General features: G+C 37.3%; 127 protein-coding genes (1 of these 127 cut by a window edge). 40 read left to right on the top strand and 87 right to left on the bottom strand.

Going from position 1 to position 114,416, the window contains the following annotated elements; all coding sequences use genetic code 11:
• The first annotated feature begins 90 nt into the window (after positions 1-90).
• Positions 91-600, top strand: coding sequence for a DoxX family membrane protein (locus ACSBPO_RS02580; RefSeq protein WP_442598482.1), 510 nt, complete (start codon positions 91-93; stop codon positions 598-600).
• A gap of 98 nt (positions 601-698) precedes the next feature.
• On the opposite strand, the gene ACSBPO_RS02575 is transcribed toward ACSBPO_RS02580, so the two are convergent.
• A complete protein-coding gene (locus ACSBPO_RS02575) occupies positions 699-1,481 on the bottom strand; it encodes a TPM domain-containing protein (RefSeq protein ID WP_442598480.1) in 783 nt (260 codons plus the stop codon).
• Positions 1,478-2,059 carry a LemA family protein gene (locus tag ACSBPO_RS02570; protein WP_442598478.1) on the bottom strand — a complete coding sequence of 194 codons (582 nt, stop codon included), beginning with the start codon at positions 2,057-2,059 and terminating at the stop codon, positions 1,478-1,480. The genes ACSBPO_RS02575 and ACSBPO_RS02570 overlap by 4 nt, the downstream gene beginning before the upstream one ends.
• Positions 2,060-2,737: 678 nt before the next feature.
• On the opposite strand from ACSBPO_RS02570, the gene ACSBPO_RS02565 reads away from it, so the two are divergent.
• Positions 2,738-3,247 carry a DoxX family membrane protein gene (locus ACSBPO_RS02565; protein WP_442598476.1) on the top strand — a complete coding sequence of 170 codons (510 nt, stop codon included), beginning with the start codon at positions 2,738-2,740 and terminating at the stop codon, positions 3,245-3,247.
• A 53-nt stretch (positions 3,248-3,300) separates the two neighbouring features.
• On the opposite strand, the gene ACSBPO_RS02560 is transcribed toward ACSBPO_RS02565, so the two are convergent.
• The 4 genes from ACSBPO_RS02560 to ACSBPO_RS02545 all read right to left on the bottom strand — a co-directional run bounded on the left by ACSBPO_RS02560 (position 3,301) and on the right by ACSBPO_RS02545 (position 7,127).
• Positions 3,301-4,323: an asparaginase gene (locus ACSBPO_RS02560; RefSeq protein WP_442598474.1), complete on the bottom strand. Its 1,023-nt coding sequence runs from the start codon at positions 4,321-4,323 to the stop codon at positions 3,301-3,303.
• Between the two features lie 52 nt (positions 4,324-4,375).
• Positions 4,376-5,293, bottom strand: a complete 918-nt coding sequence (locus ACSBPO_RS02555) for a DMT family transporter (protein WP_442598472.1) — start codon at positions 5,291-5,293, stop codon at positions 4,376-4,378.
• A gap of 281 nt (positions 5,294-5,574) precedes the next feature.
• On the bottom strand, positions 5,575-5,898 hold the full coding sequence (locus tag ACSBPO_RS02550; RefSeq protein WP_442598470.1) for a LapA family protein: 324 nt from the start codon (positions 5,896-5,898) through the stop codon (positions 5,575-5,577).
• A gap of 215 nt (positions 5,899-6,113) precedes the next feature.
• The gene (locus ACSBPO_RS02545) at positions 6,114-7,127 is read right to left on the bottom strand and encodes a S66 family peptidase (RefSeq protein WP_442598468.1); all 1,014 of its coding nucleotides are present in this window, start codon (positions 7,125-7,127) and stop codon (positions 6,114-6,116) included.
• Positions 7,128-7,250: 123 nt separating this feature from the next.
• Here ACSBPO_RS02545 and ACSBPO_RS02540 point away from each other — a divergent pair, with 123 nt between their 5' ends.
• Positions 7,251-8,306 carry a UvrB/UvrC motif-containing protein gene (locus tag ACSBPO_RS02540; protein WP_442598466.1) on the top strand — a complete coding sequence of 352 codons (1,056 nt, stop codon included), beginning with the start codon at positions 7,251-7,253 and terminating at the stop codon, positions 8,304-8,306.
• Positions 8,307-8,575: 269 nt separating this feature from the next.
• Here the strand turns inward: ACSBPO_RS02540 and ACSBPO_RS02535 are convergent, their stop codons facing one another.
• The 6 genes from ACSBPO_RS02535 to ACSBPO_RS02510 form a co-directional block, all read right to left on the bottom strand.
• Positions 8,576-9,076: a CBO0543 family protein gene (locus tag ACSBPO_RS02535; protein ID WP_442598464.1), complete on the bottom strand. Its 501-nt coding sequence runs from the start codon at positions 9,074-9,076 to the stop codon at positions 8,576-8,578.
• A gap of 76 nt (positions 9,077-9,152) precedes the next feature.
• Positions 9,153-10,274, bottom strand: a complete 1,122-nt coding sequence (locus ACSBPO_RS02530; RefSeq protein ID WP_442598462.1) for an NAD(P)/FAD-dependent oxidoreductase — start codon at positions 10,272-10,274, stop codon at positions 9,153-9,155.
• A 27-nt stretch (positions 10,275-10,301) separates the two neighbouring features.
• Complete coding sequence (locus ACSBPO_RS02525; protein WP_442598460.1) at positions 10,302-10,595, bottom strand: hypothetical protein; 294 nt, start codon at positions 10,593-10,595, stop codon at positions 10,302-10,304.
• A gap of 114 nt (positions 10,596-10,709) precedes the next feature.
• The gene (locus ACSBPO_RS02520; protein WP_442598458.1) at positions 10,710-11,618 is read right to left on the bottom strand and encodes a serine hydrolase domain-containing protein; all 909 of its coding nucleotides are present in this window, start codon (positions 11,616-11,618) and stop codon (positions 10,710-10,712) included.
• 168 nt (positions 11,619-11,786) lie between these two features.
• Positions 11,787-12,662 carry a proline iminopeptidase-family hydrolase gene (locus ACSBPO_RS02515; protein WP_442598456.1) on the bottom strand — a complete coding sequence of 292 codons (876 nt, stop codon included), beginning with the start codon at positions 12,660-12,662 and terminating at the stop codon, positions 11,787-11,789.
• Positions 12,663-12,780: 118 nt separating this feature from the next.
• Positions 12,781-14,313, bottom strand: a complete 1,533-nt coding sequence (locus tag ACSBPO_RS02510; RefSeq protein ID WP_442598454.1) for a DHA2 family efflux MFS transporter permease subunit — start codon at positions 14,311-14,313, stop codon at positions 12,781-12,783.
• Between the two features lie 184 nt (positions 14,314-14,497).
• Here ACSBPO_RS02510 and ACSBPO_RS02505 point away from each other — a divergent pair, with 184 nt between their 5' ends.
• The 5 genes from ACSBPO_RS02505 (at position 14,498) to putP (ending at position 20,644) form a co-directional block, all read left to right on the top strand.
• A complete protein-coding gene (locus tag ACSBPO_RS02505; protein WP_442598452.1) occupies positions 14,498-15,400 on the top strand; it encodes a TetR/AcrR family transcriptional regulator in 903 nt (300 codons plus the stop codon).
• Between the two features lie 255 nt (positions 15,401-15,655).
• Positions 15,656-16,519 (top strand): pyrroline-5-carboxylate reductase, encoded by an 864-nt coding sequence (gene proC / locus ACSBPO_RS02500; protein ID WP_442598450.1) that lies wholly within the window; start codon positions 15,656-15,658, stop codon positions 16,517-16,519.
• Positions 16,520-16,581: 62 nt separating this feature from the next.
• A complete protein-coding gene (gene proB, locus ACSBPO_RS02495; protein WP_442598448.1) occupies positions 16,582-17,706 on the top strand; it encodes a glutamate 5-kinase in 1,125 nt (374 codons plus the stop codon).
• 25 nt (positions 17,707-17,731) lie between these two features.
• Positions 17,732-18,997: a glutamate-5-semialdehyde dehydrogenase gene (locus tag ACSBPO_RS02490; RefSeq protein ID WP_442598446.1), complete on the top strand. Its 1,266-nt coding sequence runs from the start codon at positions 17,732-17,734 to the stop codon at positions 18,995-18,997.
• A gap of 174 nt (positions 18,998-19,171) precedes the next feature.
• A complete protein-coding gene (gene putP / locus ACSBPO_RS02485; protein WP_442600296.1) occupies positions 19,172-20,644 on the top strand; it encodes a sodium/proline symporter PutP in 1,473 nt (490 codons plus the stop codon).
• 41 nt (positions 20,645-20,685) lie between these two features.
• Here the strand turns inward: putP and ACSBPO_RS02480 are convergent, their stop codons facing one another.
• The gene (locus ACSBPO_RS02480; RefSeq protein WP_442598444.1) at positions 20,686-21,438 is read right to left on the bottom strand and encodes an NRDE family protein; all 753 of its coding nucleotides are present in this window, start codon (positions 21,436-21,438) and stop codon (positions 20,686-20,688) included.
• A gap of 440 nt (positions 21,439-21,878) precedes the next feature.
• Here ACSBPO_RS02480 and ACSBPO_RS02475 point away from each other — a divergent pair, with 440 nt between their 5' ends.
• The 6 genes from ACSBPO_RS02475 (at position 21,879) to ACSBPO_RS02450 (ending at position 26,267) form a co-directional block, all read left to right on the top strand.
• Positions 21,879-22,157 carry a YqhV family protein gene (locus tag ACSBPO_RS02475; RefSeq protein WP_442598442.1) on the top strand — a complete coding sequence of 93 codons (279 nt, stop codon included), beginning with the start codon at positions 21,879-21,881 and terminating at the stop codon, positions 22,155-22,157.
• Between the two features lie 130 nt (positions 22,158-22,287).
• A complete protein-coding gene (locus ACSBPO_RS02470; protein ID WP_442598440.1) occupies positions 22,288-22,815 on the top strand; it encodes a ribonuclease H-like YkuK family protein in 528 nt (175 codons plus the stop codon).
• A gap of 189 nt (positions 22,816-23,004) precedes the next feature.
• Positions 23,005-23,802 carry an arylamine N-acetyltransferase family protein gene (locus ACSBPO_RS02465; RefSeq protein WP_442598438.1) on the top strand — a complete coding sequence of 266 codons (798 nt, stop codon included), beginning with the start codon at positions 23,005-23,007 and terminating at the stop codon, positions 23,800-23,802.
• Positions 23,803-23,914: 112 nt separating this feature from the next.
• Positions 23,915-24,388: a hypothetical protein gene (locus ACSBPO_RS02460; protein ID WP_442598436.1), complete on the top strand. Its 474-nt coding sequence runs from the start codon at positions 23,915-23,917 to the stop codon at positions 24,386-24,388.
• Positions 24,385-24,882 carry a hypothetical protein gene (locus tag ACSBPO_RS02455; protein WP_442598434.1) on the top strand — a complete coding sequence of 166 codons (498 nt, stop codon included), beginning with the start codon at positions 24,385-24,387 and terminating at the stop codon, positions 24,880-24,882. The genes ACSBPO_RS02460 and ACSBPO_RS02455 overlap by 4 nt, the downstream gene beginning before the upstream one ends.
• A 116-nt stretch (positions 24,883-24,998) precedes the next feature.
• Entirely contained in the window at positions 24,999-26,267 is a 1,269-nt protein-coding gene (locus ACSBPO_RS02450) for an ATP-binding protein (protein ID WP_442598432.1), read from the top strand.
• A gap of 43 nt (positions 26,268-26,310) precedes the next feature.
• On the opposite strand, the gene ACSBPO_RS02445 is transcribed toward ACSBPO_RS02450, so the two are convergent.
• Positions 26,311-26,640 (bottom strand): hypothetical protein, encoded by a 330-nt coding sequence (locus ACSBPO_RS02445; protein ID WP_442598430.1) that lies wholly within the window; start codon positions 26,638-26,640, stop codon positions 26,311-26,313.
• Positions 26,641-26,961: 321 nt separating this feature from the next.
• On the opposite strand from ACSBPO_RS02445, the gene ACSBPO_RS02440 reads away from it, so the two are divergent.
• The 4 genes from ACSBPO_RS02440 (at position 26,962) to ACSBPO_RS02425 (ending at position 32,005) form a co-directional block, all read left to right on the top strand.
• A complete protein-coding gene (locus ACSBPO_RS02440) occupies positions 26,962-28,242 on the top strand; it encodes a cation:dicarboxylate symporter family transporter (RefSeq protein ID WP_442598428.1) in 1,281 nt (426 codons plus the stop codon).
• A gap of 226 nt (positions 28,243-28,468) precedes the next feature.
• Positions 28,469-29,701, top strand: a complete 1,233-nt coding sequence (locus tag ACSBPO_RS02435) for a GGDEF domain-containing protein (protein ID WP_442598426.1) — start codon at positions 28,469-28,471, stop codon at positions 29,699-29,701.
• A 174-nt stretch (positions 29,702-29,875) separates the two neighbouring features.
• Positions 29,876-30,502 (top strand): nitroreductase family protein, encoded by a 627-nt coding sequence (locus ACSBPO_RS02430; RefSeq protein ID WP_442598424.1) that lies wholly within the window; start codon positions 29,876-29,878, stop codon positions 30,500-30,502.
• Between the two features lie 162 nt (positions 30,503-30,664).
• Positions 30,665-32,005: an MATE family efflux transporter gene (locus tag ACSBPO_RS02425; RefSeq protein WP_442598422.1), complete on the top strand. Its 1,341-nt coding sequence runs from the start codon at positions 30,665-30,667 to the stop codon at positions 32,003-32,005.
• 47 nt (positions 32,006-32,052) lie between these two features.
• Here the strand turns inward: ACSBPO_RS02425 and ACSBPO_RS02420 are convergent, their stop codons facing one another.
• The 8 genes from ACSBPO_RS02420 to ACSBPO_RS02385 all read right to left on the bottom strand — a co-directional run bounded on the left by ACSBPO_RS02420 (position 32,053) and on the right by ACSBPO_RS02385 (position 40,442).
• On the bottom strand, positions 32,053-32,973 hold the full coding sequence (locus ACSBPO_RS02420) for a ketopantoate reductase family protein (RefSeq protein ID WP_442598420.1): 921 nt from the start codon (positions 32,971-32,973) through the stop codon (positions 32,053-32,055).
• A gap of 223 nt (positions 32,974-33,196) precedes the next feature.
• A complete protein-coding gene (locus tag ACSBPO_RS02415; RefSeq protein WP_442598418.1) occupies positions 33,197-34,648 on the bottom strand; it encodes a carbon starvation CstA family protein in 1,452 nt (483 codons plus the stop codon).
• A 792-nt stretch (positions 34,649-35,440) separates the two neighbouring features.
• Positions 35,441-36,169 carry a LytR/AlgR family response regulator transcription factor gene (locus ACSBPO_RS02410; RefSeq protein WP_442598416.1) on the bottom strand — a complete coding sequence of 243 codons (729 nt, stop codon included), beginning with the start codon at positions 36,167-36,169 and terminating at the stop codon, positions 35,441-35,443.
• Between the two features lie 18 nt (positions 36,170-36,187).
• Positions 36,188-37,909: a LytS/YhcK type 5TM receptor domain-containing protein gene (locus ACSBPO_RS02405; protein ID WP_442598414.1), complete on the bottom strand. Its 1,722-nt coding sequence runs from the start codon at positions 37,907-37,909 to the stop codon at positions 36,188-36,190.
• Positions 37,910-38,065: 156 nt separating this feature from the next.
• Entirely contained in the window at positions 38,066-38,314 is a 249-nt protein-coding gene (locus ACSBPO_RS02400; protein WP_442598412.1) for a hypothetical protein, read from the bottom strand.
• 54 nt (positions 38,315-38,368) lie between these two features.
• Positions 38,369-38,929 (bottom strand): GNAT family N-acetyltransferase, encoded by a 561-nt coding sequence (locus tag ACSBPO_RS02395; protein ID WP_442598410.1) that lies wholly within the window; start codon positions 38,927-38,929, stop codon positions 38,369-38,371.
• A 236-nt stretch (positions 38,930-39,165) separates the two neighbouring features.
• Complete coding sequence (locus tag ACSBPO_RS02390; RefSeq protein WP_442598408.1) at positions 39,166-39,663, bottom strand: GNAT family N-acetyltransferase; 498 nt, start codon at positions 39,661-39,663, stop codon at positions 39,166-39,168.
• Positions 39,664-40,070: 407 nt separating this feature from the next.
• The gene (locus tag ACSBPO_RS02385) at positions 40,071-40,442 is read right to left on the bottom strand and encodes a hypothetical protein (protein ID WP_442598406.1); all 372 of its coding nucleotides are present in this window, start codon (positions 40,440-40,442) and stop codon (positions 40,071-40,073) included.
• A 130-nt stretch (positions 40,443-40,572) separates the two neighbouring features.
• Between ACSBPO_RS02385 and ACSBPO_RS02380 the strand changes: the two genes are divergently transcribed.
• Both ACSBPO_RS02380 and ACSBPO_RS02375 read left to right on the top strand, forming a co-directional pair.
• Positions 40,573-40,929: a hypothetical protein gene (locus ACSBPO_RS02380; protein ID WP_442598404.1), complete on the top strand. Its 357-nt coding sequence runs from the start codon at positions 40,573-40,575 to the stop codon at positions 40,927-40,929.
• Between the two features lie 228 nt (positions 40,930-41,157).
• On the top strand, positions 41,158-41,829 hold the full coding sequence (locus ACSBPO_RS02375) for an MFS transporter (RefSeq protein WP_442598403.1): 672 nt from the start codon (positions 41,158-41,160) through the stop codon (positions 41,827-41,829).
• A gap of 39 nt (positions 41,830-41,868) precedes the next feature.
• Here ACSBPO_RS02375 and ACSBPO_RS02370 read toward each other — a convergent pair whose 3' ends face one another.
• Positions 41,869-42,132, bottom strand: a complete 264-nt coding sequence (locus ACSBPO_RS02370; RefSeq protein ID WP_442598402.1) for a hypothetical protein — start codon at positions 42,130-42,132, stop codon at positions 41,869-41,871.
• A 175-nt stretch (positions 42,133-42,307) separates the two neighbouring features.
• Between ACSBPO_RS02370 and ACSBPO_RS02365 the strand changes: the two genes are divergently transcribed.
• On the top strand, positions 42,308-42,577 hold the full coding sequence (locus ACSBPO_RS02365; protein ID WP_442598400.1) for a hypothetical protein: 270 nt from the start codon (positions 42,308-42,310) through the stop codon (positions 42,575-42,577).
• 125 nt (positions 42,578-42,702) lie between these two features.
• On the opposite strand, the gene ACSBPO_RS02360 is transcribed toward ACSBPO_RS02365, so the two are convergent.
• Positions 42,703-43,668, bottom strand: coding sequence for a helix-turn-helix transcriptional regulator (locus ACSBPO_RS02360; protein ID WP_442598398.1), 966 nt, complete (start codon positions 43,666-43,668; stop codon positions 42,703-42,705).
• A gap of 92 nt (positions 43,669-43,760) precedes the next feature.
• Between ACSBPO_RS02360 and ACSBPO_RS02355 the strand changes: the two genes are divergently transcribed.
• Positions 43,761-44,639, top strand: a complete 879-nt coding sequence (locus tag ACSBPO_RS02355) for an SDR family oxidoreductase (protein ID WP_442600295.1) — start codon at positions 43,761-43,763, stop codon at positions 44,637-44,639.
• 36 nt (positions 44,640-44,675) lie between these two features.
• Here ACSBPO_RS02355 and map read toward each other — a convergent pair whose 3' ends face one another.
• The 6 genes from map to ACSBPO_RS02325 form a co-directional block, all read right to left on the bottom strand.
• Positions 44,676-45,416: a type I methionyl aminopeptidase gene (map, locus tag ACSBPO_RS02350; RefSeq protein WP_442598396.1), complete on the bottom strand. Its 741-nt coding sequence runs from the start codon at positions 45,414-45,416 to the stop codon at positions 44,676-44,678.
• A gap of 442 nt (positions 45,417-45,858) precedes the next feature.
• Positions 45,859-46,380 carry a DUF2812 domain-containing protein gene (locus ACSBPO_RS02345; RefSeq protein ID WP_442598394.1) on the bottom strand — a complete coding sequence of 174 codons (522 nt, stop codon included), beginning with the start codon at positions 46,378-46,380 and terminating at the stop codon, positions 45,859-45,861.
• Complete coding sequence (locus ACSBPO_RS02340; RefSeq protein ID WP_442598392.1) at positions 46,380-46,718, bottom strand: PadR family transcriptional regulator; 339 nt, start codon at positions 46,716-46,718, stop codon at positions 46,380-46,382. Before ACSBPO_RS02340 ends, ACSBPO_RS02345 begins: the two co-directional genes overlap by 1 nt.
• Positions 46,719-47,322: 604 nt before the next feature.
• Positions 47,323-47,493, bottom strand: coding sequence for a FeoB-associated Cys-rich membrane protein (locus tag ACSBPO_RS02335; RefSeq protein WP_442598391.1), 171 nt, complete (start codon positions 47,491-47,493; stop codon positions 47,323-47,325).
• Positions 47,494-47,509: 16 nt separating this feature from the next.
• Complete coding sequence (gene feoB, locus ACSBPO_RS02330; RefSeq protein ID WP_442598389.1) at positions 47,510-49,519, bottom strand: ferrous iron transport protein B; 2,010 nt, start codon at positions 49,517-49,519, stop codon at positions 47,510-47,512.
• A gap of 1 nt (position 49,520) precedes the next feature.
• Entirely contained in the window at positions 49,521-49,742 is a 222-nt protein-coding gene (locus ACSBPO_RS02325; RefSeq protein WP_442598387.1) for a FeoA family protein, read from the bottom strand.
• 414 nt (positions 49,743-50,156) lie between these two features.
• On the opposite strand from ACSBPO_RS02325, the gene ACSBPO_RS02320 reads away from it, so the two are divergent.
• The 3 genes from ACSBPO_RS02320 to ACSBPO_RS02310 are packed head-to-tail and all read left to right on the top strand — an operon-like array spanning position 50,157 to position 51,151.
• Positions 50,157-50,438, top strand: a complete 282-nt coding sequence (locus tag ACSBPO_RS02320) for a spore germination protein (protein ID WP_442598385.1) — start codon at positions 50,157-50,159, stop codon at positions 50,436-50,438.
• Positions 50,439-50,452: 14 nt separating this feature from the next.
• Complete coding sequence (locus tag ACSBPO_RS02315) at positions 50,453-50,695, top strand: spore germination protein (RefSeq protein ID WP_442598383.1); 243 nt, start codon at positions 50,453-50,455, stop codon at positions 50,693-50,695.
• Between the two features lie 24 nt (positions 50,696-50,719).
• The gene (locus tag ACSBPO_RS02310; protein ID WP_442598382.1) at positions 50,720-51,151 is read left to right on the top strand and encodes an Hsp20/alpha crystallin family protein; all 432 of its coding nucleotides are present in this window, start codon (positions 50,720-50,722) and stop codon (positions 51,149-51,151) included.
• A gap of 68 nt (positions 51,152-51,219) precedes the next feature.
• Here ACSBPO_RS02310 and ACSBPO_RS02305 read toward each other — a convergent pair whose 3' ends face one another.
• The 5 genes from ACSBPO_RS02305 to ACSBPO_RS02285 form a co-directional block, all read right to left on the bottom strand.
• On the bottom strand, positions 51,220-52,122 hold the full coding sequence (locus ACSBPO_RS02305) for an ABC transporter permease (protein ID WP_442598381.1): 903 nt from the start codon (positions 52,120-52,122) through the stop codon (positions 51,220-51,222).
• 17 nt (positions 52,123-52,139) lie between these two features.
• Complete coding sequence (locus ACSBPO_RS02300; RefSeq protein ID WP_442598379.1) at positions 52,140-53,147, bottom strand: ABC transporter permease; 1,008 nt, start codon at positions 53,145-53,147, stop codon at positions 52,140-52,142.
• Positions 53,148-53,269: 122 nt separating this feature from the next.
• On the bottom strand, positions 53,270-54,901 hold the full coding sequence (locus ACSBPO_RS02295; RefSeq protein ID WP_442598377.1) for an ABC transporter substrate-binding protein: 1,632 nt from the start codon (positions 54,899-54,901) through the stop codon (positions 53,270-53,272).
• A 47-nt stretch (positions 54,902-54,948) separates the two neighbouring features.
• A complete protein-coding gene (locus tag ACSBPO_RS02290; RefSeq protein WP_442598375.1) occupies positions 54,949-55,917 on the bottom strand; it encodes an ABC transporter ATP-binding protein in 969 nt (322 codons plus the stop codon).
• Positions 55,898-56,911 carry an ABC transporter ATP-binding protein gene (locus ACSBPO_RS02285; RefSeq protein ID WP_442598373.1) on the bottom strand — a complete coding sequence of 338 codons (1,014 nt, stop codon included), beginning with the start codon at positions 56,909-56,911 and terminating at the stop codon, positions 55,898-55,900. Before ACSBPO_RS02285 ends, ACSBPO_RS02290 begins: the two co-directional genes overlap by 20 nt.
• Before the next feature lie 633 nt (positions 56,912-57,544).
• Here ACSBPO_RS02285 and ACSBPO_RS02280 point away from each other — a divergent pair.
• Positions 57,545-58,507 carry a D-2-hydroxyacid dehydrogenase gene (locus tag ACSBPO_RS02280; protein WP_442598372.1) on the top strand — a complete coding sequence of 321 codons (963 nt, stop codon included), beginning with the start codon at positions 57,545-57,547 and terminating at the stop codon, positions 58,505-58,507.
• A gap of 60 nt (positions 58,508-58,567) precedes the next feature.
• Here ACSBPO_RS02280 and ACSBPO_RS02275 read toward each other — a convergent pair whose 3' ends face one another.
• The gene (locus ACSBPO_RS02275; RefSeq protein WP_442598370.1) at positions 58,568-59,257 is read right to left on the bottom strand and encodes a GyrI-like domain-containing protein; all 690 of its coding nucleotides are present in this window, start codon (positions 59,255-59,257) and stop codon (positions 58,568-58,570) included.
• 104 nt (positions 59,258-59,361) lie between these two features.
• Here ACSBPO_RS02275 and ACSBPO_RS02270 point away from each other — a divergent pair, with 104 nt between their 5' ends.
• The gene (locus ACSBPO_RS02270; RefSeq protein WP_442598368.1) at positions 59,362-59,799 is read left to right on the top strand and encodes a GyrI-like domain-containing protein; all 438 of its coding nucleotides are present in this window, start codon (positions 59,362-59,364) and stop codon (positions 59,797-59,799) included.
• 246 nt (positions 59,800-60,045) lie between these two features.
• Positions 60,046-61,860: an oligoendopeptidase F gene (pepF, locus tag ACSBPO_RS02265; protein ID WP_442598366.1), complete on the top strand. Its 1,815-nt coding sequence runs from the start codon at positions 60,046-60,048 to the stop codon at positions 61,858-61,860.
• Positions 61,861-61,913: 53 nt separating this feature from the next.
• On the opposite strand, the gene ACSBPO_RS02260 is transcribed toward pepF, so the two are convergent.
• Complete coding sequence (locus ACSBPO_RS02260; protein WP_442598364.1) at positions 61,914-62,444, bottom strand: VanZ family protein; 531 nt, start codon at positions 62,442-62,444, stop codon at positions 61,914-61,916.
• A 59-nt stretch (positions 62,445-62,503) separates the two neighbouring features.
• Positions 62,504-63,742 (bottom strand): MFS transporter, encoded by a 1,239-nt coding sequence (locus ACSBPO_RS02255; RefSeq protein WP_442598362.1) that lies wholly within the window; start codon positions 63,740-63,742, stop codon positions 62,504-62,506.
• Positions 63,743-63,851: 109 nt separating this feature from the next.
• Here ACSBPO_RS02255 and ACSBPO_RS02250 point away from each other — a divergent pair, with 109 nt between their 5' ends.
• Entirely contained in the window at positions 63,852-65,633 is a 1,782-nt protein-coding gene (locus ACSBPO_RS02250) for an ABC transporter substrate-binding protein (RefSeq protein ID WP_442598361.1), read from the top strand.
• Positions 65,634-65,644: 11 nt separating this feature from the next.
• Positions 65,645-66,034: a VOC family protein gene (locus tag ACSBPO_RS02245; RefSeq protein WP_442598359.1), complete on the top strand. Its 390-nt coding sequence runs from the start codon at positions 65,645-65,647 to the stop codon at positions 66,032-66,034.
• Positions 66,035-66,081: 47 nt separating this feature from the next.
• Here the strand turns inward: ACSBPO_RS02245 and ACSBPO_RS02240 are convergent, their stop codons facing one another.
• The 4 genes from ACSBPO_RS02240 to ACSBPO_RS02225 form a co-directional block, all read right to left on the bottom strand.
• Positions 66,082-66,444 (bottom strand): ArsR/SmtB family transcription factor, encoded by a 363-nt coding sequence (locus ACSBPO_RS02240; RefSeq protein ID WP_442598357.1) that lies wholly within the window; start codon positions 66,442-66,444, stop codon positions 66,082-66,084.
• The gene (locus tag ACSBPO_RS02235) at positions 66,445-66,873 is read right to left on the bottom strand and encodes an SRPBCC family protein (RefSeq protein ID WP_442598355.1); all 429 of its coding nucleotides are present in this window, start codon (positions 66,871-66,873) and stop codon (positions 66,445-66,447) included.
• 208 nt (positions 66,874-67,081) lie between these two features.
• A complete protein-coding gene (locus ACSBPO_RS02230) occupies positions 67,082-68,062 on the bottom strand; it encodes a quinone oxidoreductase family protein (RefSeq protein ID WP_442598354.1) in 981 nt (326 codons plus the stop codon).
• Positions 68,063-68,094: 32 nt separating this feature from the next.
• Positions 68,095-68,754 carry an NAD(P)H-dependent oxidoreductase gene (locus tag ACSBPO_RS02225; RefSeq protein WP_442598352.1) on the bottom strand — a complete coding sequence of 220 codons (660 nt, stop codon included), beginning with the start codon at positions 68,752-68,754 and terminating at the stop codon, positions 68,095-68,097.
• A gap of 160 nt (positions 68,755-68,914) precedes the next feature.
• Here ACSBPO_RS02225 and ACSBPO_RS02220 point away from each other — a divergent pair, with 160 nt between their 5' ends.
• Positions 68,915-69,826, top strand: coding sequence for an ArsR/SmtB family transcription factor (locus ACSBPO_RS02220; RefSeq protein WP_442598350.1), 912 nt, complete (start codon positions 68,915-68,917; stop codon positions 69,824-69,826).
• A 21-nt stretch (positions 69,827-69,847) separates the two neighbouring features.
• Here ACSBPO_RS02220 and ACSBPO_RS02215 read toward each other — a convergent pair whose 3' ends face one another.
• The gene (locus tag ACSBPO_RS02215) at positions 69,848-70,765 is read right to left on the bottom strand and encodes a DMT family transporter (RefSeq protein ID WP_442598348.1); all 918 of its coding nucleotides are present in this window, start codon (positions 70,763-70,765) and stop codon (positions 69,848-69,850) included.
• Positions 70,766-70,979: 214 nt separating this feature from the next.
• Here ACSBPO_RS02215 and ACSBPO_RS02210 point away from each other — a divergent pair, with 214 nt between their 5' ends.
• From ACSBPO_RS02210 to ACSBPO_RS02200, 3 genes are all read left to right on the top strand, one after another.
• Positions 70,980-71,138: a Fur-regulated basic protein FbpA gene (locus ACSBPO_RS02210; protein WP_442598346.1), complete on the top strand. Its 159-nt coding sequence runs from the start codon at positions 70,980-70,982 to the stop codon at positions 71,136-71,138.
• A 73-nt stretch (positions 71,139-71,211) separates the two neighbouring features.
• Positions 71,212-71,532, top strand: coding sequence for a MerR family transcriptional regulator (locus tag ACSBPO_RS02205; protein ID WP_442598344.1), 321 nt, complete (start codon positions 71,212-71,214; stop codon positions 71,530-71,532).
• Positions 71,533-71,664: 132 nt separating this feature from the next.
• Complete coding sequence (locus tag ACSBPO_RS02200) at positions 71,665-72,957, top strand: ammonium transporter (RefSeq protein ID WP_442598342.1); 1,293 nt, start codon at positions 71,665-71,667, stop codon at positions 72,955-72,957.
• A 48-nt stretch (positions 72,958-73,005) separates the two neighbouring features.
• Here the strand turns inward: ACSBPO_RS02200 and ACSBPO_RS02195 are convergent, their stop codons facing one another.
• Positions 73,006-74,124, bottom strand: a complete 1,119-nt coding sequence (locus ACSBPO_RS02195; RefSeq protein WP_442598340.1) for an NADH-dependent flavin oxidoreductase — start codon at positions 74,122-74,124, stop codon at positions 73,006-73,008.
• Positions 74,125-74,145: 21 nt separating this feature from the next.
• A complete protein-coding gene (locus ACSBPO_RS02190) occupies positions 74,146-74,439 on the bottom strand; it encodes a putative quinol monooxygenase (RefSeq protein ID WP_442598338.1) in 294 nt (97 codons plus the stop codon).
• 175 nt (positions 74,440-74,614) lie between these two features.
• On the opposite strand from ACSBPO_RS02190, the gene ACSBPO_RS02185 reads away from it, so the two are divergent.
• Positions 74,615-75,067 (top strand): Lrp/AsnC family transcriptional regulator, encoded by a 453-nt coding sequence (locus tag ACSBPO_RS02185; protein ID WP_442600294.1) that lies wholly within the window; start codon positions 74,615-74,617, stop codon positions 75,065-75,067.
• A 534-nt stretch (positions 75,068-75,601) separates the two neighbouring features.
• On the top strand, positions 75,602-76,720 hold the full coding sequence (locus ACSBPO_RS02180) for a metallophosphoesterase (RefSeq protein WP_442598336.1): 1,119 nt from the start codon (positions 75,602-75,604) through the stop codon (positions 76,718-76,720).
• A 57-nt stretch (positions 76,721-76,777) separates the two neighbouring features.
• On the opposite strand, the gene ACSBPO_RS02175 is transcribed toward ACSBPO_RS02180, so the two are convergent.
• From ACSBPO_RS02175 to ACSBPO_RS02155, 5 genes are all read right to left on the bottom strand, one after another.
• Positions 76,778-77,977, bottom strand: a complete 1,200-nt coding sequence (locus ACSBPO_RS02175; RefSeq protein WP_442598334.1) for an MFS transporter — start codon at positions 77,975-77,977, stop codon at positions 76,778-76,780.
• 95 nt (positions 77,978-78,072) lie between these two features.
• Positions 78,073-78,498 carry a MarR family winged helix-turn-helix transcriptional regulator gene (locus ACSBPO_RS02170; RefSeq protein WP_442598332.1) on the bottom strand — a complete coding sequence of 142 codons (426 nt, stop codon included), beginning with the start codon at positions 78,496-78,498 and terminating at the stop codon, positions 78,073-78,075.
• A 165-nt stretch (positions 78,499-78,663) separates the two neighbouring features.
• On the bottom strand, positions 78,664-79,278 hold the full coding sequence (locus ACSBPO_RS02165; protein WP_442598330.1) for an alpha/beta hydrolase: 615 nt from the start codon (positions 79,276-79,278) through the stop codon (positions 78,664-78,666).
• A 37-nt stretch (positions 79,279-79,315) separates the two neighbouring features.
• A complete protein-coding gene (locus ACSBPO_RS02160) occupies positions 79,316-80,254 on the bottom strand; it encodes a ring-cleaving dioxygenase (protein ID WP_442598328.1) in 939 nt (312 codons plus the stop codon).
• 202 nt (positions 80,255-80,456) lie between these two features.
• Positions 80,457-81,011, bottom strand: a complete 555-nt coding sequence (locus ACSBPO_RS02155) for a biotin transporter BioY (RefSeq protein WP_442600293.1) — start codon at positions 81,009-81,011, stop codon at positions 80,457-80,459.
• Positions 81,012-81,323: 312 nt separating this feature from the next.
• On the opposite strand from ACSBPO_RS02155, the gene ACSBPO_RS02150 reads away from it, so the two are divergent.
• Positions 81,324-81,890: a sigma-70 family RNA polymerase sigma factor gene (locus tag ACSBPO_RS02150; RefSeq protein ID WP_442598326.1), complete on the top strand. Its 567-nt coding sequence runs from the start codon at positions 81,324-81,326 to the stop codon at positions 81,888-81,890.
• On the top strand, positions 81,883-83,040 hold the full coding sequence (locus ACSBPO_RS02145) for a hypothetical protein (RefSeq protein WP_442598324.1): 1,158 nt from the start codon (positions 81,883-81,885) through the stop codon (positions 83,038-83,040). The genes ACSBPO_RS02150 and ACSBPO_RS02145 overlap by 8 nt, the downstream gene beginning before the upstream one ends.
• 83 nt (positions 83,041-83,123) lie before the next feature.
• On the opposite strand, the gene ACSBPO_RS02140 is transcribed toward ACSBPO_RS02145, so the two are convergent.
• Positions 83,124-84,164 (bottom strand): VanW family protein, encoded by a 1,041-nt coding sequence (locus tag ACSBPO_RS02140; protein ID WP_442598322.1) that lies wholly within the window; start codon positions 84,162-84,164, stop codon positions 83,124-83,126.
• Positions 84,165-84,554: 390 nt separating this feature from the next.
• Between ACSBPO_RS02140 and ACSBPO_RS02135 the strand changes: the two genes are divergently transcribed.
• Positions 84,555-86,465: a CoA-disulfide reductase gene (locus tag ACSBPO_RS02135; protein ID WP_442598320.1), complete on the top strand. Its 1,911-nt coding sequence runs from the start codon at positions 84,555-84,557 to the stop codon at positions 86,463-86,465.
• 166 nt (positions 86,466-86,631) lie between these two features.
• On the opposite strand, the gene ACSBPO_RS02130 is transcribed toward ACSBPO_RS02135, so the two are convergent.
• The 5 genes from ACSBPO_RS02130 to ACSBPO_RS02110 form a co-directional block, all read right to left on the bottom strand.
• Positions 86,632-87,060 (bottom strand): cytidine deaminase, encoded by a 429-nt coding sequence (locus ACSBPO_RS02130; RefSeq protein ID WP_442598319.1) that lies wholly within the window; start codon positions 87,058-87,060, stop codon positions 86,632-86,634.
• Between the two features lie 1,207 nt (positions 87,061-88,267).
• A complete protein-coding gene (locus ACSBPO_RS02125; RefSeq protein ID WP_442598317.1) occupies positions 88,268-88,501 on the bottom strand; it encodes a glutaredoxin family protein in 234 nt (77 codons plus the stop codon).
• 62 nt (positions 88,502-88,563) lie between these two features.
• Entirely contained in the window at positions 88,564-88,860 is a 297-nt protein-coding gene (locus ACSBPO_RS02120; protein ID WP_442598315.1) for a rhodanese-like domain-containing protein, read from the bottom strand.
• A gap of 16 nt (positions 88,861-88,876) precedes the next feature.
• Positions 88,877-89,236 (bottom strand): rhodanese-like domain-containing protein, encoded by a 360-nt coding sequence (locus ACSBPO_RS02115; protein ID WP_442598312.1) that lies wholly within the window; start codon positions 89,234-89,236, stop codon positions 88,877-88,879.
• Between the two features lie 85 nt (positions 89,237-89,321).
• Positions 89,322-89,585: a metal-sensitive transcriptional regulator gene (locus ACSBPO_RS02110; protein ID WP_442600292.1), complete on the bottom strand. Its 264-nt coding sequence runs from the start codon at positions 89,583-89,585 to the stop codon at positions 89,322-89,324.
• A gap of 446 nt (positions 89,586-90,031) precedes the next feature.
• Here ACSBPO_RS02110 and ACSBPO_RS02105 point away from each other — a divergent pair, with 446 nt between their 5' ends.
• On the top strand, positions 90,032-91,678 hold the full coding sequence (locus ACSBPO_RS02105) for a CoA-disulfide reductase (RefSeq protein WP_442598310.1): 1,647 nt from the start codon (positions 90,032-90,034) through the stop codon (positions 91,676-91,678).
• A 49-nt stretch (positions 91,679-91,727) separates the two neighbouring features.
• Here ACSBPO_RS02105 and ACSBPO_RS02100 read toward each other — a convergent pair whose 3' ends face one another.
• The 31 genes from ACSBPO_RS02100 to ACSBPO_RS01950 all read right to left on the bottom strand — a co-directional run.
• Entirely contained in the window at positions 91,728-92,204 is a 477-nt protein-coding gene (locus ACSBPO_RS02100) for a hydrogenase maturation protease (RefSeq protein ID WP_442598308.1), read from the bottom strand.
• Positions 92,204-93,613, bottom strand: a complete 1,410-nt coding sequence (locus ACSBPO_RS02095) for a nickel-dependent hydrogenase large subunit (RefSeq protein WP_442598306.1) — start codon at positions 93,611-93,613, stop codon at positions 92,204-92,206. The genes ACSBPO_RS02100 and ACSBPO_RS02095 overlap by 1 nt, the downstream gene beginning before the upstream one ends.
• The gene (locus ACSBPO_RS02090; RefSeq protein WP_442598304.1) at positions 93,606-94,514 is read right to left on the bottom strand and encodes a hydrogenase small subunit; all 909 of its coding nucleotides are present in this window, start codon (positions 94,512-94,514) and stop codon (positions 93,606-93,608) included. The genes ACSBPO_RS02095 and ACSBPO_RS02090 overlap by 8 nt, the downstream gene beginning before the upstream one ends.
• Positions 94,511-95,089, bottom strand: coding sequence for a cytochrome b5 domain-containing protein (locus tag ACSBPO_RS02085; RefSeq protein ID WP_442598302.1), 579 nt, complete (start codon positions 95,087-95,089; stop codon positions 94,511-94,513). Before ACSBPO_RS02085 ends, ACSBPO_RS02090 begins: the two co-directional genes overlap by 4 nt.
• Positions 95,090-95,144: 55 nt before the next feature.
• Positions 95,145-96,155, bottom strand: coding sequence for a hydrogenase expression/formation protein HypE (hypE, locus tag ACSBPO_RS02080; RefSeq protein ID WP_442598300.1), 1,011 nt, complete (start codon positions 96,153-96,155; stop codon positions 95,145-95,147).
• 2 nt (positions 96,156-96,157) lie between these two features.
• The gene (hypD, locus tag ACSBPO_RS02075; RefSeq protein ID WP_442598298.1) at positions 96,158-97,264 is read right to left on the bottom strand and encodes a hydrogenase formation protein HypD; all 1,107 of its coding nucleotides are present in this window, start codon (positions 97,262-97,264) and stop codon (positions 96,158-96,160) included.
• The gene (locus ACSBPO_RS02070; RefSeq protein ID WP_442598296.1) at positions 97,239-97,472 is read right to left on the bottom strand and encodes a HypC/HybG/HupF family hydrogenase formation chaperone; all 234 of its coding nucleotides are present in this window, start codon (positions 97,470-97,472) and stop codon (positions 97,239-97,241) included. Before ACSBPO_RS02070 ends, hypD begins: the two co-directional genes overlap by 26 nt.
• 30 nt (positions 97,473-97,502) lie before the next feature.
• Positions 97,503-99,794: a carbamoyltransferase HypF gene (gene hypF / locus ACSBPO_RS02065; protein ID WP_442598294.1), complete on the bottom strand. Its 2,292-nt coding sequence runs from the start codon at positions 99,792-99,794 to the stop codon at positions 97,503-97,505.
• On the bottom strand, positions 99,779-100,438 hold the full coding sequence (gene hypB, locus ACSBPO_RS02060; RefSeq protein ID WP_442598292.1) for a hydrogenase nickel incorporation protein HypB: 660 nt from the start codon (positions 100,436-100,438) through the stop codon (positions 99,779-99,781). Before hypB ends, hypF begins: the two co-directional genes overlap by 16 nt.
• Positions 100,428-100,784: a hydrogenase maturation nickel metallochaperone HypA/HybF gene (locus ACSBPO_RS02055; RefSeq protein WP_442600291.1), complete on the bottom strand. Its 357-nt coding sequence runs from the start codon at positions 100,782-100,784 to the stop codon at positions 100,428-100,430. The genes hypB and ACSBPO_RS02055 overlap by 11 nt, the downstream gene beginning before the upstream one ends.
• A 114-nt stretch (positions 100,785-100,898) precedes the next feature.
• The gene (locus tag ACSBPO_RS02050) at positions 100,899-101,285 is read right to left on the bottom strand and encodes a YidH family protein (RefSeq protein ID WP_442598290.1); all 387 of its coding nucleotides are present in this window, start codon (positions 101,283-101,285) and stop codon (positions 100,899-100,901) included.
• A gap of 163 nt (positions 101,286-101,448) precedes the next feature.
• Positions 101,449-102,585 (bottom strand): MBL fold metallo-hydrolase, encoded by a 1,137-nt coding sequence (locus tag ACSBPO_RS02045; RefSeq protein WP_442598288.1) that lies wholly within the window; start codon positions 102,583-102,585, stop codon positions 101,449-101,451.
• A 213-nt stretch (positions 102,586-102,798) separates the two neighbouring features.
• A complete protein-coding gene (locus ACSBPO_RS02040; RefSeq protein ID WP_442598286.1) occupies positions 102,799-103,383 on the bottom strand; it encodes a peroxiredoxin family protein in 585 nt (194 codons plus the stop codon).
• A gap of 98 nt (positions 103,384-103,481) precedes the next feature.
• Positions 103,482-103,982, bottom strand: a complete 501-nt coding sequence (locus tag ACSBPO_RS02035) for a hypothetical protein (protein WP_442598284.1) — start codon at positions 103,980-103,982, stop codon at positions 103,482-103,484.
• Positions 103,983-104,014: 32 nt separating this feature from the next.
• Positions 104,015-104,410, bottom strand: a complete 396-nt coding sequence (locus ACSBPO_RS02030; protein WP_442598282.1) for an OsmC family protein — start codon at positions 104,408-104,410, stop codon at positions 104,015-104,017.
• Between the two features lie 244 nt (positions 104,411-104,654).
• Positions 104,655-105,011 (bottom strand): hypothetical protein, encoded by a 357-nt coding sequence (locus ACSBPO_RS02025; RefSeq protein WP_442598280.1) that lies wholly within the window; start codon positions 105,009-105,011, stop codon positions 104,655-104,657.
• 98 nt (positions 105,012-105,109) lie between these two features.
• A complete protein-coding gene (locus ACSBPO_RS02020) occupies positions 105,110-105,670 on the bottom strand; it encodes a DUF1641 domain-containing protein (RefSeq protein ID WP_442598278.1) in 561 nt (186 codons plus the stop codon).
• 16 nt (positions 105,671-105,686) lie between these two features.
• Positions 105,687-106,823 carry an NAD(P)/FAD-dependent oxidoreductase gene (locus ACSBPO_RS02015; RefSeq protein WP_442598276.1) on the bottom strand — a complete coding sequence of 379 codons (1,137 nt, stop codon included), beginning with the start codon at positions 106,821-106,823 and terminating at the stop codon, positions 105,687-105,689.
• Positions 106,824-106,861: 38 nt separating this feature from the next.
• Positions 106,862-107,101 carry a sulfurtransferase TusA family protein gene (locus ACSBPO_RS02010; RefSeq protein WP_442598274.1) on the bottom strand — a complete coding sequence of 80 codons (240 nt, stop codon included), beginning with the start codon at positions 107,099-107,101 and terminating at the stop codon, positions 106,862-106,864.
• Between the two features lie 115 nt (positions 107,102-107,216).
• Complete coding sequence (locus ACSBPO_RS02005; protein WP_442598272.1) at positions 107,217-107,618, bottom strand: DsrE/DsrF/DrsH-like family protein; 402 nt, start codon at positions 107,616-107,618, stop codon at positions 107,217-107,219.
• 185 nt (positions 107,619-107,803) lie between these two features.
• The gene (locus tag ACSBPO_RS02000) at positions 107,804-108,409 is read right to left on the bottom strand and encodes a class I SAM-dependent methyltransferase (protein ID WP_442598270.1); all 606 of its coding nucleotides are present in this window, start codon (positions 108,407-108,409) and stop codon (positions 107,804-107,806) included.
• A 442-nt stretch (positions 108,410-108,851) separates the two neighbouring features.
• Positions 108,852-109,232, bottom strand: coding sequence for a peroxiredoxin family protein (locus ACSBPO_RS01995; protein WP_442598268.1), 381 nt, complete (start codon positions 109,230-109,232; stop codon positions 108,852-108,854).
• Between the two features lie 15 nt (positions 109,233-109,247).
• Positions 109,248-109,595: a DsrE/DsrF/DrsH-like family protein gene (locus ACSBPO_RS01990; protein WP_442598266.1), complete on the bottom strand. Its 348-nt coding sequence runs from the start codon at positions 109,593-109,595 to the stop codon at positions 109,248-109,250.
• 27 nt (positions 109,596-109,622) lie between these two features.
• Positions 109,623-110,399 (bottom strand): sulfite exporter TauE/SafE family protein, encoded by a 777-nt coding sequence (locus tag ACSBPO_RS01985; protein ID WP_442600290.1) that lies wholly within the window; start codon positions 110,397-110,399, stop codon positions 109,623-109,625.
• A gap of 51 nt (positions 110,400-110,450) precedes the next feature.
• Entirely contained in the window at positions 110,451-110,678 is a 228-nt protein-coding gene (locus ACSBPO_RS01980; protein WP_442598264.1) for a sulfurtransferase TusA family protein, read from the bottom strand.
• Between the two features lie 25 nt (positions 110,679-110,703).
• Entirely contained in the window at positions 110,704-111,831 is a 1,128-nt protein-coding gene (locus ACSBPO_RS01975) for an MBL fold metallo-hydrolase (protein WP_442598262.1), read from the bottom strand.
• 44 nt (positions 111,832-111,875) lie between these two features.
• The gene (locus tag ACSBPO_RS01970; RefSeq protein ID WP_442598260.1) at positions 111,876-112,271 is read right to left on the bottom strand and encodes a DsrE/DsrF/DrsH-like family protein; all 396 of its coding nucleotides are present in this window, start codon (positions 112,269-112,271) and stop codon (positions 111,876-111,878) included.
• 47 nt (positions 112,272-112,318) lie between these two features.
• Positions 112,319-112,894, bottom strand: coding sequence for a sulfurtransferase TusA family protein (locus ACSBPO_RS01965; RefSeq protein WP_442598258.1), 576 nt, complete (start codon positions 112,892-112,894; stop codon positions 112,319-112,321).
• Positions 112,895-113,183: 289 nt separating this feature from the next.
• Positions 113,184-113,567, bottom strand: a complete 384-nt coding sequence (locus tag ACSBPO_RS01960; RefSeq protein WP_442598256.1) for a DUF302 domain-containing protein — start codon at positions 113,565-113,567, stop codon at positions 113,184-113,186.
• A gap of 19 nt (positions 113,568-113,586) precedes the next feature.
• Positions 113,587-113,991, bottom strand: coding sequence for a DUF2892 domain-containing protein (locus ACSBPO_RS01955; protein WP_442598254.1), 405 nt, complete (start codon positions 113,989-113,991; stop codon positions 113,587-113,589).
• Positions 113,992-114,285: 294 nt separating this feature from the next.
• Positions 114,286-114,416, bottom strand: partial view of an MBL fold metallo-hydrolase gene (locus ACSBPO_RS01950; protein ID WP_442598251.1) — the 3' portion only. 1,006 nt of this gene lie beyond the right edge of the window; the window shows 131 of its 1,137 coding nt (coding positions 1,007-1,137); its start codon lies off the right edge, out of view; it ends in the stop codon at positions 114,286-114,288.

Below are 114,416 nucleotides of genomic sequence, written 5' to 3'. Positions count from 1 at the left end.
ATTGCACAAACTTAACTTTTACAAATAAAAGTTTGCTATATTTACAGTGTAATCATTATTCATTCATTTTTTACTAAGGAGATGTTTCACATGTTAGTGAAATGGTTAAGAGAAAACACAATTGCCGCAGGTCTATTAGCAGTCATTCGTTTATATTTAGGATATTCTTGGTTAACAGCTGGTTTGCATAAGCTTACTGGAGGATTTGATGCTTCTGGATATTTAGCAAATGCAGTAGCAAATCCAGTAAAAGGTCCAGATGGCGGTTTAGTATACGGTTGGTACGTAAGCTTTTTAAAAGGCTTCGCTCTACCGAATGTTGATATCTTCAACACCATCGTTCCTCTTGGAGAATTCTTAATTGGTTTAGGACTAATCTTAGGTTGCTTAACAACAGCTGCGATGTTCTTTGGTTTAATGATGAACTTTGCGTTCTTCTTAGCTGGTACTGTATCTCATATCCCAACTGATTTATTCCTTGGAGCAATCATTCTATTCGCTGGTTTCAACGCTGGTCAATTCGGTTTAGACCGCTGGGTGATTCCTTACATCCGTAAAACAGTTTTCAAAAATAATAAAGCAGTTGCAAATAACGCTTAACTATAAGAGAGCAGGCACCATCCAATTGGATGGTGCCCGCTTTTTGATAAATAAATCTCTCCTTGATGGCAACAAAATGTTCATCATAGGCACGAACTTTACCATCCCCTGCTGGCACCGCCACCACCTGATGAACCACCGCCTCCACCGCGTGATCCACCACCACCGCCGCCTCGTCCACCACCACGAGACAAAATCGATAATATAAAATACGTAAGCGTGCCACCAAAAAACTTAAAATCAAGAAAAATCAAAACCACTACAATTAGGATGATGAGCCAGGTAGGTATACCTAATCCATTGTTTCCTGAATTACTCATCTGCGGCTGATCCAAACTTGGCGAAGACGGTCCAAAGATTTCCTTTGCATCTATCCCGTATTCTTGTAGGACCTCATATGTTAACACTTTATACGTTTGTAATATAGCTTGGTTGGGCTGTTGTTTTTGTAAAAGTGGAACGGTATATTCATCTAGAATCCGACCTACTTTTCCGTCTGGAAGTCTTCCTTCTAACCCATATCCGACTTCAATTCTTTCTTTTCGATCATTCATAGCCAAAACTAATAACACACCATTATTTTCCTTTTGACTACCAAGTCTATATTTTCGAAAAGCTTCATTTGAAAATTCCTCGATAGAATAGTCCTCAATTGAATCCACTGTCAGTACAGCAATTTGTGCAGTTGTACGATTTTCAACCTCTCGGCCCCAGTTTCTTAACTCAGCTCTTTCGGTTTCACTTAATACATTGGCAAAGTCTTGGACGTAAATATCCCCAACTGGATTTGGAATAGTTATTTCCTTAGCAAGTGCATTTCCGTTTACAAAAAGGAAAAAGGAAACGACTAGAAGAAAGCTGACTACCCTATTGATTCTCATCCACCATTGCCTCCAAAGTCCACTTCTGGTGCTTCAGTTGCTTTAGGGTCTGCTTTAAAATATTGTTTTTCATCAAATCCAGTGATATTAGCTATAATCACTCCAGGAAATTGTTTCACTCTTTTGTTATAGACCGCAACTTGATCATTATAATCCTTTCGAGCCACGGCAATTCTATTTTCTGTACCTGACAGTTCATCCATTAATTGAGTAAATTGCTGGTCTGCTTTTAAATTTGGATAATTTTCAACAACTACCAGCAATCGGCTTAATGCCCCCGATAGTTCTGCATTTGCAGTAGCTTCTTCTTCGACTGTTTTAGCACCTGCTAATCTTGCACGAGCATCTGAAATAGAGGCGATAACTTCTTTTTCATGGGAAGCATATCCTTTAACCGTATTCACGAGATTTGGTATTAAATCCAGTCTTCTTTGAAGCTGATTCTCAATTTGAGCATAAGATTGATCTACATTCTCTTCCAAACTCACAAAGTTGTTATAACTTGACATTAACATGCCGCCAATGATAACAATTACTAACACAAAAACTCCAATTCCCAACAATCCTTTTTTCAACATTTCCACACTCCTTTATATTAGTATATAAAACGTTAGTTAATTTTTCCATTTTACCGATACTCGATAAGGCTATGTTAAAGGATAGGACACAGGTTCCGTTATTCCGGTTATATAGATGTTTTTTCCTAGTGTATCGGACTCAGGTTCCGTTATTCACAATATTTCATCGGAAAAAGGCATACTTTAGATACGATAACGGAACCATAGTCCGATAATCATTAAAAAAGCCATCGTTTTTGCAAAATAACGGATCGTGTGTCCTATGAAAAACAAACCTTACCGTTTCAGCAGCAAAGTTGTTCTTCATAAGCCCAATGAAAAACAATCCTTACCATTTCAGCAGCAAAGTTGTTCTTCATAAGCCCGATGAACAACACTTCTCACCACTTTCTTTCCAAAATTGTTCTTCATAAGCTCAATGAATTACAAATCTTTTCAGTTTCACTATACATATGTTCTTCATAAATTGCTTTTCCTAACACTGATCTGCTTCAGCTTCATTACCTAACCTATCAATTGAGATTAACAACACCCCAACATTATTAACGTTCATAAGTTGTTCAAAATGATTTTACATATATGTGAATGATTGCACAAACTTAACTTTTACAAATAAAAGTTTGCTATATTTACAGTGTAATCATTATTAATTCATTTTTTACTAAGGAGATGTTTCACATGTTAGTGAAATGGTTAAGAGAAAATACAATTGCCGCAGGTCTATTAGCAGTCATTCGTTTATATTTAGGATATTCTTGGTTAACAGCTGGTTTGCATAAGCTTACTGGAGGTTTTGACGCTTCTGGATATTTAGCAAATGCTGTCGCAAATCCAGTAAAAGGTCCAGATGGTGGTCTAGTTTATGGCTGGTATGTAAGCTTCTTAAAAGGCTTCGCTTTACCGAATGTTGATATCTTTAATACTATTGTTCCGCTTGGAGAATTCTTAGTTGGTTTAGGATTACTCTTAGGATGCTTAACAACAGCAGCGATGTTCTTCGGCTTAATGATGAACTTTGCCTTCTTCTTAGCTGGTACTGTATCTCATATCCCAACTGACTTATTCCTTGGAGCAATCATTCTATTCGCTGGTGTCAACGCTGGTCAATTCGGTTTAGACCGTTGGGTCGTTCCTTACATCCGTAAAACCATTTTCAAAAACATAAAAGCGGTTGAAAATAACGCATAACTAATAAAAATGCCAGGTCCATAGAAATTCCTAGACCTGGCATATTTTATCTATTATTTACCTTCTTGTATCGCTTTTTCTAATTGAAAGTTAGCCTTTACAACACCAATCTTATCCTGTCTGGCATTTAAAACTGGTACATGGACATATTCTTCGAGCTCGGCAAACATTTCTTCGTTTCCGATTCCTAATTGTTTTAAAACTTCCATTGTCACGACACTCGTTGCACGTGGCGTTCCATCTTCCACTTTAATGGCAATTCCAATTCCGGTTTCTAGATCTGCTAGACATTGGACTGCTTCTGCACCGGCCTTGGCGACAATTCGGCCATTGTAAACCTTCATTAAATCAGTATCAAAACGTTTCGTCCCACCGACCATTTCTGGATGCTTGATCATTGAATCACGAATTGTACTTAACGTTTGAGCTCTTTTACCTTCTGTAAACGCCTCCGGTTTGGCTAATCTAGCAAAACCAAGCGCTACATTTTTTAATGGAAGCTGGTGAACAGGTACACCGCATCCATCCACGCTAATTTGAATTTGTTCTTTCGGAAAATCACAGACTTGTTCAATTGCTTCTAAAATTCTTTGCTGATGCGGATGAGCTACTTCTCGATATGTATTTACATCTTCCTTCATATATACAGTCGTCGCTAACATACCCGAATGTTTCCCTGAACAATTACTAAATACAGGTGAGAGCTCTTTTCCTTCACGAATAAGCTGGTGATAGCTTTCCATATCTCTTGGAATATGGGTACCACATTGGAGATGATTTTCTTCAAGCCCTACTCGGTGCAGAATATCTAATACAGTTTCACGGTGGAATGGTTCTCCACTATGGGACGCACAGCTAAGTGAAATTTCTGCAGCTGAATAGTTAAATGCTTCAGCTGCTCCAGATTCAACTAATGGTACTGCTTGAAATGGCTTCATTGAGGAACGAGGAAACGTAAATCGATTGGGATCCCCATAAGAATACAACAATTCACCTTCTGCATTCACAACGGCTACATGAACATCATGTGTACTTTCTAAATATTCACCACGATAAACTAACACAGCTTTACTCATTAGAACCCTCTCCCTATTTTTGTGAAATGTTTGCTTAGGCTAAACGATAAGATTATTTATTTTTTACAAGTGATAAAATAATAATGGTACCAATAATACAGCCTGTTCCCAGCCATTCTGCAAGACCGAAGCTTACATTTAGCCAAACGACTGATAGTATCGCAGCGGATAAAGGTTCGATACAGGCAAGTAAGCTGGTTTCTGTTGCACTGATGTAATGTAAACTTTCTAAGTAACAATAAAAAGCAATAATGGTTCCAAAGATGACGACAAATGTTACCCCAAAGAACGAGCTTAATGACCATTCACCCTGGAAACTCCATGGAGGATGAACAAAACTGAAGCTAATTCCTCCGATTAACATCCCCCACCCGATTACAATTGTGGAACCATATTTTGCAAGTAGCTGAATCGGATTTAGTGTATAAAAGGCAAGAGCTAAAGCTGAAATTAGTCCCCAAAACAATGCCGTTCTTGTAATCGATAGGCTATGAATATTCCCTTGTGTTACAAGTAGAAATGTGCCAACAAGCGCTAATACTACCGCGACCATTTCCGTCGAGTTCGGCAATCGTTTTGCTTTTATTGCTAAGTAAACAGAGATCATCATTGGTGCAAGATACTGTAAAATTGTTGCTGTTGCCGCATTGGATTGTCGGATAGCTTCAAAAAAGGTGTACTGAACGGCCAACATTCCAAGAATACTGAACAAAAGAAGATTCAGAACATCGCGTTTATTTTTCCATATCTCCCATATGCCCACACTTCCCTTAGAACTTGAAGCCGCTATGAGCAAGATCGTTCCCGAAAATAATAAACGGACAACCACGATCCAAGCAGGACTGATTCCTTGCTGCTGAAATAAATATTGTGCGACTGTTCCTGATATTCCCCATAAAGAGGCTCCTGTCAGGACTAAAGCCATTCCTTTCGCCCTTCCATTGGATATGGCTACGTTTGCTGAGCCCATCACATCTCCTCTTTTCATTATGTAAATACTGTCTTTGCATGCAGGATTGGATGTTAGAAAATATGTATTACTTGTGATCTTGTTTTTTCGTTACTCGAAAAGATCATTCTGAAAAAATCGTATCACCAGCGAGAATAGTTGTAAATAGATTTTTTGACTGAGAAAAAAATGAAAAGAAAGGAAAAAAAGCCCCTCTTTCTCAATAAAAAAGGTGCCTTTAACAGTTATCTATATTGCAAGCTCCTAAATACTAAAAAAACCCTTCTCCATTTTGAAAAGGGTTAGTTCTCATCTTGCAGAAGATTATCAGTTGCATTCTCATTTTCCAGATTCATTTCTGGTTCCACTGATTTTTTTGAATGTAACTCAGCTATCTCTTTTTCGAGTCTCTTGATCGTCCTTTGAAGCTTATACTGACGCAAAATCCCGAACATTCCCACCACTAATCCTCCCAGCAAAGCTGAGCCGATGATAATCAGAATCAGAGGGATTTCTGTATATCCGAATAAGTAATTCACTTTAACGGAAGAAACATTGACAACCGCAAAGATAGCTACTATTAATGAAAAAATAAGTCCTAGAATCATACTCCATTGAAAACGCATGTTGGACCTCCTTATGTTAGATTTTGATTTAATCGTAACATATTATGGATGTTAACAAAATAAAGTACCATCTACCTCAGCGGGACCCAGATTATGGAGAGAGAAATAGACGAGCCATTAAAATGAAGGAAGTCCTTTTACTGGCAGAGCATAAGTGCCAGGCTTCTGAGCCGTATTAATTTTAAAAAGGAGGGGCTGCTCCCTCCTTTTATTAATCATTTAAAAACCTGTCTTACTGTCCCTTTTCCATTCTCAACATGGACTTCTGCGTAGGCTCCATTCACAAATGTCATTTGTGGAGGTTGATGACCACAATCAATATCATAAATAATCGGGATTTGCAGTTCCTCCGCAAGGTCGTTGTATACATCTTCAACTGTATAGCCTTCAATTGGCGCATTGGCACTGCTTCTGCCAAACATAATGCCCGAGCAATTTTCAAACCAGCCCGCTAACTTCATTTGTACTAAGGACCTACGTAAATCAGCTGTATTCATTTCACAGTTTTCTAAGTACCAAATCATTGGTTCTCCGTCGAAATATGTCTCTCTAAATCTTTGAACATTTCCATACGGTGTACCAATTAGATGTCTGATAATATCGATACATCCTCCTAGTAAACGCCCCTCCATATCTACCTTACTTTCAGAAACCGCTTTCCAGCTGGTTGGTTCTGTTAAATGAAAGACACAAGGTGATGGGTCACTGTGATTCCATTGCTTTTGATATTTTTCGGAAGAATGCTGAACGATAGACTCTCCCGCTTTCGTTGATAAAACAGCTTGCCACATGGCAGTCGTTTCATCTGAATATTCCCCTCTTAGGTCGGCAAAATTAGTCCCATGTGCAGTGGCTATTCCTGTTTGTAAGGTAATCGCTAATAACAATAGGCTTGTATCTGAATACCCTAAAACCCATTTTTCAGGCAAACTAGTAAAATCCACATCTTCTAGTATCTCAACTGCAAGCTCCCCACCCCATGGAGGAATAATCATATCGATTTTTCCATCCCGAATCATTTCATTAAATTCAGACGCTCGTTTCTTAGCTGGAGCCGATTTAGCCTTTTCTTGTGTCCAAACTGTTCCCCCACATACAACATGGAATCCTTTTGATTCCATCCGATTACATGCTTGCTTGAACATCTCATGCAACACGTCCGGCACTCCAGATGAAGGAGCGGTTACTCCTATCGTTGCTCCTTCTTTTAAAGTAGGATATTGAATCATCTACACCCATCCTTCAAGTTTATTTTGAATACTATTTCGTTATCTTCCATTGAAATCCTTCTAATCTATAATCCTTTGTCATGATAGAATAATAGAAAGTTACTATTACTCAGGGGGCCAATTATGAAACTTTTAGAAAAAGCCAAAAGTCTTCCTTCCTCCCCAGGAGTTTATTTTATGAAGGATGCACGGAATCAAATCCTATATGTAGGGAAAGCCAAAAATCTTCGAAATAGAGTGATATCCTATTTTAGAAACTCTAAAGGTCATTCCCCTAAAATAAAGAAATTAGTTCAGCATTTACAGGATTTTGATTATCTACCCACAGATACAGAATTCGAAGCCTTCATGCTTGAATGCAGCATGATAAAAGATTTAAAGCCTATTTATAATCGAATGATGAAAAATCCACAGTCTTTCACATATATCCATATTGCTACAAAGAAAGGGCATCAGGATATTAAAATCACTGACAATCCCAACGAACGGGATCTTTGTTTTGGCCCCTATACAAGTAGGTCTATAGTGGAAAAGGCCATTCTTGGATTGAAGGAATTCTATAAAATAATGTGTGGAAATCCTACCAAGAGAGGGACTGCTTGCCTAAATTATTCACTGGGACTTTGCATCGGAATTTGTCTTGGGGGTTCTGCAGCTGTTGAATATGAGCTGATTATAAATAAAATCATCGATTTACTTAAGGGGACTAATAAGGACGTGCTTAAAGACATGGAGCAAATGATGCTCGAAGCCTCGGAAAGATTTGACTTCGAGAATGCTGGCAAATATCGAGATACGATGGAAGCTGTCCAAACCCTACTTTATAAAGAAAAAGTAATCACCTTCACGGAGGAAAACCATCGAATCCTGATGCTTGAACCTTTAACAGAAAACACGTTTAAACTCTTCCTTATTAAGAGGACAGAGGTTTTATATAGTGAGAAGTTTACCTTAGAAACAATAGAAATGTTGAAAAGCCATTTCTATACTCATTTTCAAATGAACCAAACCTTGCCAGCTCGCCACGTTAGTAAAGATGAGTTGGACCACGCGCAAATTATCTATAGTTATCTTAACAAGGATGGGGTTAAGTCTGTTCTTCTTCCTAATGAATCTCTCTCTCCTGAAAAGGCAGATTCTATCTTCGAGAGGTTATTAAATACATCTTTGTTGACTTAAGCCAATCATTTGGCAAAATGGCTGTTGGCTGTTATCGGACTCACGTTCCGTTATTTTACAAAAAAGCTTGTTTTTAGAGATTTATCGGACTATGGTTCCGTTATTACACCTAAAATACTCCTTTTTCCTATGAAATATAGTGAATTACGAATTCTGTGTCCTATAAACTACGAAAAAACGTCTGTTTTACGGAAATAACGGATTCTGTGTCCGATAAAGAAACGAAAACAAAAAGTGTAAGTTTTCCAACTGGAATCCTTACACTTTTTCTAGTTATGATCGTCATTCTTCGTTAACATCCGATCCATTTTTCGAACAAGCCCCAAAAAACCTCTGGTCATTAAAAACGTCGTTGTCAGACTTAAAAGACTATGCCAGCTTGTCCATTTTTTATATTTTAAGAGGCGTGTTTTTTTCTCGGCGATCGTTTCAATGATGGTCATAGGAATGCTGAACACAAAGACTTTTAGGAAAATCTCCTTTATGGGAGCACGCATCGTCCATTGATTAAACCAAACACAAGATAAAGGGAAAAGTAATAAATCATACAATATGTTAATTTTAAAGGTTTTAGGAAAAAATCGAACGGGATAACAAATCTTATTCCATTTATTTATCACCAGAGAATCAATAAATCCGGATATAAATCCTTTAAAAAAGAAGACAATAATCCAGTCCTTTACCGGCTTTTTTGCCATTGTAACCAGAGATATTAACCCAAATAGTAACAATCCATATTGAATCTTCATATCTCTAGAACGCCGCCACATGTGCCCCACCTCCACATCTATTAGAATGTGTCAGAAGGGGTAGTTCTATTTATTCAGAAGAAACATTTTTCGATATCTAATTTTTAATAGCCCCCATTACCTCATAGCTGGAAATATCGATTTCTGTTTCTTGCCCTAAAGCAAGTTTTGCTAATTCTGCACCTAAATAAGGACCACTTGTTAATCCAGAAGCACCCAATCCATTAGAAAGTAATAGACCTTCAATTCCAGAAACACCACCAATGACCGGAAGAAATCCCGGGGTAAAAGGTCGAAAACCTACCCTTGTTTCTAAAATGGTTCCGTTCATTAAACCTGGAGCCACTTGCAAGGCTTTCCCTAATACCTCATTGATTCCGCCCGCCGTTACTCGGTAATCTAACCCTGCTTCGTCCTCATGGGTTGCTCCTACGACCACTCGCCCATCTTCAAATGTAAGGATATACTGGTCATTCGGCGGCATTACTACTGGCCAATCACTTGTATTTACATTCGGCATTTCAAGATGAACAATCTGAGCTTTTTGAGGTGTGACCGTAAAATCCACTCCTAATGGCTCAAGCAATTCCCTTGCCCAAACACCACCAGTCACCAGCACCATATCCGCCTCTAGATCTTCTCCATTTAATTCGATACCAGTTATTTTTTTATCCTTATAAACTAAAGCAGCATTTCCTTTTAAAAATTGTGCCCCGCGCTTCACCGCTGCATTGATCAAAGCATTTCGAAGCTCCCGTCCATTAACTCTTGCCCCACCACTAACATAAACCGCACCATATTCCTCACTTAATGGTGGAAAAAGTTTTTTTGTTTCCGCTGGTGAAAGTATCGTTATGTCTCCTATCTCGGGTGCACCGTCCTCACGTCGCTTGCGGGCCCTCTCCGCCATTTTTTCTAACTTTTCAACGTCCGAATGAAGGCTGATAGCCCCTACTCGTTTATATCCAGTATGTGTTTCCCCAAGTGCTTCCAGCTGTTTGATCAGTTCAGGATAGTAACGGGCACCACCTTTTACTAACTGATACCAAGCTTTATTCCTGCGTTGTGACAGCCATGGGCATACAATTCCTGCTGCTGCATCTGTAGCCTGTCCAAGATCCTGCCGATCCACTAAGGTTACGTTTGCCCCTTCCTTAGCCAGATGATAAGCTGCGGATGCACCTAAAATCCCCGCTCCTATTACGATAAATTTATTCATATTTACACCTTTTCTATTTGCAAAAATTTACGATTGATTCTCTAACCAATCAATCAGTTCAGCGATGGCATCCTCCAGGTCCACAGCTGCTGTTCCATCCTCAGGAATTTCCTCGATACTGTTTTGGAATTCATCCAATATCCCCGATAGGTCCGCCAAGTTTTCACCGGACTTCTTAGATTGCTTCACACGATTCTTTAAATTCTTAAACTCCTGATCTTCCGCTAGCTCATCCATCACACTCCAGACCTCCTGCAATACGGTCTCTAATTTTTGCACGGATGTATGCAGCCTTTGAAATTTCTGTATAGTTGAATCCATCTTTTCCCCTCCTTCCCATTATTTCTACTAGGTTTATTATATATAAATCAGCCTAGATTAAAACATTTAAAAAGACAAACATCCCCCTTTTTTAAAAAGAGAGATGTCTTTTGATCAGCCGATGGATGTTAAAATTTCAGTTTTAAAATAATGGATTGGTTGATAGGTTTCCGAATAATTATCACTCGTAAAAATGGTTACTAATTCATCCTCAGGGACTACAATAATATATTGTCCTCCGTATCCCATCGCGTGAAAGATATGAGGTTTCATTAATTGACCTTCATCATCTTTCATCACCCACCAATGGTATCCATAGAAGCCAAAACCATATGTAGTCGGATATTGGGCAGTTGTCGATTCGCGAACCCAAGATTCACTAATAATCTGCTTATTTTTCCATTTCCCTTTTTGCAGCATTAATTGACCAATTTTTAGAAGGTCTCCTGGCTTAAGAGATAAACCAAAACCGCCAATGGCGATTCCTTTTGAATCGTAATGCCACTCATAATCCCGAATATCTAAAGGATGAAACAAATATTTTTCTGCAAACTCCGTGAGCTTTAAACCTGTAGCCTTTTGAAGAATGGCACTTAATAAATGGGAGCATCCTGAATTGTAATACATATTTTCACCAGGAGGTTCAACCATTTTACGTTCTAAATTAAACTTCACCCAGTCTTTACTATTGATCATCGGAAAAGGTCTTCCACCCCAGCTTGAAAACTCTGGCCAATCATACCCTGGTGTCATGGTTAGCAGATGTTCAACCGTAATCTCCTTTTTATCTTCTTCAAGATTGGGAAAAAAGTCTGCAATCGATTGATGAACGCCCTTTATTTTCCCTTGATCGATAGCTATTCCAATTAGCATAGACACAAAACTTTTGGTAACCGAGTTTAACTTTTGTACTTTGTCTTTTATCTTGTTATTTCGGTAATATTCATACACGGTAGAGCCTTTATGAGATACAATACAGCAATTTATCTTCTCTTTTTTCAATTTTTTATCTAATGCGAGCATTATTTTCCCCTTTTTAGAGTGTGAAGCTAGTTCTTTTTGATAGATATCCGACTTTTTTGAGGAGATATCCGACTTTTTTAACGACTTATCCGTTATTTTTTATAAAATATCCGTCTAAATCGCTCATGTTTCCGACTTTGTCACAATATTGGTATTTCCCTACCAATCCTACCTACCCTCTACCCCACTCAAAAATTCATTTACCACCTGTCTATATTCCTCAGGCTGTTCCAGATAACCTGAATGAGCACTTTCCTCTAAAATATGTAGCTTAGCTCCTGGCACTAGGCTGCTGAAATAGCTTGTTGATTCAGGTGTTGCCTCATCAAAACGGCCACAAAGAAATAAAGATGGTGTTTCGATTTCATGAAGTCTAGGTGTACAATCAAAGCTTTTAAGATTTCCTGTTACACAAAATTCAGAAGGTCCCCACATTGTATTGTAAATATCCAAATTCCCTAGTTCTGAACGCTTGGCTCTTTCTTCTGGGCTAATTTCAACTCGACAAATAAAACGCTTCGAAAATTCCTTCATCGCTTCTTTATATTCTTCGGAATCCGTCTGACCTTCTGCTTCACATCGTTCGATCACTTCCTGCACATCAGAAGGCAGCTGTCCTAATAAACGTTTTGCATCTTCTGCCCAAAGAGGTGCACTTAAACATGGGCTTGAAAAAATAGCACTTTTCACTCCGGTTGGTTTTGTTAGCAAATAAGCTACCAGTAAGGTAGTTCCCCATGAATGCCCAAGAATATGAACCTCATCCAATCCTAGTCCCGCTCTTACTTCTCCTAGCTCCTTCACATAGCGATCCAAATTCCATAATGATAAATCTGTGGGACCTTTCGAAAAACCAGCTCCAAGCTGATCATAATAATAAACATCCCGCTCTACAGCTAACGAATCCAATCTATGTAACGGCAGTGAAGAAAAACCTGGCCCTCCGTGTAATATTAATAAAGGAGTTAAGTGACCTCCGCTATTTACTTTTCGATACCATACCTTTCCCCCAGTTACTTCAACAAATCCTTCTTGAATTTCCATCGCCTATTCGCTTCCCTTCAGTCTTTATCATGTTTACTTTTTTCTGTATTTCTCTCTTAAAATCCTTCCTAATCCGAAAAAATAGCCACCCAGTTCCAAACTGGGTGGCTCACAACCATTAATTCTCAGCTAATTTCGTTGAAAACTTTTTTTCAGCAGGTACCTCTTGAATTGGGTCTTCTGCTTGTTTAGCACGTTTGATAAACAAGGCAAGGATTAGAGCAACCGCAGAGATAAACACGGTTACAAAGAATGCATCGTTAATTCCTTCTAACATCGCTTTTGCCAAAATTTCCTGCTTCATCGTAGCTAACATTTCAGGTGTTGGTTGTTGCTTTAAGCCCTTCATAGCGGCTTCACCTAGTTCTGTAGCATGCGTTTTCGTACGGTTTGTCATAACTGTTACGAGTAATGCCGTACCAATCGCCCCTGATACTTGTTGTAAGGTATTGTTCATTGCCGTACCATGTGGATAGAAACGCTTAGGTAACTGATTTAACCCATTTGTTGAAACTGGCATCATTACCATTGACATCCCAAACATACGCACGGAGTATAAAATAATTAAATGATTATAACTCATTGTTAATGTTAAATTACTGAAAAGATAGCTTGTTACCACTAAAATGGATAAACCAGTAACAGCTAGAATACGTCCACCAATTTTATCAAACAGTTTTCCGGTAATTGGAGACATTAGAGCCATGATAATAGCCCCTGGTAACATCATTAAACCTGCATCAAATGGTGAAATTCCACGAAGTGTTTGAACATAGATTGGTGTTAAAATCATCCCTGAAAACATCGCCATTGTGATAACCATTGAAATGGTAATGGATAAGGCATACATCGGATATTGAAAAATTCTAAAATTCAACATTGGGCGTTCTTGCTTTAATTGGCGAATAATAAACGTTGCAAGAGAAATAACGCCGATGGCAATCGTTAAGTACACTTCCGGGCTATCCCAGCCTTTTTTCCCTGCAGAACTAAATCCATATAATAATCCACCGAATCCAACACTGGACAATAGTAATGAAACAAAGTCTAATCGTAGTTGAACTTTGTCTTTTTTATCTTTAAGTAGGAAAACCCCTACTAATAGTATCGCTATGGCAATTGGTGTAACAAAATGGAATAGCATGCGCCAATCGTAATGTTCGATAATCCAACCAGATAAAGTTGGTCCAATTGCTGGTGCTCCCATTAGAATTAAACCGAAAACTCCCATCGCTGTCCCACGTTTTTCAATCGGAAAGCTGACAAGCATAACGTTCATTAGTAATGGCATCATAATAGCTGAACCAGAAGCTTGAATCATTCGACCTGCTAATAGAATAGGAAAGATATGGGCAATTCCTGCTAAAAGAGTACCGATTGTAAATAAGCTCATTGCGGTTAAGAATAGTCTTCTTACCGTATATTTTTGAATTAAGAATGCTGTAGTTGGGATCATAACTCCGTTGACTAACATAAATCCTGTTGTTAACCATTGTACCGTTGATGCATCTACATCTAAATCTTTCATAATAGAAGGTAATGCGATATTTAATAATGTATTATTTAAAAAAGCAATAAAAGCACCGATCATCAATACCGCAAGCATTCCATACGGTGGACGAGCAGCTGGCTTTTTTACCGTTTGATCCATTGTTTCTCCCCCTTAAACTTACTGTTCATTTTTTTATACTCAAATTACATACTTACATATAATATACTCTCGGTTCAATTTTTGCAATCAAAACATTTTCCATCTTTGAACATTTGTCATATCAACCTTTTTAGGGTACTATACGTTTATACAGTCAGTATAATTTTCCCCAAAGGTGATCTCTATGAATGACCGCAAGAGACGTGTTGTAAAAATTGCTCATCAATTATTTATTGAAAAAGGATTTCAAGCCACTTCTATTCAAGATATTTTAGATGAAAGCGGCATTTCGAAAGGGACCTTTTATAACTATTTTTCGTCAAAAAATGAATTATTAGTAGCGATTTTTAAATCCACTTATGAAAAATTAGAAAAAGATCGTGATGAGCTTCTTATTGGCGGGGATCGTTCCGATATAGAAATTTTTGTTAAACAAGTGGAATTACAAATGAAAACGAATCGTGAAAATCGATTGATTTCTTTATTAGAGGAAATTACGGCTTCCAACGACCCTGAACTCAAGCCACTCATTGAAGTATCGCGTATGAAGAATGTACGATGGTTATTTGAGCGTTTCAATGATATTTTTGGGGAAGACAAAAAGCCTTATCTACTAGATTGCTCTATCATGTTCTTGGGAATTTTAAGAGAAAATATTAAATTCTATCAACTTGCAAATGACCTTAGCGGCACCAATCTTGGTCGAGTTATTCGCTACAGCGTCAATCGATTAATGAAACTGGTTGATGGCTTGGCAGAAACAGGTGAACAATTAATCCCACCGGATCAAATGGATGATTGGTTCCCCGTTAAGAAGAAGAATTGTAATCAAGCTTTATATAAAGAGTTCCATCAAACTGTTGGCAACTTAAAGAAAGCGATTAACGGAAACCCGGAACAATCCAAATATGATGAGTTATTAGATTTTATATTAGATGAATTATTGGATTCTAAGCATCCAAGAAAATTTTTAGTGGAAAGTACTCTTATTTCCTTAAAAAAGTCTGAAGGATTTTATACAAAAGACATACAAAAACTCGATCGCTTAATCCACGATTATTTTCATTCCATAAATCAGGAAAACTAAGCCCTCTTAATTTTGAAGGCTTTTTTTTCATGGATAACTTGTCCATATTTTGGCAAATATCAGGCTGAGCTGGGAAATTTCGGCTTGAGAGCTCCTTACACGAACTGACCATGCAAATATTCACCCTACCTCACTAATTGAGCCATATCCTTATGACTTTCCTCAAAACCCTTGATATCCATTTTGAACATGTTAAGATTATGACATTGTTTCAAAAAATGGGAACAAAAACACGAACACACAGGGAGAGATTTCATGTTATCGAAGAAAAAAATTGCTTTTCTAGGTGCTGGTTCTATGGCAGAAGCTATGATCGCAGGCATTACTAACACTAGTCTAATTCCACCTAAACAAATATATGTCAGCAACCGAAGTAACAAAAAACGTTTACAATCGCTTGAAAAAGGATATGGTATAAACGGGGTAACCAAGGAAAAATTAAACTTATCCAATATCGATATAATCGTCCTCGCTATGAAACCAAAAGATGCAGAAACCTCTTTACTATCCATCAAAGAATCCATTCGACCCAACCAACTTATTTTATCCGTATTAGCTGGTGTTACAACCTCATTTATGGAACAGTATTTACCAAAAGGACAACAGGTGATTCGGGTTATGCCGAATACATCTAGTATGATTGGAGAATCTGCAACGGCTATATCATCAGGAACGTATACAACAAAAGAAAGTATGTCCATTGCAAAAGAACTACTCCATTCGATTGGAGAAGTTTATGTGATCCCAGAAGAAAAAATGGATATTTTTACGGGAATTGCCGGAAGTGGCCCTGCCTATTTTTATTATTTAATGGAGCATATGGAACAGGAAGGTTTAAATGCAGGTTTAACAACGGAAACCACTCGTCAAATTATTGCCCAAACCATTGTGGGGGCAGCAAAAATGATACAAGAACAAGGTGAAACCCCAGCCACCTTGAGAGAAAATGTTACTTCCCCTAACGGAACCACTGCTGCTGGTTTAGCAGCCTTAGCTTTACACGGTGGAGGAAAAGCTATTTCCCAAGCGATTAAACATGCCGCTAATCGCTCAAAAGAAATTAGCTCTCAATTGGAAGAGTCCCTTAAGAAAATCCCAAATAAACAAAAAGCCATTTAGTTCATCATGTTAAGTTGAACATTGAGTACCTTTCGTAATTAATTAAATACAGGAGTGATTAGATGATCCCTGGCACCAAGCCACAGCGAATAGTCATAAAGATAGGAAGCAGTTCCTTAACAAGTCGACACGGAGAGATAAGCCGAAAAAAGCTGGAGAAATTAACAGAGCAAATTGTAATTTTAAAAGATGCAGGCTATGAGATTGTGCTAGTCTCATCAGGTGCTGTAGCAGCAGGATATCGTAAACTCGGTTGTCTTGAAAGGCCAACTTCATTGCCTGAAAAGCAGGCTGCTGCCTCCATTGGCCAGGGTTTATTAATGGAATCTTATTCAGAGCTGTTTATCTCACATGGCTACGTCGCTGCACAAATATTGATAACACGCAGTGATTTTTCAGACGAGGTCCGTTATAAAAATGTTCGAAACACCCTTAATGTCCTACTCGAGAGAGGAATTATCCCCATCGTAAATGAAAACGACACTATCACGATTGATCGTTTAAAATTCGGCGACAATGATACCCTTTCAGCTAAAGTAGCTGGATTAGTGGATGCCACCCAATTAATTATTTTATCTGATATTGATGGGCTTTATAGTGCCGACCCCGTCAAAAATCCTAAAGCGACACTTTTGGAACGAGTAAATGAAATTACTTCTGAAATTGAGACCGCGGCCGGTGGATCAAGTAGCTCCATTGGAACAGGAGGTATGAAATCGAAAATAGAGGCTGTAAAAATCGCTATGGCTTCTGGAATTTTAACTTTTCTAGGAAATGCCTCTCATAAAAATATTGTTGTTGATGCTGTAATAGGGAATGCAAGAGGAACCTATTTCAAAGGAAATTCACCACTTAGTCATTTAGACCAGAAGAAAAAATGGATTGCCTTTCATTCTGGCCCCGAAGGTGAAATTATTGTTCACCCCACTGCTAAGCAGTGGCTTCTATCGAAACGCCAAAACCTCTTACCTTCTGGAGTAGTAAAAGTGAATGGTCCATTTAATAAAGGTTCTGTTATTCGAATTACTGATACATCTGGTAACGAAGTCGGTTTAGGTGTTGTTCACTTTTCATCTGAAGAGTTGCAACCCTTCCTGGAGGAGAGTACCCAAAAAATGAGTGATGCACCATTCATTATGGATATCAATAATTTTGTTTGCCATACAGATGTTCTGATTTCAATCTAGGTAGTTTAAATACGGGAGGGATTTCATGACTTTAAATGTAAAAGAATCAACAATCGTTGAAACACAGGCTATTGCCGCAAAAAAAGCTGCTAAGCAGATGAACTTTCTATCAACAGACGACAAAAATGACGCTTTGAACCTACTAGCGGATCATCTTGAAGCTGAATACAAAATGATTTTGCAGGAAAATGAAAAAGATTTGGAAGCTGGAAGAGTTAAAGGATATGATGAGGCATTTTTAGATCGGTTGGCTTTGTCTAAAGTACGGATATTTGATTTTGCTGATGGACTTCGCCAAGTCGCTATGTTAGAAGACCCAACAGGTAAAACCATATCAGACTGGACATTAGAAAATGGATTACGGGTAAAAAAAATAACAGTCCCCCTAGGAGTCATCGGTATGATTTATGAGGCTCGCCCTAATGTGACAGTCGATGCAACAGGTTTAGCATTAAAATCAGGAAATGCGATTATTCTTAAAGGTGGTTCCTCTGCCCTCCATTCTAATAAAGCGATTATTAAGGTTATCCATCAAGCTTTAGCTAAAACAAAAATACCATCTGATTCTGTACAGTTTATCGACAGTACAGACCGAAAGGCGACCCAGCAGCTATTTACAATGAAAGAACATATTGATGTTTTAATTCCACGCGGCGGTGCTTCCTTAATACATTCCGTTATCAATCAGGCAACCGTTCCCGTTTTAGAAACAGGTGTTGGAAATTGTCATCTTTACATTGATTCTGAGGCGGATGTTAAAAAAACGCTATCTGTTTTAGTAAATGCGAAGACGGATCGGCCTGCAGTATGTAATGCAATCGAAACAGTAATCATTCATAAAGATTGGCTAAAACAGCATAAAGAAGAGCTTATTAAAACCCTTAAGGAGAACTCCATAACGGTTTTTGGCGATAATGTCACTTTAGAAACGATACCAGACGCGCTCCCAGCTACAGAAAGTGATTGGGCTAATGAATATCTTAGTCTTCAGATTGCCATAAAGATTGTAGATGAATTGGATGAAGCGATAAACCATATCGAACGTTATGGCACCAAACATTCAGAAGCGATTATGACGGAAAACAAGCAAACAGCTGAACATTTTATGAAATTAGTGGACGCATCTGCCCTTTATCATAATGCCTCGACTCGATTTACGGATGGTGGAGTGCTAGGATTTGGTGCGGAAATTGGCATTTCCACGCAAAAGCTTCATGCAAGAGGACCAATGGGATTACCTGCATTAACAACAGTGAAATTTTTAATGACAGGTAATGGACAAATCCGCTAGAATATCACCTTCTTAGTTTCATAGAATGCCTATTTTTATCCACTTGAAAGGAGGTGAGAATATGGACTACGGTTTAACAACGGCTACATGGTTATGGCTGCTTATTCCAATGCCAGCAGTAGTGATACTTTCTTGTATTCATTATTATGCAGAAAAAGGAGAGGATTTATGATCATGAGTATCAACTTACCTACGTTAGTTTCGATTATTATTTACTTAATTGGTATGCTAGCTATCGGTGTGATAGCTGCAAGAATGACGAGCAGTTTAAATGACTATGTACTCGGAGGAAGACGGCTTGGTGCAGGAGTCACCGCATTAAGTGCCGGAGCCTCAGATATGAGTGGTTGGCTCATGCTCGGCTTACCTGGATCTATTTACTTAAGCGGAATGGGCTCCATTTGGTTGCCAATCGGCTTGGCAGTCGGTGCCTATCTAAACTGGCAGTTTGTCGCGAAACCTTTACGCGTCTATACAAAAGTGGCCAATGATTCCATTACCGTCCCCGGTTATTTTGAAAATCGATTCCATGACAAATCAAAGATTCTTCGCGTAGTCTCTGCCATTGTTATCTTAATCTTTTTCACTTTCTATACATCTGCTAGTTTAGTAGGTGGCGCGATTCTTTTAGAAAATTCATTTGGAATGGACTATATACTCGCTTTATGGATTGGTGCAGCTGTCATCGTTTCCTATACCTTTTTTGGAGGATTTCTTGCAGCAAGCTGGACGGACTTCGTTCAAGGGATATTAATGTTTTTAACACTTATTGTGATTCCTATTGTGGCCATTCATGAGCTTGGCGGATGGGATCAAACCGTTCAACAAATCGGAAATATAGACACTTCTTACTTAAATATCTATTCAGGAGCTACGCTAGTTGGTGTTATTTCGTTACTGGCTTGGGGATTAGGATATTTTGGGCAACCGCATATTATCGTTCGTTTTATGGGTATCAAATCGACAAAAGAAATCCCAAAAGCTCGTTTTATCGGCATGACTTGGATGATTCTATCCTTATTCGGAGCGATTTTTATCGGTTTCGCAGGAATTGCTTATTTTGCAGATTCACCTTTAAAAAATTCAGAAACTGTCTTTATCGTGTTCTCCCAAATATTATTTAATCCATGGGTTTCTGGATTTTTACTCGCAGCCATTCTCTCAGCAATCATGAGTACGGTTGATTCTCAATTGCTCGTTTCTTCTAGTGCTTTAGCACAAGATTTTTACAAATCAATTTTTAGAAGAAATGCTTCCCAAAAGGAAGAAATGATTGTTGGCAGAATTGCTGTTCTTGGTATTGCTGTAATCGCCATCCTATTAGGCTATAACCCCGATAGTAAAGTATTAGAACTTGTTGGTTATGCATGGGCTGGATTTGGCGCTGCCTTCGGACCTGTTATTGTGATCAGCTTATTCTGGAAACGGATGACGAGAAATGGGGCACTTGCAGGAATCATTGTTGGAGCTATCACTGTCATTACTTGGTCTCAGTTAAAAGGCGGACTTTTCGATATCTATGAACTCGCACCTGGTTTTCTTTTTGGGGCTCTTGCCATCTTTATCGTTAGTCTGATTGATAAAGCTCCTTCACCAGAAGTACAAAAGGAATTTAATACGTACAAATCTAAGATGTTGGAAGCTTAAGATGAAACATCCCTTTCTAAGTGGAAAGGGATGTTTTTTACCTATATGTCGATTAAAAATTCTGAATCGCTTTTTCCTGTTGCAGAATAGACTCTCTCTTTATAAAAAAATTCCTTTTCGGCCGCCAATAATACGGTGGAACTCCTTGTCCCATAGCCTTCACTGTCTATAAAAATGGGAGAAAGAATTCTCTCCCATTCGATTGAAACTCCCGTTTGCGGTAGAAGTTCATCTTGGGCTGGATCCGCATGTTGGAGCAGTGTAAAAAGTGGTTCCACCATGTCGCCACCTGTTTCTATTGTAGATTTCAGTCCTTCCTTGCCTCGTTTCACTTTTGGCCATTCCGTATTTAATAAATGATTACTTACCCCATATATCCCAGGCTTTAGTGGTTGAATATTATTTTCGATATTCGAGTAATAGTAAAGTGCATTCTGATCACCCACTATTAGATTAAATCCAGGATAGGATTGTCGGGTGTCAGCTACTTTTTTCATATAATCATGTGGATCGCCCATTTCTTTTAAAAAATTTGCAACTAATTCGCCCCTCGACCGCTTCCCTTCTGTTTTCTCCTTTGGATCACGATAATTCGTTAATGCTGCAAAATGACCTGATGTCGTAATCCCCATCCAAGTTCCCATTTGCTTTAAATCGCGTCCAGCAAGGATATGAGGATGATCCTCCCAATAATGAACCGGTGCTGTCGGTCTTTCGAAAAATTCATCCCGATTCGCAGCGACAATTAGCTGATAAGTGGGATGTACCCGATAAGCAAATAAAATTAAACACATATTGAATCACTGCCTTCTTCATTTTTAAATTTATTATAGCGAAATGAGGAAAGATTCGAAAACGATACACAGATTCTTGATAAATGTGGGATTTCGGTTGATAAATCTGAAATTCGGTTGATAAAAGTTCTATGCCGGTTGATAAATAGACAAAAGCTGTTGATAACCATAAAAACGGCCCACATTCCCGCTTAAAGTTATCCACTTTTCAAGACAAATCCACAATTTATGTAGATAACCGACTTAAAATTGTAGATAAGGTTCACAAACAGTTTTTGACTTATCCACAATCCTCCAAAAGAGCTTATCGAACTAAAAACAAGCTTTTCTTTTACCCCCATTTCTTCTTGTTAAACCCCTTTTAATTCCATATACATTGTCCTTATCCCAGGTAAACAAGCATATATTGTATGAGGTAAATCACATTCTAGGAGGTCATTATGTTTTACTTTTTTGAAAAGGCTATTTTAGGGATGGCCATTTTGCGAATCCTTTCTGGTAGCCTTGAAGTATTTGTTGGTTTCTTAATTTTAAAAGTAAACAATATCGAAAAAGCGATGATTGTGAATAGTTCTCTAGCTTTAGTAGGCCCATTCGTATTAATTTTAACGACTTCTATAGGCTTAATGGGACTTGCTGACAAGGTTTCCCTCACAAAGATTTTTTGGATTATTGGAGGGGTCGCTTGTATACTTTATGGTGTTTTAAAAAACAATTAACCTCTCGAAATATTTTTTTGGGATTTTGATAACCATTTTTATAACAAATCCATCCCTTTTGCACGACATGAATTCAATCCCCATATGATAGTACCAAGACAAGAGCTATAGAAAGCTGTGGTGCAATCTTATGGAGGAATCTCAGATTTATTTTCAAAATCTTCAAGAACATAAGATGACTTTTGAGCAAGTATTCGAGCACATTATCAAGTTTATGCAGATAAACCCTAATGGAAGATATCGTCTAATGGTGGGAACAGATTCGCAGGTTCATAAAAGGCATACTATTTTTATAACGGGTATTGTCATTCAAAATGCTGGAAAAGGTGTGTGGGCTTGTATCAGAAGGGTCATCGTTCCAAGAAAAATGCTGCAGTTACATGAGCGGATTTCCTTAGAGCTATCTCTTACAGAGGAAATCGTCTCGATGTTTACAGAAGATAGAAAAAATCAATTAATCTCAATCGTTCTTCCCTATATTTACAAAGGATCTACCTTTTCAATGGAAGGTCATATTGATATAGGTGCCGGTAAAAGAAATAAAACGAGTACCTTTGTGAAAGAAATGGTAGCTCGAATGGAATCGATGGGAGTTGAGCCTAAAATAAAGCCCAATGCCTTCGTTGCTTCCAGTTATGCCAATCGTTATACCAAATAATTTAAAGATGCCATACAAGTTTCTTAGAGGACTTTCCATGTGAAGGTCTTATTTTTTGTTACCTATCAAAGGCTTGTTTAAATACTTCATGCTATTCCCGTAACTAAATTCTCCCTTATTATAGGTTTTTAAATCTTACATATATTAAAATAAGGTATTGAAGAAGTTAAAAAACGGAGGTTTCCCATCATGGAAGATTTAAACAATTTATTTCGAAAAAGAATCGATTTTCCTGAAAACGAAATGATTACTTTTGAACAATTAAATAGCATACTTGAAAAAACAGCCCTAGCTATTCCTTTTGAAAATTTATGTGTGATTCGCAAAAAGACTGCAGACATTACACAACAAAACTTAATACAAAAGATACTTCAAAAAAAGGAAGGCGGATTATGTTATGAGTTAAATACAATTCTTTATTATTTTTTAAAGGAAAATGGATTTCATGTGAACTTAGCCCGTGCCATTGTTTTTGAACAAGCCAGTCAGGACTTTGCAGAAGTCGGGCGTACTCACGTTATTATTCTTTTACAGCATCAGCATGAAACGTATGTGGTAGATACGGGCTTTGGTGGTAATTTGCCTTTACGTCCCGTTCCTTTACGTGGTGATACTATCAGCTCTTTTAATGGTGAATTCCGAATTCGTCGGAAGGAAAGTGAGCACGGAGATCATATTCTGCAAATGAAATTAAAACATAAAGATGAAAATTGGAGAACAGGATATGCCTTCCACTCCCTCCAACTGGTAACAGATATCTCTGAAATGAATGAGGTTCAGCAGTTAATTATGGAAAGCCCTAAATCGCCCTTTAATAAAACTCCATTGATTACAAAGCTAACGAAGAATGGTAGTCAAACATTAGCCGGCACTTCCTATACACAATGGACGAATGGGAAAGTGACAAAAGAGGATATTGACGAAGAACTTTTTTACGATTTGGCAAAAAAACACTTTCAGTTAGAAGAAAGCACGAAATCCAAGTAAAGACTAGTATTGATAGGCCTTTTGTAATAATTTCCTTTCTTCTCGACCAAACTATATTAAAGGGTTATTCGTATAATTAAACATGTGCAGGATTTCAAAGGAGTTTACTCGAATGATTTTATTCTTTTATATCATATTGAATGTGATGGTAATCATTCTTTTTTCAAAAATGAAGAAATACCTGCATAGCCTAGAAATCCTTGTCTATTGGCTGATTAGTTCCTATGTCTTCCAAAATTTTTCTGCTTTCTGTTATATGAATTTCAAAACAATTGATATTCCAGAAGTTTTTAGCCTTGAATTTGCCCATTTTATTAATCGAATTATCCTTTATCCAGCTCTTATGGTTGCCTTCCTTCAATATTTTCTCATGTTGAGTTCACGTTTTAAAAAGCTATTATTCATCATAAGTTCTGTTTTACTGCTAACAGGGCTAGAATGGTTATCTGATTTTTTAGGTGTGATTAAACATATACACTGGCATTTTTGGTGGTCACCTGTTTTTTGGTTGGCAGGGCTGTTGTTTTTAATAAGCTTTATGACAATCTTTCGTAAGCTTTTGTTTAAAGGAGACTGGAGATTATGAATGTTACCTTCGATTGGAATGAATGGTATTTCATTATTACAACCATTATTATTCTCTCCTTGTTTTACCCGATACGAAACTATTTCCCTTCTATATTAGTGCTTATTATTTGGGTGTTTTGCATCGGATTGGTAGCGAGCATTGATTATTTTCTTCTGGCCACACCGTTTAAAATGTATTATTTTTCCGATAACAAGACCTATGAGCTCTCAGGTGCACTCTATCACTTATTTATGTATCCATGTGCTTCTCTTCTCTTCTTATTTGGGTATGACAAATGGGAGCTTTATGGTAAAAAAACAGTTGTGTATATATTATGTTGGACAGGCTTTTCACTATTTTTCGAATGGCTTGCTGTTAAAAATCATGCCCTTACCTATACCGGTTGGAAACTTTTTTATTCTATTCCAACTTATCCAATAGCTTCTATCTTATTACTATTGGTTTTCCACTACTCAAAAAAGAAACTATTAGACATTCAAATCAGCAAATAGGGAAAAATCCCTCCTGTTTCTTTCTATAATCTGAATATTTTTTATTTTTATCTAACAAAAATCGACCAATTTCATCTATAATGAGGGTATTAAATCTACTAATTGAGGAATCAACTATGCTAGAGACCTTCAAAGTGTTAATTGTTGATTTATTTTTTATCCTACTCATTTCTCTATGTACAGAAATGATCATTGACAAACAAAACTTTTCAAAAAATAAAAAAGCACTCCTTTATACGATCGCTTATGGATTAGCTATTATTATTAATATGATTTTTAACGTTCGGATCGATAATTCGTTCCAAATGGATTTGAGACATACCGTTTTTGTTATGGCAGGTTTATACGGTGGGATACGCTGTATGATACCCCTTCTTGGTTTTATCGTCATGTATATTGGGATTCTTTATCCGTACGAAGCATGGGCCAATCTTATAGCCGTCTCAGTTGAAACCATTGCGGTTATCTTTTTGTCAAAGTATTACCATGACTGGCGATTAAGAAAGAAATTGGCTTTGTTGGGATTAGCCACTATACTCAATGGTCTTTTCGTTATGAAATCAGTGCAGTATTTTTTCGATTTCACAACAGGATATGACTATCTGATTATCGCCTTCTATGGAGGAAGTATTATTTTACTTGTGACCATGTTAGAGTGGGTGAGAAATTCGATTGCGATCAACCGTAGAATACAACGAGCAGAAAAGCTAGAATTAGTCAGTCATTTAGCTGCATCCATTTCCCACGAAGTTCGGAATCCCTTAACCGTTACCCGCGGCTTTTTACAGTTGCTTGAGTCTGAAGAATTTCCTATTGAAAAAAGAAAAGAATTTTTTCAGCTTGCAAAGTCGGAATTGGACCGTGCAGAAGGCATTATTCGAGATTATCTTACATTCGCAAAACCATATCCACATAAAACAGAAATATTAAATCTGGAGCATGAAATCAATCATATTTTAGAAATTATCAATCCACTCGCTAATATGAATTCTGTTACGATCCTCACCCAAATAAGAAACGGACATATTATGGGGGAAGCTCAACTTTTCCATCAATGCATCCTTAACATTATCAAAAATGCTATTGAAGCAATGGAAACAAATGGCGGATCAATGAAAATTGAAACAAACATTTTAGAAGACATGGTCGAATTATCCGTGTCAGATACTGGAACAGGCATGACCAAGGAACAAATGGACCGTCTTGGTGAGCCTTACTTTTCTACGCGTGGTAAAAATGGGACAGGACTTGGAATGATGGTCGTTTATAGTATCGTTCATTCCATGAATGGAAAAATTCAGGTCAGAAGTCTATTGGGGCATGGGACCACCTTTGTTCTTCAATTTCCTAGAATAGGGAAGGCTGAAATTCCATCTGTATCATAAGTTCACAAAAAAGGTAACTCCCTTAGAGGAAGTTACCTTTTTTCTACTCTACGGTTTCTCTTTCACTTGCTTCACTAACCTTCTCGATTTTATCGACGAACATTTGAAAAACTTTTCGCTTTTCCTCCAATTCCATAATATATTGTTTAAGCTCATTAAATCTTTCCTCAAAAGGCTTCTGGTAAATGGTTTTAATATTGCTGATAATTTTTTCGTTAATCGTCGATTGAATCACTTGTTTTGTAATTCCATATTTATAGGAATACAATTGAAGTTCACTTTTAACCATTTCATACTCTTGGTCTATTTCCATTTTTTGTCTGACCATTTCTTCTTTCCATTCTAAAAGAGAATTCTGAACATACATCTCCATTTAGGGACCTCCTCTATTAAAGCTAAAAATACATATGTATCCTTATTACACTATTTCAGGTTTATAGCTCATTTATGGGGGTTCATTGTATTACATTCCTTTTACAAATGCGGCAACCATTTTCTGTTTATTCCATTTATTATTATTTTCAAAAATTAAGAGGACAAAAACAACCCCTCTCATACGTATGTTTTTTTGAGGAATACTATATTAACACTTTGTTTTTAAAAAATGTTATGATGGTGGTCACCCTTACTGATATTATTTCAACATAGTAAAATATTCACATCATTTGTATTAACTTCTAGAGAGGATGGAACGATGAAAAGATTTGGACTAGCATTACAAATATTAATTGGATTAGTACTAGGGATTGCTGTTGGTGCTATTTTTTATGGTAATCCAGAGGTTACGACTTATTTAAAGCCCATTGGAGATATTTTTATTCGTTTAATCAAAATGATTGTTATTCCGATTGTGGTTTCAACCCTAATTATTGGAGTCGCTGGTACTGGCGATATGAAAAAGCTAGGGAAGCTTGGCGGGAAGACGATTATTTATTTTGAGATCATCACTACTATTGCCATTATCCTCGGATTACTTGTAGCTAATATCATCCGTCCCGGTGAAGGCATTGATATGACTCATCTTTCAAAAGGGGATATTTCTAAATATATTGAAACAACCGAAACAGTTGAAAGCCACACTATGGCTGATACATTTGTCAATATTGTCCCAAGCAATATCTTCCAATCACTTGTAAACGGTGACATGCTTGCGGTCATTTTCTTTTCTGTACTATTCGGTCTTGGCGTTGCTGCTATAGGTGAAAAAGGAAAGCCCGTTCTAAGCTTCTTTAGTGGTGTGGCTGATGCGATGTTCTGGGTTACCAATCAGATCATGAAATTCGCCCCATTCGGTGTTTTCGCTTTAATCGGTGTAACCGTATCTACCTTTGGAATTCAATCTTTGCTTCCGCTTGGAAAGTTGGTTCTTACGGTTTACGGGGCTATGTTATTCTTTATATTTGTGGTTTTAGGAAGCGTAGCAAAGTTTGCCAAAATCAGTATCTTCTCTCTTATAAAGATCTTAAAGGACGAATTAATTCTTGCTTATTCCACAGCAAGCTCTGAAACGGTTTTACCAAAGATCATCGAAAAAATGGAGAAATTCGGTTGTCCGAAAGGGATTACATCCTTTGTGGTTCCGACAGGATACTCGTTTAATCTTGATGGATCTACTCTTTACCAGGCAATAGCGGCTCTCTTTATTGCTCAGCTATACGGAATTGATATTAGTATTGGAGAGCAGATTACATTAATGCTTGTATTAATGGTCACCTCAAAGGGAATTGCAGGTGTACCTGGAGTCTCTTTCGTTGTACTTCTTGCTACCCTTGGTTCTGTTGATATTCCTCTAGAAGGACTTGCCTTTATTGCTGGGATTGACCGAATTTTAGATATGGCGAGAACAGTCGTAAACGTAATCGGAAATTCTTTAGCGGCTGTTGTCGTTTCAAAGTGGGAAGGTCAATACGACTTCAAAAAAGGACAAAGCTATTTAAACTCCCTTGATGATCCAAAGCAAGAAAATATTGCATAATATTCAGAAGAAGTGTCATTGACTTGGTCAATGACACTTTTTAATCTATTAAAAATTAATTTTTACTAATATTTCCACTTTTTGATTAATTTATCTATCAAATTGTATGTACTTTTCCAAATTTTAGCTTATAATTAAAATAGCATACATCTCTCACGGACAACTGTTCCTTCTAAAAGAACAGGATTATTAAAGAGATGAAGCATTTTGAGAGGATTGAACGGATATGCTGAGGGTCAGATTATTCGAATTAATACTATTTTTTATTTCTTTGGGTTTAGCCATAGAATCAAAACATATTATGGTAGAAAATCATATGTATCTAAAAGCATTTTTCCTATTTTACTTATTTTCTACCTTATATCAACACCTTCGTGTTATCACGAAAAATGGAAGTGCTAGCTTTGATTATGGAATAAGCTATAGTCTTGCATTTGCCATTTTTAGTGGCCCACTCGGAATATTCCTATTTGAAGTGGCTCATAGATTCACCATTTACTACCATAGAAAGCGAACCAAAACGGCAGATCCTGATGAACTTTTTGATACCTTTTATAATATTGGTTCCTTTGCCATTATTAATTCCATTGCCTTTTATTTATTCCAATGGCTGTATCCTAGTTTCGAAAATCTACCATTTGGATTCTGGATTTTAATGGTTTTACTAGTTTGTGTGAATTCAGTACTCACCGATATTCTACTATCCATTGTCTTTTCATTGTCAGGTGATTTTACGACAAAAAAAGATGTGATTGATTTCTTCAAAAGCAGAAGCGTTCTTGATATGGGAAAAACCGCCTTCACAAATGGGCTGCTATTGATTTTCGTTCAAGAGGAAAAATGGGACATCCTGATTAGCTTGTTTATCTTAAACTATATCGTTAGTCGCTCGTTCATTTCCAAATCTCAGAGCGCCCAAAATAAGATGGAACGCGATAAATTTGAGCATATGGCATACACTGATTTTTTAACAGGCGTCCCAAACCGAGCTTTTATGGATAAAAAAATGGCCGAGCTAAGTGAAAACGAATCTGAAGAATGTATCGGCATCGTAGTAGCAGATATTGATAATTTTAAAAGCATCAATGATAGCTATAATCATTCCATCGGTGACCAAGTCATTCAGCATTTTGCTTCTACGCTTAAAGATAACCTAAGCGATGATGATTTTTTGTTTCGAAGTGGCGGCGAGGAATTTACCCTTTTCCTTTGTAAACGAAACTATTTCCAATGCAAGGATTTAGTGGAAGAGATTTTACATAAAGTCGAAAACAGCACCGTCCAGTGCGAGTTCCAAGCTAATAAGACCTCCATTTCTTATACAGCTTCGTTTGGACTTTATTTTTTCAAAATAAACGATCCAGTAACCATTGAAAAAGGATATATTTACGCAGACCAATTACTTCTCCAATCAAAAGAACATGGCAGAAACAGAGTAACCGTAAAGAAAATTTCATAATAATGAAAGAGCTGGGATATGTAATAGTCTCAGCTCTTTTTTATTTCTATTTTATTTCTATTTTGAAATATTTTCATTTCAAGATAAAACGTTTGACTTTATGTTTTACACGTAGTAATCTTTATAAACAAAGCTTACGAATAGTAAGTAACTTTATTATAGGAGGAAAATAGAATGCTATCAGCAGAACAAAACTTCTCGACTGTTATTCGTGAACGTCATTCGGTTAGAAAATATGATCCTACTGTAAAAATCTCACAAGATGAAATTCTAGATATATTAAACGAAGCGACTCTTGCCCCATCATCTAGCAACCTGCAACCATGGAAATTTCTTGTTATCCAAGACGAGGAGACAAAAAAAGAACTTCGTGAGATTGCTAACAATCAAGAGCAAGTTGAAACCTCTTCTGCTGTGATCGCTGTACTTGGCGATAAAGAAATGTATAAAAACGTGGAAAATGTTTATCGACCTGCCTTAGAAGCTGGTTTGATGGATGAGGAAAGATTTAACCTTATTGTCCAAAATACTACTAAACTTTACTCTTCTGCTTCGGTTGAAGGAAGAATCAACATTGCTAACTTTGATACTGGACTTATCTCCATGCAATTAATGTTGATTGCGAAAGCAAGAGGTTACGATACTGTCCCAATGGGTGGATTTAATAAACAGAAATTTATCGAACGTTTCGATATTTCTGATCGTTATTTCCCTGCCGTGTTAATCGCTTTAGGGAAAGCAGCAGCCCCAGGACGTGAAACAACTCGTTTACCAATTGAAGAGATTGTGAGTTTTATATAATGATTAAAAGAGCCAGGAATCATTCTATTTTGAATGGAATGACCCCTGGCTCTTTACATTTTTTTACATAAAAAGGTAGTGCTTCATATAGATAATTGTTGTATGATAGAGTGGCATTTTTATATTTTGACTTCTATGTATAACAGAGTGAGGAGATACTTTATGCTGAACAACTGGAAAACGATATTACTTCTCGCCATCCCATCTATCGCTTCTTTTGCATCGATGACCGTAACAGGAATGATAAATCTCATTATGGTTGGAAATTTGGGGGCAATGGCCATAGCCATTGTTGGGGTTTCTAACATTGTTATGTATAATGCATGGGCTATTTTTTCTGGAATTGGCAATACAGTTAATTATCTTGTTGCCCAAAACTTTGGATCAAATAATATGAAGCAAGGAATTGCACGTACGTATATTGCTCTACTTTTAAGTTTAATGGCTGGCGTGATCATCCTCTTTACCGGCTTATTTGGCTCAGAAGGGATTTTAAACGTATTGGGCAGTTCCCCAGATATGGTTTCAGAGGGAAAAAACTATTTACAAATCCGTTTTTTTGCCATGATTTTTTCGATATTAAGCTTTGCTTTACATGGATTTTTCCGAGGAATTGGTAATACCCGAACACCTATGATTGCCTCTCTAATTGGAAATGCTTTTATGATTTTCTTTACGTACACATTGACTTATGGGAATCTTGGTTTACCTAATCTGGGTCTAGCTGGTGCCGGATGGGCTCTTTTTATCGGGGAAGCTGTTGTATTTATAATAAGTGCTTTTGCTTTTTTGAAGACATTGAATGCTCAATTTCATCTTGTTGCCAAACCTGTGTTAGATTTCATTGAGTCCAAATTGATGCTAAGGGAAAGCTTAAAGCTTGGAACACAGGAATTCTCTAAAAGTATGGCCATGTTTGTTTTCACGGCATTTGTTACCCGACTTGGCACTCATGCACTTGCAGCGAATGAAATTGCACTCAGCATCATGAGCTTTGGGTTTATGCCAGCAGGTGCATTCGGTTCGACTGCCACGATTTTGGTTGGTCAAGAAATCGGCAGAGAGAAATCGTTTCAAGCAAGAAAAATGGGTACAGAGACAGCCATTATGGGTAGTATTTTCTTATTAGTATTAGGTACAGTAGAATTTTTCTTTGCTGAATCCATAGCAAAAATCTATACAGATGATCCGCTGGTGTTCGAACTAACCGCTAAACTGATTATGATTTCTGCATTTCTTCAGCTTTTTGATGGTTTCTTTAATTTTTATGGAGGCGGTCTTCGCGGGATTGGTGATACCACTTTCCTGCTGCGCACCTCTCTTGTGTTAGCTTGGGGATTCTTCATTCCATTGACGTATGTGATGGTGTTCATCCTTAAGCTTTCTAGCTACGGAGCATGGCTGGCCCTTTACACCTACCTTGCCCTATTCGGCATAACACTATTAGTACGCTTTTACAAAAAAGACTGGAGCAAAATAAGCCTCAAACAAGCTGCAGCCTAAACGGCACTTTACCGCATTAACGCACCGGGGGTCTGACCCCCGGTGCGTTAATGCGGTAATTGATTTTCATATATTCTTAAATTAGCATAAACGGCTGATAGTGCAGGCGCCTCTATCTCTTTTTCTTTGGCCTTCTCTAATAAATAGCCAAAGAAATGGTCTCCTTCAACAGGCATTTGTTTTTCCATATCTCTTTGCAAAGATGACTTCATTGCATAGCCAATTTCATTAACTCTATTTAGTTGTGCAGCTTCTATTCCGTTAGCCAATGGCACTCCAAGCGCACGCATGATATCAACCGTTTCTCCTAGAACCTTTTGAATCGTTTGTAACCCGTACAGCTGCTCACGAATTGGACCAATAGGTGAGCGAAATAAGGAGGTCACTCCACTTAACGTCGTTATGAACAAGTATTTATGCCACATATCCTGATCAATATTATCAGAAAGTCTAAAGGTTGCTTTCGTTCCAGAAAAAACATCCTGCAACTTCAAAACCCGATCCGTTGTCTCACCTGACTGTTCTCCAAAAACCAATTCATTTATCGGACTCGTTTGAATAACTCTTCCTTCCGAATCCAGTGTTGTTTCAATAAAGCACAATCCCCCTAACACACGTTGTTCTCCAAATTCCTTATTCAAGATAGGCATATGGGCCATTCCATTTAATAAAGGAAGAATCATCGTATGTTCACTAACATATGGCCGAACACTTTCGATTGCTCCACTCAATTGATAAGCTTTTGTGGAAATCAGAACAACATCAAAGGCTTCAGCCCTTTCCCCACTTATAATACATTTAGGCTTCAACGTCATATCACCATGGACACTCTCAATGACTAAACCGTTTTGTTCCAGTTGTCGTTTCCTATTTTCCCGTACTAAAAACGTCACGTCTTCGCCCTTTTCCAATAAGCGTCCTCCGAAATATCCCCCAATAGCTCCTGCTCCAACCACTAATATCTTCATCCCTGTTTCCCTCCCTTTCATAGCTCCATGTTAAAAGTGCACGCTCAGGTGCGTGCACTTTTCCTGTTTTAATAGGTTAGGTAAGCAACAATTATGCCTCCAATAACAACCATTATCATAGCTATTTTACCGAATAAGGGGAGTGTTTCCCTCTTAGCTTTTTGATTGACCCGGTCCTCTTGTTCCTTTACCGTTTTCCGATAATCAGGACTGCAGCAACCCATTACGCTACCTTATTCCAATTCGAAATATCTTCTTCAAGCGGAAGATTATTGGCACGCGCCTTAACAGCTGCCTTAAAGAAGATCGCGATAATGGCCGCTGTCACAATAGCGCCAACAACATAAGACACGTTTAACGGTAAATTGAAACCAATTGTCGCGTTTAATATATAAGTCATGGTAGCCATCGTCATAAAGATACCTGGAATCATCGCAATCCAATAGTTTTTCTTTGCGATAAACAGGTACATTGCACCAACCCAAAGCGCAATTACCGCAGTTGATTGGTTCGCCCAAGAGAAGTATCTCCATAGAAGGTTAAAATCAATTTTAGTTAGAGCAAAGGAAAGCACGAATAAAGGAAGTGCAATCCATAAACGGCTTGTTAATTTCTTTTGTGCAATGTTGAAATAATCCGCAATAATCATACGGGCACTTCTGAATGCTGTGTCTCCAGAAGTGATAGGTAAAATAATTACTCCTAGAACAGCAAGAGTACCACCAATAGCACCTAACATTAATTTAGAAGCTTCCGCTACTACTCCCGCAGGACCGCCATTAGCTAAGAAATCATTTAAACCAGTATAACCATCGAATAAACTCATGGCAGCAGCTGCCCAGATCATGGCAATGATCCCTTCTGCTATCATCATTCCGTAAAAAATGAAACGTCCTTGTTTCTCATTTTGTGTGGTACGAGAAATAATTGGTGTTTGAGTCGCATGGAATCCTGATAAGGCTCCGCAAGAAATCGTTAAGAATAATAATGGAAAAATTGGTAAGTTATCTGGATGGAAGTTTTTAAAAGATAACTCTGGAATCGGTGCACCTGTTATCACCAATCCACCACCAACTCCAATAGCACTGATTAATAGTAAAGCACCAAAAATCGGATAAAAGCGTCCGATAATTTTATCAATGGGCAGTAATGTCGCTAAAATATAGTAAACAAAGATAGCTGCAATAATAAGTCCCATAGCTGCCCAGCCATTCATTAAGTTATAGAGTAAACCAGCTGGAGCTGTTACGAAAACCGTACCCACTAATAACAGCAGGAGCACAGCAAATGCATTAACCACGTGCTTCATGAACTTTCCTAAAAATTTACCCGCTAACTCAGGTAAGTGCGCCCCGCGATTACGAATCGAAATCATTCCTGTTAAATAATCATGTACCGCACCTGCAAATATACAGCCAAGCACGATCCATACGAATGCTACCGGTCCATAGAGAGCCCCCATAATCGGTCCAAATATCGGTCCAACCCCGGCAATATTCAATAATTGAATCAAAGAGTTCTTTTTTGTATTCATTGGTAAATAGTCAACTCCGTCTTGATTAACATAAGCTGGAGTTGTTCTTTGTTCCTTCACCCCGAATACTTTTTCTACAAATTTGCCATACGTAAAATAACCAACAATTAAAAGTGCAATACAGGCAAGAAAAGTAATCATCTATTATCCTCCTTTTTGAATTGTATACGCTTACATAAATTATAAGATTGATATAGAGGATTATGTCCAAAGTGTGGTTAAGATGTAGAATATGCGGTTTAACGTGTAACTTTGGAAGATTAAGATGCATGAGCAGAGATTAGTTTTCTGAAAATTACATATTTAGGGGTGACTGAGTATGTAGAGTTTACCTTTAATAAAAAAGTAGATTAAATGGTTCTCATTTTGGTTAATTCTTATAAATTATTTAAATAAGTGGAGAAATTCCATTTAAATATTATATTTCTATCCGTATCCAATCTAAAAAATATCAATTTGTAGGGAAATCTTTTGGAGATATGCTCGAGAATTTAGGGATATGCTTGTCCTTTTAATTTTATGCTCGACTTTCAGAGAGAAATGCTCGAGTTTAAAAATATATGCTCGACTTTTCAAGAGAAATGCTCGAGTTTAAAAATATATGCTCGACTTCTCAAGGGAAATGCTCGAGTTTAAAAATATATGCTCGACTTCTCAAGGGAAATGCTCAAGTTTAAAAATATGCTCGACTTCTCAAGGGAAATGCTCGAGTTTAAAAATATATGCTCGACTTCTCAAGGGAAATGCTCGAGTTTAAAAATATGCTCGACTTTTCAAGAAAATTGCTCAAGTTTAAAAATATATGCTCGGGATTTCAAAACTTATGCTCATCATTATTAAAATTAGACATGAACGCTCGGAACCCTGTAACAACTTTCTATCCACCACAATTAAAAAAGCACCCACCCAGGTGCTCTTTCCATGCAAAACTCCTTACAACTCCAACCTTACTCTCAAGGCTTTTACATAGTTACGGCTGACAGATAAGAGTTCTGTTCGCCCTTCGATTTCAAGCTGATAAGCCCCATTGAACCAAGGAGTCAAACGGGTGACGTATAACAAGTTTACTAGATAACTTTTATGAATTCGAAAAAAGGAGAACGGTTTTAGCCGGCTTTCGAGATCCTTTAAAGGAGTTTTCGTCTCGTACGTTTTTGTTCGGGTTATGATCCTTGAAAATTTATCATCCCTTGATACATAAAGGATTTCATTAGGTTCAATATACAAAATTTCTCCGTCTTCTTCTACCGCTAGCTTTCCGGCTGGACGATTCCCATCACTAGTCCTAGGTGATCCTAATTGCTTTTCAATTCGCTGAATTGTTTGTTGAAGCTGCTCTTCGTCATATGGCTTTAATAAATAATCAATCGCTTCGTAACGAAAAGCTTCTGCTGCAAATTGCGGATAAGCCGTTGCAAAAATAATCAGTGGTACTTTTTTCAGCTCTAATATGGATTTTGCCACTTCCATTCCGTTCATTTTCGGCATTTCGACATCTAGGAAAATCACATCGGGCTGAAGCTGGATGGCTTTCATAATAGCTGCTTCACCTGACTCTGCTTCACCCACAACCTGAATCGTTGGATAGGCATCCAATAAATGCTTTAACTCATCCCGATTATAAAGTTCATCATCTGCTATCATGGCCCTTATTTTTTCCACGGTGACTTCCCCCTCACATTAAGCTAATAAAAAACTAATCTCTGTACCCTTATGTAGCTCACTTTTAATTTGTAATGCTGCTTCGTCCCCAAACATCATCGTTAGCCTTCTATTAATATTGTAAAGCGCAAGTCCCGATCCTTCCTCAGAGTGAATCGTCTCTTTGCCAATCAACTTCACTCTCTCTTTACTCATTCCTTGTCCGTTATCCTCCACCTTTACAACCGTAACATTCCCTTGTTTTTTAACCGTTATCTTTATCAAACAGTCGTTTACTTTTTCTTTTATGCCATGTTTAATGGCATTTTCGACAATTGGCTGCAGTGTTAGTGGTGGTATTTTTTCAAAAAGAGTTTCGTCATCAATGTCATATACCACTTTTAACTTATCGACAAACCGAGCTTCTTCAATCGCTAGATAGGCTTTCATATGTCTAAGCTCTTGTTCTAAGGTTGTCATGCTCACAGTCGTCGCCGTTAAGTTTTGTCGTAAAAAATGGGACAAGGAAACTAGTAAAACCCGCGCTTTAGCTGGATCTATCCGAATAAGCGAAACTATAGTATTCAGTGTATTGAATAAAAAGTGAGGTCTGATTTGTGCTTGGAGTGCTTTTATTTCCGCTTCCTTTGCCAGCTGATAGGCTTTGTCTGCCTCTGCTAGTTCAAGCTGATTACTCAGTAAAATGCTCAGTCCAGAAATCAGTTCCATCGCTAGATTGGTAATTTCTTTTTCAGAGTTGAAGTAAAATTTGAGTGTTCCAATTGTCTCACCTCGATGCTTTAACGGGGCAATCACTGCCGCTCCAAGTGGGCAATCCTCAAATTGACAATGAAGAGTCTCGTCATTCGCAACAACCATATTTCCATAGCGGATAACATCCCTTGTCACTTGTGTTTGAATCGGACTATTTGCTTGGTGATGGTCATCTCCACGCCCTACATGTGCTAAAATATCGGTCAAATTCGTCATTGCAACGGCCTTTGTTTGTATCTCTTTATGTAAAATTTTACAAACAGCTAATGCCGTTTCATTATTCATTCCATTCCTTAAAAAGGCGAGCGTCTGATCGGCAATACGCAACGTTTTCTGAGCCTGGAACGCACCCGCTTTCTCTTCCTCATTTACAACCATCCTAATAATTAAGAGAAATAGAGCGGAACCAAGTCCATTTGCAATGATCATGGGCAAACCAATCATCGAAACCAATGTCGCCGCTTTTTGAAATGGATGTGCTAGTAAAAGAATAATCAGCATTTGAATGGTTTCAGCTGTTGCCCCGATTAAAAAGACAGACGATAAGGTAGCATGTTTATTTTTTCGATGAAAAAATCCCGCCAGAATCCCGGCAATAATAGTGGCTGTACCACAAGCAACAGCCGTAAAGCCACCTAAAGTAAAGCGATGAATACCGGCAATAAGGCCTGCCCCTATGCCGACTTTATAACCACCAAGAAGACCTGCCAATACCACTCCAATCACACGTGAGTTTGCAATCGCTTCATCTGATGCTAAATCAGCGGCCCAGCGGTTATATTCCTGTGTATCGGTATTAAAAGCGAGTCCCGTATACGTTCCAATAATGCCAAAGAATCCAAAAAACAGAATAGCCTTATACTGTTGTCGTCGGTTTAGGCTCTCCCGGTAAATCATATCTCTAAAAAAACGAAACCTTGTTAGTATCAAGGCAATCGTGACGATAATGCCTAGTCGTTCCAGCATAGTAATTAACAGTTCAAACATGGATACGCTCCTTTCACGACAAGATGAACCGTTCAATATGTAAGTAAGACTTACCTAATTATTATTTTACAGCCTTTTTCGTTAAAAGTAAGGACAAATTTTATCCATAAAAAAAATGCCAGACATCGTCTATCTATGTCTGACACTCCTCCCGCCTTAATCAGGTTTCCCAATATTTAAAAAGAATGATTGAAATACGATATCTTGTCTTCCTTCTAACTTGTTATAATCGATCACCTTATAGCCAAGTCCTTGATAAAGCTTCGTTCCCCCGTCTTTATACATGGCGGTTTTAATGACAAATAGCGGTCGTTTTTGAGCACTTACCAATCCGTAATCGATACTATACATCAATATGGGAACGAGAAGTACCACAATAAATTTAACAAAACCTCTTCTCCGCATGGGTATTCCCCCTATCTTTATAAGGAGTAGACGGTAAATCTGTCTTTTTAGTTACTATTTAATCTTTGCATATACACAGGTGTCTCTTAATTCCTTTCGATCTACGGATACATCTTCGTTTTTTAGGATACCTTCCAACCTAAAGCCTGCTCTTTCTGCTACTGCCCGACTTCTTAGATTCTTTGAATCACAGCGAATTTCTACACGACGAGCGTTTAGTTCTTGAAAAGCAAACTGAGCAATCGCTTGAACCGCCTCCGTTATGTACCCTTTGCCGCTGAATCGCGTATCAATCCAATAGCCAATTTCAAACTTCGGAATATCCCAATTAATTCGATGTAATCCAGACGAAGCTACTAGCTCCCCTGTTTCTTTTAAAAAGACTAGTAATCTTAAATCTTTTCTACTTAGAAAATGACAATAGGCTTCTCGAATATTACTTTCTACATCCTGAACGTTTTGCTCTTTATGGGCAAAAGGCATCCACGGCTTTAATTCTTCAAGTGAAGCCAAAATCGCCTGATAGACAGCTTCTCCATCTCCTGGTCTTGGTGCTCGAATAATTAATCGTTCGGATTCAAACTGTTCTGGAAAATCTAATAAAAGTGGATTCATTTTGACACCTCATCTTGAAATCGTTGTATCATAATTCCACATTCTAAAGAATTTTCCTCTTTTTAAAGCAGAACTTTATAATAGGACCTTTTCGTATAAATTGTGGTTTTGGTAAAAATCCCAAAAGCCGGATTTTTACATCTTTCCTTAAACAGTGAGCAGCTCTTTTCTTGATTTTTATACGAGTTTTATCGTTCTACCCTGATAATTTAATTAATTAAAAAAGCAACATAGTTTTAGAAAAGAGCCTTATAATAAAACACCGTTGAATGCAGCTCACCATTTGCCGACATGGCATAGTAAGGGATCTTCCCCGCTTCGTAATACCCAAGTGATGCATAAAGAAAATTAGATTCATCTCCCTCTCTTGTATCTAATACTACTAATGAACAGCCTTCATTCTTAGCTCTTTCTTCTGCTTTTTCCATTAATAATCGGGCAATTCCCTTACGCCGAAAATGGGGATGGGTCATTAATTTTGCGATTTCCGCTCGATGTTTCCCATTCGGCTTTGGACATAAATGCAGCTGGATGCTTCCAACGATTTTATCATTCATCATCGCCACATATAAATTCACTTCTGGCTTTAAAACCGATTCCCAATATTCCTTTGCTTCTGTTTCTAACATCGGAGGCAAGAAGCCAATCGAAGCACCTTCTTCCACTGTTAAAACTAAAAGTTCTACAAGATTATCCATATATGTATCAACTGAATTTAGTTCCTTTATCATCATTGGTCAAATCCACTTCCATTCTATTCAGATGGACCTAACTATATAAAATAAAAATATTGGTTACAAGAGATTTGTGAGAAAACCTGACAAGCTTTTATAAAAAGGCTCTGTTATAACTGAATGTTGATTTCAATGTATTTGAAAAATAAACGGAAAAATTCCGTTTGTTTTGGGAAATACCCATATTTCCTTAAAAATAGGGGGAGTTTTTCCGGTTATCCCATCCAAATCTTTGGGTTTCTGTCGTATTTAGAGCCGTTAATAGGAATTTCTCCGCTTATATCTGCTTCTTTAGCTTCCTCTATATACATTAGCCGGAATTTCTCCGCCTATTGATTCTCACACCTACACAAAAATCAACAATGAATAATAACAGAGCTATAAGAAAGATCGTCACCATTTGACGATCATTCTTCATTTAAAATCTTACCTACCCTCTTAGCGGAGAACTTAGTGAGTGAATAAATGGTGTAGGTATCATTAAGATTCATAATCGTCCCAGAATCCTTACTAATCCACAGATAGTATGAGTTTTTTCCCATTACAATTTTAAATTCGGGATCGGCCATATCGACTATACCCGGCTGCTTTTTAGCACTAGCAATCGCATTTCGAATTTGATTGATTTCTGTTTTATCCTCAATCTTTATGAATGAATTCGCTTTTACTTTTGAAAAGCTTTCCATCTCGTACACTTGTATTTGATCTATTTTTTCAAAAGAACATGCATTTAAAATAATAGCCAATATGAACAAAAAGCCAACTAAAAGCTTTTTCACCCAGTCATCCCCCCTACTATTTTGACGATATAATTCTTGGGAAGTTTCAAGCTATAAGAAAAAGTAGCTGCATTCACCATCATAGGCCTCCAAGCATAAACATAACTATTGAAAAATAGGGGAGGTTTTTATGATGTATGGTGGAGCCTATTATAATGCCTATCCTCCATATGGAATGTATCGTCACCCCCAATATCCTCCTGTCGATATATCCATCCTTAGTCATTCAGTAACCGCCTTTCAAAAAATCGCTAACGAGTCCATTAGAATACTTAAAAAACTGGCGGAACCTGAATTTGCCCGAAGATTAATGACTGCTGCTCAGATGGGGAATCAACGAGAAGTGGACCGTTTAGTTAAGTCGATAGGAAGTAGTACACCTATCACAACAACCTACACTCCCTCAGGTTTATTATTAACCATCCATGCGGAAGCTCAAGGTACTCAATGCTGTACATTGACGATGTTTCTAAAATGGGGAAGATGAAATCGTCCTTATAATGGGCGATTTTTTTTATGCTTATTGACTTCATCGTGAAGAATCAAAATTTTGTACAAGTTCCCGCAATTAAGATATGGTAAAAATAAAAAATTGGTTAGAAGCATTAGGGGGAACAACGTTGAGCAAGAAGGTACATTACGCATGGGTCATTTTAGCTGTTTCTTTCTTAGGGGTTTAGCTGCTCAAGGGGTTCGTTTCTCTTTTGGAGCCTTTATGAGTTCATGGGAGGCGTACTTCTCAACGAATAGAGGCACCATTTCTGCTATTTCATTTCTTAGTTTTATTGTGTTTGCCGTATCACAGCCGCTTGTTGGGAAATGGATCGATCATTTTGGTGTCAGAAAAATTTTCGTCTTAGGGACCTTAACGGTCGGTGCAGCCACCTTATTAAGCTTCTTTGTCACATCGATCTGGCAGCTATTTGTTTTGTACGGATTGGTGGCATCGATTGGATTTGGGGCTGCATCCGGAGTTACAGCATCTGTAACCGTGTCAAAATGGTTTTCCAAGAAGCAAGGCTTAGCACTGGGATTAGTAGAAGCAGGGTTTGGTGCAGGACAAATGGTCTTGGTTCCCAGCTCTATCTTTTTAATCGAAGCGTTTGGGTGGAAGTGGACTGTTTTAATTTTAGGGAGTCTATTAATCTTTGTCGTTTGTCCTAAGCTACTTTCTGATTATTATAAGGGACAATCGGTTGGCTTACTTACCGGCTGGCTGTTTATGAGCCATCAGCTTGGATCAGCATTAGGTTCCTATCTGCCTGGTGTCTTATTCGACCAAACAGATAGCTATCAAATCTCCTTTCTTTTTGCCATTATCCTACTCATAGCAGCTGGATTTTTTAGCGCCCTTTTACCTAAAGTTCAAACTAACCATCTTTCCTAAAAAAAGTGCCATAGACTTAAGTCGTTGGCACTTTTTCATCTAATGATAAAATGGATAAATTCTCTGCAAATCCATAATTAATTGCTTCACTTCGCTCTGGGTTAACCGCAAAGGCATTTGGTCATAAAGTGTAATAATTTGTCCATCCTGTTCATTTTCATGTTTCTTTAAATATTGGTATAGACTTTCTAATTGAGTTTCTTTTATGGTCGACTCCGTATAAAAATGCTTAACCCTTTGTAAAGAAAATTCATTACGTTCAGGATCAAATTCCCCCGCTATAATATTACCCTCAATATGCATCCTATCACCCCTATGTTTCATGAATGATTTCAGTTTTCCCTAACTCTAAGCACTTCATAAATCATGATCTATTTATTGCCTATAAATAATGGAAAAATTGGGGATATGTCTATGCACTCTTAAAACTAGACACATACACTATCTCGAAGTAAATCATTCAGAGGAGAGATAATAAATGGAAAAAAAGCCCTATGTAAGTCCAGCAGTTATGGCACCTCAACCCATGCCAGTAGCACAACCTAATATGGCACCACAGCCATATGTTGCACCTCAAGTATACGAAACATGCCCACCATATCCATATCAGCAGGATTGCTGCTATATGATGGAGCCATGTTGTCCACCAATGCCAATGATGATGCCAATGTGTAATCCATGCATGGCACCTATGCATCACCATTGTTGTATGCCAATAAATCCTTGCTGCCATCCATTTTTTAGATAAAATAGTTATATATTCATAACACCCTGGTTATTCATAAACCAGGGTGTATTTTACCGTTTCAAGACCACTTTATCCTCTTTACCGAGTTATTTTGCTCTCCATCATTCTTTGAATTCAAAAATCACCTACTTACTTTGATAAAATTCCAAAACATCCTTCGCACCTTGAACCACTTTTTCTATAAGCGTTTGGGGCTCAACAATCCTAATATTTTTGGAAAAGCCTAAAATATACTCAACGGCTTCCTGTTCGGAATGAAAGTTAAGTGTTGCTGGTATCCAATGACCTGCGGTTGGGGATTCAGTCTTGATTACTTTAATAAATTTACCGGTAAAGTTTATCCTACTAAAATCTTCAGGACTTACCTCCACCTCTACTACATAGCTGGGAAGGTTTTGAATAAAGGCCGATTTAGATTGGTTCCAGTACTCTGCTAAATCAAATGATTCTGGTCGTTCAAATTGACCCTCCTCTAAAGAAGCAGAATATATTCGGGATAGCCGATAATTTCGGAATTCTCCGTTCTTCAAAGCTACTAAATACCATTTATTGCTTTGAACAACTAAGCCTAAAGGTTCAATCATACGTTCTTCTGCATTTTCTTCAGACTGTCCATAAACTATTTTTAGTTTTCTATTTTCAAAAACAGCCTGTTGCGCTGTTTGAAAACAGACTAGTTTCTCCTTTGTTTGTCGCCAGTTACCGGTATCGATATAAATCCTTTCCCATACCATTTTTGCTTCATGCTGGTAATGACTTGGTATTGTCGCAAGTAGTTTATGTCTTGTATCAATGGACTGATTCGGTTCAATTCCTAAGTCCTTCAGATAATCGGCAAATGGCGAAAGAAATAATGTTTTTATTTCCTCCAGTTTCAATCCGGTTAATCTGCTTCGAAAGTTATCCATTAGCCTCCAGCCACCCTCTTTTCCTCTATCAGAAATAACAGGTATACCCGAGGCACTTAATGCTTCCATATCTCGATTGATCGTTCTTTCAGAAACATCTAATTCAGTTGCTAATTCTTTGGAGGTCATTTTCCCCCTATTTTGTAAAAGGGTCATTATATTAATTAAACGATCCGCTCTCATTTTTTCATTCCTTATTATTTTTTATATATGACAAAAGATGTCTTATTTAAAGTATATAGTAAGTTATAGTGAAGAAAAAGGAGGGCATTATGATGAAAAACCTAAAAGGTAAAGTTGCGTTAGTGGCTGGAGCTACACGGGGGGCAGGACGTGCGATTGCAGCCATGCTTGGCGAAGCTGGAGCTACCGTATACGTAACAGGCAGAAGTACAAAAGGCAGCCTCTCATCAATGGGAAGAACGGAGACTATTGAAGAAACAGCAGAGCTTGTTAATCAATATGGCGGAACAGGCATTGCCGTTAAAGTCGACCATACAAATGTGGATGAGGTAAGGACCCTTTTCAAACAGATTGAAAAAGAACAGGGAAAGCTAGATATATTAGTTAATGATGTGTGGGGTGGAGATCCACTTACAGAATGGAATACCCCTTTTTGGGAACATAATCTTCAAAATGGGCTTCAAATGCAAAATCAAGCAGTTCACTCTCATATCATCACTAGTCATTTCGGGGTTCCTTTGATGGTTAAAAATAATCAAGGTCTTGTGATTGAGATAACGGATGGGGTTGACTATCAGTATCGAGGAAATCTTTTTTATAGTTTAGCAAAAATATCTGGCATACATTTGGCTCAAGCAATGTCACAAGATTTATCCAACTATAATATCACCGCAGTTGCTGTGAGTCCTGGATTCCTTCGATCTGAAGCGATGTTGGATCACTTTGGGGTAAAAGAAGAAAATTGGCAGGATGCAGCTAAGATTGAACCACATTTTATCGCATCAGAGACTCCTTACTTTTTAGGGAAAGCAATCGTGGCATTGGCAACAGACCCAAATGTCCATACAAAAACAGGGAAGGCATTAAGCTCATGGGAATTATCTAGAGAATACAAGTTTAAGGATATCGATGGAAGACAGCCTGATTGGGGTAAATATTTTGAAGAAAACATTTTACATGCAAAATCATGAGAAAAGAGCCTTTTGATAAGGCTCTTTTCCGCTGTATTATAAAGTTAAGATAACTGGACCATTTTTTGTAATAATGAGTGTATGCTCATACTGGGCGACAAAGCTTTCCTCTGTTGCAAAAGTCCAGCCATCCTCCATCTCGAAAACTTCTTCTTCCTTCGTTGAGATAAATGGTTCAAAGGCTATCACCATTCCGTCCTTTAACAGCTCATCATCCCATGGCTCATGATAATTATAAATATGGTCAGGGGCTTCATGAATCGAACGGCCTATACCATGTCCTGTAAGGTTCGTGATGACGGTTAACCCATGTTTTTTAGCTGTGTGCATAACAGCCTTCCCAATTCCACTCTTTTTTGAGCCCGGCTTAATTTTTTTCAATCCTTCTTCAAATGCCTCTTTGGCAACCTCACAAATTTTCGATAAAATCGGATCCCCTTCACCAACTACAAAGGAAACACCTGTATCAGCAAAATAACCATTTTTTGAACCTGATACATCTATATTTACAAGATCTCCTTCTTGAATCACACGGCTTCCTGGAATTCCATGAGCCACCTCTTCATTCACACTAATACAAGTGAATCCAGGGAAATCATAGATACCTTTCGGTGCAGAAACAGCTCCCGCCTTTTCAAAAAGATCTCCTGCTATATCATCAAGTTCCTTCGTTGTCACTCCTGGTTTCGTTCTTTGGACTAATTCATCTCGGATTTGTGCCACAATTTTCCCTATTTCCTTTAAACCATTGATATGCTCTTCTGTCTTTGCAATCAAAACTTTCACCACCAATAATAAATTCCATTAATACCACGTTCTAAATTGTACCCCTACACTCGAAAAAAACCAAATAATACATTTAATATGTAGAATTCTATTGCTATTACATACTCTTTATTCTAATATTCTGAATATAAATAGGACATTTTTCCTAGATAAGGTTATAATTAGGTTAATAGTTAGGAGGGGTTGAAATGAAGGATATCCAATGGGGAACACCTGCGAGTCTGGCATGCCTTGGAGTATTTTTTGCAGGTTTAGGATTTTTTCTTAGTGTGATTTGGAAATTTTTTTTATAAAAAATATCATAAAAACAAGGTGTCGTATCTCCTTCACAAACTGAGAAATGACACCTTGTTTTTTAACTGGCTAACTCAACCTGTTCAAGATTTTCCTTCACCTTTACCAGAATGATAATGCTCATAACGATTATTTAGTATCACCTATTATCTTTTAATAGATTTATTTTTTGTTGCACCCTCCAAATTCCCCAAACCAGCAGGGCAAGTATTCCAATATAGAACCCTTTTATTAAAATGGTGTAATCCCCTGTTTGATTAAAAAAGAAATTAAGTGAAAGGACCAACATTGCCAATAATCCCACAAGCAGGCTATGCATTAACCCTTTATATTTTTGTATCTTCGATTCGTTATCTGAATAAATGTCCGGTGTTTCAGCATTACTAGCTTTTGTCCGAAAATAGTGCCAGCTGCCAAATTGAGTGACATGCTCCCAGCCTGCATCTTCAAAAATGGCTTTATATTCTTCTAAATCTTTATTACTTGTTGTCTTGTAATCTAGTTTATAGACATAGTTGCTTGGCTCTATTTTTTCAAACGTATATACAAACCTAGATTTCTTTAAAGCCCAGCCTTTTTGTGTCATTTCTTGTAACCATTCTTCCTCTTTGTTGTCTTGCCAAGCGAAGAAAATTTTCCAAACCTTTTTCGTTGTTACCATTATTGATCCACCTCTATATCGGCTACTATATTTTTACTAACTTCCACAAGAGTGTTTAAACGTTCCCATTCAAGCTTTACGACTTGTTTTCCTATATTGGTAAGTACGTAACATTTTCTTCTCTCTTCATCCTCATCCGTTTTGACGATTAATCCCTGTTTTTCTAATTTACTTAATGCACCATACAATGTCCCAGGTCCAAGTTTTACTTCTCCTGTACTCATTTCCTCTACCTTTTGCATAATTCCATATCCGTGTAAGGGGGTCACAAGTGATATTAATATGTAATAGGTTGTATGTGTAAGGGGGAGATATTTTTCAGTAGCTGTATTCTTCATGATAACCCTCCTATTTTTATATCGGCATCTGATACGTCGAGCTCCGATATTACGTCATATGATATATCGTACATCGATATAATAACTGGTATTTTTTTACTAGTCAAGAGGTATTTGGAAACTTTTTAAAAATACCAGTTTGGAAATTCTAATTGAATTATTTATATTGGACAGTTCCTACTCTTTTCAGAGGTGTCTTGTCCATTAGAACCCTCCTATTGGACATTTCTTATTCTTTTCAGTGGCGCTTTGTCCATTAGAGCCTTTCTATTGGACAGTTCCTACTCTTTACCGAGACGTTTTGTCCATTAGAGCCCTCCTATTGGACAATTCCTACTCTTTACCGAGACGTTTTGTCCATTAGAGCCCTCCTATTGGACAGTTCCTACTCTTTACCGAATCGTTTTGTCCATTAGAGCTCTCCTATTGGACAGTTCCTACTCTTTACAAAGGCATTTTGTCCAATAAACGCTTTCTATTGGACAGTTCGAACCTATAGTGGGAGAACTTTGTCCATTAAAGGAATTTTCAAGTGATTTATATGAGTTTCCATAAAAATAAAAACACCTCCTAAACCATCTTAGGAGGTGTCCGTCTGTTATTTTTATTTTGTAATCGTCGTTGGACCTTCAGGATTAATCGAACAAGAAGTGTTGCAGGATTTATTTAATGAACAAGCTGCACATTTTCCTTGTGTGCTTTTTTTAATATGTCGTGTCAGCATCCAGCCGGCATAACCAAAAATAGCTAAACCAATTATGATATTTACTAACATGTGTCACGCCTTCTTTCTAGATTAATAGTCCACCAATTTGATAAATAACAATGGCAATGATATAAGCAACCAGTAAGGCGTAAATAATGGAGAAATAAGTCCATTTTGTCGATCCTGTTTCTTTCTTAATGGTCGCTACTGTCGCTAAGCAAGGAACATATAACAGAACAAACGCCATAAAACTAAAAGCAGAAAGATCTGTATAATGTTCACTTAAGATTCCTTGTAAGGAAGTTGTATCAGGTACATGGTAAATGATATTCATCGTGGAAACAACCACTTCTTTTGCCATAAATCCTGTTAATAAAGAAGCACCTGCTTGCCAAGTTCCAAATCCTAATGGTGCTAAAACTGGAGCTATTAAGCCACCAATCATAGCTAGAAAACTATCATCCATTTCCACATTGAATCCATGTGGACCTGCATAAGCTAATAACCAAATTAACACAGAACCACCGAAAATAAACGTTCCTGCTTTACGAATAAATCCTTTACCCTTCTCCCATGTGCTTCTCCAAAGTGTTAAGGCTTGGGGGACACGGTAAGGAGGCAGTTCAATCACAAACAAGCTGCTTTCTTCTTTGAAAAATAAAGAAGAAAAAATTCGTGCTACCACTAGTGCCACAACAATACCAAGAACATATAATGATAAAACCACTAACGCTTGATGTTTCACAAAGAATGCTTCAACAAACAAAGCATACACGGGTAAACGCGCCGAACATGACATTAAAGGCGTCAAAAGAATCGTTAATAATCGTTCCTTCGGTTGTTCAATCGTACGTGCCGCCATAATCCCTGGTACATTACAACCAAAACCGATAATCATCGGGATAAAGGCTTTCCCATTCAGTCCAATTGTCTCCATCACTCGGTCCATAACCATTGCTACCCTAGCCATGTAACCTGAGTCTTCCAAAAATGAGATTAGGAAGAACATGATAAATATTTGTGGTACAAAAACTAGAACCCCGCCAACACCGGCGACAATTCCATCTAGTACTAATGCTTGTATGAAGCTTGATGCCCCAATGGCCGTTAAACTGCTTTTCAAAATATTGGTTAACGGACCTGAGAAAAAGGCATCCAATAAATCTGCTAACGGAGAGCCGAGCCAATCAAAGGTTAACATGAACATGACATACATAAATAATAGAAAAATCGGTAACCCTAGAAACTTATTTGTAACAATTTGGTCGATGACCTCTGTTGCATTTTTCTTTTGTAAGGAAGCAACTGAAGTTACTTCGTTTATAATTGCCATGATTTTTTGATCACGAATATTATAAATATATTGTCTAATCGCAGGATTATATCCTCTATTTTCTAATTTTCCTTCTACGTCCTTTTTAATTTGCAAAAGGGCCGTTCCATCAATATTTAAACCATCTAAATAAGCTTCCACTCGTTTATTACCTTCTAAAAATTGAATCGCAAGCCATCTTTTGTTCATGCTCAAGCGATCAGGAAGAAGCTTTATAACTTGCTCGATTGAAGACTCTACAAAGCCGTAATCAATTTTGAAATGAGAAGCTTTTATCTCTTTATTTGAAGTGAGCGTTAGTTCCTTACTTAATACGTCACAGCCTTTGCCTGAACGAGCAATAATCGGAACAATACTTACACCAAGCACTTCCCCAAGCTTCTTTTCATTTATAGACATTCCTCTTGTCTTAGCAACATCAATCATATTTAAACCGACTAAAAGAGGTTTGCCAAATTCTAATAACTGTATCGTTAACTGTAGATTTCTCTTTAGTTGAGAGGCATCTACAATATTTAATATTTTTTCAAATTCGTCCGTTAATAGGAATTCCGTTACGACTTCCTCATCTTTGGAAAGAGGATTTAATGAATATACTCCTGGAAGGTCTATAAGCTGTCCGTTGTGATGACGAAGCTTACCAACCTTTTTTTCTACCGTTACTCCACTCCAGTTTCCAACATATTCATAGGAACCCGTCAAATTATTAAATAATGATGTTTTCCCTGTATTCGGATTCCCGAATAGAGCAAATTGCGACATTCTATTTCACTCCGATACTTGCTGCTTCTCTGCGTCGTAAACTAATGCATTGGCCACATACCTCAACCATCACTGGACCACCAAAAGGCATTGTGCATTTCAAACAAACTTCCTGTCCTTCAAAAAGTCCCATATCTATTAAACGTTGCTTTACTAAATCGCTAACTTTTGTAAGATCAAAAACGGTAGCTGATGCACCTTGCTTTAAATCTGTTAGATTCATGGCAAAGCCTCCTAATTTTACTAACTAATAATGATAATTGTTCTCAAGGAAATTATAACACTAATTTTCTTACTGTGAACATGTAAATTTTCACTTCTTTTTGAACGTTTTGTCACAATTGATATGGTAAAAATAGGACATATATAATTTGATGAAGTTTTAAGGGAAATTTGACTGGCTATTTTTATACAAAAAAAATCTAACACCATGTGCTAGACTTCAAATTCCAACCTTCGATAAAGAACTAATCGGGACCCCCATTCCTACTATAATATATTCACGAAAACCAAAATTGACTGTTTGGGTTGTGTCTAATAAAAGCTGTTTGATTAGGTTGTTTCAATACTCCTTCATCATGAACCCTTGGGCACTTGTTTGCATATAGTACTTTAAAGATTAAATGAGGGTGAAAATATGCAAACCATCGTAAATTTATATTATTTAAAAATTAACAGTATATCAGGGAACGGGTCTGTCACGATTGGGGATGCCACTCATAATAGTCATACAGCTAATAATAAATCACAGGGTATCAATTCATCATACGGTGATACCTCTCCTACTGAATCTATAATGGAAAGTACTTATATTGATCCAGATGTAAATGATCAAACGGCTATTGCTAACACGGATACGGCAGCGGCTGGCGCCCCTTATCCAGTCCCACTTCCAGTACCAGTCCCTGAAAACGAGTAATTTGGAGGTTTATTATGCCCTATCAAATAAATATTTTTAATATCAAGGTAAATGGTATGACCAATAATGCCAATGTTGACGTTGGACCAACTGTTCATAACAGTCATACCTCTAACATGAAATTTGTTGGAACAAACTTTTCTTTAGGTGATATATCTCCTTCTGCCTCTCAGATTAATTCCGGAATGATTGACCCGGATATTAGTGACCAAGGTCAAATTGCGAATCCATCAGCACCAATCGCAAATCAGCTATAATCCTTACATCATTTGGAGGATACTATGAACGTTGAAAAAATGAGACACTGGCTGGAAATGTCTAACAAGTTGCAAGGAAATGATTTTTGGAAAAAAATATTTGACCACCATCCTCCTGAAACATTTTTTCAGAAAAGAGGAAATTACCCTTTGGCGGATTGTTATCAAAACGATTCATCTATATGTCTTATTCTTGAAATTCCTGGTGTTCAGCCTAATGACATTCATATTTCTCTTCAGTCAAACTCACATCTACTAATCAAAGGAATGATTAAACCGTTATTTCCAAAGGAAATGGTGATAAATACAGAAAGATTCTACGGGGAATTTGAAAGAGTCATTCATCTACCCGAGCCAACGGAGCCACACCTTATTCAGATTCACTATCATCAAGGATTGATTCAAGTTACCTACCCTCGGCAAAATATTCCCTTACCCATCAACTTATTTTCATAGCCTACAGCAAAATTGGTTAAATTATTTCCAAATAAGCACCAAAAGAAGAGACTCACATTGGAGTCTCTTTATTGTTTCATTTTTGGATCAAGAACATCTCTTAGTCCATCTCCCATTAAGTTAAAGCCAAGAACCGTTAACATGATGGCTACCCCTGGAAAGAATAAAGTCCAAGGTGCTTGCATGATATAATTTTTCGAGTCAGCTAGCATTTTACCCCATTCAGGTGTTGGAGCTGAAGCCCCCATCCCCAGGAATCCAAGGGCTGCTGCTTCGATAATAGCCGTTGCAATCGCTAAGGTAGCTTGGACAATAACAGGCGAAATACTATTCGGCAATATATGGCGTAAAAGTATTCTGGAATCCTTCATACCGACAGCTCGGGCTGCCATAATATATTCCTCTTGCTTCACACTAAGTACCTTTGAACGAACAAGACGGCCAAAGTTTGGAATATTAATGACTGCAATCGCAATTAACGCATTTCTTAAGGATGGTCCAAGAATCGCAACTACCGCAATAGCCAAAAGAATACTTGGGAAAGCAAGCATAATATCAAAGACTCTGGAAATAATTGAGTCAATCCAGCGACCATAATATCCTGCGATAATTCCTAACATGGTCCCAAAAATCACAGATCCTAGTACTGAGAAAAAACCTACCCATAAAGAAATTCTTGCTCCATAGACAACACGTGAGAAAATATCACGTCCAAAATCATCGGTACCAAAATAATGTTCGCTTGATGGAGATTTAAAGCGTTCCACTAAGTTCTGCTCATCAAAGCTGCTAGGTGCAATGACTGGAGCAAATATCGCCACTACGATAAAAAAGACCACAATCACTAAACCAGCTAATGCGAGTCTATTTTTTGTAAAAGAAAGCCACGCTTCTTTCCATGGAGGTACTAGCTCTTCTTCTTTCACATTCGGCAAATTTAGCTCTGCCGAATTTTTTGCAAGTTCAGCCACTCTAGATTCCTCCCTTTCTATTTATTGTATTTAATTCTCGGATCTACTACGACGTATAATAAATCCACTATTAAGTTAATGAGCACAAAAATCGCGGCGATAATTAAGATACCAGATTGGATGACAGGATAATCACGGAAATTAATCGCATCATAAATATATCTTCCAACACCTGGCCAGCCAAAAATCGTTTCCGTTAATATCGCTCCACCTAAAAGCAATCCAGTCTGTAAACCGATGATGGTTAAAACAGGAATAATGGCATTTTTTAATGAATGCTTGTAGACTACCCAGAACATTCCCAATCCTTTTGCACGAGCTGTACGAATAAAGTCGGACTTCATCACCTCTAACATCGTTGCTCGGGTCATTCTAGCGATAATCGCCATTGGAATCGTAGCTAGCGCTAAGCTTGGTAATAATAAATGCTTAATAACGACAATAAATTGGTCAAATCTTCCTTGCAATAAGGTATCAATCATATACAAATTGGTAATTGACTGTATTGGATCTCTTACATCATTTCTTCCCGTTGTTGGTAGCCAACCTAACTCAATCGAGAATCCCCATTGCATCATTAGCCCTAGCCAAAAAATCGGCATAGACACTCCAACAAGGGCAAATACCATCGCCACATAATCAAACCAGGATTTTGAAAACCACGCACTAATAATTCCGGCATTTACACCGATAACAACCGCTATGATCATTGCTGCTAGGGTTAATTCAAATGTGGCTGCTAGGTATGGCCAAAGTTCTTGATTGATTGGTGCATGTGTTCGTAAGGAAGTTCCTAAATCACCTTGGAAAAGGGAACCTAAATAATCGAAATACTGTATGTACCAAGGTCGGTCTAACCCTAATTGTGTTGTTAATGCAGCAATGGAATCTGCTGTAGCTCTTTGTCCCAGGATAACCTGAGCTGGATTTCCTGGTATGGCATGAATAATGGCAAAAACAACAAGGGTCATTCCAAACAGAACTGGGATTAATGAAAATAAACGGCGGACCGTATAATTGAACACTGCTTTCACCCCTTATTCAAAACATTGAAGCCTATATTTATATCTCCTATTAGTTAATAAAAGGGGAGGCAAAGCTCCCTCCCCTTTTCAAACATTGTTATTAGGTTCATTGCTTTAAATGATTAATTTGCAAATTCTACATTGATTAATGATTCAGATCCAGTTGGATGCGGAATATAGTTCTTTAAATCCTTACTTGCTGCTAATAATGGAATAGAGTGAGTAAGCGGAACCCATGGAGCATCCTCATGAATGATAACCTGAGCTTGCTTGTAAAGCTCATTACGTTCTGCTTGATCAGTAATGGTTTGAGCTTTAATTAAGATATCATGTAACTCGTCACTGCTATAGTAAGCGTTATTGTTACTTCCAATAGCATCTTTATCAAGTAAGGTATATAAGAAGTTGTCAGGGTCTCCATTGTCACCTGTCCAACCCATCATGAAGGCACTAAATTCACCAGCTGCCGCTTTTTGTACATACGTAGTCCAGTCAATTGTTTGGATATTAGCCTTCACACCGATTTTCGCTAAGTCTGCTTGAACAACCTCAGCAACCTTCATTCCTTCTGGTAAATATCCACGTGGAATTGGCGGTGCCCAGAAATCAATTTCAAATCCATCCGCATATCCTGCTTCAGCTAATAATTCTTTTGCTTTATCTACATTGTATTCATATGGTTGAACTGCATCATTGTAACCTTCGATTGATGGAGGCATTGGGTTAACCGCTGCATCTGCTTTACCACCATAGAAAGCATCAATGATCGCTTGCTTATTAATAGCATAGTTAATCGCTTGACGTACTAGCTTGTTATCAAACGGTTTTTTCGTATTGTTTAATCCAATATACGATACGTTCATAGATGGACGTTCAAGCACTTGAAGGTTAGCATTTCCTAATACTGCTGCTTCGTCAGAGTTATTTAATCCATCCATAATATCAATCTCACCATTAACAAGAGCATTTAAGCGAGCTGTATTTTCAGGAATAACACGGAAAATAACTTTACTTAGCTTAGGTAATCCTGCTTGCCAGTAGTCTGGGTTCTTTTCAATTGTGATCGTATCATTTGCTTTCCACTCCACAAATTTGAATGGTCCAGTACCAACTGGGTTTGCTCTGAATTCATCCCCATACTTTTCGATAGCTGCTGGGCTGGCAATACCGAATGGAGACATTGCTAAGTTCTTTAAGAACGGAGCTTGTGGTCTTTTTAAAACAAATTGAACTGTATGTTCATCAACAGCTGTCACTTCTTTAATAACGTGACCTTCATCGTTTACATAACCACCAAACATTGTATAGTACGGGAATTTTTCTTCATCCCCATTCATCCAACGGTTGAAGTTGAAGACAACTGCATCTGCGTTAAAGTCAGTGCCGTCATGGAATTTAATACCCTCACGAAGCTTGAATGTATAAGTTAAAGCATCATCAGAGATATCCCATGATTCAGCAAGACCAGGATTCACTGTAGTATCTGAATCACCAAACTGAGTTAGTGTTTCAAAAATATTTTCTGTTACCTTGAAGGTTTCCCCTTCAGTTGTTGTAATTGGATCAAGAGAAGCAGAATCCCCTCCGCGTCCGTACACAAGTACATCTTTTGCTGGTGCTGTATTTTCTTCTGTACCATTATCTTTGCTACTGCTGCTGTCTGCAGGTTCGTTTGTTTTGCTTGTACAGCCAACAAGGAACATACTGATTGCTAAAATCGCAATCAACAGCATTTTGAAAGAATTTTTCTTCATGCATTTTTTCCCCCTATTTCTTTTTTATATATCATCAATGCGGCATGCTACTCGTTGTACAAGTGACATGCAACAAAATGACCATTTAAATCGCGCTCAGTTGGCCTTGTTGTTTTACAAATATCCATACACTCTGAGCATCTTGTATGGAAGGCACATCCAGATGGAGGGTTCGCTGGGCTTGGAAGCTCTCCTTCAATCAAAATAGTTTCCCTTTTAATATCTGGATCAGGAATTGGAACGGCAGATAATAGTGCTTTTGTATAGGGATGCTTTGGATTTTCATAAAGCTCCTCACTGTCTGCCAATTCTATTAATCTACCTAAATACATCACACCAACGCGATCACTAATATGACGAACAACACCTAAATCATGGGCAATAAAGATATAGGTAAGCTGAAATTCTTTTTGAATATCCTTCATTAAGTTCAATACTTGAGCTTGAATGGATACATCGAGTGCAGAAACAGGTTCGTCCGCAATAATTAACTTCGGCTTAGTCATTAACGCTTTAGCGATACCAATTCGCTGCCGTTGTCCTCCACTAAATTGATGAGGATAACGTTTGGCGTGATAGCTGCTTAACCCTACTACTTCAAGCATTTCTCTTACTTGTTTTTTTCGTTCCTCTTTTGTTCCTATCCCATGAACAATAAGAGGTTCTTCTAAAATTTGCTCAATCGAGTGACGCGGATTTAGCGATGCATAGGGATCTTGAAACACCATTTGGATGTCTCGACGAGTTTTTCTAAGTTCAGACTTAGACATACTCGTAATCTCTTTATCTTCAAACATGATTTTTCCATCACTTGCTTCAATTAAACGCATGAGCAACCGACCAGTGGTGGATTTTCCACAACCACTTTCCCCAACAATTCCTAATGTTTCCCCTTTTCTCACATAGAAGGATACATCATCCACTGCTTTGACATCACCTTGCTTTTTCCCAAAAAGTCCCCCGGTTATCGGGAAGTACTTTTTCAAGCCATTTACCTCAAGAAGTAACTCCGACATGCTCGTCACTCCTTTCATTCATTGTATGTAGGAAACATCTTACCTCATGTCCACTCTTGTCCATTGGAAGTAATTCAGGTGATTCCTCAAAGCATTTTCCAAAAGCAGACTCACATCTTGCAGCAAAGCGGCAACCCTTTTGGATTGTTCCCGGTGCCGGTACACTGCCTGGGATGCTGTAGAGACGGTCTTTTTTTCCACGAAGATCCGGTACAGATCTTAACAAGCCTTTTGTATATGGATGCTGGGGGTTTTTAAGAATGGTTCTTACATCGCCTTGCTCCACAATTTGACCTGAGTACATCACAATGACACGTTCACAAATTTCAGCTACAACTCCTAAATCATGAGTAATTAAAATAATAGAAGTGTCAGTCTTCTTATTTAAATCTTTCATTAAGGCTAAAATCTGTGCCTGGATGGTTACATCAAGTGCTGTTGTAGGCTCGTCCGCAATAAGGACCTTAGGATTACATGCCATAGCCATGGCAATCATGACCCTTTGTCTCATCCCACCGGATAGCTGGTGTGGATGTTCTTTTAATATCCCTTCTGCTCTTGGAATTCCAACTAGCTTCAATAATTCCAGGCTGCGAATTTTAGCTTCAGCTTTTGATAAATCAGTATGTAATCGAATGGCTTCCACTAACTGATTGCCAATGGTAAACAATGGATTTAGAGAGGTCATCGGCTCTTGGAAAATCATCGAGATTTGATTACCACGGATTTTACGCCACTCTTTTTCTGATAGATTCGTTAAGTCTTTACCATCAAATGTGATTTCACCATTCTCCACCTTGCCAGGAGGCATTGGAATTAATCCCATTGTTGTTAAAGAGGTAACACTTTTACCACTTCCGGATTCCCCAACAATCCCCAGGATTTCTCCGTCTTTCAAATCAAAGCTAACACCGTCTACAGCAGCAACATATTTTTTTCCTGCTAAAAATGAAACCTTTAAATCTCTTATTTTAAGAATAGGATCCTTGCTCACATTTACACCTGCCTTGAAATTCGATATTCTTTATTATCTGATTATTACAATATAATAAATATTACGACTATTATGACATATATAATTCTGAAAATTCTGTCGAAATTTGTCACCACTGTAAATTTTTTTAAAAGAATGTAACTTTTGGTATAATGTTATTCTAATTTTTGGTATTTCCTATGCACCCCAATGTCTTTCATACATTAGCGCAACAAGGATACAAAACTTTTTACATGAAAAATTTATAGGGTGAGAATCCTGTTTGTGGAAAATTTGCCCACCATATATTTAGAGTCCCTAAATTATTATTCTAATATTGCTATACCTTCTATAATTGACTATCATCAAAATTTATGATGATGACTCTGATATCATTCCTATTACTCTATTTTCTTGAATTAAAGTTTTTTGCTTCTATGAAAAGCGCAAGCGCCTTGATTAGCCCCGACAAGCAAATGTTCTCTAGAGTAAGAAGTCTGAACTTTGACTTCTTACTCTAGAGGTTATTTGACCTCGAGGGGCTAGGCGCTGGAGCTAGACAATCAAAAAAAGATTGAAAGTCTCTCTTATTCTGCTTTTATATTTGTTAAGATTATATTTAGATAGACGAAACATACTGGAGGGATGAAGAATATGAAGCAAAGGAAGTTAGTCATTACACAAAACTTAGAAGAACGTTTAGTTCATAGCCTAAAAAGTGTGGCTGAAGGATGGGAGTTAATCATCGGAAAAGAACCGGAAGTATGGCAGGAACATTTAAGGGATGCAGAGATTATTGCCGGGTGGAAAAAAGAGATTGCTGCTTTTGGGTTTGGAGCTGATTCCAAGCTTAAATGGCTGCAAGCTTGGAGTGCAGGCGTCAATAATCTGCCCTTAGCTGAATTGGAGTCCAAAGGTATCCATTTAACAAGTGCTAATGGTGTACATGCATTCCCTATCTCCGAAACGATTTTTGCACTGATGCTGGCATTAACAAGAAAAATTCATACATACGTGAAAAACCAACAATCTAAAACATGGCATCATTCAGGACTGAAACTGGAGCTACACGGAAAAACAGTTGGAATCATCGGGGTTGGAGCGATCGGAAAGGAAACAGCGAAAATTGCCAAGGCTTTTGGAATGAAGGTATTAGGAATCCGCCATTCTGGGGCAGCAGAAGAGTTTGTTGATGAAATGTATACAACGGAAAAATTAAACGAAGTCTTACCCCAATGTGACTATGTAGTTATAACTCTGCCATTAACGAAAGAGACACATCATTTATTTGGTGCTGAGCAATTCAACCTGATGAAGCCTTCCTCTTTCTTTATCAATATTGGTCGCGGAGAAATTGCAGTTGAAGAGGAGCTTATTAAAGCATTAACAGAAGGCAAAATCGCTGGAGCTGGTCTTGATGTTTTCGAAAAGGAACCACTTTCTGAAGACCATCCATTATGGGACCTTGAAAATGTCATCATCACTCCGCACACAGCCGGATCAACCGAAAACTATAATCAAAGAGTCATCGAAGACATCTTCATTCCAAACTTTAAAAAGTATAACGAAGGGCAAATCCCTTCCATTAATCTAGTCGACTATCGAAAAGGATATTAACGCTTTAACGCGACGGGGGTCAGACCCCCGTCGCGTTAATTTATTAAAGCACCGTACTCTTTATTTGAACTTTTGGATTGGGACATAAATTTCAAAATTGGTTTGCGGGGCATTCGGTCTAAACTTTTCTCCATAGGCTTCTAAATGATAGTCCTGGTCTAGCTTTTCAAATCCATTCCTACTTATCCACCTATATATTTCCTCATAGGTTTGTATAACCTGATCTAGCTCCAATGTTTTAACATGCGTCTTCACCGCATAGGTCGTAGCTGGGACAGTGATCTCCGTCATTCCAGGTGGGACACTATCACTTTCCCTTTTATTTACCTCAACCGTGATAAAGTAACTGAAATCCTCTTTTCGATACTTTGCCAAAGCCACTTTTTGTATTGGATATTTAAGGTTTTTGATTTCACTTAATCGACTTAAAAGCTGCAGCCATAGTCTAGGAGCTAATATTTCCGTTTCTTGCTTGGCTATGTATGGAGCATCAAAGGTAAAGCCCACATAAGTGGTCTTTGGCTTAAAGATGATTTCAATTGGAGCGGAATGTTTCTCTTCTAATATTCTATAACCTCCATTACTTCCAGGCTCAGAATATAACGCAATGCCAAGTGTGCTCAATTCTTGTAAATACCGCCACATCGTACGATAAGATACATGAAATTCATCTGCTAATTCCTGAACAGTAAAGCTTCTTTTTTGCTTTACTCTATCCATTAACTCTAGAAATCTTTGTGTTTTACTCATATATTTTCTTCTTTCCTATTGAATTATGTCAGGTTTTGGCAACATTCTCATGTATTATAAAAGAGATAGAATTTATTGACAATAATAAAGGTAGGGACTAAACCATGCAAATCGTAAAGAAAGAAGCGTTTAATGTTGTCGGGAAAAAGGTCATTGCTCATTGGCAGGAGCTTGGGGTTGAAATGCCCAAAGCATGGAAAGAAGTAATAGAAAGAAAAGCAGAAGTGAAAAACCGTATTTCTCCTAATATCCTAGATATCTGTCTCCAATTAGTAAATGAAGAATTCACTCAACTCGTATGTGTGGAAGTATCAGATTTGAGCGAAATTCCAGAAGGATTCGAAGGTGTGCATATCCCGGAACAACAATATCTTTATACGAAACACACTGGGTCGGTCATGGAAATAGCACAAACCTTCGGCGCCATGATCCAATGGGCAAAAGACAATCATTTAACCATCGACCCATTAGATTTCAAAATTCAATACACCCACGAAAATAACCCTGAAGAAGGCTACGACCTCTACTTCAAAATCATCTAAAACGAAAAAGAAACAAACACACTTTACCGAATTAACGCACCGGGGGTCCGACCCCCGGTGCGTTAATTCGGTAAAGGAAGCATCCCCCTCAAAATTTAATTAGTCAATCGAAATATTTTATTGTACAAAATATTCAAATAAATATAAAATTAATATAAACCTTTTAGTCTTTTTTACATACCTGTCCCATAAAATGAATTGGGCTAAGAAAGAAAAATGCAAGCTATAAACAAGGGGGAAAATTCAATGACAAAAACGATTGAAAGACGTCTCACTCGTGCTGAAGTACCAACGGAATTAACCTGGAATCTTGATGATCTAATCGTTTCAGATGAAGCTTGGGAAGCTGAAATGGCAGTAATTGAAAAAGATATCACTGATATCGCCAAGTTTAAAGGTCAACTACATACTGATGCAAAAACTTTATTACAATGCTTAACTGCCCAAGAACAAATTTCGATGAAACTTATTAAAGTTTGGACTTTTGCCAACTTAAGACAATCAGCTGATGGAACTGACCCTGTTAATCAAGCAAACTCCTCCAAGCTTTCCGCTTTAAGAACAAAAGTGAGTGCAGCCTTATCTTTCATTGATTCTGAAGTATTAGCTTTGCCTGATGGAACGGTAGAAACCTATTTAAAGGAAGAATCCAAACTTGAACCATTCCGAAAAAATTTAACAGAGCTGCTTCAAAACAAAAAGCATAGATTATCTCCTGAAACAGAAGAAGCGATTGCTGCCCTTGGAGAAGTCCACAATGCACCTTATAATATTTTCCTAATGAGTAAATTAACAGATATGCAGTTCGCACCTATTGAAGATGAAAAAGGCAATGAACTGCCAGTCTCCTTTTCCCTATTTGAAACACGTTACGAATTTTCACCTGACACTTATGTACGCAGAAAAGCTTACGAATCATTCAAAAATACATTAAATCAATATAAGAATACCTTTGCTACCACCTATGCAACAGAAGTGAAAAAACAGGTTGCCCTTTCCCGCCTAAGAAACTATGATTCTGTCACTCAAATGCTACTAGACCCGCAGCAGGTGACAGAAGAAATGTATAATAACCAGTTAGACATTATCACAAAAGAGCTTGCTCCACATATGAGACGTTACGCACAATTAAAGAAACGCGTTTTAGGTCTTGATAAAGTGCTCTTCTGTGATTTAAAAGCACCGTTAGATTCTGATTTCAGCCCTAGCATGTCATATGAAGAAGCAAGCAAATTGATTCTTGAGGCACTTAAAGTAATGGGACCAGAATACAGCGAGATTATGGAAAAAGCCTTATCTGAACGATGGGTCGACCTTGCGGATAATGTGGGTAAATCAACTGGAGCTTTCTGTTCGAGCCCATATGGATCCCACCCATATATTTTAATTACTTGGCAAAATACGATGCGTAATGTTTTCACTCTTGCTCACGAACTAGGTCATGCCGGGCATTTCTATTTAGCTAATAAAAACCAAAGAATCATGAACACTCGTCCATCTATGTACTTTGTTGAAGCTCCTTCTACGATGAATGAAATGCTTCTCGCTAATCATCTTTTCGCAGGAACTGAAGATAAACAAATGCGCCGTTGGATCATTTTACAGCTTTTAGGAACCTATTATCATAACTTTGTTACCCATATTCTTGAAGGCGAATACCAACGTCGAGTGTATAAGCTTGCCGAAAATGGTGCTGCTCTTACAGCTACCACACTTTCAGAAGTAAAAGGTAATGTTCTTTCTGAATTCTGGGGAGATACCGTGGAGTTGGATGAAGGGGCAAACTTAACCTGGATGCGCCAGCCGCATTATTATATGGGATTATATTCTTATACCTACTCAGCAGGTTTAACCGCTTCTACTGCTGTTTCGCAAATGATTCAAGAGGAAGGACAGCCCGTTGTGGACCGCTGGTTAGATGTACTTCGTGCTGGCGGAACCATGAAGCCGCTTGAACTAATGCAGCATGCTGGGGTAGATATGTCAAAACCTGATTCAATTCGCAAAGCAGTTGCTTATGTAGGCTCATTAATTGATGAGCTTGAACGTTCATACGAATAAAAGGTTCATAGTAAAAACAAAACGGTTGCTCTTCGAAAGCAACCGTTTTGTTTTTAAACTTGTAAGTATCTTTTTTTCACCGTAACCAATAGTGGTGATACCATTTTAAAAAATATATAACCAATGAATACCCCAAATGTGTTAAAAATTAAATCATCGATGTCTGCACTTCTAAACGTAAAAACGGCTTGAACGACTTCTATCGTGAATGAAAAAAGGAACCCCAAAAAGACAGTTTGAAGTAAACCTCTTTTCTTTTTTGCCAAAAAAGGAATAAAAAATCCAAGGGGAACCATCAAGATGATATTAGCTAATAAATAGTACCAAGCTAAAACGGAATTTCTACTAAACTGCAACACAATCTGTTCAAAAGGTACTAAATAAAGCTGAATAGCATTCAGGTTTTGAACATAAAATTCAAACGGTTCGAATGTAACAAAATAAATCCCATTTAAATAAAGAATCCATAAAAGCCACTTTATTTCGTGAAATCTATTAACGTTTTTCTCCTTCTTTTTCAATCTATAGATAATCCATAGAATGATGGATAGAATTAGCGTTATTACAAATGGTACTGTTATCAAGATCTCTTCACCTCATACTTTAGACGAAGTCGAGCCGATTAAGTTTCAGGTTTAACCATTTATTCCCTATTCCACAACAAACTAAAACGGCAAAACAAGAAAATCATGATATTCCCGACAAGAGCAATTAAGAAAACATATTCAGGATGGGTTAGTTCAGATAGCCAGCCTGCCGCGAAGATAGCAAAAGGCATTCCAAGTTTAAAAATAGAACCTGTTATTCCACTTATTCTCCCTATCAATTGTTGAGGAGTAGATTCTTGGCGGTATGTCCAGATACACACGCTACTAATGGTTGTAAACAATCCGTTTAATAAAAGTCCGATACCCACTACCCAAAAAATGTTAGACACCAAAAGGGTATAGGATAGACCTATCAAAAGAGTTGTCACAACAATAATGGGTCCTGTTGACCACCTTTCTCTCACTTTGCCTACTATTAAACTTCCAATTAGGCCGCCTACACCGGCAAAGGACAATAGCATCCCAAGCTTGGCATCAGTAAGCTTTAATACATCCTTTGCATAAAAGATGACCGTGGTATCCACCATACCTGCTGTTGAATTTAGAAAAATGACGGTTATCGTGATCAGCCATAATGTCTTGTTATGGTATAGCTCCACCCAACCTTCTTTTAACTCCTTCCAAAACCCTTCTTTAACAGAACGTGACACTGATTCATCCGTTTTTAACATCAGTAGAACAAAATAAACGAAGACAAACGCTACTGCTGTTATCAGTAATCCTAAGTGTAAGCTCGAAAACATTAAAATGATTCCAGTTATAGTTGGCCCCATAATACCAATCAGCGTAGAGATAAAATTAAAGGAAGCATTGGCGGAGGTTAACATTTCATTTGGCAATGATAACTTAACAATGCTTGCTCTTGCATTAAAATAGGCATAACTAAACATCATTAATAAAAAGCCGCAAACATAGAATAGCAGATTTGAACTAACACCCCACTCTATGGCAAAAAACAAACTAAATAAAATAATGACTTGGAAAAAAATCGCCCAAAGTGACCAGCGTTTTTTATGAGCACGGTCCACTAAAACCCCAATAAACATGGCTAAAAGCAAATTCGGCAAAAACTCTATCCCTCTCATCGTGGACATCACCACAGCAGAGCTTGTGTATTGATACAGGATGAGTGGCAGTGTAAGCTCATATATTTTACTTCCAATAGAAAAGACAGCACCCGAAACTAGCAAGATAACAAAATTTGCATTCTTCCAAACGGATGGTTGCCTCTCTTTCGTTAGTACTGCCCCTCTCCGCTTTTCCGTCCATAACATTAAGATCACTTTCCTCTTTACCAGATTGATATCGAGAATTATACTTTTTAAAAAGAAGAAGAAAAAGCGAAAGGTAGAAAAAGGTAATTTCACCTTTTCTAAAATAGTGATGAACATAGAACAATATTATCTCACATTGAGAAAGCACTTTCGGCATATCCCTGAAGGTGAAAGTTATCCCGTTCGAATTGATGACATAACGGAAATTTTAGACTGCACGCGTAGGAATACACAATTGGTTTTAAACAGGATGTCTGAACAAAATTGGATCCTCTGGCAACCCGGCCGTGGACGTGGAAATCCATCACAACTGACATTTAAACAACCGCTTCATGACTTTATTTTAGAAAAAGCAAAGCAGCTGGCATTAGAAAAGAAACTAGACGATGCATGGAAACTCATTAATGAAGAACACATTCAACTCGTTAAATTTGAATTCACCGAATGGCTGTATCGTCATCTAGGATTCCACTTAAACAATGAACAGGATGTCCTTCGTTTTCCTTTTTATCGTCCTGTACTAGACTTAGATCCCACCTTCGTTCATCGCCGCACGGAGGCTCATTGGGTGAAGCAAATTTTTAATACTCTCGTAACCTATGATTCAAAAACGAAACAAATTGTACCTGAGCTCGCGTACTTTTGGGAATCCAATGAGGATTATACCAGTTGGCGATTCTTTTTACGAAAAGGCATTCGCTTCCACCATGGTAAGTCTTTAACCTCAGAAGATATTGCCTTTACTTTTGAGCGCATTCTAAAAGAATCAAGCGATGATAATATAAAAATGATTCTAAAGGAAATAAAAATCATTGGAAGATATTCATTTGAATTGATTCTCCGCGAGTCAAATGTATTATTTATTCACTTCCTATGTTCCGAAAATTTTTCCATCGTCCCCTCTGATATGGATGAATGGAAATTTGGACATCCCTTTGCACGATTGCCCATTGGGACTGGACCTTTTCGAATGGAAGAAAATAATGAATCCATGTTAACCGTTACCGCTAATGAACATTATTTCGCTGGAAGACCCCATCTAGATCGAATCGAAATGTGGGTATGGCCGAATTATGAGGAAAGCCGGATGGTCCATCAGTTAGAAAAGGACGATATCTATTTCGGAGAATTTCCCGTTAACAAAGATTCACATACTCATATTCAAAAATGGGAGAAAGGCTGTACCTACCTTACCTTTCATTTAGGAAAAGAAGGGCCCCTTCAAGATGAACATCTACGTTCTGCCATTCATTTGGCGATAGATCGTAAAAAAATGTTAAAAGAGCTGAACATAAGTGGAATACCAGCTACCTGTTTTTTTCCAGAGCAAAGCCGGGTGAATTTTGCAAATGAAAGTAATATCGAAAAAGCAGTAAAGCTGTTAAAAAATTCATCCTATAACGGGGAGACCCTTTTCCTCTATACATACGAAATGCCGACGAATGAACGAAATGCTAAATGGATTCAGAATGAACTTAAAAAAATGGGTATCCAAATCGAAGTCGTTATCCTACCTATTAAGGATTTAACTCAACGAGACGTATTCATGAAAGCAGACCTTATTGTTGCTGGAGAGGTTCTTGGGGAACAGGAAGATATTTCAATCATCGAGATGTTTATGAATTCTAATGGGGTTATTCATAATCATTTAGGTGAAAAGCAAAGGCAATTCGTCAATGAACATATTTCATTATGTAAAAAAGAAACGGACCTTGCTATTCGCATGGAATACCTGAACAAAATTCAACAATCATTAAAAAATGATTTTAACTTACTTTACCTTTATCATGTTCAACAAACGGTAGTGCATAACCATTCCTTACAGGGAATGATGTTAAATTCTTGGGGAAAAGTAGACTATAAAAATATCTGGTTTAAACACTCAGATTAGGAGATGAAAATATGATTACATATAAAGAGCTGCACCACGTCAGCCTTACGGTTACAGACCTTGAACGAGCAAAGGAGTTTTATGGAAGAATATTATGCCTCGAGGAAATAGAAAGACCTAACTTTGATTTTCCTGGTGCGTGGTATGGCATTGGAAATCAACAGCTTCATCTTATTGTCCATCCATCGTCTCAGACCATTCGCCAAGAAAAATCTTTAAGCAGCAGAGAAGGTCACTTCGCTCTTAGAGTTGAGGATTACCATAAGGCTCTAAACTGGCTAAAGCAAAACGGTATAGAGGTTTTAGAAAAGCCGGATAGCAAAAGTGGTTTCGCCCAACTATTCTGTGCCGACCCCGATGGCAATTTGATTGAACTAAATGTGGATGCTAAAGATTTGTAATTAAAAGAAAGACAGACACCTTGGAATGTCTGCCTTATCTATTCGTTCTATTCATCGGAATCCCGCTGAACGACTTTCAATTCATTTCCGCCTTTGTTTTCAACAATATGCTTTAGTATCGATAACTTGTTACTCCAGAATTGTTCAAAATAAGACAACCAGTCTTTTAATTCTGTTAAAGATTCTGGTTGCAAACGATAACGTTTTTCTCGCCCTACCTTTCTTCCGCTCACTAATTGAGCTTCCGATAGAATTTGGAGATGCTTCGCTATCGCTGTCCGGCTCATTGGAAAATGAGCTGTAATCTCTGAAATCGGCAATTCCTTTTGCGAAAGTAATCGGAGAACCTCTCTACGAGTCGGATCAGCTATTGCTTGAAAAACATCATGTTTTTGAGCTGTTGCGGACACTTAGCTCTCCACAACCTTTTGAAGTTTTTGCATAATACCTGTCCAACCCTGAGACATTGTTTCACGAATAATAGCGCTTTTTTGGTTTGCTTTTGTAATCGTTTCTTCAGCTGATTTCCAACCGCCATGGATGAGCGTAAACTCTGTTTTATCACCTAACTCTTTTAAAATAAAGGATACAAACCAGCCATCCGTATCCCATTTAAAAGTAAGCTTATAAGGCTCATCAATTTCGGTCACTTTACATGGTGATGGGCCAAATGGTGATTGAATATGAAACTCATATCCCATTTCCAATTTGAAATCATTCGGCATGAACCAGGAAGATATTCCTTCTGCCGTTGATACCGTATTCCATACCTTTTGAATAGGAGCATCAAAAACAACGGTTTGCTTAATATCAGGTAGTGTAGCTTGATTTGTTTCCATAATCTTTTTACCTTCTTCCATCTAAATATAAAACCATTTGGTTTCACTTTTTACATTATATAAAACCATTTGGTTTCATGTCAAGGTTGACCATTCCCTTATTATTCACCCTGCTTTAGGGCTTTATCCTTGTTCTGGAATTCAATCAAACGTTTGATTAATAATAAAAACAGGCATCCTCCCCTTTGGAAGATGCCCTCATTTTTGATTATTCCGCTACTCTAATAACAATTTTTCCAAATTGCCTCGCTTCTTCAAGCTCTTGATACGCTTCTTTGATTTCTTCTAAACGGTACACTTTTCGAGAAAGAATTGGGTGTAGCTTCTGTACTGCATAAAACTCTAGGGCTTCTTCTAAGTCTTGTTGACTAACCATTTCTGTTTCAACCAGATTTACTTTCTCTAATTTTTTTCCATCCAGCGGTCCAGTTGTAGAACCAAATGAAAGTAAACGTCCATTTTCAGAAAGCGATTGGATGCTGCTTTCAATGGAATCCTTCCCACTGCTGTCAATGACAACATCCACCCCTTTACCAGATGTAAATTCCAATACTTTTTCAGCAATGTTCTCTGTTTTATAGTTAAAGCCCGCAATTGCACCCATTTCAATTGCACGCGTGATTTTATCATCCGAACCAGATGTCACGATCACCTTCACACCTTTTGCTAATGCAAGCTGTAGGATAAATAAGGCTACCCCTCCGCCAATTCCTTGCAATAAAAGAGTTTCCCCTTGCTTTAATTTACCTTGAGTAACCACATTTCCCCAAGCGGTACTTAACGCAAGTGGAGTTGCTGCCGCTTCTTCAAACGTTAGGTATTCTGGTTTTCTTAAAATGGCACCAGCTGAAATGCTTACATATTCAGCAAACGTTCCATTCTCCGGACCCCCTAGGAACCTTTCATTCACCATGTCATACGGATTCAATATGACTTCCTCTCCAACAGACCAGCCTTCTACTCCAGGTCCTAATTCCGCAATCACACCAGCACCGTCTCCACCAGCGATTAGTTGATTACCAAGACTCTGCACATAAGACCAGCGACCGCTATTTACATAAATATCACGGTGGTTTAACGCCGCGGTTTTGATTTTCACCAATACTTCCCCTGCATCAAGACTCGGCATAGGTACTTCCTCTAATTTTAATGACTTTTCTATATTTGGATTGACTGTAACAGCTAACATTTTATCTCTCCCCTTATTGTGATTTATTTTTATTATAAAACGACACTTTCTTTTAACTGTCCACCCTCGTAATCCTCCAGCGGATGAAACTTCAGCGTTGGCAACTTTTCAAGAACCCTCATTCGTTCTTTTACCTGCACTAAAAATTCCTTACGTTCATCCTCACTAACCCCAGACGGAACAATAAATGGCTCGATGACCTCCATGCCGGAAAAATATAAAATTTCATGTTGGAAGTTAAACAAACGTTCATCCATTTTCCCTTTTAAACCATTCGGTCCGTAGCTTCCCAAATGTCGCCCGCCAGTAGTAAAGGATAACATCGCCTTCTTCCCCTTCAAGTTGCCATGATTGTAAAGTCCAGGTCCGTAAGCAAAACCAGCTGCAAATACACGATCAAACCAGCCTTTTAAAATGGCTGGCGATGAGGTCCACCACATTGGAAATTGAAAAATAATAAAATCAGCCCAACTTACTTTTTCCCGTTCTATTCGTAAATCCTCTGGAACTTCTTCTAGATTTTTCGGCACGACTGTATCACTCAATTGGGCAACAGGGTTAAAGTTCATTCCATATAAATCAGAAACTTTTGCTGACACTCCCCTTTCAACCAATGCTTCTACAGCTGCATTCTTTAGGGCTGCATTATAGGATGTCGGAGACGGATGAGCATATACCATTAAAACGTTCATTGCATTTTCCTCCATTTGTAAAAACGAATTATTTATATTGTTCTATTTTTATAGAACAACTAGATAAGTTCATTATAATGTACAGAATTAAAATTGCAACTATTTCCCACATTTAATATTTTTTTCTATTATGGTAGACTGATTATAAGAGGTGAAACAAATGGGATATAGAGTGGTTTTTGAGTTTTCACCGTTGTACGAATTGGTGAATAGCCTTGAATTATTTCTTTCAAAAAAATCTATAAAAAACGTAGACCTTGGAACCGATTGGGTTAAGCAGGTCCAAGAAAATTTGGATGCTCATCATATTGACTTCGGAAACCCTAAGGACATTCCTTGTTTTAGTTATTTATATTTGTTGGTTTGGCAATCTCCAGAAAAAGAAAATATAGATGTCTTTTTAAATTGGCTCCGCTCTCTACAACCAGGTGATTTGTATGAAAAATTGTTTTCATATGTATCGGAATCTTTACCAACTGATTTAACAGTTATTCGGGATCAATATGTTCATCTGCTTCATATTTGGAATGAGCAATATTTTTCAAAAATGGATACTGAAATACTAGACTTATTAAGAGAGTCTTTTCTTGAGTGGGAAGGTAAGCCGATGGAGGAGGATCCTATTTCATTTGTAGAAAAAGCTTCCGGCGGATTAAAAATCGAGGCATATGAAGGATTACAGCAGGTTATTCTCATTCCCTCATACCATATGAACCCGCTTATCAGAATTAATAAATTTAAGAACATTGCTCAAATTTTATTTCCGGTTGACCGACCAGAAATGGATCCCTATCAACCTTCTAAAAAATTAGTAAGACTTACAAAAGCTTTAGCGGATGAAAACCGTCTTCGAATATTGAAGCTTTTATCAGAGGGTCCCAAAACGTTCTCGGAAATTTTAAAGCATTTTGACGTTTCGAAAAGTACCGTCCATCATCATGTTATGCTGTTACGTACAGCTGGACTTGTCACAGCCTATCACACGGACGAGTTTTGCAGCGAATTCTTTATTTATCGACCAATCGGTATGACTGAACTAACTGAACAATTTAATCATTATATAAAAAAATAAGCTGCCCCACGGCAGCTTATTTTAATGTCTATAAGAAGCTTTTTGACGTTTGATGATCAGTTCCTCTATTGTTCCAGAACCGAGCAAAACCCCCGTAATAATAAACAATAGCCCTAACAGATGATGCTGAGTAATTTTTTCCCCTAACATGACAGCTGAAGCTACCATGGAGAAAAAGGTATTTAAGTTTAGAAAAATGGAAGCCTCCGCCGCTCCAATTTTACTAATCGAATGATTGTAAATCATATGACCTAAGGCGGTTGCCACTATGGCAGAGAAAAAAAACGCTACCCAGATACCTATCGGCAGTTTCCACATCCCTTCAAGAGCACCAGGTTCCTTTACAAGACTAATCGAAAATAAAATCAGCGAACCAAACACTAACATATAACCTGTTAATAAACGCGGATCCAATGTTTTGGCCGCTTTACTTATAATGATGAAACTTAAAGCTTGGGCAAGAATGGATATAAACACAAATAAGTCACCGATGGACAACCCCGATAATCCTTTTCCGCCTGATAATACGGTGAGAAAAACCCCAATACTACCAAGAAGAAAACCAGTAGCCCGAACCATTGTTGGTTTTCTTTTAAGAAAAACAGAAGATAGAATCGCGGTTAACAGCGGACCAGCTCCTAGTATAAGTCCACCATTTGTTGCTGTTGTTTGAGTTAATCCTACAGACAAAAAATAATGATGACTGACCACATTTAATAATCCGCCAAAGATAATGTACTTAAGTTTATTTATCGTTGGCTTTCGGACTTTCTTCATAAAAGAAAGTACGATCAGCACGAATATACCCGCTGTAAAAACCCTCAGTGAGGTAATCGTAACTGGTTTCACATGACTAACCAAAATCTTCAATATGGAAACATTAAAGCCCCAAGCAAACATAACCCCGACTAAGACGAGATATATTCGCGTATTTTTCATAGTAGGACCTCTTCTCTAGTGGAATTGAATTTTATCATTATATCAGACTTTGAAATAAATAGACCTACTTTATTCGCTTCCCTAAATATGATGCAAATTTAGGCTCCTTTTACTGCCCTTTTTTCGTAAAATCATAATCCAATAGATTCTCCCTTTCATATGGTAAAAAGGCAAAAAATCTTGCCATTTTAGATTTAATACGGAGGTCATCACCATGTCAAATCAACTTCGCCAAGCTGTTGAAAAGGCAAGAGAATATTACATTGAAAAGCTAATAGAAGCTGGTGTCTATAAGCATTCGGAGCAGCAACTTTATGAACTCACCTTAAGTGAAATGAAACAGCTTTATAAAAAATATAGAGCAGTTAAGTAAATTCCAATACCACACGTTAGGTTTTCTAACATATAATGTTACTAACACAAAACAAAGGTGTGGTGAACATGGTATGGAAAATAATTATAAAGAAAAGAAAGTGATTACCATAGGTATTGTACGAGAACTAACAGGCCTTTCTGAAAGACAGATTCGATACTACGAAGAAAGAAAACTACTGTTTCCAGAACGTACAGCAGGTGGCAGCAGAAGGTATTCTTTTTCAGATGTTGAGTTGCTTATGGAAATCGCTAATAAAATTGAAGATGGAGTCCAAACTTATGAAATCAGACAAGAAATGGTTCGCAAACAAAAGGCAATCAATGAAAAAGAAATCCGCAATAAAATGATACAAGGACAGCTTAACGCCCAATTTGGCTTCAGAAAACCTTAACTCCCCCAATTAACCTTCCAGTCTCTTACTCAATAAAAATGATGTTAGATATCCTTACAGTTTTATAGATAACACTCCTTTCAGATGAGAAAATACAAATTATATTCATAATCTGGAAGGGGCGAATGTTAAATGGATACTTTATTTTTAATGAACAGCCTGTGGGTAATGGTAGCTGCTGTTCTTGTAATTTTAATGATCGGAGGATTTATTCTTCTGGAAACTGGTTCAACCCGAATGAAAAATGCTGGGCATATTGCTGGTAAAACCATTCTTACTTTTGGTATCTCCTCCATTGTTTTTTGGGCTGTAGGATACGGCCTCATTTTCGGGAAGGGTAATGCTTTAATTGGCTTCTCTGATTTCTTTTATTCTGGATATGATATGGAGGGGCTTAATCTCTCCGGTTCCGTCTTCTTTTTATTTCAGCTAGCCTTTGCAGGAATTTCCTTAACGATTGCTTTTGGAGGTTTTGCAGAACGAGCTAAATTATCTGCCTATCTTGCCTTCGCCTTATTCTTTTCTGTACTGGTTTATCCCCCAATTGCCCATTGGATTTGGGGAGGGGGTTGGTTAGCTGAACACGGTAAACAAGATTTTGCCGGCTCCACGGTTGTTCATTTAACCGGTGCAATGGCTGCGCTTGCTGCTACGATTCTATTAAAACCTCGAATTGGTAAATTCAATAAAGATGGCTCATCCAATAATCTCGAAGGACATAATCAAGTATTTACGGCGCTAAGTGTACTGTTATTATGGGTGGGGTGGTTTGGCTTTAATGCCGGCAGTACCATTTCCGTTGATGGTGCCTTCTTTGGATTTGTTGCCCTTAACACAAACCTCGCTGCTGCCGCTGGAACTATTGCCGCCTTATTCATTTCCTGGATCGTAGTCGGTAAAGCCGATGTCCCTATGATGTTAAATGGAGCTCTTGCTGGGCTTGTTGCTATTACCGCTTCTTGCGCTTTTGTTCATACATGGGCAGCCGTCGTCATTGGCTTTATTGCGGGTATTCTCGTCTTCTACAGTATTCGCTTTTTTGAAAGTAAAAAAATAGACGATCCCATTTTCGCCTTATCGGTTCATGGTACAGCAGGGATCTGGGGAACATTATCAACTGGCTTCTTCGCCACTAAAGAGTTAGCAACAGTTGGAAAACCAGGCTTATTCTATGGTGGTGGATGGGAGCAATTAGAGGTCCAGGCAATAGGTATTTTCACTTGTGCAGCCTACGCTTTTGTTGTGGCATTCGTTATTCTAACCGTCATGAAAAAGGTGATGAATGGATTACGTGTCACAGAAGAAGAAGAGATGATGGGCTTAGATATGAGTGAACACGGAAGCTATGGTTATCCTGAGTTAGTAAAATCTGAACCGAAAGGACAAGTGATTCATACAACTCACCATACAACACAGACCAGTTAAAAATAAAAGGGATGTTCTTTTCAAATGAACATCCCTTTTGATATGAGATTAAACTCCCGGAAACCATCCTGGAGAGTTCACTATAGCCTGCCATAAAGGATCCGGAACAACAAGTCGATCCTGTGCATTTTTATCAATTTTTGTTTCGATTTCGTTCTCTTTGCCGCTTTCCACTTTTTGAACCCAATCTGGATCAATAATTAATTCCCGCCCTAATGCCAATAATGGAAGACCTGTCTGTATAGCTCTTCCCGCATCTTCAGCACTGTAAATAGAACCAACACCTATCACAGGAACCTTATCGCCCACACGTTCATGAATGATTTCTAATCGAGTTCGAGAATCTTCTACTCCTCTTCTTGGCTTTGCCCAGAAATCCGTTTGCGAGACATGTAGATAGTCTAAATTTTTATCAGCTAAGGCATCGATTAATACTAATGTATCAGCCATTGTAATACCTGGGGTTTCAGGCTCCTCTGGTGAAAAGCGATAGCCAACTATAAATGGTTCTTTCGCATGCTCATTAACCACTTTCTGAACTTCATCCACTACAGCAAGTGGAAAGGATAATCTTTTTTCAATACTTCCACCCCAACGATCTTCACGACGGTTGGAATGTGGAGAGAAAAATTGTTGAATTAAGTATCCGTTTGCACCATGAATTTCTACGCCATCATAACCTGCCTCAATCGCACGGCGTGTCGCTTCGCCAAAATCACGAATAATCGATTGTACCTCTTCATCGGATAGTTCCCTTGGAACATTTGAACCACTTCGTTCCGATTGGACCGCACTTGCACTAACTACATCTCCATTCACTAAGTCTGACGGGCATTCACGACCACCGTGAAAGATTTGCAGAATCGCTTTTGCCCCTTGCTCCTTGATGGCGGAAGCGAGTCTTTTAAGACTGGGAATCATTTCATCACTATTTCCAGCGAATTCACCTTGAAACCCTTTACCATTAGCTGTCACAAACGTACAAGCTGTAATCACCATACTTACTCCGCTAGATCGCCGAGCATAGTAAGCTACCTCTGAATCAGAGACGGTCCCATCAGGATTTGAGGAAAAATTCGTCATCGGTGCCATGATAATACGATTTTTTAAACTTACACCATTTCGGAATGAAAATGGCTCAAAAAGTAGTTTGTATGTAGGATTCATGTTGTAAGCCTCCAGTTGTTTTTATTGTTTCGAAGCTATTTCATAACGTACTAATGTTGGTGGTTCCGCTAACATAGAACCTGTTGCTTCTTTAAATGCTTTATAATGTTCAGTAGAAAAATGATGTTCAAGTGCAGCAGCATCCTTCCATTCCTCGACCATCACAAAGCTATTTGGCTCAAGGGTGTCCTCATAAAGATGATAGCTGTTGCAACCCGCTTCCGCCTTTGAACCCTTCATCACTTCACGAGCATGTTCCAGATATACCTCGCATTGTGTTGGGTCCACCTTAATATAGGCATGTAAAACTAACATTTGCATTTCCTCCTTTAAACAACTGTTCTATTTTTCCCTATTTGTTTAAAAATATCTCGAATTAACGGTAAATCACTCTAACAAAAATTACAAATAAACTGCCTTCTGTATTGCCAAAAATATAAATTTTCCGATAATCTAAAGGAAAGAAGAAAGAATGGATGGTACAACCAATATGGATCAAACCGATTTAAAAATACTAGAGGAATTACAAGCCAACGGAAGAATGACGATGACCGAATTGGGTAAAAAAGTGGCCCTGACTGCCCCTGCTGCAGCGGAGCGGGTACGAAAGCTTGAAGAAAGAGGGATTATTCAACAATACTCCGTGGTCATCAATCCTGAAAAAGTCAATAAACCCATTTCCGCGTTTATATTATTTGATACCGAACGTTGTGAGCAGTTTGTAGAATTTTGTAAAAATCATCCCGAAGTTGTTGAATGCAACAGACTAGCTGGGCAATACAGCTATTTAGTTAAAATTGTTACTTCATCTGTTTCTCAGTTGGAATTGTTTATAAATAATACAATGAAGTACGGAAAATCAACCACTTTGATTGTGTTGTCTTCACCAATACAATCTGGTCCAATACGGTTTGGGGATGAGGGTTCGAGCATATCCTTCTGAAAGTCGAGCATATTTTTTTAAACTCGAGCATTTCCCTTTGAAAGTCGAGCATATTTTTTCAAACTCGAGCATTTCCCTTTGAAGGTCGAACATATTTTTTTAAACTCAAGCATTTCACTTCGAAAGTCGAGCATATTTTTTTAAACTCGAGCATTTCCCTATGAAAGTCGAGCATATTTTTTCAAACTCGAGCATTTCTCTCTGAAAGTCGAGCATATATTTTTTAACTCGAGCATTTCCCTTGGTTAGTCGAGCATATACTCCAAATACTTCTCATGATACAAAGTATTTTAGCTATTTTTTTCAAAAAACCTTACTTTTCTCGTAAAAAATCTCTAAAAAATGTGCATTTATCCTAAAAAACACAAATAAAACGTTCCAAAATCTGAATGTTAGTTACCAAAGGGATTCTCTCCCAAAGGTACCTAACATTTTTTCATTTAGCTCCTCATGCCGATCTTTCAAAATAGACTTTTCCCATAGGATAGCTTATTGTACTTTATACGAACTAATCAATAAGGAAGGTTATTCTACATGAACCCACGTGTTGTCTTTCGAATCCTAATCTTTTTTATTATTTACACAGCACTGACATTCTATATTGGATGGAATCTTTGGGCTTGGTTACATGCCGCCTTAGGCCTGGAGGATAAATGGGTGCTGGGAATCATCCTAATACTACTTTCTTATTCTTACTTAATCGGCCGTTTCCACCATTCCTTTACGATTTTCAAAATCATAGGTGCCTACTGGTTTGGCATTCTTCAGTACGCTGTTTTAATCTTACCTGTTGCAAACTTAATGGTTTTCATTCTCACTCTTTTAGGTTTTTCACCTGAAACTGTTATAGCTGCAACAGGCACAATCGTTATCATTACCTTTATCGGTCTCTTACTATACGGAACATTCAATGCTTATAGCCCAATCATCCGTACCTATACGTTGGAAATACCGAAGCTAGTTAGCAACAGAACCCAATTACGAATTGCTATGGCTTCTGATATGCATTTTGGCAATTTATCCGGCTTAGCACATTCTCGTCGTCTTGTAAAAAACATAAACGATATGAAACCCGATTTAATCTTATTACCAGGTGACATCATTGATGATGACCCAAAACCATTTATTCAGAAAAAAATGGGGGATGTATTGAAGGATTTATCAGCTCCATTAGGTATATATGGGGTTCTCGGAAATCATGAATACTATGGTCGAGCGATACCTGAATTTATCGCAGAAATGAATCGCATTGGCATAAAAATTTTACAAGATGAGATTGTCAAAATCGATGAATCCTTTTTCCTTGTGGGACGCAAAGATAAAACGGACCATAAACGTCAATCCATTGAAGGGCTTGTCAAAGGTCTCGATCATACTTATCCCATTATCATGATGGACCATCAACCGGCTGAGATTAAACAGGCGGTTCAAAACGGAATGGATCTTTTATTATCCGGACATACACATCGAGGTCAAATGGCACCTAATCATCTGATCACCAGACGAATATTTGACCTTGATTGGGGCCACCAACAATTTAATCAACTTCATGCGATTGTTTCGTCAGGGTTTGGTTTCTGGGGGCCACCACTTCGAATTGGCAGCCGCTCAGAAATCATTCAAATCGATGTTAGTTTTACAAAAAATATTTAAATCCCATATAAAAGTGAGAGCTAATCCACTAAGGAATAGCTCTTTCTTCTATGAAGATTATTGGCCTAATGTAACGGTACTCTTCTCAACTTTCTCCTCCATTACTTTAGAAATAACCGGTAGAACTAAAAGAGCCGCAAGAGCACAAAAAATGCCAATCGCCAAAAAGCTGTATTCAACAAGTAAATACGAAGCCGTTCCTGAAGCAAATGTCATTCCTAAATACATAGCCGAACTATTTAATGACATGACCGTTCCTCTTGTTTTAGGATTCAAATCCGCTATTAAGGAAGTTAAAGATGCCTGCCCAAACCCAATTGCTGCACTCCACAGTATATGAACTACAACTGCCAAAAGGAAATATTGCGTCATCCATGAAAAAAGGAATACAAATAGAGCAGCTGAAAAACTCGCAATATAAATTACCTTTTTCAAACCCACTTTATCGGACCATCTTCCTCCCATGATATTTCCTACTACACTTGCAAAACCAGCAAGGAAAATGACGATTCCTAATTGATCTAACTCCAAATGAAAGTTTTGCTGGTAAAAGACCCCTATATAAGAGAACATTCCATGAAGTCCAATTGTCCATAAAAATGTAGCCAATAGCGCAAACAAAACAGAAACATTAGTAAATACCCTTTTGAACTGACCTAAATAGGCTTTAACTGGTGAAATTTGAGTCTTCATTTGTGGTGAGTTTTTTGGTAAGCCTATGATATTCAGTCCAAATATAATAATAGAAAATAAACCGATGATAAGAAATGTCCATTGCCAAGAGGTCACGTTTGCAATAAATGCTCCAATTGGTACTCCTAAAACGGTCGAGCCAATCATTGAACCCATGACTATTCCCATTGCCCTCCCTTTCTTTTCCGGAGCAATGGTATCTCCGATGAATGCAAAGATACTAGGAATCACCATTGCTCCAGATAATCCAGTAAGGGCTCTAAACACTAAAATAATAGGAAACTGAGTTGTCATTCCGGTAAAAAATGTGCCGACTGAAAAAATAAACATGCCCACTGTAATCATCTTTTTTCGTCCAATTCTATCGGAAATTGGACCAAACAAAGGTGCCGAAACCCCATAAAACAACGCATAAACGGTAATTAATAAACCGCCTAGTTCCAATGGAGCTTTGCTAGATTGCAAAATTTGCGGAATCAAAGGTGAAACCACGAGAGAGTCAAGTCCGATAAAAAAAGCGGTTAACCCCAATAAGAATAATAAACCTTTCTCATTTCTTTTCATTTTCATTCTCCTTTTTAAATTACTTCATATATGAAGTATTTATCGATGCTTTTTTTATTTCATATGTGAAATATACACTTAAAATAGAAGCCTAATTAACTTAGGCTTTTTTCTAGCTTTAACATCATTCCCAAAAGACTTTCCTGTTCTTCATTACTAAGCACTTTGAAATTAGACTCCAGAAAGGATTGGTATAAACTAGTCAAAGAGGCTCGCAACTCCTCACCTTTTGGCGTTAAATAAACTAAGGTTTGACGTTGATCATCGGGATTCTTAGTTGTTTGCACTAATTCGTCACGGACCATACGATTAATCAGTGTAGTCATATTACTTGGAACACAACCAACTAATGTATAAAGTTTGGTCATTGTCATCGGTTCCCCACTCTGCAAAGTAGTTAAAACCCCAAATTGTACAGGAGTAATCTCTTTTTCTTCGAGACATTGACTAAAGTGCTTTTGGGAAAGATTATTAACATCTCTAATTTTTAAGTAAAGAAGACGAAGTGTTTCGAGTTGCATAACTTTTTTGCCCTCCACCAAATATTTCACATATGAAATATATCACATCCAATATGAAATGGTCAATAATTCCAATTCCTAATTTAAACTGGAACTAGGAGTCTTACTCGCTACAAACCATTTCTAAAAAAAAAAGAGCTAATCCATCATAGATTAGCTCTAATTTTATTTCCCCACTACGTTTTTCTTATACCACTCTGCAGCCGCTTCTACTTCATCATATGTCAATTGATGCCCTCTATTTTCCCAATGTAGATGAACTTTTGCATTGGCTCTTTCTAATATAGATTGTAATTCAGCAGATTCTAACGGGGAGCAGATAGGGTCATTGGTTCCAGCACCGATAAATACAGATGTTCCAGTTAGGTCTGGTAATTCGATCCCCTTTATTGGAACCATCGGATGATGGAGGATTGCCCCTTTCAATGCATCTTGGTAGTGAAACAATAAACTTCCTGCTATGTTTGCACCATTAGAATACCCAATTGCAATCACATTTCCGCGGTCAAATCCATATTTTACGGATACTTCATCTATAAAATCATTCAGTTCCTTTGTTCGAAAAATTAAATCTTCCTCATCAAAAACGCCTTCTGCTAGTCTGCGGAAAAATCGAGGCATACCATTTTCTAACACATTTCCGCGCACACTTAAATAGGAAGCATCTTCATCTATTTTACCTGCTAAAGGGATTAGATCTAATTCATTTCCACCCGTTCCATGAAGTAAAAGAAAAGTCGATTTCGTGTCATCCTTACCTTTTTGAAAAATATGTTTCATCTCTGATTCTCCTTCCTAACTCATTCCACAAACATGTTTAGTCTAGTTCTCTTACTGTAATCGGAATCAATCCTTGTTCAATCTTCTCTCTTTGTGATTCATATTGTGGAGGTAGCATCAATTTTTCTCCCATGGTAGCCTGTGACTCATCATAAGCAAAACCAGGTGGATCTGTAGCAATTTCAAAAAGAATTTCCCCATGTTCTCTAAAGTAAACCGCATTAAAGTAATTCCGGTCTTTAACGGGCGTTACCCCATATCCATTGCTTTCGATAAGCTTTTTCCAGTCTAATTGATCTTGGTCATCCTTTGCACGCCAAGCAATATGATGAACCGTTCCGACACCCATTCTCCCTCGGCCACTTGATGTCTTCTTTAAATCAATGATATTTCCAATGATACCTATGGAACGAAATCGAACGAACTCTCCTTCTTCACCGACTTTCTCTAATCCCATTACATGTTCAAGAAGATGTGCGGTTTCATCAGGTCTTGCAGATAGAAGAGTAGCTCCGCCAAATCCCTTAATAGCTACATCAGAAGAAATACCATCAAAATCCCAAGTGTTCTTTTGACCATCTTCTCTTTCGACTATCTCTAAATGAAGACCATGCGGATCCCCAAACACTAGATATTCTTCGCCAAAGCGTATCATTTTTGTAAAAGGAATCTTAAAATGTTGTAATCTCTTTTCCCAGAATTCCATAGCCCCTGTTGGAACAAGATAGGATGTCACCCCTACTTGACCATCGCCAATTCGCCCTGAATAAGCATCTGCCCATGGAAAAAAGGTAATAATCGTTCCTGGGTTACCACTTTCATCACCAAAATAAAGATGATAGGTTCCTGGGTCATCAAAGTTAACGGTTTGTTTCACTAAGCGTAGGCCTAATACACCCGCATAAAAATCAACATTTTCTTGAGGATGTCCGACAATCGCTGAAATATGATGAATACCCATTGTTTTTTTAGTCATGCCGTTCACTCCTTTATTTCTAAATACAATATTTTTCCATCAAAAATAGTCTTCCCTATTCTCATAGTTTCCAAATATCAAAATATCTCAAATTAAAGTATCTTGAATTAAGGATAAATGAATAAATAGAATTTGTCAACTAAGCAGACAAAAGGAGTGCCGAACCCCACTTACAGGTTCGGCACTCCATATTATTTTATTACTATGCTGCTCTTTTTAGATGCTTAAACTGGCCCTTTGATAATACAGTCTTTTCTAGTCTGTGGCCTAAAATCCCAGCAAATACCGCTAAGATTACATCCTTTGGAAGCGGAACAACCATCCAAAGCCAAGCCATTTTATAGCTGAAGCCTTCTGGTGCAGCAGCCCAAAATTTATAGCCATAATACATCCAGTTTGTTCCAACTACATAATTAATCACGAAACCAACTAATGCAGCTACCACAAAAGTAGTAACACTTCTGTTTTTTTCAACCATTTTCCCTACAACATACGCGACTAAAATAAAGGAAAGAATAAATCCAAATGTAGGGCTAAGTAAAGTAGAAAAACCGCTTCCAAATTGCGCAAAAACAGGAACCCCAACTAAACCAACTAATGTATATGTAATCATGGCAATCGAGCCAACACGACTACCGAGTACTAGTCCTGCTAAAATCGCAAAAAAGGTTTGTAACGTGATCGGCACTCCTCCTACAACCATAAATGGTACAATCGAGGTAATATTGGAGCCAATCGCCATTAAAGCAACAAACATCCCCACAAGAGTGATATCAATCGTTTTTAAATTTCTCACACATTTTCCTCCTTAAACTATCAACTTACTAAGTTAAAGATAGTGGATTCTCCGACCTATTGTCAACCTATTTTTATTTTTGGTTAACAATAGGTTTTTAGAAGGACAGTATATGAATTTAAACCGCTTCTATTAAAAATATAACTATACTAGATTTATGCATATTGGAATGAAAAAGAGAATCCGTGCAGGTGCTGAATTATTTTCAAATAAATTGAAGTCGTTTTCTTCATTACTTCGTCTAAAGATAGAACTTCACAAAGGAGGCGAAACATGGTACACAATCATGTCAATGAACAAGCTATATTCTCTGGAAAAAACCAAGAGGAAGTTCTTGAGAATATTATGAATAGCTATGGGTCAGCTATTAAAAGTCTAATTTATAGTTATATGAAAGATTGGGAGATAACGAGTGACCTTACACAGGAAGTATTAGTAACCATCTATTTAAAATTAGACACCTTCCACCATAAATCATCGTTGAAGACTTGGATCTATTCCATTGCCATCAATAAATGTAAGGATTATATGAAAAGTTGGCATTATCGGAATACCGTTATTAATGAAAAGCTTTTTTTCTTTATGAGAGATTCAAAGAAAACGCCTGAAGAACAGATCATTGAAAAAAGTAATAATAAGGAGCTTGAGAAAGCCATTTGGTCACTTCCCCTAAAGTATAGAGAAGTTTTTCTCCTTTACTACTATCAAGATTTCAGTTTGGAAGAGGTTAGTGAAGCTCTAGGGATTCCTATTGCTACTGTAAAAACAAGATTATACCGCGGAAAGGAAAAAGTAAAAAAAAGTTTTATCCCTAATGATAGAGGTGAATTACATGGATAATTTAGGTCAAGAAGTCAAACGTGTTTTAAATGAATCAATGTCCCCTCAATCCACTTTAACAGAATTAGAAAGGCAACAAGTTCGCAGAAAAATACGAAGCTCGAATGTTAGAATAAAGAAAAAAGTAGACTTATTTCCAAAAATATTAACCGGTTTAGCTATGTCCGCTTTTTTCATCTTGATTGGAGCGTTTATTGGGAATCAATATGGTGGCCCTATAGAAAATATTAGTGGATCATCATCCCACAAAACAGAAGCTATAGATCACAAATCTGTTTATGAAAACATGTCAGATGGTGAGGTTTTAAATGGCTGGACACTTAAAAATGATTATGCAACGGACGGAGCAAAAACGACCCAATCAGGTTTAAGAACAGCTTACTTTGTTGGTAGAACCACTGTTGAGGGAAAGGTTATTTTTTACGATGAAAAGGACATTAAAAATCCTTCAAGAATGGTCTTTTATCCATCACAAAAATCTCTTAAAGCATTGCCTATTGAAGAGGGAACTTCAGAAGAGATTGTTTTCAGTTTTGAGCAGCAACAACAGCTCGAATCCATTTTAGGAATGATGCCGGGAACCGAAAAAGAAGTTAAAATGCTGGTTAATCAATATACCGCTTATTATAAGTCTGGTTCAGATATTCCAGATGTCATTTCCTTTTTAAAAATCATGCAGCCAGGAGAAAAAGAATCGATTACAACCGATCATCTTTTTACCATCAATGATGATTTACAGTTTGTATTACCTTCCCATCTCCAAAACATTTACGAAACATTATTAGTTAAAACAAAAAATAATTCTTTAAAGGATTTAACACCATATGAAGTTTTCCAATTATATTGGTATGCAGAGGAACAAAAAGATTACGATAAACAATATGCCTTATTTATTGATGATCCGGACCAAATACCTGTGTTTGCTTCACTTGAAGATTATTTAGAAGCTGCCAATAAATCGATCAACCAATATTATCAAAAAGACATGATGGAACGCATTAAGCATCGAACTAAAGATAACCCGTTAAGAGAGGAACTTATCGATGAGACTCATGCTAACATTATTATTAATGAAGAAGAAGGAATTGGCTTTGGGTTAGTAAAAAACCAAGAAGGCATTTGGAAAGTAAAATGGCTTCCTCTTCAATAAGAAAAGCGGATGCGCCCGTTTAGCACTGATATACTTTCTTAAGCTAAACAAATACCCCCTTGCGACGTCGCAAGGGGGATTTATTAGTTTACTTTTTTTATTAAGCTTTGATTGGCTTTTGAAGTTCTTACCTCCACTGTTAACGTCCCTTTACTCATAGAAGCCTTTAATAACAAAGGCACTCCTGTTGTATTTTCAAATCTAAAGTCTAGCCCTCCGTATGAGACGGTTGCATCCCTACCTTTAGGAACATATCCAACATTTACTGAATGATGATGTTTTTCCACATAGTCGACTCCGATTTGATCGACAGCATTAAACAAGGTTGATGAGGTTTGGCAAATTCCTCCGCCAATTCCTTCGACTAATTTTCCATTCACAGCTTCCATTGCCTTTTGATATCCATGTTCAGCATCACTTGGTCCAACAGTTGTATTAAAGGAAAAAACATCCCCAACTCCAAGGATTACGTTGTTAATCGCCTGTGCTGAAAGCTCGATATTCTTCGTTCTTCCTGCTACACTGCTGTCAAAATGAGTCTGGTAGGTAGCAACTACCACTTCCCCTAATTGTGGAACCTCCTCTAGCTTGTAACCACTTTCCGTTACATAAAGCGGCAACTCTACCGTTCCCCCTTTAACCGATGCAGCCAGTACCTTCTCCAATAATTCCGATTCCTCGAGTATTACTCTAGGTTTTCCTTTGATAATTTCGCCATTTTCACCGACTTTGTCGGGAATCATTCGTTGGTCATAACCTGATTTTGTTTCCGTTCCTCTTGCTGCTGCTTTGACCCAGCTCCCAATTTCCTTTTTATACTTTTCTAAATCTGTTTCATAGCCCATCTCACCCGGATTAAAGGTCTTAATAACCTCTTTTGTATTTGGTTCGACTACTGTAACGACAACTGGTTTTTCTTCTTCTATCTTCTGCGCTTCTTTTTCTAATTCCTCCATTTTCTTTAATGCTGCTTCTTTTTCTTCCTTTTCCATATCAAGCTGTTTCTCTAATTCGGTTATTTTTTTCTCTAATTCTTTTTCAGTTGATGTTTTTTGTGAACATCCGACCAACCCTAAAAAACTAATGGCTACTATCAGTAAAATAATCCATTTCGTTTTCCCCATGATTCTCCCAACTTTTCTTTAATTTTGATTATCAATCTCCCTTCACCCATTCTATTCGGGGGTCTTTTCCCATATGCCACAGTACAAGCTGGAACTTCGTGTATCTAAATAAAATACACATTTCCTTTTTGTCTTTTTTGTGTCTAGGAATCACATTTCATATAAAGATTTCATCATTTTATATTGATAATTTATTACTATCGCTATAGTATATAAGTATAGATAACAGATACCCTACAGGGCATAAAACAATACCTATTTTTTAAAAAACATTGTTGCCCTCGGTGTCATTTGTGAAACATTTCACACTTTTATATTCCTATTTGTGAATTATTTCACAAAATTATCACATTCATTATTTTCGGTTTCATTTTAAAGGAGGAAATACACATGTCTAAGAAAATCATCATTGTAGGTGGAGTTGCCGGAGGCGCTACTGCAGCAGCTAGATTAAGAAGATTAGATGAAACATCAACCATCGTTCTTTTTGAACGTGGCGAACATATATCCTTTGCTAATTGCGGTTTACCTTATTATATTGGAGAAACGATTAAGGATCGTAATAAACTTTTAGTACAAACAGTTGAAGGAATGAGTAAGAAATTTAATTTAGATATTCGCAATCTGACTGAAGTAGTAGAAATCAATCGTGAGAAAAAGACGATTTCAGCTAAAAACCTTCGAACAAATGAAGTATATGATGAAAGCTACGATACATTAATTCTCTCACCTGGGGCGAAACCAATTGTTCCAAATATTGAAGGTTTAGCCGATGCTAAAAACGTATTTACCCTAAGAAATATTCCTGATACAGATAGAATTAAAACGTTTGTGGACGAGCAACACCCTAAAAGAGCCGTTGTTATTGGCGGAGGCTTTATCGGCTTAGAAATGGCTGAAAACCTAGTAGAACGCGGGATTGAAGTGACTGTCGTTGAACTTGGCAAACAAGTAATGGCACCCATTGATTACGAAATGGCCTCTATCGTTCACTCTCACTTAAGAGATAAGGGTGTCGACTTAATTTTAGAAGATGGCGTAAAAGCCTTTAAACCAGGTGGTACGATTGAGCTTGCAAGTGGCACAAAAATCTGTACTGACATGTCCATTTTATCCATCGGTGTAAGCCCAGAAAATAAATTGGCTGTTATGGCTGGATTAGACGTAGGCGGACGTGGCGGTATTCAAGTAAATGAATATCTACAAACCAATGATCCTAACATCTATGCGATTGGTGATGCTATTGAGGTAAAAGATTATATTAATGGTAATGCAGCGATGATCCCGCTTGCTGGACCAGCCAACCGCCAAGGACGTATCGTTGCAAATAATGTGTATGGCAAAAATGAAAAGTACAAAGGTACTTTAGGTACAGTCATTGCAAAAGTCTTTGACTTAGCGGTAGCTTCTACTGGATTAAATGAAAAACAACTTAAACAATTAGGCAAAAACTATCAAGCTGTTCACATTCATCCAAGTTCTCATGCTGGATACTACCCAGGTGCTGCACCGATTGCATTCAAGTTACTATTCAATCCTGAAACTGGTGCAATTTACGGGGCACAAGCAGTCGGTGAGGATGGTGCTGATAAACGTATTGATGTCATTTCAACCGCTATTAAAGGTAATCTTTCTGTTTATGATTTAACCGAAATTGAATTATCATACGCACCTCCATTTTCATCTGCCAAAGACCCTGTTAATATGGCAGGTTATGTGGCTACTAATATCATGGAAGGAGACGTATCTACGGTTCAATGGGATGAGATCGATGAAATTGTTGGAAACGGCGGACTGCTCATTGATGTCAGAGAACCAATTGAAAGAGAAATGGGCTTCATTAAAGGTTCTATTAATATCCCGCTTGGTGAAATTCGTGAACGTTTAAATGATATTCCAAAGGATCAAACGATTTATGTAGCATGTCAGGTTGGCTTAAGAGGTTATTTAGCTTCAAGAATTCTGAAGGAAAATGGTTATGATGTGAAAAATTTAGACGGAGGATGGAAAACTTACTCTGCCGTTTTCAATCAGACTGTTAAGAAAGCAGCTCAAGGTGCTGCTGAGGAAGTGGAAGTAGCTATTAAAATTGACGCTGCTGGATTATCTTGTCCTGGTCCAATCATGGAAGTTCATAAAAATATGAAGAAGCTTGAAAATAGAGAGTACCTACAAATTTCAACAACCGATTGTAATTTTACAAAGGATATATCCGCATGGTGCCAAAAAAATCAGCACACTTTAGTAAGAACAGAAAGAAATGAAAAAGTCTATGTAACCACTATCAAAAAGGGATCTTAATAATAGCTTGGACTGTCGCTTTTGCGGCAGTCTTTTTGTTTGTTACTTTCTTATTTAAAATTCAGATTGTATGGTGAATCAATAATAAGGTTCCCTCACTTGAGGATGGATGCCGATAAAAAAGACAAGATCAGAGTCCTATACACTCTGATCCTGTCACATATTTTTATACTTCACTTGTATACTTTTCAGGCAATAGCTCCATCACATTGCATTTTACTAACTCTCCATTGTAAGAAATGATGACATCTGTATCTTTTCCATAATCACTTATTAATTCTCTACACATGCCACAAGGAGCTACAACCCAGCATTTTTCTATATCTTCATGTGGATGAGGGTGGGCAACGGCTACAATCGTATCAAATTCATGATCTCCTTCAGAGATAGACTTTCCAATTGCCATAGCTTCACCACATACTGTTATTCTGCCTACATTTGCTTCAACATGTACAGCAGCAAAAACTTGGTCAGATGTTGTTCTTACCGCTGAACCAATATGATGCCTTCCATACCTATAATTTTTTATAATTACCTCTTCGGCAGCTTTTATCAAATCATAGTCTCTACTTTCCAATGGTCTTACGTTTAACATAATGATTTCTTCTCCTAACATCATTGCATTCGTTTTTAAAAGGTTGTTTTCGTAAAAATCCCAAAAGCTGGATTTTTACAGCTTCCCTTAATGAGTGAGCAGCTCTTTTCTAGTTTCCTAAAGAATTTTAATCAAATTCTTATGTAAAATCATTCTTTATTAGTTTTAAAAACAACAAAGTTTTAGAAAAGAGCCTTTTAAAATGACTTTTGTTCTATACCCAGCATTTTACCATAATCTTCTTATAATTTAGAAAATATATTAACATTCCATAGTTTATAAATACTTTAAATCAAATTAATCTTTCACTTTAACAAATGGCTATGTTATCACTGAATATTGATTTCAATGTGTTGAAAAATAAACGGAAAAATTCCGTTTATTTTGGGAAATACCCATATTTCCTTAAAAATAGGGGGAGTTTTTCCGGTTATCCTATCCAAACCTTTGGGTTTCTGTCGTATTTAGAGCCGTTAATCGGAATATCTCCGCTTGTATCTGCTTCTTTAGCTTTCTCTATATACATTAGTCGGAATTTCTTCGCCTATTAATTCTTATATCTAACGAAAATCAACAATGAATAATAACAAAGCTTAACAAATAAAAAAAGAGCCCAAAAAGAGCCCTTTTAAAAAATTTTCTGTATTAATAAAATGACTCCTACCAGGAGCCAAACCAATGTACCAGGTCATATAGGAGTTCCTTTTTTCTGGTTTGGTTGGTTTTGATTGATACCTCAAGAACCTGTGTTACAGTCATTCATTTTTTTATTTTCTTTTTCCACTTTGATCACTCTTCCCTTTGCAAACATAGTCTGCATTTTTGATTAGAGTTTAAATTAAAGATATACTACTGTAAACTGTCCTCCACCGAATAAAGTCCTCATGTAATCAATTTTTACATTTTCAAAATAGACTCTATCCCTGGCATTTACTAAAAACTGAATACCATCTAATTCTGTTATTTCATCATTGTCTAAAGCTGACTCCTCCAGAGTCAGACGAAGCTGCGGACCACCTCAGCCAATTCCCATATTTAAACGGATTAACGGCTTTACTCCCTCTGAGATAAGGTCTTGAAGTTCATTTTTTATTGCTGTAATTGCTGCGTCTGTAACCTTTGCCATATGTTCTCACCTCATCTTCCATTAACCAATACATCAAAGGAAGGAACAATCGAATGTTCCCTCCTTTCATTATTTTATATCCTAGTTTTTTAACGCCTGCATAATGCCATTTGGATCAAATCCTAGTACCCATTTTCCATTAATATCTGTTTGCGGTACACCCATTTGGCCAGTTGTTCTTACAATTTGCTGCATAATAGCTGGATTCGTTTCAACGTTTACTTCTTTAAAAGGAATATTTTGATCAGTTAAGAAATTTTTTAACATCACACAGTAAGGACAACGTGTTGTTGTATAAACCGTAATTGAATTCATTATCAATCACCTCATAATGATTTATAGTACTCTTATTCCTCAACTATAGAAGATGTGAAAAATTACTCAACATTTCCTTCCCAAGCTAGCATTCCGCCAGTCATGTTAATCACATTAAAACCTTGGCTTTCTAAGAACATTGATGCATTTCCACTTCTTCCGCCTGAACGACAAACCATAACGTATTCTTTTGACTTGTCTAATTCATGCATACGGAATTCTAATAAACCTAATGGAATATTTACTGCACCAGGAATTTTTCCTGCACGTACTTCGTCCACTTCACGAACATCGATAATATTTAATACCTTTTTATCATTTAATAAGTTTTCTACTTCTTTAGCTGTAATGTGTTTCATGTTATACTTCCTCTCCTTATCTCCAGGCGCTTACTCCGCCTTTTACGTTTGTAATTTTTGTAAATCCTAATTTTTTAAGAACCTTGGTTGCCTTTTGGCTTCTCATACCACTTTGACAAATCACGACAACTTCCTTATCTTTTAATAATTCATTTGCCTTTTGGTTTAAAAGGTGTAAAGGGATATTTTTAAACCCGCGAATATGATTTCCTTTAAATTCACCAGGAGTTCTTACATCAACAAATTGTTTATTCTTATCTGTTAATTCATTTTTCAATTCAGCTGTTGTAATTTGTCTTACACCTTTAGTTGGCAATAAACGTTGAATAAAAAAGATAACGATAAGACCAATAATAATATAATTAAGATATTGCATTCGATATCTCACCTTCCTATTTATATTTTACCCAATAGGGTATAATTTCATCGAAAATAAATACGGGTATTACCCCTGGACATTATTATCTACTTTTAACAAGTAGGTTAATGGCTTCCTTTAATAATTGTTCAGAATCCTTTTCCCCACTATCATCAGCTTTTCGAACACAATCTACTATATTGGAACTTACTACCACACCAATGGTTCTGTCAATGGCTGTTCTAGCAGCTGTTAATTGAGTGATAACATCCTTACAATCTTTATTATCTTCCATCATTCTAATAATGCCTCTTAACTGTCCTTCAATCCGTTTTAATCTATTCTTAATTTGGTCATTGTAATCCATCATCCATCTACCTCCTTTACCCTTTTTTATCATTACTGTAGTCAGTACCCTTTAATGTTAGATCGAAGGGCAAATGAATAACGGCTACATCAACTATACTATACCCCGTAAGGTATAAAGTCAACACCTTATCCTAAAAAAATAAATGTAAAATTTTATGTAAAAATTTCTCAATATGACTAAGGTTTTAAACACTATATTTATAGAAGGAACTTGATATACCTCATTTCTTTTTGTCTTTTTTGTGAACTAACACACATAATTTATTTAAATTATCATCGATTCATATTGCTAATTTTATATACCCCTTATAGTATAAGAGTATAAAGCTTCAATACCCTATAGGGCATTTTAGAAAAAACTTGTTTTTCGTGATAAATCGCACAGATTCATTTTATTTTCATTGTTAATATACCTATAAAGGTATACAAAAGGAGGAAACACTAATGTCTAAGAAAATTATTATTGTCGGTGGAGTTGCCGGAGGTGCTACTGCAGCAGCTAGATTAAGAAGATTAGATGAAACTTCTACTATCGTTCTATTTGAGCGTGGTGAACATATATCCTTTGCTAATTGTGGTTTACCTTATTATATTGGAGAAACGATTAAAGACCGAAATAAACTTTTAGTTCAGACCGTTGAAGGAATGAGTAAGAAGTTTAATTTAGATATACGCAATTTAACAGAAGTAGTAGAAATCAATCGTGAGAACAAAACAATTTCAGCTAAAAACCTTCAAACAAATGAAGTATATGAAGAAAGCTATGATACATTGATTTTATCTCCAGGAGCAAGACCAATTGTTCCAAATTTCGAGGGCTTAGCTGATGCTAAAAACGTCTTTACGTTACGAAACATTCCTGATACAGATAAAATTAAATCATTTGTTGATGAACAGCTTCCTAAAAAGGCCGTTGTCATCGGCGGTGGTTTTATCGGATTAGAAATGGCGGAAAATTTAGTGGAACGAGGCATTGAAGTAACGGTTGTTGAACTCGGTAAACAAGTCATGGCACCGATCGATTTCGAAATGGCTTCTATCGTCCACACTCATATGAAAGAAAAAGGCGTTAACCTCATTTTAGAAGATGGTGTAAAAGCCTTTAAAGATCAAGGTAACACGATTGAGCTAGCTAGCGGAACACAAATTAGCACCGACATGGTGATTCTATCTATTGGGGTTAGTCCTGAAAACAAATTAGCCGTTATGGCGGGATTAAATGTCGGCCAGCGCGGTGGTATTCAAGTAAACGAATACCTACAAACCAATGATCCTAACATCTATGCGATTGGTGATGCGATTGAGGTAAAGGATTATATTAACGGAAATGCAGCGATGATTCCACTAGCCGGTCCAGCCAACCGCCAAGGTCGTATTGTGGCAAACAATGTTTATGGAAAAAATGAAAAGTATAAAGGCACCTTGGGTACAGCTATTGCGAAGATTTTTGATTTAGCTGTAGCTGCTACTGGAATTAACGAAAAACAGCTGATTCAATTAGGAAAAAAATATCAAGCTGTTCATATTCATCCAAGCTGTCATGCTACTTACTATCCTGGGGCTGCAGCCATTGCCTTAAAATTATTATTTAACCCTGAAACAGGAGCTATTTACGGAGCACAAGCAGTTGGTACAGATGGTGTAGATAAACGAATTGATGTCATTTCAACCGCTATTAAAGGTAACTTAACCGTCTTTGATTTAACGGAAATTGAATTATCCTACGCACCTCCGTTCTCTTCAGCAAAAGATCCTGTCAATATGGCAGGGTATGTAGCTTCTAATATCATCGACGAAGATGTATCTACTGTTCAGTGGAATGAAATTGATGAAATTGTTGAAAATGGTGGATTACTTATTGATGTTCGTGAACCAAAAGAAAGAGAAAATGGCTTTATCAAAGGTTCAATTAATATCCCACTTGGAGAAATTCGTGATCGTCTAGCTGAAATTCCAAAGGACCAAACCGTTTATGTATCTTGTCAGGTTGGATTAAGAGGATATCTAGGTTCTAGAATCCTTTCAGAAAATGGCTATGATGTGAAAAACTTAGACGGTGGTTGGAAGACTTATTCCGCTGTCAAAAACTAATTTACTTAAAAGAAGACTGCAGCACATATGCCGCAGTCTTCTTTTTCTGTTATTTACCCAGTCTTTTAATCATTCTTTTCGCAAGTAATACATCAATGGTTCTTTGTACATCTTTCAAAATGACATCCCACTTTGCATTTAATTCATCACTTAATCCAATATGAAACGTTAACTTAAAAGGTTCAATTCCAATTAAATATCCCTCAATCGACTCTTTCTGCTGATACAACTCTTGGAACAAATGAAGATTATGCGGTGATATATGTAGAGGCTGAGATTCATGCAGTTCCTCTAAGGAAAAAACAGATAACTCACCGGGATCCTTTCCCGAAAGAACCGCATCCACAATCATAACAAATGTCGCTCCATCTATTAATTCTAGACAATAATCTATATCTGATTCTCCTACTAAATAAAAAATGTTCGGTGCGGAAGGATGTTTACCCAACTCATTAACCAAATAAATCCCAATCCCATCATCCATCATTAATTGGTTTCCAATACCTAGAACAATTATCCTTTCCATTAGAACACCTTAATCGTTTTCACTTGTTTTCCTGGACTGTAGACATGAGTGGCACATGACATACAAGGGTCGAATGATCTTAGGATTCTTCCAATTTCTGCAGGTTTATCCGGATTCTCTATTGGAGTTCCTATTAAAGCTTCCTCTGCAGGACCTCTATAACCATTGTTATCTCGTGTAGAAAAGTCCCAAGTGGAAGGAGTAATAATTTGATAAAATGAAATTTTTTTCTCATGAATTTTCAGCCAATGACCAAGAGCTCCTCTCGTCGTATCCACTAATCCTCTTCCAGATGCTGATTCCGGTAGCTCCCATTTTTTCTGGACATCGACACCCGGAATGATTTGTTTCAATAGTGTTTTCATGATTTGGGCTATTTTTTTCGTTTCTAATGCTCTGGCAATAGTTCTATCCATTGCAGAAATTCCATTGTCATATTCTCCACTTAAAATTAATCTGGCTAATGGCCCCACTTCAAAAGGAAGGTTATCGTATCTTGCAGCTTTTACCCAGGAATAAGCTTTTGTTTTATCCATATCCGGTTCTGCAACAACCTCCTCAGGCTTATACGAATTTTCATTTGCTTTGTACCAGGAATAATCAATTTTTTCCTGTATTTTATTTTCATCAAATGGCTCCGGACCGGAGTCTATTTTTGAAATAAGAGGGTCTACATATAGGGTGCCTAAATCTTGATAATGGTTAAAGGAACCATACGTCATAAGGTTTCCATAGCCACCACCAAGGCGAAAGTAATCTGGATAATAATGAGCAATATCGTACACATCTGGAATCATTTTTTCATCGATAAAAACAATGATTTTGTCTAAAAGCGAATCCAAATGAACGACTTTTTCTGCAGTGGCTTGAGTGGTGATCCCACCGATAAAAACGCCGTGATTATGCGGAGCCTTTCCTCCTAAAACAGCGAGCATTTGATGAGCAGATCGGCTAATCCCGAGGGAATCAAAAAAATGTTTTGAGATTCGGTCATTAATCGATTGGGGTAATCTAAAATCTTCATGATCTGATTGAAAAAGAGGGTTTTGTTCAATTTTTACAAAGTCAGGGACTGTATATTGATAGAAATGTCGAATGTGGTTCTGTAAAAACTCACAGCAATGAATGATGTCTCTTAAATATCTGCCTTGCTCTGATGGAACAACCTTTAGCGCATCCTCTAAGGCTAAGGATGAAGCCATTGAGTGGGCAGAAGAGCAAATCCCACATATTCTTTGCGTAAAATAAACAGCATCAAATGGGCTTCTCCCCACTAACATTTGCTCAAAACCGCGAAATAAATTTCCTTTTGTTTTGGCATCTACCACTTTATGATTCTCCACCAGCACATCAATTTCCATAAAACCGCTTATTCGTGTTAACGGATTGATGATGATACGTTTACTCATTTTTCACCACCCTCGTTGTGTCATAACTGATGAACGGGGCCATTGCATCAGGAAAACCAAACTGTGCACAACCAATACATGGCGTATCATCCCCGATTGGCCAATTCACATGCCCGTTCCACTGCCTTGTTGGACAATCGATTCTTGTAACAGGCCCACGGCAACCGAGCTTAAACAAACAAGTTTTGTCGCCTAATTTTTCAGCAAAAATGCCACGATCAAAAAATGGCCTCCTCGGACAACGGTCATGTATAAGAGTGCTATAAAACATAAGTGGACGACTTAAATTATCCGTTTCAGGTTCCCCATATAATAAAAGATGGGCTAGCGTTCCTATAAACCAATCAGGATGAACAGGACATCCCGGAAGCATAATCATTTTTTTTGAAGGAAGAACTTGATTTAACCCTACTGATTCAGAAGGATTTGGCTTCGCCGCTGACACCCCGCCATGTGTTGCACAGGCACCCACAGCTAAAATATGTGTGGCTTTTTCACCAAACATCTTTGCTGCCTCGAGACCAGTAAGAGGTTTTCCCTTCCAGCTTCCGATTACATTGTATAATCCATTATTTTTTAAAGCGACAGCACCTTCCACCGCTAAAATATAATCTTCATCCAATGAATTCATCAGCTGTTCTATTGCACTCTCACCTTCTGCCGCCATTAAACTATTGCTATAACGAAGGTTAACCATGGAATTTAATAGATACTCAAAGTCAGGGTTCTGTCCGTTTAAAAATGAAATAATATTTCCAGAACAACCGTTTAACTCTAAGTAAACAAGATTCTTTTTTTTAACAAGTCCTTTATCAAGACTCTTAAGCACTGTATTCGTTAATCTTGCCGCAATCGCTTCATTCGTCAAAGGCTCTGGAGGTAATACAGGTTGTTTTGTCATGAAGCCAGCCTCCCCACAATTGGTAATGTAGCCAAAATCGATTGTTGTCCCGCATGGCATGAAGCAAATTCCTTTGTATAATCCTTCCCTGCTGTTAAGGCAAAATGTGTGGCTGCTGCCCAGGCACGATTATTTGTCACATCATAAACAATTCCATTGACCGCTACATAAGCAGGACTACCATTTTTGCCATTATAGGTTGCTAACTCCTCTAACGTAAAAATACGTTGATTCGATTGTGGAGGTGATTGATTAGGTAAAGGTGTGATAGCTGGTTGAATATGGTTATTCGATGGTAGTGATTGGTTATTCCCGACTGGTAATGGTATTGGTGAATTATGGGTACTTGATGGCACGGAAATAGGTGCTTGTGCAGCTAAATACGGTTGATTGGACTTCACTTGGTTTGCAAGCAATTCACTTAGAAAATGAATAGATGATATTCCGTCCCATAATCGTTGAAGTATTTGTTGTTTCATCGCTTGATCATTTAGAGTAGAAAGCATATAAATATCCTGTCGTGCTTGAGTAACAAGGTGATTAAGCTGAAGCCTAAGCAATTCGATGTTATACATGACGTCCTCTCCTTCAGGCAGATTCACCATATCCTATGCATTTGTCTACATAAGATTAACAAATTCTTGGCAAAAGCATCCCTGAAAGACGAAGTAGCCGTCTTGTCGTACCTACAGGAGTTTTTAAAAGTAGTTTTCCATGTGAGTCATTACATGAGTCGACATGACCTATCACGCTAGCAGCCTTGCCTAATTCGTTTTTCTTAAGGATGTGAAGAGCTTTCTGTTGATCCTTGGAATCGATAATGATTAGTACTTTCCCTTCATTTGCAAGATAAAGAGGCTCATACCCCAAAATATCACACGCCCCTTGAACTTCATGACGAATAGGAATAAAGGCCTCGTCTATTACAGCGGTAAAATGAAAGTCTTCACATAATTCAACTAATGTTGTGGCTAACCCTCCCCGAGTTGGATCTCTCATTAACCGAATTCCGTCTATTTCTTCCATTAACTCTTTTATTAAGTGGTTTAATGAATGACAATCACTCTTAACATCCGTAAACACTCCTAATTCTTTTCTAGCACTAAGGATGGAAACGCCATGGTCCCCAATTGTACCACTAACGATGATGCAATCTCCCTCTTGTATCGCCTCCGGATGAAGCCTATTCTTTTCTTCCATTATCCCTATCCCCGTTGTATTAATAAACAGCCCATCAATACTGCCTTTTTCAACTACCTTTGTATCACCTGCAATAATTTTCACTCCAGCTTTATCAGCTTCCAATGCCATACTTTTAACAATTTCTTTCAATTCTAATAGTTTAAATCCCTCTTCAATAATAAACCCTGCTGTAATAAACTGAGGTATAGCCCCACTAACAGCTAAATCATTGACAGTCCCCGTAATAGCTAGCTTTCCTATATTTCCTCCTGGAAAAAAAATCGGTTTTACCACATAGCTATCTGTTGTTACCGCAAGTGTCTGAAAAGGACCTGTCAGAACGGCTGAGTCAAAATGAGTATGTTCGTTATGCCCAAAGGCTTCTATAAAAACATCCTGTATGAGTTGGTGGGTTAACTCCCCACCTTCCCCGTGGGCAAGGCTAATTCGTTGATTCAAAGTTATCCCTCCCTCATGTAGCGATAATGTGCAGCACACGTCCCCTCAGTCGATACCATACATGGACCTATTGGATTGACAGGAGTACAGCCTTTATTAAACAAAACGCACTCTTCTGGAGTAATTAATCCCCTGATAATTTCCCCACATCGACATTTCGTTTTTCTTGGCTCACCAATTGAAACCTTAAACCTTTTTTTCGCATCAAATTGGGCATATTTTTCTTTTAAAACTAATCCGCTTTTCGGAATAGCACTCATACCACGCCATTCCTCATCAAAAGGTTCTAAATATTCCTTTAGTAAGCTTTGAGCAACTAGATTCCCTTCATTTGTAACGACAAATGTATAGTCGTTAATAATTTCTGCCTTATTTTCTAAAAGCAGCTGTAATATTTTATAAATACTGCTAAGTAATTGAACAGGTTCAAAACCAGTGATGATTCCAGGAAGATGATAATCCTCTACTAAATATTGATAACTATTACTGCCCAACACAATGGAAACATGACCCGGCAAAAGAAAGCCATCCAGTTTTACCTCACCTGAATCAAGAAGGGCTCTTATAACAGGCTCTACTAATTTGGTTGTCATCCAAACGGAATAGTTCGTTAATTTCTTCCTCTCTGCCTCTCGTACAGCCAAAGCAAGTATGGGAATCGTTGTTTCGAAACCTATCCCTAAAAAAATAACTTCCTTATTAGGATTTTCTTCTGCTATTTTGACACTATCTAACGGGGAATAGACCACTCGAATATCTCTTCCGTCCGTTTTCGCTTTCATCAATGTGTACTTCGAACCGGGTACACGCATCATATCACCAAAGGTACAAAGGATTCTGTTCTCCCCTTCGGATAATTGAATCATCGCATCAATTGATTTTTGGTCAGTCACACAAACCGGGCAACCTGGTCCTGCAATTAACTGGACATGACCTTTTAATCTAGTTTTTATTCCCGTTTTAGCCAATGCCATCGTATGCGAGCCACAGACCTCCATTAAAACAGGTAATCTACCGTACTTTTCTTTAAATTGAATAGCTAATTGAATAACAGCATCGACTGACCGTTGGGCTAATCCAGAATCAGAATAAAGGTCCATGACTTCCATCTAATACATTCCTCCATTCTTCTATACTCTCTCTAGCAAACTGTTCATCTACAATCGTCATGGCCTGCCCTGCATGCAGTAATACGTAGTCATCAACCTTCACTTCTGGGACAAAAATAATCCCCACATACATTCTAGATCCCATTACATCTACCAAAGCTCTTTCCTCTTCCATTTCAACCACCTTAGCTGGAACTCCTAAGCACAAATGTTGTCACATCCTTTGACTTTTGGCTTGTTAATCTTTTAAATAGGACGCGATGACGATTTGCCCTAAAGACAAACCGCCATCATGGCACGGAACTTGTTGATGTGTATAAACAGTAAATCCCTCATCCTGAAGACGTTTTTGAAGCTTTGCTGCTAGGAAAACATTTTGAAAAGATCCACCTGAGAGCACGACCTTTTTATGAAAATCCGGGTTATTTTTTACAAGGGTAAGGAGCATTTCAACAATGCTTGCAAGAATGGTATGATGAAACTTACGGATCATTTTAATAAGGGGCTCATGAGAAAATCGTTCTTGAAGGATTTGTTCTATCATTTGAGATAAATCGAGTAGCTGTTGCTGTTGATTATCATCCATTTTTATCTGATAATCATATATTTCATCTAGGATTTCATCGTATTGAAGGTTCATATAATCAGACAACTTTATAGCTGCCTCGCCTTCATAAGTTGAAATGAAACAAACTCCTAAAATAGCACTTACAGCATCGAATAATCGACCACATGTACCTGCTAAAGGTGTATTAATTTGATTTGCAATCATTTTTTCTATCAATTCAATTTCCTTCGACTTCTCCGGAAAAAGTTTAATGGCTATTTCCTTACCATCATGCGGCCAGTAATGAAGCAGCATTCCAACCGCATTTCTCCACGGCTCTCTAACAGCTTTTTCTCCGCCTGGAAGGGGGGTATATTGTAAATGTCCAAGCCGCTTAAACGATTGTGCATTTCCATACAAAAATTCAAATCCCCATATATGGCCATCATCTCCATAACCTGTACCATCTAAGATGATTCCAAAACACGGCTCTTCTAGTCCATTATCTACCATACAAGAGACATGATGAGCGTGGTGATGCTGAACGAAGACTTTCTTTTTATCGGTAAAGTTAACCATGGCGTTTGCTTCATATAGGGGGTGCTTATCAATAGCTATATACTCCTCCTCAACGCCCATCCATTCCTTAAAATGTTGAAGTTGTTTTAGAAAAGAATCCTTCATTTCTTCACTTTCTAAATCACCTATATGGGGGCTCATCATAATTTGATTTCGTTTTCCAATAGCAAAGGTATTTTTTTGATTTCCACCATAGGCCAAAATCCTATCTACATTGGCTTTGGTTTGAATCGGCTCAGGAACATACCCTCTGGCTCTTCGTAAAAATAGATATTTATTTTCATAGCATTGAACAACGGAATCATCTATCGGTTGATAAATTTTTCGATTATGAGTCAAAAAATAAACAGACATCTCCCTAAGATGTTCATGAAATTCATCCGTATATGGAATGGGAAAACCAGAAGGATTCGCACTCGTCATGACTAAGCAATCCAAGTCAGACTCCTCAATGATTAAATGATGTAACGGCGTGTATGGCAGCATGACTCCAAGAGTAGATAAACCCGGAGATAAATTCTCCGGCAAACCACATTCCTTTCGTCTTTTTAAAACAACGATTGGCATTTCAGGACTTGTGAGGATTTCTTCCTCCCTATCGTTCACAAAACAAATTTTTTTAGCAACCTGTAAAGACTTTACCATAATGGCAAATGGCTTTTGCGGTCGCTTCTTTTTCTGCCTTAGCAGTTCGACCACACACCAATTATAGGCATTGCAGGCTAAATGGTAACCGCCTAAACCTTTGATAGCGACAATATTTCCTTGTTTTATTAGACGGCCCACATTATTGATAGCTTTATTATTCTGTGCTACTATTTCCCCGCGATGATTTTGAAGTGTAATGGTTGGACCGCATTCCGGGCAGCAAATCGGTTGCGCATGATGTCTTCGATTGGATTGGTCTTGATATTCCTCCTTACAAGCAGGGCACATAGGAAATTCATGCATCGAAGTTTGGGGCCGATCATAGGGCAAGTTTTTGATAATGGTATAACGCGGTCCGCATTGTGTACAGTTTGTAAATGGATAGTGAAAACGTCTATTTGCGTTGTCTGTTATTTCCTCTAAACATTTCTCACAAATAGCAGCATCTGCTGCTATCCATGGAAGGGAGTCGCCCTTTACCACACTTCCCACAATTGAAAATTCTTTATAGTTACCATTGGGGACTTGATTAATGAGCATATCATTAATTTTTGCCAAGTTGGGGGGCTTCCTCTTTATTTCGTCCAGCATACTTTGTAAATCACTTTCTTCCCCTTCGGCTATAATGGTCACCCTATCAACATTGTTTTGTACAGTTCCAGTTAGGTTATATTTTTGAGCAAGAGAATAGATAAATGGTCGAAAACCGACTCCTTGTATCTTTCCAGTCACAATAATTTCTAATGCTTTATACATCGCTGATAACTATCCTTTATCCAATTAATCCATTTCTCCATACCATCCCCCGTTCGTGCTGAAAGAGCCATTAGTTGAGCTTGGGGGTTAATTGCCATTAAATCGTTTTGGGCTTCGTCTAAATAAAATGATACATAGGGAAGAAGATCTATTTTATTAATAATCGTGACATCCGATCGCTTAAACATCACTGGATACTTTGGGATTTTATCATTACCTTCAGGGACACTTAACACCACTACCTTATAATTCTGTCCTAAATCATAGCCAGCTGGACAAACTAAGTTTCCGATATTTTCTATGAAAAGAATATCCATTGTTTGAAAGTCAAATTCTGGTATTGTTTTGGCTATCATTCTTGCATCGAGATGACAACCTCCCACTGTATTAATTTGAACCGTTTTGATTCCTAATGAACGTAATCGTTCCGCATCTCGTTCTGTGGCTAAATCCCCTTCAATAACACCTATGGTAAATTCATCCGCTAAAGCCTTTACTGTTTCCTCCAATAAAGTCGTTTTACCAGCACCAGGAGAACTCATTAAGTTGATGACAAGTATCTTATTTTTTTTAAAAACTTCTCGATTAAATTCAGCAGCCAAGTTTTGGTCCTTTAAAACATCTTCCTGAAGCTTAATCTTCACCCTCACCACTTCCTTCATAAGATTCAACCCTAAAGGCTTCACCCGAAATGAGTTTACAGCTCGGTTGATTACACTTGGGACAAAGAGCCATTTGATAGTCAGGTTCAAATTCGAAATCACAGGCTAAACATTTTGATTTTGCCATTTCACGAAATAGTTGTAACTTTGTATTTTCATCTATCAGGTCTAATCCTTCTTTTTGAAAATAGAAAAATGCCAGCTCTAAAGCATCGGGAAGTACATTGGAGAAATCCCCCACAATAACTTCTATTTGTTTAACTTTTACAAATCCTCTTATTCTAGCATCCTCACATATACGAGTAATAATCTCATACATAAGAGACATTTCATGCACACGAACACCTTCTTACTATTATCCTTCGTAAATTTTATGCATGTTTCTTTTAAAAAGAACTTTATAAAAAAGCACTTCCCATTTTGATGAGAAGTGCTTTTCACACTAAACCACTAAAAAATAACTTCCAAATAATATAGCAATCACAATGATAAAAATACTTAGAGTAATGATATATTTTTTGGAGGCCGTAAAGGTTTGGGTATTAATCGTAGTAATTTTGATTAAATAAACAACGGTTGCCATGATGATCGTAATAATTCCTAGAGCAACTGAAGCAATACCAATCATATTAGCTAGAAAATCTCCAATTGGAGAAAGCGTAGCCTTCATATTAAAATGCAAATTGGTTACTAAAAATCCAACCCCAATTATAGCAATGGCAGTCCGAATCCAAGCTAAATATGTACGCTCATTGGCTAAGTGCTGTTGAATATACTTTGAGTCAATCGTAGGTTTAACTTCTTCAACTTTTACTTTTTTATTATTCATTTTCCACGCTCCCCGGTAAGTAAGAAGCTTGCTGACGAATTCCTCTTTTACTATTCGCCCTTAAAAACCATTTTAATTTTAATCTTCTTCTCAACCTATTATAATCCAATTTCCATATAGTTAAAAAGGGAACCCTGAATGGGTTCCCTTTTTAATTGAGTTTTTATTCTGCGTGGTGAACCGCACAACGGTTTGGTCCGATTTCTAATTCCATCATCTTATCATTGTCAACTTGATCTACACCACGATTGATCGCAACAATTTCTTCAAAGTTTGGCGGCTTAACAGAGCTTGCAGATTTTTCAACTTGATTTAGGAATTCTTCTTTAGGAGTCGTAAACATTTTTTCATTGCGAGTTCTAATATTTCCTAAAGAGTCTCCAATAAATCCGTTAGAGTTGATTTCAGAATCTAGGTCAGCATAGTGACCAGGTAGTACAATGACGTCATCAGCAATTTCGGAAACTTTATTATGAACAGTATCATATAAATCATTTGCCCATTCACGAACTTTATTACCAAGGTCAGGTCGACCTAAACCACTAATAAAAATCGTATCACCTGAGAAAAGAAGCTTATTATTTACGAAAAATGAAACACTTCCAGGAGTATGTCCAGGTGTTTTAACAGCTAATACTTCAAGTTGCACTTGCTTAAATTCAATCTTTTCATAGTTCTCTAAAGCCTCAAAGTTGAAGACAGCACCTTCACTCTTCATTAGGTAATACTTTGCACCTGTTTTTTCAGCAAGCGTATGGCCACCTGAGATGTGATCAGCGTGTAAATGAGAATCTACGATATGAGTGATTTTCGCACCTTCCTCTTCAGCCGCTTTTACATAATCATCTACAAAACGTGCAGGGTCGACAATCAATGCTTCGTTGTCTGACACTACCATGTATGATAAACATCCTTTACCAACTCGAATGAATTGGAACACCTTAACATCTTTATCTTCATAAACCTTTACTTTTTCTAAATGCTCGCTCCATGCTTGCATTCCATTATCCAATGAATAAAGATTTTCAAACCCAGCTTCTTCTAGCATTTCTGCGACAAATACTGAAGATCCACCTTTTGCACAAATAACAACTACATCCTGATCCTTTGGAATCTTATCTGCAATCGGCTCAATCCCATCAATTAGTTCAAAGTATGGGACATTTAAGTAGCTAAAATTTTCTCCTTCTACCTTCCAATCCTTAAAGTCGCTTTCATTACGGACATCTAGAATAAATAAGTTTTCTTTGTTTAAGACTTTCTCAGATAATTGTTCTGCTTTCATTAATTCAACTGCCATTCTCAATTACCCCCTATGGTATAATTTTATTTAAAAAAATATATTGTATTTTAATTTTAAAATTATCTTAATAAGCTTAACTCCCTTAACACATTTACTATAATATACCCCGTTAGGTATATTGTCAACATGTTAATGTTATATATTTTTAAATAAAAAAGACAAGACGATTTTATTTTATCGTCTTTGTCTTTTTATAAGCTTTCCTATTTTCTATTCAATACTATCTGTTAATCCCTTCATCATATCCTTATCCATTGGTCCCACTATTTTTTTACGAATAATCCCATTGGAATCAATAATATAACTAGTCGGAATGGTAAAAGCTTGATAGGTTTGTCCAACTTCACCAGGACTATCTAACAGTACCGGAAAAGTTAACCCATAGTCTTTAATAAACTTTCCAATATCATCTTGATTTTTTTCAGCCGTTGTTAAATTAACTGCTACGATTTCGATTCCATTATCTTTTTGTTCACTATAGAACTCCTGCATATGCGGCATCTCTGCTTTACAAGGCGGACACCATGTAGCCCAAAAATTTAAGATCACTTTTTTACCGGCCATATCAGATAATTTCATTTCTTTACCATCTAATGTTTGCAGCTGAAAATCTGGAGCCTTATTTCCTTCTTGTATTCCTATATCAGCATTTATATTTCCTGTCGTTGCAACTGAGTCTTTTTCTGTTTGTTCCACTTTTGATGACCCTGTTTTAGATGTAGTAAAATCATAGATTCCCCATCCAACAAGAACTACTAATCCTATAATAACGAGCAAATTTTTCTTCAATATCATTTTTCACTCCTTTAAATAAGAGAGACACACTACGTTATCCATCATTTAGTAAAATTCCCACTTATTATGGAAACATCCATCTTATTTTGTTATTTTGGTTAAAAACCTCTTCTAACTTTCCATCTAAGCATTAAATAAAAAAGAATGGAGGCTAAAGATCCCACTATTAGATGGAGTAACTCGTTTTCTTCTTGGAAGAATAGATATAAAAAATGGTAACTTCCAGTCACGATTAAACCAAAAATGATTAATATTCTTATCATCATAGTTCTTGAAATCAGTTTTCTTGCGTGATAAATGAAATACAGGATCGTAATGAGGATGGCGACCACAAGTCCTTTTTCTCCTCCTGTAAAATACAATAAAGAAAAAGGACTCTTTATTATTAATTTTGGTTCTAGTAGAATTAAACTCCCTTTCCACACTAAAAAAAAGATAAAAATACCATTTGATAATAAATCAAAGATTTTTTTACTTAAATCTTTTTTTAGAGATCGATTTAGCCAAATTTTCATAAAGACGATTCCAATCACAAAGGCTAGCCCAAGAAGGACCCATTTGACTAATATTGCGAAAGAACCTATTTGTAAGACGTTCATCACAACCCCCATTTCTACCAGAACTTCGATTATTACGTAAGATTGATTACTTCTGCGGATTCATTAATTTCAATTGATCCAATAACAGATTGAATCATGCCACAATTTTTAATCGTTACTTGTAGGGCTTTTTCCACTTGATCAATAGATAAGTTTTTTCCTTCTACAATAAACAAGAAATCAATTTTAGTAATTTTATTTGCTTCTAATTTATTTCTTTCAACATTTGCTTTTATTCTTATGTTACTTACATCCAAACGTTTTTTATCCAGTATTTTTCTAAAAACCCCACCACTACATCCAACTAATGATGAGATAAACAGTTCTACTGGTTTAAATCCCAATGAGGAATCAGGAGAAATGAACAATTCCTCAAAGTTAGTATTTAAGCTAAATGCTCCTTCTTTTAATTCATATTCAAACATCATTACATACCTCCCTATGTCATCATACTTTATACTGACATGAAATTATTAAGCTTTGATTAAGAAAACTTAATAAATATAAAGAAAAGATATGTAATTACCCATACGGGTATAATAGTATTAAAAATAAAAATGGATGTCAACCCAGAGAAATGATAGGAGAATGTATCGAAAAATAAACAATTAATAAAAGCGGTCACTGTTAGTAAGTGACCGCTTTATTCCTCTTTATTATTATTATAAAAAATCATACGGGTGGATATGGAATATAGTATCTCAATGGATAAGGTACTGTCCTTAACCAAGGTATATAATTCACTGGGTTTACTGTAATTGCATATTTAAACATATTGTTCATCATCGAATCCATTCCCATAAATGAAATCGTCATTACCATGTACATTGCCTTAATCGTATTGAATTGAGAAAGCTCTGTTACATACACAATTCGGTTGGCCATTTCCCCAATTTGCCCTTCCGTCCATAAAATACGGTCTGCCATAAATCCGATTTGATTCTCTGTATAAAGAACTCCATTTAATGATTGAGTATAGGTATCAGCACCAGATTGACCCACATAAACAATCGCATTGCTCATTGCCAAAGCAATCACCTCCCTTAATTAGAATACGGGGAGGCGTAATAATGGGAACTAGTTTAAAAGAGATTTTATAAATCCAAAAGGAGAGGCTTTCCCTCTCCTTACTTTGCTAACTCTTTTGGCAATGTTTTTAAAAATGACATCATGAGTGTCAATGCTTCACGTGTATCCTTTTGGGTAACAGCCTTCATTAATTGCATGGAAGTTAGCGGTTCTTTCCCTTGGGTTTCCTGTTGTGCTTTATGGAAAGCTGTTAGCATTCCTTCAACTAAGTCCAATGCTCCAAGCTGCACCATGGTATCTGCGATTTCAACACCCTTAACGGCTTTTTCAACCATATCTGTTACCATTGGACCCGTCATACCTTGCTTCATACTTGAAACTAAATCAGCCAATTGCAGTAAGGATTTTAATACCCCAGATTCTTCTAATCGCTTAACTTCTAGTAGAGTGCGTTCAAGACTTTCCGCTACCTCTGGTAAGGCTTTTAATAATGAAAGAGTTTCTGGTTGGAGAATATCATCGGCCATCTCAACCATTTTAACCCCTTTTTCTGCCATGTTGGACACCATTTCACCTGTAATTCCTTTTAAGGCAGCATCGGCAAAGTCTTTTATTTTGTCTTGCTTAACAGCATCAATATGAGGTGTTTCTAAAGTCATTTAAACCCACCCCCTTCTATAAAATCCCTTTAGCATTTAACCAGTAAAGCTCATTGTAGACCGCTTTAAACCAATGAAGCAATTCTGATGTTGTGGCAGGCTGTGGTGGGTTTTGATAATCAAACGTAATCATGCTTGCATCATCTAGACTATTTTCAAGGAAGCATGCTACTTTCCCAATATAAACAGCCGTTTCGGGACGTCCACTTATACGACTAATGATGTTCGCAACTAGTGATTCAGATTGATAGTGTGCTGTGGAACCCGCTTTGCTGATCGGAAGATTCGTTGCATCTCCTATGACGTAGATATCATCTTGACCAATCATTTTTAGAGATGTACGGTTTGTTGGAATAAATCCCGATTCATCACCTATACCAGAATCAATTACCGCTTTTGCTCCTGTGTGAGCAGGAATGGTGATCAGCATATCATATTCATGCTCCTGCCCGTCCATCGTGATAGCTACTTTCCTATTAGGATCTACTTCTTCTAAATTAAAGAAAGTCTCGTATTTTATATCTCTCTTCTCAAACTCTGGCAATGCCCATTCCGCAACAGGTACTAGGGAATGGATTCTGCCAATTGGATAAGCATATTTAATTTCAATATCCTTCCGTTTCCCTTGCTTTCTAAAATAATCATCCAACATCAATGCAAGTTCTAAAGGTGCAGCCGGACATTTGTGTGGAACATCAATGGTAATCATAATTTTACCTTTATCTATTTTCGCCAGATCTTCACGTAGTCGTTCTGCCCCTTCAAGGGTATAGAAATTATGAGTTCCTTCTTTTAGTCCTGGAACACTATCAAAATCAGGATGTGAACCTGTCGCAATAACTAAATAATCATACGGATACTGTACCTTGTTAGAGGCTACCATTTTCTTCTCAGGACTAATTTTTTCAATATCATCATAAACAAGGTTAACATGCCTATGAACAAGGGAATCCTGTTTTCTAATAAAATGTTCAGAAGGCTTTTCGTTAAAAGCAATAAATAGATAACCTGGTTGGTAAATATGTTTATCTGTATTTGAGATTAATGTAATTTCCACTTCACGTTTCTTTATTTGTTCACCTAGTTGGCGAGCAAGCTTGTTTGCGACCATCGTTCCAGCACTGCCGCCACCAAGGACTACGATTTTTTTCATATGTTTACACCTCTTTAGCAGATATGTTCTGCTTAAAATTATTTGACTTTTCTTACTGCAATTCTAAATTCGTCATTTTCGTTCTTAGTGTAAACAATCTCGTGACCCATTTTATTAACCCATTCAGGAATATCCACAGCAGACCCTTTATCAGTGGAAATGACTTCAATCACATCCCCAACAGTACCTTTTTTTATTCCTTTTACAAGCTCCATTAACGGCCCAGGACAAAAGACGCCTCTAGCATCGATTGATTTAGTTAAAATAACTTCACTCATTTTTCCTACCTCCAGTTTGTGAAAAATATGTTATAGTGGAACTAAGGATTTTAGCTAGGAAGAGGAAATAGATACAATGGCCTGCACGCCGTATCCTTCCTCTCCCTTTTCTTCTTTACATCGTAATAACGGTTGCACCTTGTGTCATACCTAGGAACTTCGTTACACCAATCACATCATCAAAAACATCAATCATATCTTCTTTTTCCCAACCCATGATATCCATAGCTAATGCACATCCATAAATGTTTAATTCCCCAGTATCCTTGCCTTCTTTTAACAAGTCATCAAATAAAGGAATCTTCTTGGCTAACAATTCCTTACCAATTGTGCCTGTCACAAAGTCAGCACTTTCAAAATTATCTTTTTTGAATGGTTTAAGTGCATTCATCGTTACAAATACATTTACAGTCATACCGGACATGGATGCTACAGAGCCTACAAGGGAGCCTGCATGAAGTTTTTCAAGATCCTCTGATAACAGAATAATAGCTAATGATGGTGCTTGCTGTTCCATAATTAATTTCCTCCTAGATAGAGAATAATTTATCTTACGGTTTCATTATACCTATACCCCCATAACTATGTCTGTTACTGTAATGTGAACGTTCCGTAGCCAAATGGTGACAAGACAAGCTTTAAACAGTATTAAACATAAAAAAGAGCCGGTTTGAATCACCGACTCCTCACATTACTTTTGTATTATTCTACTGGTTTTTGAGCGACTAGCTGGATGACATGGGAAAGTCCATTATGTCCTTCCCCTTCATGCCGAACCACTTCTCCCATAAAAAAGTGAATCATTTTCCAATCAGAGAACACTTTTAAAAAATCTTCAGGGGAATATAAAAAGGCTTGATCACGAGGACCTCCACTTTCGTATGGCAACTGGAAAATAGAATAAACCTCTGTTATGTAATGACCTCCAGGTTTAACTGCTTTTTTTACATTATCTAATGTTTTTTCCCGTAGTTCCTTTGGAAAATGGCCAAAAATACAAACGATTTGATCCCATTTATTTTCATCCCATGGGGCTTGATTTAGATCCACAAGTTCCGTCTTTACTTCCACACCCTTTTCTTGGGCTAGTTTTCTCGTTTTCGCTAAGCCGCTTTCAGCATAATCCCAAGTTGTTACATTCATCCCTTGTTGAGCTAAGAAAACAGCATTTCTTCCTTCACCTTCAGCGATAGCTAGGGCATTACCCTTATTTAAAGATAGCTTAGTATAGATATCCTTTAAAAAGACATTTGGCTCTTTTCCATAAACAAAATTTTCTGTTTGAAAACGAGCATCCCATTGATTCATTCCTTTTCTCCCCTTATTTTTTCTTCATTCTTATATTTCCCTAAATATTAAATTTAACCCTTCCTCACCTATCACAAAAAAATAGAGGCTATTGCTAGCCTCTTAAAAATAACCTTATTTTGCTATCTATAATCGAATGACAGTAAATTGTCCACCACCGAATAAAGTTTTAGTAAAATCAATCTTAACATGATCAAAATAAACTTTATCTCTCTCATTTACTAAAAACTGTACTCCATCTATTTCTGTCACTTCATCACTTTCTAAAGCTGACTCTTCCAGAGCCAGACGAAGCTGCGGACCACCTCAGCCAATTCCCATAGTTAAGCGGATAAAAGGCTGTTTTCCTTCGTCAATAAGCTCTTGAACTTCTCTTTTAACGGATGAAATGGCAGCATGTGTTACTTTTACCATCATCATTCCTCCCAATCTTAGATATCCTTTAAAAATGAACAAATAAATCGGCTGAGACAGCTTCATTTAATACCCATTTTATGGGCACCTGTTCCGCTGGATAAAGGAAATTAGGCTCATTTTTCATATCTAAATCGACAGCAAATAATTGAACCCCCATCTCGACAGCCAAATCAAGAAGTTCATGAATAGATGGTGCGTTAAAATCATTTAATGCATTGGAAAGGTATTCGAGTCCATCTGAAGGAATCGGAATATAGTTTTTATCTAAAATATTTACACCTTTACGGGAAAAAGCTAAAAAAACCTCTGCCCCAGATGAAGCTGCCCCTACCGCAATATTCAATGGTGGATAAACAGATTCTAATTCATCATGAAGGGCAAGAACAACCACTTTTCTTGGTTTCATTTAGGATGCCCCCTTTCAGAAGCTTAATACAGCATCTGCTTCATAGGCTAATTCTAAAAATGTAACAACACCAGCTAATTCCGCTCCGTCAATCAATTCTAATCCATCGGCAATTAAGACATTCATTTGACATCCATATAATTTTATACCTGCATTTAATGCAGAGTTGATTAATAAACCAAGGTCAATGCTATGGGTTCTATCCATTTTTTTAAGATAACGTTGGTCCAAGACTCTTGCTCCATCTAAATCAAAGAAAATAGAAACTTCCATATTCTCTTTTACTTTTTGAAGAGCATCTTTTAACACATAGGGTACATTTGAACTTAACGAAACAAAATAAACAAACTTCTTGTTCGCCATTTTACGTCCCTACTTTCTTTACTTTTCTTATAAAATATCCATCCATGTCTTTACTGCAGTAATAAAAATTAATGTTCCCATTATGACTTGAAGAACTTTTGTATTCATTTTTTTACCAACATTTGCTCCAATCGGTGATGCGATTAAACTAGCAACAACCATAATTAATGAAGGCAGTATTTCTACCTGTCCTGTTGAGACTTTTCCTGTTATCGCTCCGATTGAGGATATAAGTGTAATGGCAAGTGATGAAGCAATCGTCATTCTTGTAGGAATTTTTAACACAGTAAGCATAATTGGCACCAAAAGGAATGCTCCTCCAGCACCTACAATACCAGCCCCAATTCCTACGATAAAGGCTAATACTGCTCCAAGCCATTTGTTAAATTTCACCTGTTCTAAAGGAATATCATCAATTCCCTTTCTAGGCACAAACATCATCACAACAGCTATTAATGCCAAGACTCCATACACAATATTGATACCACTTTCAGGCATATGTGTAGAGCCAAATCCCCCAATAAAACTTCCTAATAAAATACTAATTCCCATATAGGCGATTAGCTTTTTATTTAAATAGCCACCTTTACGATAGGCCCAAACACCACCAATTGTCGCAAAGAAAACCTGTACAGCTGTAATTCCTGACACTTCGTGTGCTGTAAAATGTCCTACACCAAGTAAAACTGGTATATATAATAACATTGGGAAATTGATAATGGCTCCGCCAATTCCTAACATTCCTGATATAAAAGAACCTACAACACCAATGAAGAAAACGGTAATAATAAACGCTATATCCATCATGATGCCTCCTTAAAAAAAGGGAACCCTTCTCCGGCTCCCTTTTTATTTTTAACCCTTCTTAATCCAAAACTTTAATACATTATCTTCTTCTTCATGCTTTACTAATTCATGACCACCTGATTTTGCCCAAGCAGCTAAATCATTTTTTGCTCCTTTATCTGTTGCATGGATTTCTAATACTTGACCACTTTCAAGCTCATTCATTGCTTTTTTTGTTTTTACGATTGGCATTGGACAAGCAAGTCCTTTTGCGTCTAATACTTTATTTGCTTCCATTTTTTCTTCCTCCTATTAATTAAACTTATCGAACCGCACAACGGTTTGGTCCAATTTCCATTTCACGTTGTTTTTCTGTGTCAGGATTCATTTTACCCATATTGGTTTCACGAATTTCTTGATAGGCGTTGGGTTGAGGTGGTAAATTTTCGGTTACCATTTTTCTAAACTCATTTTCATCTGCAATGTTTAAACCGTGATTCTTCACGAATAATGTTCCCAATCTTTCTGATACACTGCCGTCTTCATTTAATTCATCAATGATCATAAAGTGAGCAGGAAGAACTACTAAGTCCTCTGATAATTCTCTGTAACGCTTATAAAGACTCTCTCTTAAATCGCTAACCCAATCTTGAGCTAAACCAGCTAAATCTGGTCTTCCGATTGAATCGATGAAGAGGATGTCTCCAGAAAGTAAATACTTTTCATCCACAACAAAGGATGTAGATCCAATTGTATGACCTGGAGAATATAAAGCGTGTATATTGATTTTAGTGTGACCAATTACTACATCATTTCCGCCTTCTAACGGTTGGTACTCAAATGTTACTTCCGTTGCGTCCTTAGGAGGTAACCAGTAAGTCGCATTTGTTTTTTCAGCAATAACACGTCCGCCAGAAATGTGGTCAGCATGTAAGTGTGTATCAAATACATGTGTAATTTTAGCACCGATACTGTCAGCAAAGTCAGTATAGACATCTGTCATACGAGTGGAGTCAATAATAGCAGCTTCTCCATTCGAAACGACCATGTATGATAAGCAGCCTTTACCGATACGTACAAACTGATAGAGTTCTCCACCATCGGTTAAATCTCCAACTTTAACTGGCTCTAGATGTTCGCTCCAAGCCTTCATTCCTCCAGCAAGATACGATACATTTAATCCAGCATCAGAAAGCATTTCTGCTACCATAATAGATGATCCTTCTTTTGCACATACAACTAAAATTTCTTTATCTGTTGGAAGTTGATCCATGATCTCTTCCACACCGTCAAGTAACTCAAAATAAGGGATATTTAAATATTGAAAGTTTTCGCCTTCAATTTTCCAATCATTAAAGTCCGATTCGTTACGTACATCAAAAATAAATAATGGTTCTTTATTAAAGACTTTTTGTGTCACTTCTTTAGATGTCATAGCTTTAACAGTCATCCTCTTACCCCCATTAGTATATTTTAATTGAAAAAAAATTTAATTTAGAATGTTAATGTTACATCAGCATCTTTAGCGAATTCTAAGAACGTTACAGCTCCGCCCACTTCAATACCATCAATAAATGCTTCCTTCTCTAGACCCATTACGTCCATTGTCATTTGGCATCCAATAAATTTCACACCTAAATCTTTTGCCATTTCTACTAATTCCGGAATAGCAGGTACATTTGCATTTGCAAATCCTTCAGCAAAATGTTCTTTACCTTCTGGCATTGGAAGTTGTTGATATGCTTGTTTATGGATTAAGTTTAAACCTTCAAATGTAAAGAAAATGGCTACTTCTTGATCAGTTGCAGCTGCTGCAGTTGCAATATTATAAACTTTATATGCATCAAATAATCCACCATTACTTGCGATAATTGCTACTTTTTTACTCATGTTCATTTCCTCCTCGTTTTAAATACGCTATTTTTTAGATTGTTTTTTTAACCGTTAATTGTTTCCGTTTTTCCTGACCAATCACTCATACCAGGTACAACATTAAATACTTTTGCAAATCCGTTTTCAGCTAACTTTTGTGCAGCAAAATCACTGCGGTTTCCTGTACGGCAAACGACATAGATTTCTGTATCTTTATTTAATTCATTTAGACGATTTTCAATCTCACCCATTGGAATCGAGATCGCATTTGGAATATGATTAAAGGCATACTCTGCTGATTCTCTAACGTCAAGAACTACAATGTTTTCATTTGTTTCAAGCTTCTTCTGCAACTCATCATTTGATGTCACATTTGGATGTTTTCTTTCTGTTTTTTCTTCACCAGAAGATTTTCTTAAATAATGTTTTAAAACAGTATCTTCTTCAATTGTTCCTAAATATTGATGACCTGTGCTTTCAGCCCAAGCTTTAATATCCGCTTTTGAACCTTTATCCGTTGCTTGAACTTCTAATACTTGACCTGGCTCTAAACCAGTAATTGCTTTTTTTGTTTTAACAATTGGCATAGGACAAGCTAAACCTTTTGCATCTAACACTAAATCTGTTTTTATAGATTCCATCTTCATCCTCCTAATTACCTATATGGGTATATTTTTATTTAAAAAAATATAATTTCGAAGTTATTAACATTACCCCTATGGGTATGATGTTAACTGATAATAAAAAAAGTGTCAACCCATTAATTTTATACTTCTAAATAACAACTTTAAAAATATAAAAGGAAACAAGCGACAATACTTATTTAAAAAATATGATGTTTATCAGCTACAAAACTTAGTATATACCCCTCTAGGTATAAAGTCAACTGTAAAAAAGGAAGTTTCAATTGAAACATTCCCATTTAATAGGTTATTTACTTTTATCAATACATTGAATTAATCGTTCTTCTATGTCTTTTGCGAGTTCTTTCAGCTTTTCATCATTTAACATGCTAATTAATGCTGTTGGTTTCGGCATACCGATTTTTGTTTGATTTGTGTCACTGAATACAACGATTTTACATGGCAAAAAGTATCCTGCTAATTCATTTTCACTTAATACTCTTTGTGCCTCAAAAGGATTGCAAACCTCTAAAACCTTGAATTCCTTATTAAACTCTAATCCTTTATCTTGAAGTTTTTCTTTAATATCGAACATCCACAGGATCCCGAATTTTTCTTCCTTTAACTTTTCCTCTAAAGTTGTAATTGCTTCATCCACACTTTTATTCGTAACAACCGTATAGTCAAACATAAAAATTCCCCTTTATATTTTAATGGGTTAACAACCTCTTCAAACCTTCTTTTTCCTCCATGATTTCTGCTGCCGTTCTTATTCCACATTTCCGAATGATGGGTAAAGGTGGGCACCATCCTTGGAAAGCGTGCCTTAGCATAAAGAAACCCGCAATGGCAGAGATTAAAAACCATGCTTTTTTACCAAACAAACCGAGTAGAGCTGTTATCACAACAATTACCGCAAAATTTGTTTCTAGTGTTCTTTCTGTGTCCCATTCATAATCCAATTCCCTCATTCTAGACAAGATTTCAGCATCACTTCTACCTTTATAGGCTTCGATATTTGATTGGATTCTTCTGCGGATCTTTTCGTTTATTTCTGGTTCTGTATGTAAATTCACCTTCATAGTTGTAGGAGAAAATAGTTTACTTAAAAGCATATAAATCAACCTCCTTTTTCTTTTACTATTATTCGCCTAAGTAAGATAGGTTATTTGTTCTTTTATAGTAAATCCGAAATATTATTAAAAATGAAAAGAGGTGAATCCATGAAAAATAACAAAACTACTCCATTTTTACTGACAAGGAGTCTAGTTCCAGAAAACCAAGAATCACCTATTCACTTTTTAAATAAATTTAAAACTCCAATAATGCTATTTCGGTTGTAAGAGTGAAAGTAGAGTAAAGAAAAAAGAAGGTAGTAGGTACACTTGTACCTATTACCTTCTTCTTTTTTATCTTACCGCACAACGGTTTGGTCCAATTTCCATTTCTCTTTGTTTTTCTTTTTCAGGGGTTATTTTTCCCATGTTGGTCTCACGAATTTCTTGATAGGAATTAGGCTGTGGCGGAAGGTTTTCCGTAA

The organism is Neobacillus sp. D3-1R (assembly GCF_052180215.1).
Taxonomy (GTDB): Bacteria; Bacillota; Bacilli; order Bacillales; family Cytobacillaceae; genus Pseudoneobacillus.
The sequence above is the reverse complement of the archived record's forward strand: the minus strand, read 5'-3'. Positions and strand labels throughout refer to the sequence as shown.

Excerpts from the sequence above, each read along its gene's own strand:
- ACSBPO_RS02580 (WP_442598482.1), top strand. The coding sequence starts at position 91 with ATGTTAGTGAAATGGTTAAGAGAAAACACAATTGCCGCAGGTCTATTA.
- ACSBPO_RS02575 (WP_442598480.1), bottom strand. The coding sequence starts at position 1,481 with ATGAGAATCAATAGGGTAGTCAGCTTTCTTCTAGTCGTTTCCTTTTTC.
- ACSBPO_RS02570 (WP_442598478.1), bottom strand. The coding sequence starts at position 2,059 with ATGTTGAAAAAAGGATTGTTGGGAATTGGAGTTTTTGTGTTAGTAATT.
- ACSBPO_RS02565 (WP_442598476.1), top strand. The coding sequence starts at position 2,738 with ATGTTAGTGAAATGGTTAAGAGAAAATACAATTGCCGCAGGTCTATTA.
- ACSBPO_RS02560 (WP_442598474.1), bottom strand. The coding sequence starts at position 4,323 with ATGAGTAAAGCTGTGTTAGTTTATCGTGGTGAATATTTAGAAAGTACA.
- ACSBPO_RS02555 (WP_442598472.1), bottom strand. The coding sequence starts at position 5,293 with ATGGGCTCAGCAAACGTAGCCATATCCAATGGAAGGGCGAAAGGAATG.
- ACSBPO_RS02550 (WP_442598470.1), bottom strand. The coding sequence starts at position 5,898 with ATGCGTTTTCAATGGAGTATGATTCTAGGACTTATTTTTTCATTAATA.
- ACSBPO_RS02545 (WP_442598468.1), bottom strand. The coding sequence starts at position 7,127 with ATGATTCAATATCCTACTTTAAAAGAAGGAGCAACGATAGGAGTAACC.
- ACSBPO_RS02540 (WP_442598466.1), top strand. The coding sequence starts at position 7,251 with ATGAAACTTTTAGAAAAAGCCAAAAGTCTTCCTTCCTCCCCAGGAGTT.
- ACSBPO_RS02535 (WP_442598464.1), bottom strand. The coding sequence starts at position 9,076 with ATGTGGCGGCGTTCTAGAGATATGAAGATTCAATATGGATTGTTACTA.
- ACSBPO_RS02530 (WP_442598462.1), bottom strand. The coding sequence starts at position 10,274 with ATGAATAAATTTATCGTAATAGGAGCGGGGATTTTAGGTGCATCCGCA.
- ACSBPO_RS02525 (WP_442598460.1), bottom strand. The coding sequence starts at position 10,595 with ATGGATTCAACTATACAGAAATTTCAAAGGCTGCATACATCCGTGCAA.
- ACSBPO_RS02520 (WP_442598458.1), bottom strand. The coding sequence starts at position 11,618 with ATGCTCGCATTAGATAAAAAATTGAAAAAAGAGAAGATAAATTGCTGT.
- ACSBPO_RS02515 (WP_442598456.1), bottom strand. The coding sequence starts at position 12,662 with ATGGAAATTCAAGAAGGATTTGTTGAAGTAACTGGGGGAAAGGTATGG.
- ACSBPO_RS02510 (WP_442598454.1), bottom strand. The coding sequence starts at position 14,313 with ATGGATCAAACGGTAAAAAAGCCAGCTGCTCGTCCACCGTATGGAATG.
- ACSBPO_RS02505 (WP_442598452.1), top strand. The coding sequence starts at position 14,498 with ATGAATGACCGCAAGAGACGTGTTGTAAAAATTGCTCATCAATTATTT.
- proC (WP_442598450.1), top strand. The coding sequence starts at position 15,656 with ATGTTATCGAAGAAAAAAATTGCTTTTCTAGGTGCTGGTTCTATGGCA.
- proB (WP_442598448.1), top strand. The coding sequence starts at position 16,582 with ATGATCCCTGGCACCAAGCCACAGCGAATAGTCATAAAGATAGGAAGC.
- ACSBPO_RS02490 (WP_442598446.1), top strand. The coding sequence starts at position 17,732 with ATGACTTTAAATGTAAAAGAATCAACAATCGTTGAAACACAGGCTATT.
- putP (WP_442600296.1), top strand. The coding sequence starts at position 19,172 with ATGAGTATCAACTTACCTACGTTAGTTTCGATTATTATTTACTTAATT.
- ACSBPO_RS02480 (WP_442598444.1), bottom strand. The coding sequence starts at position 21,438 with ATGTGTTTAATTTTATTTGCTTATCGGGTACATCCCACTTATCAGCTA.
- ACSBPO_RS02475 (WP_442598442.1), top strand. The coding sequence starts at position 21,879 with ATGTTTTACTTTTTTGAAAAGGCTATTTTAGGGATGGCCATTTTGCGA.
- ACSBPO_RS02470 (WP_442598440.1), top strand. The coding sequence starts at position 22,288 with ATGGAGGAATCTCAGATTTATTTTCAAAATCTTCAAGAACATAAGATG.
- ACSBPO_RS02465 (WP_442598438.1), top strand. The coding sequence starts at position 23,005 with ATGGAAGATTTAAACAATTTATTTCGAAAAAGAATCGATTTTCCTGAA.
- ACSBPO_RS02460 (WP_442598436.1), top strand. The coding sequence starts at position 23,915 with ATGATTTTATTCTTTTATATCATATTGAATGTGATGGTAATCATTCTT.
- ACSBPO_RS02455 (WP_442598434.1), top strand. The coding sequence starts at position 24,385 with ATGAATGTTACCTTCGATTGGAATGAATGGTATTTCATTATTACAACC.
- ACSBPO_RS02450 (WP_442598432.1), top strand. The coding sequence starts at position 24,999 with ATGCTAGAGACCTTCAAAGTGTTAATTGTTGATTTATTTTTTATCCTA.
- ACSBPO_RS02445 (WP_442598430.1), bottom strand. The coding sequence starts at position 26,640 with ATGGAGATGTATGTTCAGAATTCTCTTTTAGAATGGAAAGAAGAAATG.
- ACSBPO_RS02440 (WP_442598428.1), top strand. The coding sequence starts at position 26,962 with ATGAAAAGATTTGGACTAGCATTACAAATATTAATTGGATTAGTACTA.
- ACSBPO_RS02435 (WP_442598426.1), top strand. The coding sequence starts at position 28,469 with ATGCTGAGGGTCAGATTATTCGAATTAATACTATTTTTTATTTCTTTG.
- ACSBPO_RS02430 (WP_442598424.1), top strand. The coding sequence starts at position 29,876 with ATGCTATCAGCAGAACAAAACTTCTCGACTGTTATTCGTGAACGTCAT.
- ACSBPO_RS02425 (WP_442598422.1), top strand. The coding sequence starts at position 30,665 with ATGCTGAACAACTGGAAAACGATATTACTTCTCGCCATCCCATCTATC.
- ACSBPO_RS02420 (WP_442598420.1), bottom strand. The coding sequence starts at position 32,973 with ATGAAGATATTAGTGGTTGGAGCAGGAGCTATTGGGGGATATTTCGGA.
- ACSBPO_RS02415 (WP_442598418.1), bottom strand. The coding sequence starts at position 34,648 with ATGATTACTTTTCTTGCCTGTATTGCACTTTTAATTGTTGGTTATTTT.
- ACSBPO_RS02405 (WP_442598414.1), bottom strand. The coding sequence starts at position 37,909 with ATGTTTGAACTGTTAATTACTATGCTGGAACGACTAGGCATTATCGTC.
- ACSBPO_RS02400 (WP_442598412.1), bottom strand. The coding sequence starts at position 38,314 with ATGCGGAGAAGAGGTTTTGTTAAATTTATTGTGGTACTTCTCGTTCCC.
- ACSBPO_RS02395 (WP_442598410.1), bottom strand. The coding sequence starts at position 38,929 with ATGAATCCACTTTTATTAGATTTTCCAGAACAGTTTGAATCCGAACGA.
- ACSBPO_RS02390 (WP_442598408.1), bottom strand. The coding sequence starts at position 39,663 with ATGATGATAAAGGAACTAAATTCAGTTGATACATATATGGATAATCTT.
- ACSBPO_RS02380 (WP_442598404.1), top strand. The coding sequence starts at position 40,573 with ATGATGTATGGTGGAGCCTATTATAATGCCTATCCTCCATATGGAATG.
- ACSBPO_RS02375 (WP_442598403.1), top strand. The coding sequence starts at position 41,158 with ATGAGTTCATGGGAGGCGTACTTCTCAACGAATAGAGGCACCATTTCT.
- ACSBPO_RS02370 (WP_442598402.1), bottom strand. The coding sequence starts at position 42,132 with ATGCATATTGAGGGTAATATTATAGCGGGGGAATTTGATCCTGAACGT.
- ACSBPO_RS02365 (WP_442598400.1), top strand. The coding sequence starts at position 42,308 with ATGGAAAAAAAGCCCTATGTAAGTCCAGCAGTTATGGCACCTCAACCC.
- ACSBPO_RS02360 (WP_442598398.1), bottom strand. The coding sequence starts at position 43,668 with ATGAGAGCGGATCGTTTAATTAATATAATGACCCTTTTACAAAATAGG.
- ACSBPO_RS02355 (WP_442600295.1), top strand. The coding sequence starts at position 43,761 with ATGAAAAACCTAAAAGGTAAAGTTGCGTTAGTGGCTGGAGCTACACGG.
- ACSBPO_RS02345 (WP_442598394.1), bottom strand. The coding sequence starts at position 46,380 with ATGGTAACAACGAAAAAGGTTTGGAAAATTTTCTTCGCTTGGCAAGAC.
- ACSBPO_RS02340 (WP_442598392.1), bottom strand. The coding sequence starts at position 46,718 with ATGAAGAATACAGCTACTGAAAAATATCTCCCCCTTACACATACAACC.
- ACSBPO_RS02335 (WP_442598391.1), bottom strand. The coding sequence starts at position 47,493 with ATGTTAGTAAATATCATAATTGGTTTAGCTATTTTTGGTTATGCCGGC.
- feoB (WP_442598389.1), bottom strand. The coding sequence starts at position 49,519 with ATGTCGCAATTTGCTCTATTCGGGAATCCGAATACAGGGAAAACATCA.
- ACSBPO_RS02325 (WP_442598387.1), bottom strand. The coding sequence starts at position 49,742 with ATGAATCTAACAGATTTAAAGCAAGGTGCATCAGCTACCGTTTTTGAT.
- ACSBPO_RS02320 (WP_442598385.1), top strand. The coding sequence starts at position 50,157 with ATGCAAACCATCGTAAATTTATATTATTTAAAAATTAACAGTATATCA.
- ACSBPO_RS02315 (WP_442598383.1), top strand. The coding sequence starts at position 50,453 with ATGCCCTATCAAATAAATATTTTTAATATCAAGGTAAATGGTATGACC.
- ACSBPO_RS02310 (WP_442598382.1), top strand. The coding sequence starts at position 50,720 with ATGAACGTTGAAAAAATGAGACACTGGCTGGAAATGTCTAACAAGTTG.
- ACSBPO_RS02295 (WP_442598377.1), bottom strand. The coding sequence starts at position 54,901 with ATGAAGAAAAATTCTTTCAAAATGCTGTTGATTGCGATTTTAGCAATC.
- ACSBPO_RS02290 (WP_442598375.1), bottom strand. The coding sequence starts at position 55,917 with ATGTCGGAGTTACTTCTTGAGGTAAATGGCTTGAAAAAGTACTTCCCG.
- ACSBPO_RS02280 (WP_442598372.1), top strand. The coding sequence starts at position 57,545 with ATGAAGCAAAGGAAGTTAGTCATTACACAAAACTTAGAAGAACGTTTA.
- ACSBPO_RS02275 (WP_442598370.1), bottom strand. The coding sequence starts at position 59,257 with ATGAGTAAAACACAAAGATTTCTAGAGTTAATGGATAGAGTAAAGCAA.
- ACSBPO_RS02270 (WP_442598368.1), top strand. The coding sequence starts at position 59,362 with ATGCAAATCGTAAAGAAAGAAGCGTTTAATGTTGTCGGGAAAAAGGTC.
- pepF (WP_442598366.1), top strand. The coding sequence starts at position 60,046 with ATGACAAAAACGATTGAAAGACGTCTCACTCGTGCTGAAGTACCAACG.
- ACSBPO_RS02255 (WP_442598362.1), bottom strand. The coding sequence starts at position 63,742 with ATGTTATGGACGGAAAAGCGGAGAGGGGCAGTACTAACGAAAGAGAGG.
- ACSBPO_RS02250 (WP_442598361.1), top strand. The coding sequence starts at position 63,852 with ATGAACATAGAACAATATTATCTCACATTGAGAAAGCACTTTCGGCAT.
- ACSBPO_RS02245 (WP_442598359.1), top strand. The coding sequence starts at position 65,645 with ATGATTACATATAAAGAGCTGCACCACGTCAGCCTTACGGTTACAGAC.
- ACSBPO_RS02235 (WP_442598355.1), bottom strand. The coding sequence starts at position 66,873 with ATGGAAACAAATCAAGCTACACTACCTGATATTAAGCAAACCGTTGTT.
- ACSBPO_RS02230 (WP_442598354.1), bottom strand. The coding sequence starts at position 68,062 with ATGTTAGCTGTTACAGTCAATCCAAATATAGAAAAGTCATTAAAATTA.
- ACSBPO_RS02225 (WP_442598352.1), bottom strand. The coding sequence starts at position 68,754 with ATGAACGTTTTAATGGTATATGCTCATCCGTCTCCGACATCCTATAAT.
- ACSBPO_RS02220 (WP_442598350.1), top strand. The coding sequence starts at position 68,915 with ATGGGATATAGAGTGGTTTTTGAGTTTTCACCGTTGTACGAATTGGTG.
- ACSBPO_RS02215 (WP_442598348.1), bottom strand. The coding sequence starts at position 70,765 with ATGAAAAATACGCGAATATATCTCGTCTTAGTCGGGGTTATGTTTGCT.
- ACSBPO_RS02210 (WP_442598346.1), top strand. The coding sequence starts at position 70,980 with ATGTCAAATCAACTTCGCCAAGCTGTTGAAAAGGCAAGAGAATATTAC.
- ACSBPO_RS02205 (WP_442598344.1), top strand. The coding sequence starts at position 71,212 with ATGGAAAATAATTATAAAGAAAAGAAAGTGATTACCATAGGTATTGTA.
- ACSBPO_RS02200 (WP_442598342.1), top strand. The coding sequence starts at position 71,665 with ATGGATACTTTATTTTTAATGAACAGCCTGTGGGTAATGGTAGCTGCT.
- ACSBPO_RS02195 (WP_442598340.1), bottom strand. The coding sequence starts at position 74,124 with ATGAATCCTACATACAAACTACTTTTTGAGCCATTTTCATTCCGAAAT.
- ACSBPO_RS02190 (WP_442598338.1), bottom strand. The coding sequence starts at position 74,439 with ATGTTAGTTTTACATGCCTATATTAAGGTGGACCCAACACAATGCGAG.
- ACSBPO_RS02185 (WP_442600294.1), top strand. The coding sequence starts at position 74,615 with ATGGATCAAACCGATTTAAAAATACTAGAGGAATTACAAGCCAACGGA.
- ACSBPO_RS02180 (WP_442598336.1), top strand. The coding sequence starts at position 75,602 with ATGAACCCACGTGTTGTCTTTCGAATCCTAATCTTTTTTATTATTTAC.
- ACSBPO_RS02175 (WP_442598334.1), bottom strand. The coding sequence starts at position 77,977 with ATGAAAAGAAATGAGAAAGGTTTATTATTCTTATTGGGGTTAACCGCT.
- ACSBPO_RS02170 (WP_442598332.1), bottom strand. The coding sequence starts at position 78,498 with ATGCAACTCGAAACACTTCGTCTTCTTTACTTAAAAATTAGAGATGTT.
- ACSBPO_RS02165 (WP_442598330.1), bottom strand. The coding sequence starts at position 79,278 with ATGAAACATATTTTTCAAAAAGGTAAGGATGACACGAAATCGACTTTT.
- ACSBPO_RS02160 (WP_442598328.1), bottom strand. The coding sequence starts at position 80,254 with ATGACTAAAAAAACAATGGGTATTCATCATATTTCAGCGATTGTCGGA.
- ACSBPO_RS02155 (WP_442600293.1), bottom strand. The coding sequence starts at position 81,011 with ATGTTTGTTGCTTTAATGGCGATTGGCTCCAATATTACCTCGATTGTA.
- ACSBPO_RS02150 (WP_442598326.1), top strand. The coding sequence starts at position 81,324 with ATGGTACACAATCATGTCAATGAACAAGCTATATTCTCTGGAAAAAAC.
- ACSBPO_RS02145 (WP_442598324.1), top strand. The coding sequence starts at position 81,883 with ATGGATAATTTAGGTCAAGAAGTCAAACGTGTTTTAAATGAATCAATG.
- ACSBPO_RS02140 (WP_442598322.1), bottom strand. The coding sequence starts at position 84,164 with ATGGGGAAAACGAAATGGATTATTTTACTGATAGTAGCCATTAGTTTT.
- ACSBPO_RS02135 (WP_442598320.1), top strand. The coding sequence starts at position 84,555 with ATGTCTAAGAAAATCATCATTGTAGGTGGAGTTGCCGGAGGCGCTACT.
- ACSBPO_RS02130 (WP_442598319.1), bottom strand. The coding sequence starts at position 87,060 with ATGTTAAACGTAAGACCATTGGAAAGTAGAGACTATGATTTGATAAAA.
- ACSBPO_RS02125 (WP_442598317.1), bottom strand. The coding sequence starts at position 88,501 with ATGAATTCAATTACGGTTTATACAACAACACGTTGTCCTTACTGTGTG.
- ACSBPO_RS02120 (WP_442598315.1), bottom strand. The coding sequence starts at position 88,860 with ATGAAACACATTACAGCTAAAGAAGTAGAAAACTTATTAAATGATAAA.
- ACSBPO_RS02115 (WP_442598312.1), bottom strand. The coding sequence starts at position 89,236 with ATGCAATATCTTAATTATATTATTATTGGTCTTATCGTTATCTTTTTT.
- ACSBPO_RS02110 (WP_442600292.1), bottom strand. The coding sequence starts at position 89,585 with ATGGATTACAATGACCAAATTAAGAATAGATTAAAACGGATTGAAGGA.
- ACSBPO_RS02105 (WP_442598310.1), top strand. The coding sequence starts at position 90,032 with ATGTCTAAGAAAATTATTATTGTCGGTGGAGTTGCCGGAGGTGCTACT.
- ACSBPO_RS02100 (WP_442598308.1), bottom strand. The coding sequence starts at position 92,204 with ATGGAAAGGATAATTGTTCTAGGTATTGGAAACCAATTAATGATGGAT.
- ACSBPO_RS02095 (WP_442598306.1), bottom strand. The coding sequence starts at position 93,613 with ATGAGTAAACGTATCATCATCAATCCGTTAACACGAATAAGCGGTTTT.
- ACSBPO_RS02090 (WP_442598304.1), bottom strand. The coding sequence starts at position 94,514 with ATGACAAAACAACCTGTATTACCTCCAGAGCCTTTGACGAATGAAGCG.
- ACSBPO_RS02085 (WP_442598302.1), bottom strand. The coding sequence starts at position 95,089 with ATGTATAACATCGAATTGCTTAGGCTTCAGCTTAATCACCTTGTTACT.
- hypD (WP_442598298.1), bottom strand. The coding sequence starts at position 97,264 with ATGGAAGTCATGGACCTTTATTCTGATTCTGGATTAGCCCAACGGTCA.
- hypF (WP_442598294.1), bottom strand. The coding sequence starts at position 99,794 with ATGTATAAAGCATTAGAAATTATTGTGACTGGAAAGATACAAGGAGTC.
- ACSBPO_RS02055 (WP_442600291.1), bottom strand. The coding sequence starts at position 100,784 with ATGTCTCTTATGTATGAGATTATTACTCGTATATGTGAGGATGCTAGA.
- ACSBPO_RS02050 (WP_442598290.1), bottom strand. The coding sequence starts at position 101,285 with ATGAATAATAAAAAAGTAAAAGTTGAAGAAGTTAAACCTACGATTGAC.
- ACSBPO_RS02045 (WP_442598288.1), bottom strand. The coding sequence starts at position 102,585 with ATGGCAGTTGAATTAATGAAAGCAGAACAATTATCTGAGAAAGTCTTA.
- ACSBPO_RS02040 (WP_442598286.1), bottom strand. The coding sequence starts at position 103,383 with ATGATATTGAAGAAAAATTTGCTCGTTATTATAGGATTAGTAGTTCTT.
- ACSBPO_RS02035 (WP_442598284.1), bottom strand. The coding sequence starts at position 103,982 with ATGAACGTCTTACAAATAGGTTCTTTCGCAATATTAGTCAAATGGGTC.
- ACSBPO_RS02030 (WP_442598282.1), bottom strand. The coding sequence starts at position 104,410 with ATGATGTTTGAATATGAATTAAAAGAAGGAGCATTTAGCTTAAATACT.
- ACSBPO_RS02020 (WP_442598278.1), bottom strand. The coding sequence starts at position 105,670 with ATGACTTTAGAAACACCTCATATTGATGCTGTTAAGCAAGACAAAATA.
- ACSBPO_RS02015 (WP_442598276.1), bottom strand. The coding sequence starts at position 106,823 with ATGAAAAAAATCGTAGTCCTTGGTGGCGGCAGTGCTGGAACGATGGTC.
- ACSBPO_RS02010 (WP_442598274.1), bottom strand. The coding sequence starts at position 107,101 with ATGAGTGAAGTTATTTTAACTAAATCAATCGATGCTAGAGGCGTCTTT.
- ACSBPO_RS02005 (WP_442598272.1), bottom strand. The coding sequence starts at position 107,618 with ATGGAACAGCAAGCACCATCATTAGCTATTATTCTGTTATCAGAGGAT.
- ACSBPO_RS02000 (WP_442598270.1), bottom strand. The coding sequence starts at position 108,409 with ATGAATCAATGGGATGCTCGTTTTCAAACAGAAAATTTTGTTTATGGA.
- ACSBPO_RS01995 (WP_442598268.1), bottom strand. The coding sequence starts at position 109,232 with ATGAAACCAAGAAAAGTGGTTGTTCTTGCCCTTCATGATGAATTAGAA.
- ACSBPO_RS01990 (WP_442598266.1), bottom strand. The coding sequence starts at position 109,595 with ATGGCGAACAAGAAGTTTGTTTATTTTGTTTCGTTAAGTTCAAATGTA.
- ACSBPO_RS01985 (WP_442600290.1), bottom strand. The coding sequence starts at position 110,399 with ATGGATATAGCGTTTATTATTACCGTTTTCTTCATTGGTGTTGTAGGT.
- ACSBPO_RS01980 (WP_442598264.1), bottom strand. The coding sequence starts at position 110,678 with ATGGAAGCAAATAAAGTATTAGACGCAAAAGGACTTGCTTGTCCAATG.
- ACSBPO_RS01975 (WP_442598262.1), bottom strand. The coding sequence starts at position 111,831 with ATGACTGTTAAAGCTATGACATCTAAAGAAGTGACACAAAAAGTCTTT.
- ACSBPO_RS01970 (WP_442598260.1), bottom strand. The coding sequence starts at position 112,271 with ATGAGTAAAAAAGTAGCAATTATCGCAAGTAATGGTGGATTATTTGAT.
- ACSBPO_RS01965 (WP_442598258.1), bottom strand. The coding sequence starts at position 112,894 with ATGGAATCTATAAAAACAGATTTAGTGTTAGATGCAAAAGGTTTAGCT.
- ACSBPO_RS01960 (WP_442598256.1), bottom strand. The coding sequence starts at position 113,567 with ATGTTTGACTATACGGTTGTTACGAATAAAAGTGTGGATGAAGCAATT.
- ACSBPO_RS01955 (WP_442598254.1), bottom strand. The coding sequence starts at position 113,991 with ATGCTTTTAAGTAAACTATTTTCTCCTACAACTATGAAGGTGAATTTA.